This is a genomic window from Saccharothrix sp. DSM 118769, from assembly GCF_052936295.1.
Window position 1 is genome coordinate 6062450 of the sequence record NZ_CP193627.1, and the last position, 115343, is coordinate 6177792.

General features: G+C 68.1%; 101 protein-coding genes (1 of these 101 cut by a window edge). 60 read left to right on the plus strand and 41 right to left on the minus strand.

Features of this window, described 5'->3' with window-relative positions:
* Positions 1-3156, plus strand: the 3' portion of a protein-coding gene (locus tag ACRAKJ_RS25540) for a hypothetical protein (protein WP_438920790.1). The gene continues 591 nt to the left of window position 1, outside the view; 3156 of the gene's 3747 nt are visible here — the last part of the coding sequence; its start codon lies beyond the left edge, outside the window; the stop codon is at positions 3154-3156.
* Between the two features lie 421 nt (positions 3157-3577).
* Here the strand turns inward: ACRAKJ_RS25540 and ACRAKJ_RS25545 are convergent, their stop codons facing one another.
* Complete coding sequence (locus tag ACRAKJ_RS25545; protein ID WP_438920789.1) at positions 3578-3931, minus strand: DUF6283 family protein; 354 nt, start codon at positions 3929-3931, stop codon at positions 3578-3580.
* An 89-nt stretch (positions 3932-4020) separates the two neighbouring features.
* On the opposite strand from ACRAKJ_RS25545, the gene ACRAKJ_RS25550 reads away from it, so the two are divergent.
* A complete protein-coding gene (locus ACRAKJ_RS25550) occupies positions 4021-4803 on the plus strand; it encodes a hypothetical protein (protein WP_438920788.1) in 783 nt (260 codons plus the stop codon).
* Here ACRAKJ_RS25550 and ACRAKJ_RS25555 read toward each other — a convergent pair.
* The 3 genes from ACRAKJ_RS25555 to ACRAKJ_RS25565 all read right to left on the minus strand — a co-directional run bounded on the left by ACRAKJ_RS25555 (position 4792) and on the right by ACRAKJ_RS25565 (position 6460).
* Positions 4792-5160, minus strand: coding sequence for a helix-turn-helix domain-containing protein (locus tag ACRAKJ_RS25555; RefSeq protein ID WP_438920787.1), 369 nt, complete (start codon positions 5158-5160; stop codon positions 4792-4794). The two genes, ACRAKJ_RS25550 and ACRAKJ_RS25555, sit on opposite strands and share 12 nt — an antisense overlap.
* Before the next feature lie 154 nt (positions 5161-5314).
* Complete coding sequence (locus tag ACRAKJ_RS25560; RefSeq protein ID WP_438920786.1) at positions 5315-5761, minus strand: SsgA family sporulation/cell division regulator; 447 nt, start codon at positions 5759-5761, stop codon at positions 5315-5317.
* Positions 5762-5917: 156 nt separating this feature from the next.
* Complete coding sequence (locus ACRAKJ_RS25565) at positions 5918-6460, minus strand: hypothetical protein (RefSeq protein WP_438920785.1); 543 nt, start codon at positions 6458-6460, stop codon at positions 5918-5920.
* A 266-nt stretch (positions 6461-6726) separates the two neighbouring features.
* Here ACRAKJ_RS25565 and ACRAKJ_RS25570 point away from each other — a divergent pair, with 266 nt between their 5' ends.
* Positions 6727-8181, plus strand: a complete 1455-nt coding sequence (locus ACRAKJ_RS25570; protein WP_438920784.1) for a cytochrome P450 — start codon at positions 6727-6729, stop codon at positions 8179-8181.
* Positions 8182-8196: 15 nt separating this feature from the next.
* Here the strand turns inward: ACRAKJ_RS25570 and ACRAKJ_RS25575 are convergent, their stop codons facing one another.
* From ACRAKJ_RS25575 to ACRAKJ_RS25600, 6 genes are all read right to left on the minus strand, one after another.
* Entirely contained in the window at positions 8197-10662 is a 2466-nt protein-coding gene (locus ACRAKJ_RS25575) for a LuxR C-terminal-related transcriptional regulator (RefSeq protein WP_438920783.1), read from the minus strand.
* 240 nt (positions 10663-10902) lie between these two features.
* The gene (locus ACRAKJ_RS25580; RefSeq protein WP_438920782.1) at positions 10903-11124 is read right to left on the minus strand and encodes a hypothetical protein; all 222 of its coding nucleotides are present in this window, start codon (positions 11122-11124) and stop codon (positions 10903-10905) included.
* 382 nt (positions 11125-11506) lie between these two features.
* Entirely contained in the window at positions 11507-12706 is a 1200-nt protein-coding gene (locus ACRAKJ_RS25585) for a hypothetical protein (protein ID WP_438920781.1), read from the minus strand.
* Positions 12707-12787: 81 nt separating this feature from the next.
* A complete protein-coding gene (locus ACRAKJ_RS25590) occupies positions 12788-14044 on the minus strand; it encodes a hypothetical protein (protein WP_447008693.1) in 1257 nt (418 codons plus the stop codon).
* Between the two features lie 348 nt (positions 14045-14392).
* Positions 14393-14680, minus strand: coding sequence for a transcriptional regulator (locus ACRAKJ_RS25595; protein WP_447008694.1), 288 nt, complete (start codon positions 14678-14680; stop codon positions 14393-14395).
* Between the two features lie 75 nt (positions 14681-14755).
* Positions 14756-15607: a DUF5753 domain-containing protein gene (locus ACRAKJ_RS25600; RefSeq protein WP_438922009.1), complete on the minus strand. Its 852-nt coding sequence runs from the start codon at positions 15605-15607 to the stop codon at positions 14756-14758.
* A 586-nt stretch (positions 15608-16193) separates the two neighbouring features.
* On the opposite strand from ACRAKJ_RS25600, the gene ACRAKJ_RS25605 reads away from it, so the two are divergent.
* Positions 16194-17426 carry a helix-turn-helix domain-containing protein gene (locus ACRAKJ_RS25605; RefSeq protein WP_438922008.1) on the plus strand — a complete coding sequence of 411 codons (1233 nt, stop codon included), beginning with the start codon at positions 16194-16196 and terminating at the stop codon, positions 17424-17426.
* The gene (locus tag ACRAKJ_RS25610) at positions 17416-18321 is read left to right on the plus strand and encodes a phosphotransferase (RefSeq protein ID WP_438922007.1); all 906 of its coding nucleotides are present in this window, start codon (positions 17416-17418) and stop codon (positions 18319-18321) included. The genes ACRAKJ_RS25605 and ACRAKJ_RS25610 overlap by 11 nt, the downstream gene beginning before the upstream one ends.
* A 255-nt stretch (positions 18322-18576) precedes the next feature.
* On the opposite strand, the gene ACRAKJ_RS25615 is transcribed toward ACRAKJ_RS25610, so the two are convergent.
* From ACRAKJ_RS25615 to ACRAKJ_RS25635, 5 genes are all read right to left on the minus strand, one after another.
* Positions 18577-19362 carry a DinB family protein gene (locus ACRAKJ_RS25615; RefSeq protein ID WP_438922006.1) on the minus strand — a complete coding sequence of 262 codons (786 nt, stop codon included), beginning with the start codon at positions 19360-19362 and terminating at the stop codon, positions 18577-18579.
* Positions 19363-19743: 381 nt separating this feature from the next.
* Entirely contained in the window at positions 19744-22194 is a 2451-nt protein-coding gene (locus ACRAKJ_RS25620; RefSeq protein ID WP_438922005.1) for a tetratricopeptide repeat protein, read from the minus strand.
* Positions 22195-22912: 718 nt separating this feature from the next.
* Entirely contained in the window at positions 22913-24865 is a 1953-nt protein-coding gene (locus tag ACRAKJ_RS25625) for a DUF3732 domain-containing protein (RefSeq protein WP_438922004.1), read from the minus strand.
* On the minus strand, positions 24862-25347 hold the full coding sequence (locus ACRAKJ_RS25630; RefSeq protein WP_438922003.1) for a three component ABC system middle component: 486 nt from the start codon (positions 25345-25347) through the stop codon (positions 24862-24864). Before ACRAKJ_RS25630 ends, ACRAKJ_RS25625 begins: the two co-directional genes overlap by 4 nt.
* Positions 25344-26552 (minus strand): ABC-three component system protein, encoded by a 1209-nt coding sequence (locus ACRAKJ_RS25635; RefSeq protein ID WP_438922002.1) that lies wholly within the window; start codon positions 26550-26552, stop codon positions 25344-25346. The genes ACRAKJ_RS25630 and ACRAKJ_RS25635 overlap by 4 nt, the downstream gene beginning before the upstream one ends.
* 518 nt (positions 26553-27070) lie before the next feature.
* On the opposite strand from ACRAKJ_RS25635, the gene ACRAKJ_RS25640 reads away from it, so the two are divergent.
* The 7 genes from ACRAKJ_RS25640 to ACRAKJ_RS25670 all read left to right on the plus strand — a co-directional run bounded on the left by ACRAKJ_RS25640 (position 27071) and on the right by ACRAKJ_RS25670 (position 33762).
* Positions 27071-27376 carry a hypothetical protein gene (locus ACRAKJ_RS25640; protein WP_438922001.1) on the plus strand — a complete coding sequence of 102 codons (306 nt, stop codon included), beginning with the start codon at positions 27071-27073 and terminating at the stop codon, positions 27374-27376.
* A 114-nt stretch (positions 27377-27490) separates the two neighbouring features.
* Positions 27491-27895 carry a 2'-5' RNA ligase family protein gene (locus ACRAKJ_RS25645; RefSeq protein ID WP_438922000.1) on the plus strand — a complete coding sequence of 135 codons (405 nt, stop codon included), beginning with the start codon at positions 27491-27493 and terminating at the stop codon, positions 27893-27895.
* 12 nt (positions 27896-27907) lie between these two features.
* Positions 27908-28135, plus strand: coding sequence for a hypothetical protein (locus tag ACRAKJ_RS25650; protein ID WP_438921999.1), 228 nt, complete (start codon positions 27908-27910; stop codon positions 28133-28135).
* Between the two features lie 183 nt (positions 28136-28318).
* Positions 28319-29566, plus strand: a complete 1248-nt coding sequence (locus ACRAKJ_RS25655; protein WP_438921998.1) for a helix-turn-helix domain-containing protein — start codon at positions 28319-28321, stop codon at positions 29564-29566.
* Positions 29563-30540, plus strand: coding sequence for a phosphotransferase (locus ACRAKJ_RS25660; protein ID WP_438921997.1), 978 nt, complete (start codon positions 29563-29565; stop codon positions 30538-30540). Before ACRAKJ_RS25655 ends, ACRAKJ_RS25660 begins: the two co-directional genes overlap by 4 nt.
* Positions 30541-30850: 310 nt before the next feature.
* On the plus strand, positions 30851-31888 hold the full coding sequence (locus ACRAKJ_RS25665; protein WP_447009109.1) for a competence protein CoiA family protein: 1038 nt from the start codon (positions 30851-30853) through the stop codon (positions 31886-31888).
* 719 nt (positions 31889-32607) lie between these two features.
* Complete coding sequence (locus tag ACRAKJ_RS25670; protein ID WP_438921995.1) at positions 32608-33762, plus strand: hypothetical protein; 1155 nt, start codon at positions 32608-32610, stop codon at positions 33760-33762.
* Positions 33763-33994: 232 nt separating this feature from the next.
* Here ACRAKJ_RS25670 and ACRAKJ_RS25675 read toward each other — a convergent pair whose 3' ends face one another.
* Together ACRAKJ_RS25675 and ACRAKJ_RS25680 are read right to left on the minus strand one after the other, a co-directional pair.
* The gene (locus tag ACRAKJ_RS25675; RefSeq protein ID WP_447008695.1) at positions 33995-35194 is read right to left on the minus strand and encodes a Fic family protein; all 1200 of its coding nucleotides are present in this window, start codon (positions 35192-35194) and stop codon (positions 33995-33997) included.
* A gap of 1493 nt (positions 35195-36687) precedes the next feature.
* Positions 36688-37533 carry an SAM-dependent methyltransferase gene (locus ACRAKJ_RS25680; RefSeq protein ID WP_438921993.1) on the minus strand — a complete coding sequence of 282 codons (846 nt, stop codon included), beginning with the start codon at positions 37531-37533 and terminating at the stop codon, positions 36688-36690.
* A gap of 591 nt (positions 37534-38124) precedes the next feature.
* Here ACRAKJ_RS25680 and ACRAKJ_RS25685 point away from each other — a divergent pair.
* Positions 38125-39666 carry a helix-turn-helix domain-containing protein gene (locus ACRAKJ_RS25685; RefSeq protein ID WP_438921992.1) on the plus strand — a complete coding sequence of 514 codons (1542 nt, stop codon included), beginning with the start codon at positions 38125-38127 and terminating at the stop codon, positions 39664-39666.
* 64 nt (positions 39667-39730) lie between these two features.
* Here ACRAKJ_RS25685 and ACRAKJ_RS25690 read toward each other — a convergent pair whose 3' ends face one another.
* A complete protein-coding gene (locus ACRAKJ_RS25690; RefSeq protein WP_438921991.1) occupies positions 39731-41251 on the minus strand; it encodes a peptide deformylase in 1521 nt (506 codons plus the stop codon).
* 127 nt (positions 41252-41378) lie between these two features.
* Between ACRAKJ_RS25690 and ACRAKJ_RS25695 the strand changes: the two genes are divergently transcribed.
* From ACRAKJ_RS25695 to ACRAKJ_RS25750, 12 genes are all read left to right on the plus strand, one after another.
* The gene (locus tag ACRAKJ_RS25695) at positions 41379-41975 is read left to right on the plus strand and encodes a DUF4254 domain-containing protein (RefSeq protein WP_438921990.1); all 597 of its coding nucleotides are present in this window, start codon (positions 41379-41381) and stop codon (positions 41973-41975) included.
* 7 nt (positions 41976-41982) lie between these two features.
* A complete protein-coding gene (locus ACRAKJ_RS25700; protein WP_438921989.1) occupies positions 41983-42291 on the plus strand; it encodes a hypothetical protein in 309 nt (102 codons plus the stop codon).
* Positions 42284-42634, plus strand: coding sequence for a hypothetical protein (locus ACRAKJ_RS25705; protein ID WP_438921988.1), 351 nt, complete (start codon positions 42284-42286; stop codon positions 42632-42634). The genes ACRAKJ_RS25700 and ACRAKJ_RS25705 overlap by 8 nt, the downstream gene beginning before the upstream one ends.
* A 216-nt stretch (positions 42635-42850) precedes the next feature.
* The gene (fxlM, locus tag ACRAKJ_RS25710) at positions 42851-44143 is read left to right on the plus strand and encodes a methyltransferase, FxLD system (RefSeq protein ID WP_438921987.1); all 1293 of its coding nucleotides are present in this window, start codon (positions 42851-42853) and stop codon (positions 44141-44143) included.
* 309 nt (positions 44144-44452) lie between these two features.
* Positions 44453-45688 carry a methyltransferase, FxLD system gene (gene fxlM, locus ACRAKJ_RS25715; protein WP_438921986.1) on the plus strand — a complete coding sequence of 412 codons (1236 nt, stop codon included), beginning with the start codon at positions 44453-44455 and terminating at the stop codon, positions 45686-45688.
* 660 nt (positions 45689-46348) lie between these two features.
* Positions 46349-47698, plus strand: a complete 1350-nt coding sequence (locus tag ACRAKJ_RS25720) for a methyltransferase domain-containing protein (protein WP_438921985.1) — start codon at positions 46349-46351, stop codon at positions 47696-47698.
* Positions 47699-47835: 137 nt separating this feature from the next.
* Positions 47836-48552 carry a uracil-DNA glycosylase family protein gene (locus ACRAKJ_RS25725; protein ID WP_438921984.1) on the plus strand — a complete coding sequence of 239 codons (717 nt, stop codon included), beginning with the start codon at positions 47836-47838 and terminating at the stop codon, positions 48550-48552.
* A 131-nt stretch (positions 48553-48683) separates the two neighbouring features.
* On the plus strand, positions 48684-49418 hold the full coding sequence (locus ACRAKJ_RS25730) for a hypothetical protein (RefSeq protein WP_438921983.1): 735 nt from the start codon (positions 48684-48686) through the stop codon (positions 49416-49418).
* Between the two features lie 266 nt (positions 49419-49684).
* The gene (locus ACRAKJ_RS25735) at positions 49685-51220 is read left to right on the plus strand and encodes an amidase family protein (protein ID WP_438921982.1); all 1536 of its coding nucleotides are present in this window, start codon (positions 49685-49687) and stop codon (positions 51218-51220) included.
* A 9-nt stretch (positions 51221-51229) separates the two neighbouring features.
* Positions 51230-52057 carry a tryptophan 2,3-dioxygenase family protein gene (locus ACRAKJ_RS25740; protein ID WP_438921981.1) on the plus strand — a complete coding sequence of 276 codons (828 nt, stop codon included), beginning with the start codon at positions 51230-51232 and terminating at the stop codon, positions 52055-52057.
* Positions 52054-53409, plus strand: coding sequence for an aminotransferase class I/II-fold pyridoxal phosphate-dependent enzyme (locus ACRAKJ_RS25745; protein ID WP_438921980.1), 1356 nt, complete (start codon positions 52054-52056; stop codon positions 53407-53409). The genes ACRAKJ_RS25740 and ACRAKJ_RS25745 overlap by 4 nt, the downstream gene beginning before the upstream one ends.
* A gap of 343 nt (positions 53410-53752) precedes the next feature.
* Positions 53753-53860 (plus strand): winged helix-turn-helix domain-containing protein, encoded by a 108-nt coding sequence (locus ACRAKJ_RS25750; RefSeq protein ID WP_447008696.1) that lies wholly within the window; start codon positions 53753-53755, stop codon positions 53858-53860.
* A 273-nt stretch (positions 53861-54133) separates the two neighbouring features.
* On the opposite strand, the gene ACRAKJ_RS25755 is transcribed toward ACRAKJ_RS25750, so the two are convergent.
* Both ACRAKJ_RS25755 and ACRAKJ_RS25760 read right to left on the minus strand, forming a co-directional pair.
* Complete coding sequence (locus tag ACRAKJ_RS25755) at positions 54134-54433, minus strand: hypothetical protein (protein ID WP_438921978.1); 300 nt, start codon at positions 54431-54433, stop codon at positions 54134-54136.
* A 550-nt stretch (positions 54434-54983) separates the two neighbouring features.
* Positions 54984-55445: a hypothetical protein gene (locus ACRAKJ_RS25760; protein WP_438921977.1), complete on the minus strand. Its 462-nt coding sequence runs from the start codon at positions 55443-55445 to the stop codon at positions 54984-54986.
* A 226-nt stretch (positions 55446-55671) separates the two neighbouring features.
* On the opposite strand from ACRAKJ_RS25760, the gene ACRAKJ_RS25765 reads away from it, so the two are divergent.
* The 27 genes from ACRAKJ_RS25765 to ACRAKJ_RS25895 all read left to right on the plus strand — a co-directional run bounded on the left by ACRAKJ_RS25765 (position 55672) and on the right by ACRAKJ_RS25895 (position 81333).
* Complete coding sequence (locus tag ACRAKJ_RS25765) at positions 55672-56652, plus strand: MFS transporter (RefSeq protein WP_438921976.1); 981 nt, start codon at positions 55672-55674, stop codon at positions 56650-56652.
* A gap of 357 nt (positions 56653-57009) precedes the next feature.
* Entirely contained in the window at positions 57010-57519 is a 510-nt protein-coding gene (locus ACRAKJ_RS25770) for a hypothetical protein (RefSeq protein WP_438921975.1), read from the plus strand.
* A gap of 309 nt (positions 57520-57828) precedes the next feature.
* Positions 57829-58185, plus strand: a complete 357-nt coding sequence (locus tag ACRAKJ_RS25775) for a hypothetical protein (RefSeq protein WP_447008697.1) — start codon at positions 57829-57831, stop codon at positions 58183-58185.
* A gap of 183 nt (positions 58186-58368) precedes the next feature.
* Entirely contained in the window at positions 58369-60216 is a 1848-nt protein-coding gene (locus ACRAKJ_RS25780) for a ParB/RepB/Spo0J family partition protein (protein ID WP_438921973.1), read from the plus strand.
* A gap of 238 nt (positions 60217-60454) precedes the next feature.
* A complete protein-coding gene (locus ACRAKJ_RS25785) occupies positions 60455-60943 on the plus strand; it encodes a hypothetical protein (RefSeq protein ID WP_438921972.1) in 489 nt (162 codons plus the stop codon).
* Positions 60832-61455, plus strand: coding sequence for a DUF6884 domain-containing protein (locus ACRAKJ_RS25790; RefSeq protein WP_438921971.1), 624 nt, complete (start codon positions 60832-60834; stop codon positions 61453-61455). Before ACRAKJ_RS25785 ends, ACRAKJ_RS25790 begins: the two co-directional genes overlap by 112 nt.
* A gap of 118 nt (positions 61456-61573) precedes the next feature.
* Positions 61574-62065, plus strand: coding sequence for a hypothetical protein (locus ACRAKJ_RS25795; RefSeq protein WP_438921970.1), 492 nt, complete (start codon positions 61574-61576; stop codon positions 62063-62065).
* A gap of 171 nt (positions 62066-62236) precedes the next feature.
* A complete protein-coding gene (locus ACRAKJ_RS25800; protein WP_438921969.1) occupies positions 62237-63193 on the plus strand; it encodes a hypothetical protein in 957 nt (318 codons plus the stop codon).
* A 402-nt stretch (positions 63194-63595) separates the two neighbouring features.
* Positions 63596-64111 carry a hypothetical protein gene (locus tag ACRAKJ_RS25805; RefSeq protein ID WP_438921968.1) on the plus strand — a complete coding sequence of 172 codons (516 nt, stop codon included), beginning with the start codon at positions 63596-63598 and terminating at the stop codon, positions 64109-64111.
* A 3-nt stretch (positions 64112-64114) separates the two neighbouring features.
* Positions 64115-64900, plus strand: a complete 786-nt coding sequence (locus ACRAKJ_RS25810) for a hypothetical protein (RefSeq protein ID WP_438921967.1) — start codon at positions 64115-64117, stop codon at positions 64898-64900.
* 298 nt (positions 64901-65198) lie between these two features.
* Entirely contained in the window at positions 65199-66449 is a 1251-nt protein-coding gene (locus tag ACRAKJ_RS25815; RefSeq protein WP_438921966.1) for a hypothetical protein, read from the plus strand.
* A 66-nt stretch (positions 66450-66515) separates the two neighbouring features.
* Positions 66516-68258, plus strand: a complete 1743-nt coding sequence (locus tag ACRAKJ_RS25820) for an ATP-binding protein (RefSeq protein ID WP_438921965.1) — start codon at positions 66516-66518, stop codon at positions 68256-68258.
* A gap of 77 nt (positions 68259-68335) precedes the next feature.
* Complete coding sequence (locus ACRAKJ_RS25825) at positions 68336-69745, plus strand: hypothetical protein (protein WP_438921964.1); 1410 nt, start codon at positions 68336-68338, stop codon at positions 69743-69745.
* 259 nt (positions 69746-70004) lie between these two features.
* Positions 70005-70184, plus strand: a complete 180-nt coding sequence (locus tag ACRAKJ_RS25830) for a hypothetical protein (RefSeq protein ID WP_438921963.1) — start codon at positions 70005-70007, stop codon at positions 70182-70184.
* Positions 70185-70345: 161 nt separating this feature from the next.
* The gene (locus tag ACRAKJ_RS25835; protein WP_438921962.1) at positions 70346-70828 is read left to right on the plus strand and encodes a hypothetical protein; all 483 of its coding nucleotides are present in this window, start codon (positions 70346-70348) and stop codon (positions 70826-70828) included.
* On the plus strand, positions 70825-71073 hold the full coding sequence (locus ACRAKJ_RS25840; RefSeq protein WP_438921961.1) for a hypothetical protein: 249 nt from the start codon (positions 70825-70827) through the stop codon (positions 71071-71073). Before ACRAKJ_RS25835 ends, ACRAKJ_RS25840 begins: the two co-directional genes overlap by 4 nt.
* Before the next feature lie 196 nt (positions 71074-71269).
* Positions 71270-71677, plus strand: coding sequence for a hypothetical protein (locus ACRAKJ_RS25845; protein ID WP_438921960.1), 408 nt, complete (start codon positions 71270-71272; stop codon positions 71675-71677).
* 287 nt (positions 71678-71964) lie between these two features.
* On the plus strand, positions 71965-72384 hold the full coding sequence (locus ACRAKJ_RS25850) for a hypothetical protein (RefSeq protein WP_438921959.1): 420 nt from the start codon (positions 71965-71967) through the stop codon (positions 72382-72384).
* 106 nt (positions 72385-72490) lie between these two features.
* On the plus strand, positions 72491-73543 hold the full coding sequence (locus ACRAKJ_RS25855; RefSeq protein ID WP_438921958.1) for a DUF4192 domain-containing protein: 1053 nt from the start codon (positions 72491-72493) through the stop codon (positions 73541-73543).
* 336 nt (positions 73544-73879) lie between these two features.
* Positions 73880-74740 carry a bifunctional DNA primase/polymerase gene (locus ACRAKJ_RS25860; protein ID WP_438921957.1) on the plus strand — a complete coding sequence of 287 codons (861 nt, stop codon included), beginning with the start codon at positions 73880-73882 and terminating at the stop codon, positions 74738-74740.
* 334 nt (positions 74741-75074) lie between these two features.
* Positions 75075-75368 carry a transposase gene (locus tag ACRAKJ_RS25865; protein WP_438922727.1) on the plus strand — a complete coding sequence of 98 codons (294 nt, stop codon included), beginning with the start codon at positions 75075-75077 and terminating at the stop codon, positions 75366-75368.
* Entirely contained in the window at positions 75365-76249 is an 885-nt protein-coding gene (locus ACRAKJ_RS25870; RefSeq protein WP_438922728.1) for an IS3 family transposase, read from the plus strand. The genes ACRAKJ_RS25865 and ACRAKJ_RS25870 overlap by 4 nt, the downstream gene beginning before the upstream one ends.
* An 80-nt stretch (positions 76250-76329) precedes the next feature.
* Positions 76330-76734 carry a hypothetical protein gene (locus tag ACRAKJ_RS25875; protein WP_438922729.1) on the plus strand — a complete coding sequence of 135 codons (405 nt, stop codon included), beginning with the start codon at positions 76330-76332 and terminating at the stop codon, positions 76732-76734.
* Between the two features lie 329 nt (positions 76735-77063).
* Positions 77064-78116: a hypothetical protein gene (locus tag ACRAKJ_RS25880; RefSeq protein WP_438922730.1), complete on the plus strand. Its 1053-nt coding sequence runs from the start codon at positions 77064-77066 to the stop codon at positions 78114-78116.
* Between the two features lie 42 nt (positions 78117-78158).
* On the plus strand, positions 78159-78449 hold the full coding sequence (locus ACRAKJ_RS25885) for a hypothetical protein (protein WP_438922731.1): 291 nt from the start codon (positions 78159-78161) through the stop codon (positions 78447-78449).
* Between the two features lie 219 nt (positions 78450-78668).
* The gene (locus ACRAKJ_RS25890) at positions 78669-79259 is read left to right on the plus strand and encodes a hypothetical protein (RefSeq protein WP_438922732.1); all 591 of its coding nucleotides are present in this window, start codon (positions 78669-78671) and stop codon (positions 79257-79259) included.
* An 835-nt stretch (positions 79260-80094) separates the two neighbouring features.
* Positions 80095-81333, plus strand: a complete 1239-nt coding sequence (locus ACRAKJ_RS25895) for a hypothetical protein (RefSeq protein ID WP_438922733.1) — start codon at positions 80095-80097, stop codon at positions 81331-81333.
* A gap of 124 nt (positions 81334-81457) precedes the next feature.
* Here ACRAKJ_RS25895 and ACRAKJ_RS25900 read toward each other — a convergent pair whose 3' ends face one another.
* Positions 81458-82084, minus strand: a complete 627-nt coding sequence (locus ACRAKJ_RS25900; RefSeq protein ID WP_438927034.1) for a hypothetical protein — start codon at positions 82082-82084, stop codon at positions 81458-81460.
* A gap of 84 nt (positions 82085-82168) precedes the next feature.
* Between ACRAKJ_RS25900 and mobF the strand changes: the two genes are divergently transcribed.
* Together mobF and ACRAKJ_RS25910 are read left to right on the plus strand one after the other, a co-directional pair.
* On the plus strand, positions 82169-87490 hold the full coding sequence (gene mobF / locus ACRAKJ_RS25905; RefSeq protein WP_447008698.1) for a MobF family relaxase: 5322 nt from the start codon (positions 82169-82171) through the stop codon (positions 87488-87490).
* 58 nt (positions 87491-87548) lie between these two features.
* Positions 87549-89972 (plus strand): NB-ARC domain-containing protein, encoded by a 2424-nt coding sequence (locus ACRAKJ_RS25910; RefSeq protein WP_438925587.1) that lies wholly within the window; start codon positions 87549-87551, stop codon positions 89970-89972.
* A 102-nt stretch (positions 89973-90074) separates the two neighbouring features.
* Here the strand turns inward: ACRAKJ_RS25910 and ACRAKJ_RS25915 are convergent, their stop codons facing one another.
* The 14 genes from ACRAKJ_RS25915 to ACRAKJ_RS25980 form a co-directional block, all read right to left on the minus strand.
* Positions 90075-90674 carry a hypothetical protein gene (locus ACRAKJ_RS25915; protein WP_438925588.1) on the minus strand — a complete coding sequence of 200 codons (600 nt, stop codon included), beginning with the start codon at positions 90672-90674 and terminating at the stop codon, positions 90075-90077.
* Positions 90671-92689 (minus strand): TraM recognition domain-containing protein, encoded by a 2019-nt coding sequence (locus ACRAKJ_RS25920; RefSeq protein WP_438925589.1) that lies wholly within the window; start codon positions 92687-92689, stop codon positions 90671-90673. The genes ACRAKJ_RS25915 and ACRAKJ_RS25920 overlap by 4 nt, the downstream gene beginning before the upstream one ends.
* Positions 92683-93819, minus strand: a complete 1137-nt coding sequence (locus ACRAKJ_RS25925) for an NlpC/P60 family protein (protein ID WP_438925590.1) — start codon at positions 93817-93819, stop codon at positions 92683-92685. The genes ACRAKJ_RS25920 and ACRAKJ_RS25925 overlap by 7 nt, the downstream gene beginning before the upstream one ends.
* Before the next feature lie 5 nt (positions 93820-93824).
* Positions 93825-94865 carry a hypothetical protein gene (locus tag ACRAKJ_RS25930; protein WP_438925591.1) on the minus strand — a complete coding sequence of 347 codons (1041 nt, stop codon included), beginning with the start codon at positions 94863-94865 and terminating at the stop codon, positions 93825-93827.
* Between the two features lie 21 nt (positions 94866-94886).
* Positions 94887-96980, minus strand: a complete 2094-nt coding sequence (locus ACRAKJ_RS25935; RefSeq protein ID WP_438925592.1) for a hypothetical protein — start codon at positions 96978-96980, stop codon at positions 94887-94889.
* Entirely contained in the window at positions 96977-97441 is a 465-nt protein-coding gene (locus ACRAKJ_RS25940; RefSeq protein WP_438925593.1) for a hypothetical protein, read from the minus strand. Before ACRAKJ_RS25940 ends, ACRAKJ_RS25935 begins: the two co-directional genes overlap by 4 nt.
* Positions 97438-100059, minus strand: coding sequence for an ATP-binding protein (locus ACRAKJ_RS25945; protein ID WP_438925594.1), 2622 nt, complete (start codon positions 100057-100059; stop codon positions 97438-97440). The genes ACRAKJ_RS25940 and ACRAKJ_RS25945 overlap by 4 nt, the downstream gene beginning before the upstream one ends.
* The gene (locus ACRAKJ_RS25950) at positions 100056-100478 is read right to left on the minus strand and encodes a hypothetical protein (protein ID WP_438925595.1); all 423 of its coding nucleotides are present in this window, start codon (positions 100476-100478) and stop codon (positions 100056-100058) included. Before ACRAKJ_RS25950 ends, ACRAKJ_RS25945 begins: the two co-directional genes overlap by 4 nt.
* The gene (locus ACRAKJ_RS25955; protein ID WP_438925596.1) at positions 100475-100765 is read right to left on the minus strand and encodes a hypothetical protein; all 291 of its coding nucleotides are present in this window, start codon (positions 100763-100765) and stop codon (positions 100475-100477) included. Before ACRAKJ_RS25955 ends, ACRAKJ_RS25950 begins: the two co-directional genes overlap by 4 nt.
* Positions 100762-101760 (minus strand): hypothetical protein, encoded by a 999-nt coding sequence (locus ACRAKJ_RS25960; protein ID WP_438925597.1) that lies wholly within the window; start codon positions 101758-101760, stop codon positions 100762-100764. The genes ACRAKJ_RS25955 and ACRAKJ_RS25960 overlap by 4 nt, the downstream gene beginning before the upstream one ends.
* A gap of 820 nt (positions 101761-102580) precedes the next feature.
* Positions 102581-102880: a helix-turn-helix domain-containing protein gene (locus ACRAKJ_RS25965; protein ID WP_438925598.1), complete on the minus strand. Its 300-nt coding sequence runs from the start codon at positions 102878-102880 to the stop codon at positions 102581-102583.
* Positions 102870-103658 carry a GP88 family protein gene (locus ACRAKJ_RS25970; protein ID WP_438925601.1) on the minus strand — a complete coding sequence of 263 codons (789 nt, stop codon included), beginning with the start codon at positions 103656-103658 and terminating at the stop codon, positions 102870-102872. The genes ACRAKJ_RS25965 and ACRAKJ_RS25970 overlap by 11 nt, the downstream gene beginning before the upstream one ends.
* A complete protein-coding gene (locus ACRAKJ_RS25975) occupies positions 103655-104143 on the minus strand; it encodes a GNAT family N-acetyltransferase (RefSeq protein ID WP_438925599.1) in 489 nt (162 codons plus the stop codon). Before ACRAKJ_RS25975 ends, ACRAKJ_RS25970 begins: the two co-directional genes overlap by 4 nt.
* A 58-nt stretch (positions 104144-104201) precedes the next feature.
* Positions 104202-104876 (minus strand): hypothetical protein, encoded by a 675-nt coding sequence (locus ACRAKJ_RS25980; protein WP_447008699.1) that lies wholly within the window; start codon positions 104874-104876, stop codon positions 104202-104204.
* 190 nt (positions 104877-105066) lie between these two features.
* Here ACRAKJ_RS25980 and ACRAKJ_RS25985 point away from each other — a divergent pair, with 190 nt between their 5' ends.
* A complete protein-coding gene (locus tag ACRAKJ_RS25985; protein ID WP_438922256.1) occupies positions 105067-105387 on the plus strand; it encodes a hypothetical protein in 321 nt (106 codons plus the stop codon).
* Positions 105388-105419: 32 nt separating this feature from the next.
* Here ACRAKJ_RS25985 and ACRAKJ_RS25990 read toward each other — a convergent pair whose 3' ends face one another.
* The 4 genes from ACRAKJ_RS25990 to ACRAKJ_RS26005 all read right to left on the minus strand — a co-directional run bounded on the left by ACRAKJ_RS25990 (position 105420) and on the right by ACRAKJ_RS26005 (position 108497).
* Positions 105420-106370 (minus strand): L,D-transpeptidase family protein, encoded by a 951-nt coding sequence (locus ACRAKJ_RS25990; RefSeq protein ID WP_438922255.1) that lies wholly within the window; start codon positions 106368-106370, stop codon positions 105420-105422.
* 94 nt (positions 106371-106464) lie between these two features.
* Positions 106465-106956, minus strand: coding sequence for a DUF6355 family natural product biosynthesis protein (locus ACRAKJ_RS25995; RefSeq protein ID WP_438922254.1), 492 nt, complete (start codon positions 106954-106956; stop codon positions 106465-106467).
* Between the two features lie 252 nt (positions 106957-107208).
* Positions 107209-107604, minus strand: a complete 396-nt coding sequence (locus ACRAKJ_RS26000; RefSeq protein ID WP_438922253.1) for a hypothetical protein — start codon at positions 107602-107604, stop codon at positions 107209-107211.
* A 32-nt stretch (positions 107605-107636) separates the two neighbouring features.
* Positions 107637-108497 (minus strand): hypothetical protein, encoded by an 861-nt coding sequence (locus tag ACRAKJ_RS26005; RefSeq protein WP_438922252.1) that lies wholly within the window; start codon positions 108495-108497, stop codon positions 107637-107639.
* 654 nt (positions 108498-109151) lie between these two features.
* Here ACRAKJ_RS26005 and ACRAKJ_RS26010 point away from each other — a divergent pair.
* The 5 genes from ACRAKJ_RS26010 to ACRAKJ_RS26030 all read left to right on the plus strand — a co-directional run bounded on the left by ACRAKJ_RS26010 (position 109152) and on the right by ACRAKJ_RS26030 (position 113556).
* Positions 109152-109985, plus strand: coding sequence for a YczE/YyaS/YitT family protein (locus ACRAKJ_RS26010; RefSeq protein ID WP_438922251.1), 834 nt, complete (start codon positions 109152-109154; stop codon positions 109983-109985).
* A 37-nt stretch (positions 109986-110022) separates the two neighbouring features.
* Positions 110023-111099, plus strand: coding sequence for a hypothetical protein (locus ACRAKJ_RS26015; protein WP_438922250.1), 1077 nt, complete (start codon positions 110023-110025; stop codon positions 111097-111099).
* A gap of 125 nt (positions 111100-111224) precedes the next feature.
* Complete coding sequence (locus ACRAKJ_RS26020; protein ID WP_447008700.1) at positions 111225-111791, plus strand: hypothetical protein; 567 nt, start codon at positions 111225-111227, stop codon at positions 111789-111791.
* 26 nt (positions 111792-111817) lie between these two features.
* Entirely contained in the window at positions 111818-112528 is a 711-nt protein-coding gene (locus ACRAKJ_RS26025) for a hypothetical protein (protein ID WP_438922248.1), read from the plus strand.
* 152 nt (positions 112529-112680) lie between these two features.
* On the plus strand, positions 112681-113556 hold the full coding sequence (locus ACRAKJ_RS26030) for a hypothetical protein (RefSeq protein WP_438922247.1): 876 nt from the start codon (positions 112681-112683) through the stop codon (positions 113554-113556).
* 305 nt (positions 113557-113861) lie between these two features.
* Here the strand turns inward: ACRAKJ_RS26030 and ACRAKJ_RS26035 are convergent, their stop codons facing one another.
* Positions 113862-114491, minus strand: coding sequence for a hypothetical protein (locus tag ACRAKJ_RS26035; RefSeq protein ID WP_438922246.1), 630 nt, complete (start codon positions 114489-114491; stop codon positions 113862-113864).
* Positions 114476-114844, minus strand: coding sequence for a helix-turn-helix domain-containing protein (locus ACRAKJ_RS26040; RefSeq protein WP_438922245.1), 369 nt, complete (start codon positions 114842-114844; stop codon positions 114476-114478). The genes ACRAKJ_RS26035 and ACRAKJ_RS26040 overlap by 16 nt, the downstream gene beginning before the upstream one ends.
* Positions 114845-115343: the final 499 nt, after the last annotated feature.

Sequence of the window (115343 nt, forward strand, 5' to 3'; positions counted from 1 at the left end):
CTGGTGTCGGAGGTGATGGCCAGGGCGGCAAGCCCTGATGCCTCCGAGCTGACGGTTACGGAGTTGACCGACGCCTTGGGCGCGGACCCTGAAGAACTACGCGGGCTGCTGCGCGAACGGAACTGGGCGGTGCATGTGACGGCCGGGCCGCGGGCCACCGACATCGCCCGCCCTAAGCTCCTGGACCAGATGGCCCGGTACCTGTCCACGCCGGTGCGCGGTGACACCGCGCCGGTGTGCCTGCTGACCGGCCTGTCCGGCATCGGCAAAAGCAGTATGGCCGCTGCCTGGGCCGACGAGCACGCCGACGCCTACGCCGCGATTCTGTGGGTCGACGCCTCCGGTCCGGTGCAACTGGAGGCGTCCTTCGCGGTGATCGCCGCTTGGTTTCACAGCCAAGGCGTGTTAACCGACGCCGAAACCGGCCTGCCGGTGCAGCAGCGGGTCTTCGTCGCGCTGGCGCGCACTGCCAGGCCGTGGCTGATGGTGTTCGACAACTGCGCCGACCAAGCCGTCCTACGCGGCTGGATCCCCCATCGGGGACGAGGACACACGATCGTGACGAGCACCGATCAAACTGGCTTGGCCGGAGCGCATATGCACACGGTGCCGGTACCCGGCATGACCGACGCCGAGGCGACCCGGTTGCTCGCCCGCCGGATTCTCGGTCAACGGACCCCCACCGACGAAGAGTGGGGCGTGCTCGGTGGTATGGCTGCATGGCTGAACAACTGGCCCTTGGCCTTGGAACTGGCTGCGGCCTATCTGGTCGGCACGCTGCCGGAGGAGACCGGTGATCTCGCGCGGCGCGTCGCTCAGTACGAGCGGCTGCTGAAACGATCGATGAGCGACCCGCCCTCGGTCCCGGAGGGCTATCCACAGACCGTAGTCGGTGCCGTTTCCCTGACCTGGCAGCGTATCGTCGAGCGGGAAACGCCAGCCGAACGGCTCGCCTCGCTGGCGTTGCGCAGTGCGGCGTTTCTGGCCTCGCGCCAGATTCCGCTGCATCTGTTGCTGGCCTGCTGGACCACTGACTCCTGGGAGTTCAGCGGCCCTCTGGTGTATGACCGCCTGCCCACCTACCTACAGGACGATCCGCCGATCGGCGAGGTGCTGCGGGCGGTCCACCGTGACTCGCTGGTCCGTGCCGACGAGGCATTCCCGCTGCCCGGACCGACCAGAGCCGAACCGGCGGTGCGACTGGGCTACACGATCACGATGAACGACATCGTTCAGTTTACCGTCCGCGGCCTCGTCGACCGCGAAAACCTCACCCATCAAGTCCTGGTCCGTACCGCGTTCTACGTGCAGGCTTGGATGTCACACTTCGCCGAGCATGGCCGGATGCGGCTGGCGCTGGGCCTGCGCGGACACGGCATCGAGACGTCCGAGCACGCTATCGACCTGGGAGCTGCGGACAAGAATGTCGCACTGCTGTGGGGCAACACCGCTGGGCTGTTGGGCTATCTCGACGAGTGGAGCGACGCCGCTCGCTACCTCGTCGCCGAGCTGGCGTGGGTCGACTCCACCGATCAGCCCGACCTGTTGATCCGCATACAGACGGTGGTCGGTCTGGCCACCGCTCACTACAACCTCGCCGACCCGCCGCGCGACGCGGCCGAGCGGGTCGTCGCCTTGATGGAGGATCTCCTCGGCGACGTACCTGCGGCGCTGGAGCTGGACCGGGAAGTGGTCGGTCGCACCGTCGCCGCGGCCTGCTCAGTCGTGCTGAGCCTGCGCTTGAGAGGCGCCGACCATCCCAGACTGGCCGCCCTGCAGTCGGCACTGGAAGACATCCTCAAGATGGCGCCGCACGACGAGACCGTCGGACACCTCGTCGAACTGCGGCGCCTGCACAGCCTGATCGGTGAAGGCAGGAACGCCGAGGTCCGGCTCATCGCCAAAGCCCTGCTCTCCCGATGGTCGTCCGACCATCCTGACTATCTTCAGGTGCTGCGGATGCTCGCTGAAGCCTGCGTCCACCTGCGCGACTGGGCCGCCGCCCGCAGCACCCTCGCCCGCTTCACCGACGCGGCCGACGAAGGCATGCTTCGACGATTCGACCTCGCACTGCTGCTGCGCAATGTCGGCATAGACCTCGTGAGCGCCATGCTCGAACAAGAACAACCTGCCTTCGATCTGTTCCGCACCCTCGATTACATCGCCTCGTTGTGCGACCGCCACAGTGTGGCGATCCAAGCCGGCGACCGGGATGTCATCGCGGTTTTCCGGGCGCTGCGTGCCTACCTCGACCAGGACAAGTCAGCCTGCATCGAATGGCTCGACCAGGTCGACCTCACCGAGTTGACCATCGTCGAACGCGGCGGCATGACCACGATCATGTACCGGCTGCTGCGCAACTGGACTGCTCCGCCAAGCATCCTTCAGAACGAGACCCGGCCGTTCGAGACGCCACAGCAGATGATGGACAAGGTCGTCAGTGGCCCACGCTCACCGGCTCTCGACACCGTCGTCCCGTGTGACGACAGCGACATCGCCACCATCGTGCTCGGATGCAAGGCGGAGTCGGCACCGGCCCACGCGCTCAGTCTGAGCCAAGTGCGCCGCGCCGGTGGCCGCGTCCCACGTGAATCGCTGGAGATCGTCGTGGAGAGCTGCCTCGCCCTGGACCTGCTCGGTTTTCCGACCCGAATCGCCGAAACCGCGTTAGCCATCGCCGATCGTGACTCCCGCAAGCAGATAACCGATCCGTTCCTGCCCACCCTCGACAACGCCTCCCGCGCACGCGCGTCGCGAGTGCCTCACTACACGGTGCTGATGACCACTTCGCAGCATCTGGTCGATCCAGTGCTACCGCAGCTGGCTGCGATCCGGCCGCTCGCAGCGACCAGGCCACTTCATCGCTTCTCGGCAGTGCTGCCGTTCCAGGGCGAGAACAGCATCCACGTGATCGTGCGCGAGGAGGTCATGGTGGCGTACCAGCACCTAGGGACCTATAAGGCACAGCACGTCGCCACCACTCTGTTGTCCCCCGAGCAGCGCGCGGCCTGCGCAACCAACGCCTTCTTCGTCGCGCTGCACACCGTGTTCACGCTCTCGGCCACAAGCGGCGAGCGCGTCGCGGAACTAACTGCGGTTCATCGCCAACTGGACGGCCTGCTCATCTCGCCCGACAGCCTCGCCGATCGTCGCTGAGGCCCGTCGGTGCCTCGCGGTGCCCGCGCGGGGCATCGGGAGGTCCCGAACCGCACGCGAGTGAGCCTCAGCTCTTGCGCGCCTCGTGCCGAGCTTGATCGACGGGTGAGGTGATTTCGGGCAGCAACTCGGCCAGGACCGCTTCCACGATCGGCGAACCGTGCCATGCCAGGTAGGCGCGTCCGTAGGGCAGGCGGTTGAGCCCATGACGTTGGTACAGCGCCTGGGCGCGAGGAGTTGCAGCGTGCTCGTCTTCGGGGTCGATCAGTCCCAGGCGTCGCGCGGTCGCCAGGTGCTGGGCGACGCCGCCCAGGGAACTGAAGTGCCGGTAGGGATCGCCCTCTATGGTGCCTTGATCAATGCCACGGTGAAGATGTCGGCGAAGCAGTCGCGCCGGTCGTCCTCAGCCACTGTTGTCGTCCTACTCGTGGTCGAGACCGATCATCGGCCGGTCGCAGCGGCATGGGACCAATGCGGCGTCGTCCGGGTCGAGGCCGTTGGCGATGGCCATCGCGCGGTAGTTCGGGTAGAGCCCGACGAGGCTGCTGATCGAATCGGGATCGATCCGGCCGTTGATCAAAGCCAGGCGGACGGTGAGGTTGTCCGAGGCTCCGCGCAGAAGGAACCCCGCACAGGTCTGGGGACGCGTTCGGGCCGGGCCGTGGCAGCCGAAAGTGTGGGTGGCCATGTCGTAGGTGGTGCGGGCGCTGTCGCGGAACACCTGCGGCGGGAATGCCCCGGTGGGGCGTCCAGCCGCCAAGGGCAGCGCGGACATGGCTCGGTCCTGTGGTCGCTGCCTCGGCGTTCGACGGTGACGATGCCCCACTTGCCGTCCCCCGCCGGGCGGACCATGACGATCTTCGGTTGGTCTACCACCAGCGGTGGGAGCACGAATCGGCGTACTACGCCCTGTGTCACACGATCACCGGCGGACGCGTGCTGCGCTCGGGCGACCCGACCGGGCTCGATCAGGAGATGTGGTCCCTGCTCACGCTCTACCAACTCCTGCGCACCGTCATGGTCGACGCCGCGGAATCCCGGCCCGGCACCGGTCCCGACCGCTGCGGATTCACCATTGCCGTGCACGCCGCACTCGATCAGGTCGTCCAGGCGACCGGAATCATCAGCGACAGCAACGGAGAATCCGGGGTCATCGCACGTCGGGTCCTGGCCGCGCTCCTTCCGCCCCGACACCCGAGGGTGAGCACCCGCAAGGTTAGATCCCCGATCTCCCGCTACAACGAACGTCGCGACGACGGCAGACCGGGCCGAAGCCGCACCGTCACCGCCCTCGACATCGGCGTCCTGGAACCCCCGGAGCCGCAGCCCACGCTGCCCAACGCCTCTCGGGACGACCGCAATATCGCCCCAGCAGAGCGTCGCAGGCACCGGATTCTGATCCTGTTACAGGAAGATTCCACCCGTCTCTGGCGACCCCGCGACATCGCGGTCCACTTCGGTGACATCACCCTCGACACCATGTACAGACAGCTTCCCGATGGGCCGACAGCGGACTCATCCACAAGATCGCTCCTGGTCTCTACGCCGCCACGACATGGTCACCGACTTCCTTGCAGGAGCGCGGAAATCCTTAACTACCCGGCCTTGGGACAACCTCACAACGGTGTCTTCCGGTCAGTTCGGTGAGCTTTCGCTGTGCTGTCCGGCCGTCTCGCACCACTGCCACCACACAGGGCCGAGCGTGTATCGACCGGCGTCCTTCTCCAGGGCGCCGAGCCTCACCAATGCCTTCGCCAGGCGGTAGGTGGTGGGCAGTGGAAGCTTTGCGGCGCGGCTCATCTCGGTCAGGTTCAGCGGACGCTCGCCGCTGGCGACCTTGTCCAGCATCTGAAATGCCCTGTCGAGTACCGAGTTCCTGCCGGCGGCGCCGAACTCACCGCCTGCGGTGTCCTGACCGGACGGTTCCACCCCGCTTGGCCGTAGCTCGTGCTGCGCACCATCGGGTCGGGTGTCCCTGCTGTGGTTGTCGTCGGCAGTCCACACGTGATCTCCTCCTCGTCCGTGCGGGATGGCTTTCATGCCGAGCCTCGTCATCGTCGAGCGGCATCGGGGCCGTGGCGAATTGGGTGCCACGGTGTTCGACATGTGTTCGCCGTTCGAGGGCATCTGTGGATCAGTGCCCGCGTTGCCCGGAAGGTCAGGAGCCCTTCCCTGCCTGCCGTGCGGGGAAGGCGGCTTCCGGCGTAGACGGGCATCGAGTTGCCCATTCCCACTCGCCTCCAGCGGGAACGAGTTCACGGGACGCTTCGATGAACGATCGGACCCGCGCCGAGACGAGCACGAGTTCGGATCGCTCGATCCAGTCGCCATGGAGGATTCTGGTGATTTTCATGGTGTGCTCGTTGACCCTGGTGATGATCAGGTCGCCGTCGCCGTGCTCGGCGCCGTCCTCGTCGGGCGTCAAACCGGCCGCCAGCAGGTCTCGCGCGAACACCCACACGACGTCGGCCTCGATGGTCCAGTCGTGGAGATGCACGGAGACCGCGAACGGGTCGGCAGGGTCGTAGACGAGTCGCACCGCGACTCCGACTGGTCCCATCGCGCCTGTCGTCGCGAAGGTGATCGGGGTGATCGGGTCTGTCACTGAGTGTCCCTTTGTCGTTCTTTGGACGAAGATGGGGGTTCGAGCGCCGACGAGGTGCGGGCCGCGCCCCTAGGCAGGCGGTCACGACCGGTCGACACGGGTGTTGTCGTGTCGACCGGTCGACGTGGCGCGGCGACGCCGGTGGACGACGCGAGGTCAGTTCGGGGAGGAGTGGCCGTCCGCTCCCGGTCTGTTCTCCGAGTGGGCCGTCAACAGGGCCAGCCTGTGCTCGAGCGAGAAGTAGAGCCTTTCGGCCGCCTGGTGGAACTCCGTCAGCAGCGGTGCGATCGAACCGACCTTCGAACGCAGGTCGTGGTGCGATCGCACGTCACCATCGGTGAGAACGTCAGCGAGTCGATCCAACACGTCACCATGCCTTCGCAACTGTTCGTGGCGGCTGCGGAGGTGCTGCGCATCGTCGATCTGGTGACGTGATCCGTAACGGTCGGCCGCCGCGACGATGATGTCGACGGCGCCGGAGGCGGCCGTGGCGGCACGACGCAGGGCCTCCGTTCCCGTGCCGGGTGCCATGTGCCGATCGGTGTGGCTGTCGGCGCGCCCGGCTTCCTGTGAGGTGCACTGCCGGCCGAGCGGGTCGACCGCCCCCTCGATCCATGACGTCACGATCCCGACCACACGACCCAGGACGTCGACGTGCCCTTCGAGCGTCCCGATCGACTCGTCGTCGCCGACCACCACACCGCATCACCTCCAATTCTTCCGCCGTTCAAGGGCGCGGCGGACGCCGACCGGTTCGGACCGCCGCCGTCGGCCACTCGGGTCACCGCCGTCCGCATCAGCACCCGACGAACAGCTTCGCGATTCCAGACGACGCGGACATCAGGGCCGACACGGACCCCGACCCGGAACCGCATAGTTGCGGAGAAGCACCACCGTCAGATGTCACGCTTGGTACTGCACCTGTCACGTACGGCAGTGCACGTAGCCTGATCGGCCTATCAAGGGTGGCATCCCCGACGTGCGAGGGGCGTTCAACCAGCGGAATCGCATCGGCCGAGCGCGAGGCGTATTCGTGCCTGGCGGACGCGGGACACCTGGCCAATATCGCTGATCTCCGTGTCAACCCGGATGCGACCGCGCGGCGATACGGGAATCGTGTGCGGCAGCCGCACCGACGAACCATTTCGACCCCAGGAGACGACCCGGAGATGGCGACGTCCCAGATCACCGAAGCCGACCGCGGCCTGTTGCTCGGCGGCCGCCTGCGCGGGTACCGGCACCACGAGATCGAGGACGCCGCCCGCCGTGCGGGGCCGGTGCACGTGGCTGTGCAGCCCAACGGGGTCGAGGTCCACGTGCTCACCGTCGGATTGCGCCAGGCACGCGACTTGCTCAACGATCCGCGACTGTCCAAGGACGCGGCGGCGATCATCGCCGCGATGGGCCGCCACATGACCGCTGCGGGCCGCAATCCGAAGGACCTGTCGGCCATCATCGGCCGGAGCATGATCAACAGTGACGCGCCGCGCCACACCCGGCTGCGGCACCCCGTCGCGGCGGCCATGACTGCCAAGCGGCTCGCCGCGCTGCGGCCGCGCATCACCCAGGTGGTGCACGACCTGCTGGACGGTCTCGACGCGGACCGCCCGGTCGATCTGGTGGAGCAGTTCGCGCTGCCGTTGCCGCTGACCGTGATCTGCGACCTGCTCGGCGTCCCCGAGGGAGAAGACCGGTCACAGCTGGCGCAGTGGTCGTCGGCGATGATGACCGAGGTACCCGAGCTGCAGAAACCGGCGTCCGACGCGATGGCCGGCTACCTGACCGCGCTGATCGAGCAGAAGCGGACACGACCGGACGAGGCGCTGCTGTCGGCGCTGGTGCACAGTGAGGTCGACGGCGACCGCCTAGACGTCGACGAGGTGCTGACCACCGCCATCCTGTTGGTCGCGGCGGGACACGAGACCACGACCGCGGCGATCGCCAACACCGCGGTGGCACTCCTGCGCACCGGGAGCTGGTCCCGGGTCGCCGAACAGCCGGAGTCCGTGGCGGACGCCGTGCAGGAAGGGCTGCGCCACGACCCGCCCACCCGTAACATCCCGCACTACCTCGTCACCGAGGACGTCGAGCTCGACGACGTGACGGTCCCGGCGGGGGCCATCGTGATGGTCAACCTGGGTGCCGCGAACCGCGATCCGGCCGCCTTCGGCGCCGACGCCGGCACGTTCGACCCGTTCCGCGCCCGCCCGGCGGGCGCGCTCACCCACGCCACATTCGGCAACGGTCCCCACCGCTGCGTCGGCAGCCGTCTGGCGACCATGGAGATCGAGACCGCTCTGGGGGAATTGACCAGGCGTTGGCCCACCGCGCGCCTGATCGACCCGGCCGAGGATCTCGCCCGCGGCGCGGCCGTGGTAATCAACGGGTTCGCCGAAGTTCGTGTCGCGCTGCGCGGTTGACCGACCCCGCCGCTCTCATCTGCCGATCAAGTCGCGGTGATGCTCATTGAGGTAGGCGATGAGACCGATGCGGTTGGCAACATCGATCTTGCGGTACAGGATCGACAACTGGTGCTCCACGGTCCGGTGGCTCTTGAACTGGCGCTCGGCGATCTGCTTGTTCTGCAGCCCCTCGCTGACCAGAAGGGCCAGTTGCCACTCGAAGGTCGTGAAAGGCGCAGGCGGAACGACCGCGCCCGGCGTCCCCGCGTCGCCGCCCGGCCGAGGCCGGTGACCGCCGGTGTCGCGGTCGACAACGTGGGTCGCCGCCACGGGCATGGGCGCTCGGCCGCCGGACATCCGACGAAGCTCCCGCTCCGCGAGGGCTCGTAGGCCGCCGTCGAGGACCAGCGTGTAGGCGTCCTCGACGGTGCCGACCTGCGCGGTGTGGGCCGCGTTGTACTCGTCGTCGCTCAGGTGTTCACAGACGGCTGTCTCAGCGTGTTCGCGCAATGCCGCGAACACCTCGAGCCGTCGGGACAGCTGGATACCGGTTGCCTCGTGCAGCGCGTCGGCGGCCCCCAACAATCGCGCCGCGTCGCGGGCGTACTCGCGTCCGGCACGGGCCAGCGCCCACGCCAGCACCGGAAGCGTGAACAGGATCGTCCACCGGTCACCAATCTCACGCTGCCCGCGCACACTGTCCAACAGCACGTCCACGGCGGCGAGCGGGTCGTCGTCGAACCTGACCAGCGACACCGCCAGGCACCACCGGGCCCACGCCATCCCCCACTCCGCGCCCAGCCGCTCGCACTCCGCGACGAAGGCAGCAGCCGCGGCCCGCCCCTCCGCGGCTTCGCCCAGCAGCACCGAGCCCATCGTCAGCAGTATCTCCGTCAGATGGGCGTCGACCAGGGCCCCGGGTCCATACGACACCCACAGCCGGTGGGACTCGCGCAGCAGGTCCATCCCGTGGCGATCGCCGTCGATCAGCAGCACCTGCGCGCCGCGGATGAACAGCAACGCGGCCACGGGTTCGTCGTGCGGAGCCACCGCCTCCGCGTCGGCGATGCGCGCCAGTACGGCGTCGCGGCCCTCCCCCAGGCATAGCTTCATCCAGGCATCGAGCGCTATCGCGCTGGCCCGCAACCCCGACCGGTCCACCGGGGCGGCCTGCAGGGCACGCCGCAACCACAGCGACTGCTCCGGCAATTTCCCCGAGTACGTCCACCAACGACTACGCGAGAGAGCGACGGCCATCTGCAGCCCTTGGGAAGCACTGTCCGGATCCTTCAGTACCGAACTCAAAGCCGTGCGGAGGTCGGGCATGTCGAGCCCGACCTCACGCAACAGCGAGATCTCGTTGTCGCCGCGGAACCCGGCAGCATACCCTGCCGCGCGCTGCTTGTAGTGGTCACGGTGACGCGCACGCACACCGGAACCACCGTCATCCGACTCCCCCAGCAGCGTCGTCGCGAACTGCCGGATGGGCATCAGCAGCCCGTACCGCCGACGATCGTCCGAGGGCACCACCAACGACTTGTCGACCAGTTCGGCCAGAGCATCGACCACTTCGGACTCCGCCAGCGCGTCGCCGGCGCACACCCGCTCCGCGGCGTCCAGGTCGAACGAGCCGGTGAACACCGACGCCGCCGCCAACAACCGCTGCGCCGCCGGCGTGCACAACTGGAAGCTGGTACGGATCAGCTCGGCCATCCTGCGCTGATGCGGGGCCGCGTCCAACCGCTCGGCGACCACCTCCACCGACAGCGACCGCATCTGGCCGACCAACAGTTCGATACCCAACGGCAACCCGCCGGTGCTCCGCACGATCTTGCGGACCGTCGGCCAGTCGCGCTCGTCCAACCGCCAGCCCGGCGCACCGGCCGCAGCGCGCTGCACCAACAGCTGGACGGACTCCACGTCCCGGTCCAGAGGGCCGTCCTCGTCCGGCAACTCCAGGGGCGGCACCACCACCAGCGCCTCGCCGTCCAGCGCCAACAGCGTGCGACTGGTCGCCAGAACCCGCAGATGGGGACAGTCGCGCAGCAGGACGGCCACCAGGTCGCCGACCTGGTCCACGAGGTGCTCGCAATTGTCCATGATCAACAGCATGCGCCGGTCACGCAGATAGGCCACCAACGTCTGCAGCGGATCATCGGCAGCCTGACTGGGCACCCCCACCGCCCACAGCACCGCCTGCTCCAACAGCGTCCGGTCGCCCTCGGACACCTTCGCCAACTCGACCACGCACACGCCGTGCTCATACGCCGACCGCACAGCCTGAGCATGCTCCAAGGCCAACCGGGTCTTCCCCGCGCCGGGACCACCGGTCAGCGTCACCATCCGCGTGACCGTCAGTCGCTGCCTCAGATCCTTCAACAGCGCGCGCCTGCCCACGAACGCACTCAGCGTGAGCGGAAGCCCACTCCTACCGGTTTCGTCCATAACCATCCCGCGCCCCATGGCGTCATAATACGACAGCACCTGAGCGATCCTCAACTTCTGGCAATATCCTCCGAATTTCCGCAGCTTTGATAGCCAATCACGCAGCCATTGGCCTCAACCCATGCTAAGCGTCGAGGAACGAAGCAGCTTGAGCGTGAGCACACAGCGCAATCCGACGATCTGGGCAAAGATGATCGACGACGACACCATCCACCCTCCGTCGCCGCGCGAAATCCTCGACGGCCGCGCCCACCGAGACGATTCCCGTGTCCGATGGCTCATCGGGTCATCGATCTACATCCGTCGGGGCGCGGAAGCGGGTTCATCGGCAAGCCGGAGCGCGTTCAGAAACCCGACCGCGGCGCGGTGTGCTGACCCGTCCGGCGGCACGACCTCCAGCAACGCGACCAGGGCCAGCAGGCGGTCCTTGTCCACGGCCTTGAGGTACTGCATCAGGTAGGCGTTCCAGCGGCTGTCCACCCGCAGCAGCACACCACCCCCACACAGGGCGTCCACCAGCGTCGGCGTCCCGTCGTGCTCCTCGACCCGCCAACCGGCAACGGCGCCACCAACCGACGGAACCGATCGACCATCCGCTCGTACTCGCGCCGCTCCGTGCGACCAACCCCTCGATCACCGACGACCGTCCCACCCTCACAGGCGGGCTCAGGCGATCGGGGAAGAACCGCTCCACCAGATCATCGCACAAGCGTTCGATTCCACGCGAATCTTGATCAACGATGAACGACGTATAGGAGTGGTGCCCGGAGCCGTTGTGGCTGCTGGCGCGTCCATTGTTGCCCGACGCGCCGCAACGCCACCAGGGGCGGACCTGCTCGCTGGCGGCGGCGTTGTCCTGCACACGTGCTGGTTGCGGCGGGGTGGTGTGCGGGCGGGGTCAGGTGTTCTCGGGTGATGGTGGTGCGTCGACCAGGTGCACGCGGTCGGTGATGACCAGTGGTTTGTCCGCGGGGCCTTTGATGTGGCCGGGTACGACGGTTTCCTGGTGTTCGCAGTCGCCGGTGACGTGCAGGTGGGGGTTGAGGCAGGTGTTGCGTCGGTAGGCGCGTACGGGCCAGCGTCGGGTCCACTGCGGTACCCGACGGTAGTCGGATGCTTCCGCGTCTTGGGCACGGGCTTGGGAGGTGGGGCGGTGTCGGGTGTGCACGCGTACCAATTGCACGCCGCCGGGTGTGGTGATTCCGTCGCGCTGGTCGCGTTTGCCGGCGCGGCGCGTGCGGTGGAGGGTCTCGGTTTCGGTGAGTCGGGCCGCGCCGGTCTGGGCCATGATCTGCCAGGTGGTGTAGACGACGTGTGCCCATTGGTGTTCGGTGTCGGGTGCGGGGCGTGGGAGTGGTCGGTCGAAGGGGAGCAGTGTCTCGGCGAGGCTGCGCAGCGGCGGTACTCCGTCGCGTTTCTCGATGTCGGCCAGTTCTCCGACCGTGATGGACAGGCCGGGGCCGCCGGAGATGACGGCGTCGGGTGGCAGCGCGTCCCAGCCCTGGCTGCCCGGTGTCCAGAACGTCAGCCACACGCCGTCGAAGTCGTGCTGCACCGGGATGGGGCCGTCGGGGGTGGTTCTGTTCCACCGTGCGGTGGGCATGCCCTCGAGGTGGAGGTCGGCGGTGGTGATCTGCGACCAGGAGACGGCGACGATCGGGGTGGGCATCAGCAGCGTGCCCGGCTCGCACGCGTCGGGCCAGCCCAGGGCGGCCATGGACGGGGCCGGGTCGAGGTCGCGTCCGCCGATCGGGTGGGCGAAGACCATCAGGCCGGCTTCGGCGGGCATGCGGCGGGCCCGTACCGGCTCCCGGGAGGGGGTGTCGGCGGCGGCGAGCGCGAGCGAGGTCATGTCCTCGTCGACCCAGTACAGCGCCGCCTCGCTCAGGCGTCGGTGCTCCTGCCGCGCCACCAGTCGGGCACCGGCCAGGGCTGCGCGCAGGGCCGGTTCCGAGGGGCCGGTGGTGTCGGGGTACACCATGTTCCGGTTCTGCACACGGACGTAGAAGTCGAGGTTGTCGTGATGCAGGACGTGCTCGCGCAGCCACAGCCGGGCCTCGGGCAGTTCGGTGGCCTTCAGTGCCGTCCACTGCGCCACCAGCTCGGGTCGGATGGTCACCACGTGGGGCTCCGGTCTCCTCCGCCGGGGCGGATGTCGGTCATGTCGGGTCCGTCCGGGTCAGAGGCGACGTAGTGCATGCAGGACCTGGTCGAGGAAACCGAGGTGGTCACCGTTCGGTATTTCCCTTTGTCGCAGGGCTTCCAGCGCCGCGGCCCGCTCACGGTCGCGCTCGGCAGCGTCGGCTTGCGCTGTCGGGCGGGGCAGGTCTCCGAGTACAGGCAGGTACTCGGTCGGTGGGCCCGGATCGTGCAGCGACGGTGACCCGCCGCGGTGGGCGAGTCCCCACGACGGGTCCGCCGCATCGGAAGAACGACGTGGTGGTGGAAGGCTCACCATTGCGTCCCTGTGCCCGATCACTGCGTGATCGACGCCGGTGATGACCGGACCGCGTGGTGGCGACGACCGAGCCAGACCGGCGGTGGCGTCGTGCCCTCCCGTCATGCCGTTCTCCCCCACCATCGGCGCCGCCCGGTGATGAGGACCGCGACCTGTGCCCGGTCGCCGAGGACTGCCGTGGTCTTCGGCTCCGGTGGGGAGATGCCGGGAAGCCGGCGCCGGCCCGCGCGTCGCGCGATCGGCAGGGCGTCGGGCAGGGCCGGGTCCGGTGATCCGGCCGGCAGCGGCGGCTCCCGCACGGCGGCTGCGCATGGTGCCGTGCACCGTGCGCAGCCGCCGTGGATCGGGTACCAGGTCCCTGATCGTCAGGGCGCCGAGGACGACAGGGCGTCCTGGACGGGGACGACGGCCGGGACAGTGTGTGCCGAAGGTGGTCGCGGCCCGCCGCACCGTGCGCACGTCGCGGGGGTTGGGCAGCTGTGCCTCCACGCCGGGTTGGTCGCCTACCGCCGCCCGGGCCGCAGTGACCAACTGCTCGTCAATGACGATGCAGGCCACCGGGACGGGCGGGTCGTCGTGTTCGAGGGCGACGTGCGCGGAGCGCACGACACCACGGGAGGAAACCCTGTGGACAGGTCCAGGACCTGTTCCGCCCCGCCAGCCGCGGTCGGCCGGTGCGCACAGGACGTGTTCGCGATGAACCTCGATGGCGCGGGCCCGTGTCCCGATGACCGGGTCCGGCTCGCACAGCCGGATAGCCCTCTGCCGGTCGATCGGGCGGTTGAGGCCGCAGCCGAGCAGGTAGTCGCGCAGCAGGACCTGACCACACAGCATGAGAACCCTGGTGCGGCCGCTCAGGGTCCCGAGCTGCCGATCGGGACCGTTGGCCCCCGTGGGATCGCCCAGTACGTGACCCGGGTAGCCGCCGGGCGGGAACCGGTCGGCGGCTACCCGGTCGTGGACCCACGAGGTGTCCACTGGGTGTTCGTTCACCTGAGCGAGAACGTGTCTGCGATCCGCCGCAGCTCCGGGATTTTTTACCGAGCATCCAGTAGAGCTTCTCCGCCGCGTCCGGGGTGAGCGCGACCGTCGCCGCAGTGCCGAAGCTGACTTCGTAGTCACCGTCAGCGGTGATGGATTCCTTGAACTCCGCCTCCTTCGTGATCCGAAGGTAGGACGTCTGCTCGATCGCGTCTACGGGCTGTTCCATCTGCGAACAACTCTCCCTTTTTCATCATGCGACAGCGTTGCCGCGTCGCGAAGTGGCGACGACATATGCCGCCAAGTCAGATATTCAAGCGGCGACATAATGCGCGTAGACGGCGACTACGCGACAGGTCGCGCACTGTCCCCCATAAGCCTTGCATCGTGCTGCATATCCAGGTCCCGGTCGTGTCGCACAACGTCGAACAAGTCGTCGAACTGCATAGGGGCGAGCGCATGCAAGGCACCTGCGATGAAAGCCGGACCAGGATTCAGATCACCCGAGAGTACCCGTGCGACGGTCGACCGGTTGATCTCCATCTTCTTCGCCAGTGCGTAGTCTGATCGGAAACCGGCAAGTCTCGCCGCTTTGGTGAACACATCGCCTCTGAGCCGGACGGTGAAGGGCATCGCTACCTCACGCGAATAGTGGACGGCCACCCACGGTGGATCGGCGGCTTCCCGGGTCCGGGCGCGACACGGAGGTCAGGCGACGTGATGCTGATAGGAATCCGCACATCGAGCCAATATCCGGCGCGACTGCTCGACATCGAGAGCAACGGTGTCGAGATGCCGCATCTTGCGCTCGTAGGCGACCAGGATCTGAGGATCCTCGTGGAACACGGTCGCGACGTCGGTCTCGACGTAGACCAGCGGACGCAGAGGGCCCTCGAAGGTCAACAGCGTGGCGGGACTGCGCAGCGCCGGGTGAGGAGCGCAGGTCAGCGGAACGATCCGCACGCAGGTCATGGGCCAGTCGCACATCGCCGCCAGGTGCAGCAACTGATCCCGCATCACCCGCGGCGGCGCGGCAACCTGGCGCAGTGCGGCCTCGTTGACGTACAGGACCGTCTCCCGACTACCCGGCTGCCGCAACCGACGTTGCCGAACCATGCGGGTCTGGGCGGCGTTCGGCCCACCCGTCAACGCCAGGGCGTAGTCCTCCGTCTGCCCCAAGAGGGGGACGATCAGAGGTTCGTAGGCCGTGACGGTCCGGGCGACCGGTTCGTGGGCCGCCAGTGCCGCCAACGTGTCCGGTGACCCGTCGTGCACCCGCAGAAAGCTGTCGGTGTTCGACTCGTGGGCGACGGCCATGATCCGATCGCGGGTCGCCTTGTCGGTCCCGTAGCGGCCGAGCAGGGTCGCGATGTCACTGGGAAGAGTGCCGCGAGTGCCCGTCTCCAGTTTCGACAGCTTGCCCAACGACCACTCCAGGCCCTCGGCGGTCTGACCGCTGGACGCCCTCGCGCGACGGCGCGCTCGACGCAGCTCCTCTCCGAGCTCCCGGCTGCGCGCAGTGCTCAGCCGAGCAGGGTGCGGCTTCTCCTCGCTGTTCATCATCTCCTCATTCCTGGCTTGCCTTCCCGGCCCGCGCGGCGGCGAGCCGTACCGCGATGGGGCGAACATCCGCAGGCTGAATCCCGGTTACGCTGCGACTCGCTGGGCCTGATCAGGGCCAGCATCGGTAGCCACACGGGTTTGGACGGCCCGCTGGAGATCTCCGAGCCGGTTGGCCGACTCAACGTCACCGGACCTCATGCCGCGCGCCTCGGCACACGTCCGCTGTCGGAGCCGGTCGCACTCGACCGTGTTCTCGGCGGAGCAGACGACGAGACGATGGCTGTCGGGCAGGTGACGGTCGGCATATGCGAAATGCTCCAGGGACGAGTCAGCTGAAACCAGGGCATCCGCCACCGACCGGGCCGCCCTGTAGGCGACATCGCAGTGATAGCGGATGCTGGCTACAAGCCAACCGCCCGATACCCACTAGATCCAGGCAAAAAAGAGGAAATCTTGCGGCAATCTTGCGGTACCGCTTGTCCACCGAACGGGTGACACGCCATACCTCGATACTGAACGACCTGCTGTTCTCTTGCTGCCTCGACTATCGTTTCGGACCCAAGGTGCGGAGGAGACAACAGGGATGCCGAAGCGCGAGAAGCTCCAGGAGCGGCGGACGAGGCGCGGGTTCACCCAGGAGAGCCTGGCCGCGTTGTTGCACGTCAGTCCTCGGACGGTGCGCGGCTGGGAAGCAGGCACCAGCGTCCCATACCCCGAATACCGCCAGCCTCTCGCCGACGCACTTCACGTCACGCTCGACCGACTCGATCAACTGCTCGACGAACCGCAGGTTGCCGACGGACCCGACCTGTCGTTCGCACGAACGCCTGCCACGCACGCCGCCCTGGACGTCGGCACTGTCGACGCGCTCGAAGGTTTGAATCTGCGTGTACCGCCTCGACGGCGCATCGGCCGGATCGAGGTCGAACAAGTGAGGCTGATGACCGGGGCGCTGGCCGCCAGCGAGAATCTCTACGGCGGCGCCATGGCCGGCGAGGCGGGCATCGCCCACTTGCGGTGGGCATGCCGGATGCTGGAAGCGCAGATCGATCCCGCGATCAAACCGGCCTTGTTCGAAGCCGTGGGCAACTTGGCGGGCGTCGTCGCCTTCTCCGCCTTCGACGTCGACGCTCACGCGGTCGCGGCACGATGCTTCCGGATCGCCTTGACGTGTGCGGACCAGGGCGGTTCGTGGGAGCTGCGGGCGGCCACCCTCACCGACATGGCGCGCCAGGCCGTCTATCTCGGCGACCTCGACGAGGCCCTGTCGTTGATCGAGTTCGCACAAGTCCGTGCCGATCGGTTGACCGCCACGGCCAGGGCCGCGACCTCGGTCGTCCGCGCCCGAATACTGGCTCTGCTCGGTCGCCTCGAGGAGGCCATGGCGGAGGTGGATCTCGGCGACGCGCACTTCGCACGGCGTCACGCCGCCACCGATCCACCGTGGCTGGTCTACTACGACGAGGCCGAACACGCGGGCAGCAGCGCACGAGCGCTGATTCCCGTCGCCGTTGCCCAGGGACAACCCGGCGAAGCAGCTGAGCGCTTGACCATGGCGATCAGCCTGCACAGCGATGCCTACCCGCGTTCACGGGCGTTTTCGACGGCACGGCTCGCCACCTTGCACATGACTGCGGGCGACCCGCGGGAAGCCCTCGTGCTCGGACGACACGCCGCCGCGGATGCCGCGCTGTTGCACTCAAGACGGATGAACGCGGAGTTGCTCATGCTGATGCGCGCCAGCGAACAACATCTGTCGATCCCCGATGTGGCAGACCTGGCCCAGTCACTGGGATCGGCCATCGGTGACGACTGACGAGTCCAGCACGCAGACCGCCGCCCCCGCATACGACGTGCTCATTACTGCGGGTGTCCGCGCGGGCGTGCCGACCGCCGGAGCCGAACTGATCCGCGACGGAGGCAACGTCCTGTACCGCCTGCCGGGCCAGGTCGTCGCCCGCATCGGCCCGGCAGGCTCGTATAACACCGCGACCCACGCGGTCCGCGTCGCCCGTTGGCTGGCCACCACCGACGTGCCGGCGGTTCGCGTCCTGGACGACGTCGAACAGCCCACGATGGTCGGACAACGGCCCGTAACGTGGTGGGCACAGCTTCCCGAACACCGCTACGCCACCCCCACCGAACTGGGAACGACGCTGAGACGTATCCACACACTCGCCGCGCCCGATTCGCCCCGGTTGCCCCTGCTCGATCCCTTCAGCGGATTGGACGAAGTGATCGCGAACGCGACTACGGTCGCCGACCACGACCGACGCTGGCTTGTAGACCTCCTAGCCGACCTCCGCCACCGGTACGCAGGGCTGCAATCCTCACTACCCCAGTGCGTCATCCACGGCGACGCATGGCAAGGCAACCTCGCCGTTCCCGAGAACGGCCCTCCCACACTGGTGGACCTCGACCGCGTCGGGCTGGGCCCACGCGAGTGGGACCTGATTCCCCTGGCCGTCGACCACACCGACTTCGCCCGCATCACACCTGCGGACTACGACGCGTTCGTCGACGCCTACGGCGGGCACGACGTAACCACTCACCCCGGATACCGCACCTTGGCCACCACCACGGAACTCCGCTGGACCGCATTCACCCTCCGCAAAGCCGAGACTGATCACAAGGCGACGAACGAAGCCACCCATCGCCTGGCCTGCCTACGAGGTGATATCCAACAGCCCTGGAAGTGGACAGCGTTCTGACTGACCAATAAGGAACGACCGGAACTTGATCGTGAGGTTGCCGAAGCCGAAGCACAACCACCGATGGTGGCGAACAGGAGGTGCGATTCAGCAGTTCAGCAGATCATCGACCGCCTCACGCCAACGAACTGACCCGAACACGACCCACAGACCGAGCCGCCCAAAGCACACCTCGGCGACATCCGCACATGCCGATGAGCGTGCGGTCATTCGCGGCTACACCGCGTCGCCACTTGGTCGGGGTCCACGCGGGAACTACTGCCGTTCAGGCACACCTGCCTCGAGCACCGCTAGGTCGCGCACGGCGTATCGGTGGTGCTCGGCTTCTTCCTTCAGCACCACCTTGAGGCAGCGGCGCACGACGTACTCCTGGTCGGGATACATGTCAGCTGGTTTGCGACCGCATACCCGGTCGAGCTCGGCCGCGGTCAGCCCGTCGACGACACGCCGCATCGCGGCCATGCGAGCGAGCCGCGGCGCGAGCACCTCCTCGAGCGTCGGGGTGGCTTCGAGGGTGAGGCCGAGGTTCGCCGACTCGTCCGGCGGCGTCCCCCCGGCGGGGAAACCCAACGGGTGGTAAGGCGCTTTCTCCTCAAGCACCGCGTTGCCGAGCCAGGCGTCGCAGGCGAACAGCAGATGCCGTTGTGTCTCGACGAATGACCACTCGCCGTCGACCTGCTCGTGCAGTTTGGCCGCGGGCAACAGCCGCGCCCGGTCGAGTGCCGCGCCCCACAGGGTCTCGATGGCGTCCCAAGCAGCCCGGTAGTCCTCGGGAGAAGCCGCATTCCGCGCCAGCACCCGCGCGGGGTGCCGGCGGTCGAGCTCGGCCTCGACATGTGCGGTCACGTCGACGTCGTTGACGACGAGGCGCTCGAAGTAGCCACCGAGGTAGATGTCGCTGCCGTAGCAGTCGACGATCTTCAGATCGTTCACCTCGCAATCGCGGATCTCGAGGCCGGCGAGGTTGCACAGGTGGATGCGAGCACCGCGGAATTGGTCGCTCTGGGCGTATTCGGAAACCATCGAAGCAGTCTCGCTCACTCATCACGCCTGCGCCAGGGGCTTCCCGGACTTCCACATTCAGCAGTGGTCTGAAGCGGGCCCCACGGAAGGTGAAGTACGGTGTCGAGGTCGTGGCCACGGTGGCGTCGTAAGGTGCTGTGGCGCTCGCGCCCCGCACACCGGCTCGGCTTCATACGCCCGACGCCTGCAGACGCCGTCATCGTGAGCGAGCAAGCCTTCGTACAGATGACCGAAGTATCCCGGGTCGAGTTCCACCGCGCAATTAGGACCGACCGGCCCACACCTGCAACGACGTTCCTTCGTCAGCGGGAACGCACTCTTCTGCCGCGGAGCGAGCGGTCGAACCATCGGATGCTCCTGCAGTGAGCGGACATTTTGTCGTGGCCGCATGACTTCCACCTACTCGAGCCCAGCCGCGCCGCGTAGGTAGTGCTGTATTGCGGCGGCACCAGCGTTATCCCCTATCTCAAGGAACACTGTCCGGGCTTGGTGCCAGTACGCCTCCGCCTCGGCCGGTTGGCCCAGGCCCAGCGTCGCGCGGCCCAGGTTCTGCAGCACGAAAGCCAGACCGCGGCTGTCACCGCACTCCAGGAAGATCGGCCCGGCTCGGTGGAGGGCGTCCGCGGCGGCTTGGAAGCGCTCCGCTTGGAGGTGGGCGACGGCCGCGTTGTTCGACGCTGTTCCCTCGAGATAGCGCTCGCCCGTGGTGCGGAACAGGTCTTCCGCGTGTCCGTGAGCGGCGACAGCGTCGTCGTAGTTCCCGGCTTCCCGGTAAGCCGAACCCAAGTTGTTCCAGGTCAAACCCGCGACGTGCGGATCCCCCAGCTCTTCGGACAAGGCCAGGTTCCGCGTGTACGCCGTGATCGCGTCGTCTGTGCATCCCACGGAGGCCAGCGCCGCGGCCAGGTTGTCGCGTGCCGTGAGTTCGCTGTACACGTCGCCCAAGTCTTGCGCCGTGTCCAGTCCGCGCTGGAGCGCGACAACCGCCTCCTCGGATCGCCCGGCGTCGCGCAGGGCGGCGCCTGCGCCGGTGCGTGCGATCATCTCGCCGCGCCTGTCTCCGACGGCACGGTGCAGGTCTCCCGCCTGTTCGAGAACGGCGATGGCCTCGTCGAGCCGCTGGGACTCGTGCAGCGCCAGGCCCAGGTTGTTGAGCGCGATCGCCTCGCTGTGTCGGTCCCCGATCGCCAGGTAGAGCTCACGGGCGCGTGCGTGGGCGGCGACGGCTTCGCGGATGCGGCGCAGATTGAGCAGGGCGTTGCCCAGGTTGGTCCACGTCGCCGCTTCCCCGCTCCGGTCGCCCAGTGCGCGATACGACTCTGCGGCCTGCACCTGAAGTGCTATGGCTTCGTCGAACCGCCTGTTCCTGCTTAGGGCGTTGGCCAGGATCACCGTGCAGTTCGCCCAAGTGCCCCTGTCGAGATGAGTGGAGCTGGCCTGGGCGTGCGCCGCTACGGTGAGATGGTCGGAGAGGTACCAGCGCCAGGTCAGGTACACGGCCAGGGCGGTGCCCAATCGGGCGGCCCGCTGGTGTTCTCCCGTGATGGCGGCTTCGACCACTGCGGCGACCAAGCAGGCTCGTTCGGCGTCGAACCACTCAAGGGCTTCATCCAAGTCGGCGAACCGACCTGCGACGTACTCATCCGGTAGCGTGCGGAGCCGGTCGTCGGCGGCGTCGGCGGTCTGGGTGAAGTGCTCGGCCAGCCGCTCGCGGGCGGCCAGTACGCCATCGGTGTCGAGACCGGGGGCTTCCCGGCTGCTGGTGTGCGCGCGGATGAGGTCGTGCACTCCCCACCGGTCGGGACCGTTGGGGCGCAACAAGTAAGCGTGCCGCAGACCGCGGAGCGCGACCCGAACCTGGTCCACCGGATGATCGGCAAGGGCGGCGGCGGAGGCGGTGGAGATGTCCGGACCGGGTGCCGCGCACACCATTCGCAGCAGGCGTGCCCGGTCGGGGTGGCGTTCGACCAGCCGGAGCCAGGACCAGTCGAACACCGCCGCCAAGGCCTGTTCGCCCCGGGCGTAGCCCTCTACTCCGGGAGCCTGCCGCAACTGCCGGGCGAGTTCACCAGGTGTCAAACCGGATTCGTCGAGCAGCAGTGCCGCGGCGATCCGCAATGCCAGCGGGAGGCCGCCGCACGCGGACGCCAACTCCTTGGGATCGCTTCCCACGCCCAAGACCTCATCCAGCAGGGCACACGCCTGCTCCGACCCGAGGACGTCGAGATCCACCCGCGTGGCACCGGGCAAGTCCAAGGTGTCACGCGTGGTCACCAGCCAGCCGTGCGGGACTCGGCGGGGCAGCAGGTCCCGAACCTGTTCACCGGTCGCCACGTTGTCGAAGACCAGCAGCACACCGGAGTCCTGGTCGGCGAACTGGTCGAGGACCTGTCCGTATACCGCCGCCTGTTCACCCAGGTCGGCCGGGATCTGCTCGCCGGGCAGACCGAACACGCGCAGGAAGGGAGCGAACCCCGCCGAAGCTGGCACCTGCCACTCAGCACTGTAGCCATGCATGTCGACCCGGAAGACCCCGCCCGGGAACCGATCCCGCCGCACCACATCTACAGCAACGTGCTCGGCAACAGCGGTCTTACCGACACCACCCATACCCGCCAGGACAACGCCCACCCCGCGCTCAAAAGCTGCCACGACCTGCTTGACGACCCGCGTGCGACCGATGAACACCTCCCCCTGGGTGTCCGAATCACGTACCCGGTGCACCACCGCCACACCGGCCCGCTCGGGCTGTGGGAGGACAACCTGATCGATATGACCCGCTTGCACCAGGTTGCCGATCTGCCCGGAGGCGCGATTCGTCACTCGGGACTCAGGCTCTCGCTCACGCATCCACCAACTGTGGACCACCCCGCGTGGTGCCGCGCCCCGGGGGATCTCACCAGCCCGCAGATACACCTACTTGGCACGCCAAGAAAGCCCTGGGCGATGTAGCCCAGGAAGGCCAGCCGATGCAGGCCCGCTTGGGCATCGAGGTAGACAACCTGCCCGCCGCCTGGGCACAGGGCACGGGCGCGGTCCTGGCGGAGCAACCTCCGCAAGACGACGTCCGGGTAATGCTCGATCCGGTGGGCCACCCGTTCCGGCCTACCGGCCAGGCGTCGGCTGGTGGTTCTGGACGTCATGGCCTCATACAACTAGCCCGCAGTACGTCAGCTGGCGTCGAGGAGCAACTTGCCCGCGTTCTCGCCGCAGAAGAGCGTGTCCAGGGTCGCAGGGAATCGTCGATGGCGCTCGTAACCACGTGTCCCTTCAAACGGTGTGGCCCTCGGAGATCCACTGCGCCATCTCGGCGGTCGCCTCCGGTAGCGCTTGACCATGCGGCCTCCGGCCCCGATGACCGCATCGGCCGGCTGACCACGCGCAACTCCTTCATCGAACTGACCGGGAGGAGCGCGGCGGCGGCAGCCGAGACACACAGCGACCTGCGGTTCGGTCCTGTGTTCGTCGAGCTGGCGGCACCGGTGCGCCCGTCAACCCCTGGTGATCCGCCGAGTCTCTACCGGCAGGACGTCGACCGGTGATCTCATCGCGACCGGCTGGCCTGGCGTCAGCCTGCGGTGATCCACTCTGCCGGGACCAGGGCGCCTTGGCCGTCACGCCACCGCCGGATCACCGCAGATACGAAGACCGGTTGCTCCAGGTCTGCGTGTTCCATGGCGATGACCTGGAGCTTGCCGTCCGCTGAGGTGATGGTGTTGGCGATGGCCTGGTACGCGCGCAGGAGAGCGGCCCGGTCGGACTCCTCGGCTGGCTGTAGGTCTGTTTCTTTGTAGTCGGCGGGGAAGTAGACCTGGGAAGGCTGGTCGAGAACGAGCAGCTGCGGCACTGGCCGATTATGGTCGATGAACCACTCGTGCAGGCTCAGGAACGCGGCCAGGTGGTAGCCCAGCCAGTTCTGCCCGCCGCCGATCTCCTTGAGGGGGACTGGTCCTTCGTTGGTGTCGGCCACGACGGTGAGGCGGCGCAGGTCAAACCGGATCGGGGCGTCGGAGTGCTCGAGGACGAGTGCGCGGGCCTTGGCGGTGATCTTTTGGTTGATCAGTGACAGGCTGCTGTTGACCCGGTCGGCCTGCACGTCGTGGCCGAGGGCGTCTTCCAGTTCCTCGATGGCCGCGCGCATCTCTTCGCGCTGGTCGCGGATGCGGGGGGCGACTGTGTAACGTGCGGCGTTCTCCAGGAACAGGCTGATGCGCCCGCGGACGGCGGCGGCGCGTAGCGTGGTGTCGCGGTACCGTGCGGCCTCGCGCATGCCGGCCTCGAGTGCGTCCCGTTCGTCGTGGTTGGTGCCGAGTGCGCGGCGGTGCTCGCGGAGCAATTCTTCTTGCTCGTCGATGAGGGCCTGGATCTGCGGGGTGTCGTCGCTGACGTGGACGACGTTGGCGTTGAGCTCCTCCAGGTCTGTCCGCAGTGCGGTCGCGACGGCGCTCGGGGCGGTCACTTCGCTGTTGCAGACCGGGCATGCTTCCAGAGAGGTGTCAGGGCTGACTTTGAGCAGTGACAAAGAAGTCAAGCGTTCGCGGTGGTCGAGTGCTTGCGTCAGGAACTCGCTGCGGTCGCGGAGTGCGCTTCTGAGTTCAGCGAGCCGGGCGCGCGTCTGCTGGAAGGCGATGCGCAGTCGATCCCGCTCCTGCGAGAGGGTGGCCAGGGGATCGTCTTCGTCCTCGGGGATCTCGGGCAGACCGGGCAGGGGTGCCGAGGCGGCGGTGCCGAGCAGCGCGAGCGCGTCGTCCAGCGTGAGCTCGTCGGTGTTCAGAGGGTCGAGCAGCGAGGTCTCGACAGCTTCCCTTACCAGGGCACGGGCCTGTCCGGACGCGGGCGCTGCGGATTCCTGCTGGTTGAGATCTCGCTCATGGTTCCGCAGTTCGGACTTCATCCGCTGCAGCTGTGCACGTTGCACGGCCTGTTCGGGGTCCACAGCCCCGATGAAGTAGGGGAAGATGTCGCGGATCGTCCTGGGGCCGTGATCCTCCCCCTGCGAGTGGAACAGGTGGTCGGGATTCGCCACCACGTTTTGGGCTTGAATGCAGAAGTACAGGGCATGGCGGATGGACGGGGCCATGGTGTTGCCCCGGGTGGTTGGCAGGCGGATTGAGAGGTCGATGCCCGTGAACTCGGCGAGCAGGCCGCGCGCGGCCTCGATGGTGAAAGTGAACTGCATCTGCTCTGCAGCCAGCGGGAGATCCCCTGGCTGCTGGAAGACCAGGCAGAGCCGGGGGGATGGGGTGGTTCCGCGCGCTGCCGGGCGGGCCACGAACAGCTGGCGGTCGCCGCGGACGATCTGCACCGCGAAAACGTCGACGTACTCGCGCAGCTTGCCCGCGCTGATGGGGTAGTTGTCGCCGCTGCTGGCCATGCAGTAGTTGGTGACATCCCAGATGGAGGTCTTGCCCGTGAGGGAGTCGCCGGTGACGATGTTGAGTTCGCCGAGGTTGAACTCCAGGCTGCGCACCTGACCGGGCTGCTTGCCGTACAGGGTCAGGGACTTGAGCTGCCAGGTCACGGTCGTACTCCAAGCAGGGTGAGGACGGTGGCGGTGGGTCCGCCGGTGGGCAGCCACCGGCCGAGCATGTGGGCGGCCTTCTGGACCGCGGCGGCTTCGGCTGACCGGTTCCGGATCCCCTTCGGGATGGCCTTGTCGCGCAGGGTGAGTGCGGCCCCATGCAGAACGAGGACCCGGGTCTGCAGTGCGAACAGCAGTCCGGGTCGCACCACGGTGAGAAGTCCGGGGGCGTTGGCGGACATGTGAACTTTGATGGTCCCGTTGTTTTCCGCCCACTGGGCCATGTTGGCGTTGGCGTTCGGCAGCAGGTCCCGGACCGCAGGTTGCAACGCCATGACAGCGGAGGCGACCACGAGGGGCAGCGGACCGGGGCGTTCGTGCGCGTCCAGGTGGCCTTGGACGACGCGGGCGCAGACCAGGGCGGTGAAGGCCGGGTTGTACAGCGCCCGCTCTTCCCTGCTCCACTCGACAGGGCTGCTCATTTGCTCGACACCGACCCGAGCAGCGCCATGAGGCGCTCCTGGAACTCGGGGTGCCAGCCGACCCGCCGCTCGTCAGCGAGGATCTGGTACGAGCCCTTGGTGACGAACGGCTCGTCGCATCCCGGCCGGATGGGGAACCGGGCATGGTGATCGACCCACCGGTAGATGGCGCGGGCCTCGCGGACCTTGGCCTCCTCCGCGGCCTCTTGCCCCAACTCCTCGTGCATCTCCTCGAAGCGGCTTGACCACTCCTCGACGAGGCGCTTCTCGTACTTGCCCAGCTCACCCGGCCGGAGCAGGTTGTCGTTGACCCACCTCGACCGCTGGGTGAACGCCCGCAGGTAGTCGCTGACCGCCTGCTGGATCCTGCTGTCGCCGACATTCACGAGGCGCAGTTGCCGGACGTAGACCTGTTCTCCGCCGTCGGGGTCCGCGCCGCCTGTCTCAGGCAGGTCGTCGTCGATGGGCAGGCTGTCAGGGCCGAAGCCTTTGCGGCGGTCGCTGAACACCACGTCGAACTCCAAGCCGGTCACCGGCCCCGACGCAGGGTCGCGCAACTGGGCGACGACCCTGCGGAAGAACCACCCGTCCAGGCGCTCCAGAAAGACCTTCGCGTGTTCGTGGCCCACGGCGAGGCCCAGCAGGCGCTGGAGGCGCTGGGTCGTCTCGTCGATGTCAGGCGCCGCGTCGAGCACGCGAATCCGCTCGAGCAGGGATCGACGCTGGTCTGCCGTCAGCCTGTCCCACGCCTCGTACGCGGACTTGTTGGTCTCGTTCCTGGAGGTGCGACGGGCTTCATCTAGCAGCCCGAGCGCCTTCGCTTCGTCCCGGGGGCTGCCAGGGCCCGGAGGCCGGAGGTGGTAAGCGGCGCCCTCCGCGGCGGCCTCGGCGGTCGTGAGCAGGAAAAAGGTGGGGCGATCCAGGCTGGCTGCAGACTCGACCCAACCGGTGGCCCAGATCCGCAGGCTCTTCCACAGGTCAGTGGCCTTGTCAGTCATCTTGGTCCCCGGGGCGCGGTGCTTGAGCTGGTAGAGGCCCGGTCCCGCGTCCTCGTGGACCTCGATGTCGTCGCCCGCTTCGATGGCCACGGACCAGTCGGGACCGGCTCCTGTCTGTTCGACGCAGAAGTAGAGCGCCTTGCGGAGCTGATAGAGGTAGCCGACCGCCGAAGCCGACGCCTCGAACAAGTCGATCTGCTCACCCATCCCGAACCTCCCCGCCGCGTCGCCCGCCGATCACATGATCCGGCCGTCCCGCCGTTAACCGTGGCGAGGCACTCGCGTGTTACACGGCGTTATAGCAGCGATGCACGTGAGGATGGTGCGGACAGGCGTCCAGGACGTCCCCGCCCAGGTTCGTGGCCTGCAGGCTCGCGGTTGACGAGGCAATCGGAGATCGTTGCCGCTGGCTGCTTGATCGCCGCGACGGCGCGTTCGGCGTCGACGTCGCGGCGCTGGTTCTCGGCCCTGACGCCTGGCCACCACCTATCCCGCAGGGGCCGCGCCTGACGACCCCGGCGACCAAGCCGCCTGCCCCCGCCCCCGCGCCCGCGCCCACCAGCACGCCCGTCACCACAGCCCTGGCGACCACGCCCCACATTGCCCTTCAGCACATGAACATCGTGTGCCACCCCGAGCACACATCGATCAACCACCGAACAAGCGAACATCCGCTTCTGCCGCAGAGGGCGCACTGCACCGGGCCTGACACCGCGGAGACCGTCATGAACGCAGACGGTGAATTGTCCGGGCCGCTGACCTGCTCGCTGGAGCGCGCCGGGTCGCTGTGGTCGGACACCGACCTGATGCTGGGCCGCGCCGACGGTGCTCTGGCCTACGCCGACCGGGCCGTGGCGGAGTTCGAAGCCGCCCCGGACGAACGCCGCAACCGGGGCTCGGAGCGCATGACCCGCATTCAGCAGGCCAAGGCGCACCTCGTGCTGCACGACCTGGCCGGCGCCGAGGACGCCCTGCGCCCGGTGCTCGACACGCCCCCGCCAACCGCGTCCGCCCCCTGGTCCATCGCTTGACCGAGGTCGGCACACTGGCAAAACGGATCGGCGGTACGACCGATGCCACAGCGAGGCGGATCCAAGGGGCCGTCACCGACTTCCGCAGGGATACCGTGGCGAAGGAGTGACCGCGTGAGCACGGCCGAGCCGATGCGCGAGCACTGGTGGTGGCGACCGGGCTGGAAGACCGGCCGATCCTTCTACACCTGGCACGTCACCTTCGCCGACCAGCCCGGCGCGCAACGCCTCGTCGCCGATTACGCCCCCGTCCTGGCGACGCTGCCTCAACTCGACCCGGTCCCGGCGCGGTGGTTGCACCTGACGCTCCAGGGCATCGGCTTCACCGACGAGGTGGCCTACGACGACGTGGACCGCATCGTGCAGGCCGCCCGCCGCCGCTGCTCCGAACTGGAGCCGTTCACCGTCACCATCGGTCCCGCCCACGTCGACCCCGAGACCATCCAGATGCCCGCCCGACCGCTGGAGCCGCTGGCGCAACTACGGCTGGCCATCCGCGCCGCCATCGGCGACATCTGAGGGCCCGACAACGTGCCGGAGCCCGAGGCCGGATTCCGGGCGCACGTGAGCCTCGGCTACTCCAACGCATCGGGCCCGGCTGAACCCGTCGCGCAAGCCCTGAACTCCCACGGCGGGCACACCGGCGAGGTCACCGTGTCCTCGGTGTCGCTGATCAACCTCAACCGGGACCGCAAGGCATACGAGTGGACCGACGTCGCCTCGGTATGCCTCGGCGAGGGCGCACCGTCCCGGACATGATCCGGTTCTTCCGGATGCTGGCGGCGTGCCTCGGAGGCGGAAATCCGGCGGCAGAGTTGCGGCAATCTTGCGGCAACGCTCATCCGTCAAACGGGTGATACACCATGCGGCGGTCCAATTGACCTGCTGTTTCCTTGCCGTCTCGACTACCGTTCCGGACCCGGGCACGAAGGGACGGCGGGGATGGCGAAACGCGAGAAGCTCCAGGAGCGACGCACCACGCGCAGTTTCACCCAGGAGAGCCTGGCCACGCTGCTGCACGTCAGCCCGCGGACCGTGCGCGGCTGGGAAGCAGGCACCAGCGCTCCCTACCCCGAACACCGCCAGCCTCTCGCCGATGCCCTTCACATCGGCCTTGACGATCTTGATCGACTGCTTGCGGGGCTGCCGATCATGGACGCGAACAGCACCATCTTCGACGCGACGCTTCCGACGGATTCCACAGAGTTGTCCCGCTGGCTGGCGGATCGCACCATTTCTGCCACTGAGATGGATTTCTGTCGCCTGCAACTGGTCAATATTGCGTCAGACTTCGTCTGCCATCCGCCTTCGTTGTGGTTCACGTCTCTTCAGACGTTGTGGAGGCGTCTTCACCATCGCTTGACAACAGGAGTGCGCCCTCGGCAGGTTCACGACGTCTATCTCTTGGCGGGCATGACTGCGACGGTTCTCGCACATGCCCATCATCTTCTGGGGAAGTCACGGGAAGCACTGGAGCACGCCGATATCGCGCTGCTCCTCGCGGACGAGATCGATCACGCTGATCTGTCGTCGTGGGTATTGGGTACCCGGGCTTTGATCTTCGATTCGAAGGGCCGTCCGATCGAGGCACTGGCCTCGCTGGATCAGGCTCGGGCCCTGTCGAGCCGTTCGGTCACATCGGGCACCGGGACGGTTCGCTTGTGGACCTACTACGCGCGCGTGCACACTGGGCGAGGCGATGCTTCAGCGGCCCTGCGAGCAGCGGAATCCGCAGCGGCAGCCGACGAGCACATCAACTCCGGGTCTCTTTCCGGTGATCTGGACGGGATAGGCGGGATCCTGACCTTCGGTACAGCCAAGCGACTGGCGTTGACCGCCGGAGCGCATCTGGCCAGTGGTCGTGCCGACGTCGCCGTCGCCCACACTCGCGCCGCCATCACCGCCTATGAGCAGGGGCCGGGTCAACAGCGTTCCTACGGTGACGAGGCGCTGGCCTATCTCGACCTGGCTCGCGGCCAACTGGTGTTGGGAGACCTCGACGGCGCCACCTCGTCAACCCGCGTGGTGCTGACGCTTCCACCTGACCGGCGCATCTCACCGCTGCATCCGTCGTTGCAGGATCTGGCCAGATCGCTCACGGCAGTGCCGCGGCGTGAGCCTGCGGCACTGGCACTGCGGCATGAGCTGGACGATTTCCGCCTGGGGAACTCGGGCACCATCGTGGTGTGACACACGACGGCACACAGACGCCCCCGAACCTGACCGGTACCTTCCGTGCGCCGCCCCCTCACGTCGAGACTGCGGTGCGGGCGGCGTGTGCGACGACAGGGCTCGACCCGTCAGGTGCCTCCGTACTGCACGATCACGCCAACACCGTGCTGCTTCTGCCCGCCGAGAACCTCGTGGCGCGCTTGAGCGCAGGCGACCACCGCGAGGACGCCTCTCATGTGTTGGCCGTTGTCCGATGGCTTCTGGATCAGAATTTTCCAGCATCGATCCCGCTTAACGAATCCCACCCTGTGCTGATCGAGTCACAGGCGAGCGTTTTCACAGTCACTTTCTGGGTCTACCACCCTCAGCCCGTGGAGTGGCCACGTCCTGATTCCGCGCACCTTGGCGAGATCGTACGCTCGCTGCACGGGGCTTCGGATCCGCCGATGCGTCTCCGTCGCTGGCTCCCACTGGATACCCTGGAAAAAATCGTGTCTGATCCGGCCATGTCACCCGCGCTGCCGAGCACAGACAGGGACTGGCTCCTGCATAGGATTGATACACTGCGAACTGAAATCGACAGTCTGGACTGGCCATTGGGACATGGATTGATACACGCCGATGCATGGGCGGGAAACCTGCTATGGGACACCAGCACCACAATGACTGGAGGTAGTTCGCCAGTGACCGACGTACGCCTGGGCGACTGGGATTCGGTCTGCCATGGCCCACGAGAAGTCGATCTGATCCCTTCCTGGCACGCCGCTTATCGCTACGGCCGAGGCGCCGAATGGCCACAAAATTTCGCACTGAAATACGGATACAACTTGTCCGAGTGGTCCGGATTCTCCACACTTCTTGAGATGCGCGACCTGGCACAGCTTGGCGGCCCGCTGCGTCATGCCCACTACGACAAACGCTACGCCAGAGCCCTCAGACAGCGACTGGACGGCTCACGAAGTCGCAAACCCGGCTCCTGGCTGGAGTTCTGACCGACGTCATACAACCTCAACTCGGCTATCGTCTCGACCACAGGCGCGAAGAGAACCACAGAGATACCGAAGCGCGAGAAGGTCCAGGAACGCATGACGAAAGGTGAGCAAGGGACTGACCCCCAGCAAAAACAGCCAATTGGAGGTACGGCAGTCTACAGGTTTGCGACACACTTCAGAAAGCGCAGTGCAGCTTGTGTAGCCATAACCACTTAACTCTCGGCTTTCACTGCCGTGACGAGGGGACGAGGAGGACCGGATGCTTGTTGCACGCGATTCCAGCGGAGCGCGCATCGAAGCTGCTCGACAAATGACCCCTGACACCTACTCCTGCCCTGTGTGCAGTTCACCGGTGATCGCGAAGCCAGGACGAGTCAAGGTCCCCCACTTCGCACATGCAACGAAGTCCCACTGTCCTTCCGTAGGCGAAAGTTCCGACCACCTTTACGCCAAATGGGTTTTGGGCGAGCAGTTCCGGGCAGTGGGCTACAAGGTGACCTTGGAGGAGCCACACTCGGAAGGACGGCGAGTTGACGTCGCCGTCACTATCGAACACCCGATTACTCCCTTGCGATACGCAGTAGAAGTTCAAAACTCTTCAATCGATCCCCGCGAGATGTCCAGGCGCTTTTTGGCTGATCTAAAAGCTGGTTTTTGGTGGACCGCCTGGATCTTCACCGGCTCTCGCGCAAAACGTCTACTAGATGCCGAACCCGGAACCGAGGTGCGTTTACCCGAAGACATTCTTGCAGGAAGCGGACCTTTGATCCTGAACGAACATAAGGCTGAGATCTACGAGCAGTTGTCCATGCGGACCGACGGGCTAGACGTGCAAACGTGGATGGGTTCCGCACTGGCTGTGTCATACGGCAGCATCGGCCGCTTAAGAGGCATAAAGTTCCTAGATGCGAACGGGTCGCTGTGGCACACAGAACTCAGCACAACACGGCGCGGCCGGGCAGCGAAACGTGGGTCACAGCTGCAAAATACGAGACAAATTGACCGAAAAGAGCGAATTTCATTCAAACTTTTCGGAGATCCCTGGGGCCTCGGTGACACGCAACGCCTCACACTTGCCTCTGAGCTTGCAGAATTTTTACCGGATGACAACGACACCACGGTCGCCTCCACGGAACTTTTACACTTTGCATCACAGAAATTACTCGTCACACCTTCTCAAGAATTCGACGATTGGGTGCGGAAGACTATTGGAAACATCAAAGGCTGGACGTACCGAGGGGACGAGACAGCGAGAAGCCTCAAGCGCTCCATTCAAATCTTCCTGTACGACATTAGGAATCCGCTAGGCGCTCGCCCTAATGGCTGGCCAGCAGCTCCGGCAGCATAGTCGGCATGCTTTCCGAGGAGTGGCACCAAGGCGTGCTGGATCGCCAGCTCGGACGACCGCGACGCGCAGGTACTGTGCCACCACAGCAACCCCGTCTACCTGGCCGGTCCACCGACTCACGAGGCCGTGATCAGCTTGGTCACCCAGGCCGCGACTCCACCAGGACCTGACAGCACGAGGACCATGAGGGCTCCCGCGCCTGGCAGCACAGACGGTCGACCCAGGCGCGGGCGGGCGATACACATCCAGTGGAGGAGCCCGAGTTGGAGGATTCGGTCGGCACGGCCGGTGGCGGCGCAGTGCGCGCCGTGGTGCGAGACCGCCGAAACTCTCTCGATCTCGATCAGTTCCGGTGCGCTAAGACGGCCTTTCGACGCCGTATCGGGGACTCCTGCGTGAAGCCGTCGATCCCGCTGGCGCAGCCACTGATTGACACACCGACAGCAGACGGTGAGTGATGGGCGTCACCCGATTGGTTGACAAATGTTGGTCATGTGTGCAACAACAGGGCCGCTCATCAGCGATGAGAGGTGCACTGTCAACTTTGACAGGTGTCCATGGCGATGCGGCAGCGTTAGGGCCGAACGGGGGAACCGGGGTTCGCGTGAGGCCGTGACATTGCATGATCCGAGTTGGCGCAGTCGAGTGTTCGGACGTGATGCGGCACCGGCGGAGGACGCCGTGACCCGCAGATCGGGACGACCGGGGAGTTGTTGCTGGTGAGCCAGGCGTGGGACAGACTTTCAGCCCGAACCGACCTGCTCCGTACGACATTCCGGGTTCTCGACAGCATCCAGGACTTGCCCACCCGGATGCTCGCCGTCGGCGCCGACCTGCCGTTCGAGGCGTTCGCCGACATACCCTCCGCTTCTGTTGAGCATCATTCGGTTCTGGTCCGTACCGGTCCGGACTCCTTCCGTTCGGCAGTCCCCCTCGATCCGCTTCCGCAACCGTGGGGCGAGGTTGCCCGCAACGTGGCGGACCGGATCGGCCATGACGTTCTCGCCACCCTGACCATTGCCTGCGAAGTCCTCGGCCGACCGGTGAGCGGGTTCGACCACCGATCGACCACGACGAGGCCTCTGCCGCCTATCGGCTTGTCCGACGTCCAGGACGTCGGAGACTGGATCGACTCCCACTTTGCGCTGTTGCCGGCCGTGGTCCGGGCCTGTGCCGTGGCACGATTCCGGCCCTTGGCGTTGGCCATCGCCGCCCGCAGTTGGGTCTGTGCACCCGACCACGCTTCTCCGGCCTGGGCGCACGAGCTGTCCGAGGCCGGAGCGCAGGCCGCCATCGACGACCGCTCGGTGCCCGCGTTTGCCGGTGTAATGAGGTTCAGTGCGCAGTGGTTCGCCGACCACGGCGACATGGCCACCGCCGAACGCCACGGCGTGCGGGAATGGACCGCGTGGGAGCGACTCGGCGACACCGACGGCATGATCGACGTGCTGTGGCATCGCGCCGGTCTCTACCACGCGGCAGGGCGGCAGGATCGCGAACTTGACTGCCACGAGCGGTTGCAGTCGCTCTACGAGGCCCGTGACGACGAGCTGGGCATCGCCCGAACTATCGCCGCCACCGGCATCACCTTCGCCGGTCTGGGCAGCGACCAGGCCGCGGTCGAGCACCTGTACCGAGCCGCGCGCCAACTGTCATCATTACCTGCGGCGACACCGGGTGAACAAGCCGTCGTGGTCGAAACCCTGGGCCGGGTGTACTGGCGACTCGGTGATCACTACGCCGCGCGGCGGCGTTTCCACGCCGCTCTGCGCTTGCACGAGTTATCCGAGGAGAAGGAGCCTGTCGAGCAGGCCGTGCAACGGGTTCGTGGCCTGCTCGACACCCCCGACGGGCGGCCACTACCGGACTTCTAGAAAAACTCCCAAATGCGCAGCAGCACTGCCACGACGGGAGCCAGCGCGATCAGCAGCTTCACAGCCGCGGACAGGCGCCTGCGCCAGGGCTTGTCCGAGCGTTGGACAGCGCGTCCGGCGACACGTCGTGGACGACCGGGCGGCGGCCACGGCCGGCGCGAGGGTAAGCGACGTCGTCGGGGTGGGGACAGGGACATGATCGGTTCGATTCGCCTTTCGTCGTAGGCCGGGACTACCGGTCTGGGGACGGGTGGAACAGGGCGGAGTCGGACGCCGGCCCGAGAGGGGTGCGGATGGTGTAGAGGTCCAGCACGGGGTCGCAGACGAAGATCCGCTTGTTGGCCTTCTTGCCGCGGACGTGCACGATGCCGGCGTCGACGAGCTGACCGGTGATCTCGCTGGCGGTGCGACTGGAGAAGCCGTAGCGCACCTGCAACGCCTGGTTGGTCGCCACCGGCGCCGTGATCAACCCCGACACCACCTCCCGCCCTCGTGGCGAGAACTGCGCCCGTCCCAGCATCTGCACCTGGAGCGTTTCCAGTTCCTCGATCAGACGCAGCTGCTCCTCGGCCTGCTCGCGCACGCACCGGGCGAAGAACCTGATCCACTCCTCGACCGAACCGCCCTCGGTGATCGACTCGATCCGACGGTGGTACTCCTCGGCGTGGGTCGCCAGCCAGGGCGACAACAGCAGGACCTGGTCGCGCAGCAGCTTCCACTTCACCATCGCCAGCGAGTCGAACAGCCTGGCCAGGTGACCGTTGCTCTCGGGAAAGGGCTGCAACAGCTCCAGATGGAGGTGTCCGAGCGCCACCCGACCCACTCGCGAGAGCGGATGCGGGCTGTTCAACCACTCCGACAGCTGCCGCAGCGCGGTGAGCAGGCCCTCGCCGGGCGGCATGGTCAAGGCGTAGATCCGTTCCGGCTGCGGGCCCGCAAGCCAACCCTGGTGTGTTCGGACGCCCCGCATGCCCGAACGCGGTCCGCTGCCGGTCAACAGAGCGCTGCCTCGGCCCAACAGGTCCATGTCCAGCCGCGCGTCGGGCTCGCGCAGCAGGGTCATGCAGTGCTCCGAAGCCAGCAGGAACCGGCCGGTGGGGTACTGGGCCAGGATGTCGCGCGCCGATTCGCCGATGCCCTCCGCACGCTGCAACAGCAGCTCGACCAGGAATGTCTCCAGCAGCGACCGGCTCACGCCGGACATGTGCGCCGAGTTCTGCACCTCCCGCAGTCGGGTGCACAGCGCGAACATCCTCCGGTCGGGAAGTCGTTGCGCGGCCTCGTCCACCCTCGCTGCCGCCTGTTCGGCCCAGTTCAGGTCGCCGTGCGCTTGCGTCGACAGGTGTACGTCCACGCCCAGCGAGTACGGCGCGTAAGCGGACATCCTGCGTAGGTGTTCGGGTAACTCGTCGATGCCGGCGGGCTCGACCATCTCGCCATAGGGCGACGATCTCGGGGACACCCACGAACTGTGCGGCATCCGAAGCTATCGGCGCAAGTCTTCGAATAAGGCACAAGACGTGGGACACGTGGGGCGAGTCGCGTCTCGACTCCACTCCGGGACCGGAAGCCGCACCGCCCCCAGGAGGAGTGTTCGCGCTGGTCAACCGGGGTCACATACAGCCACGCGGTCGCGTGATCACGGAATCCGGGGACCCGCTCTTCCCATCAGCCTTCCCGTACGACCTCCCTGTCACCACGCAGATTTCCATATGAACACGAATATAAATCACTCTTTAGGGTGGTCTATCCGCGCTATCCGCCGCCCCGCACGGTTTCCCATCGAACCCAAGCCTTGCTGTCTCCCGTCTAATCCTTGCTCCTCGACGAAAGCCCTCGTCCGCAAAATTGCCGCTTCATTGCCGCTGGATCGCCTGGTCCGTATACCTCTGCCGGCACTTGACTGTGAAGCCACGGCATCCGACTCCGAGCCGCCACGCCGACCGTTCCCGCCTCCAACGCTCTACGGGACGCGGCGGCAATGACCTCGAAGTCGGATGCCTCACCAGCTCCGATCGGGTCCGCCGGGCCCGGCTCGGCCAGCCGTGGAGGTGTCCGTCATGCCCGTCGTGTGCCCCACTGCGCCGGCATCCTCCGCAGCTGTCATCTCGAACACGAAGGCGATCCCCCGCCCTCGCATCCTGCGGCGAACACCGTGGCCGTACGCACCGGTCTGCTGTTGCGGGTGTTGTCGGTGCCGAATCCTGTCGTGGACGTGCTGCCGGTGGAGTCGGCCGCCCACATCCTGGGGCTTGGCGCGTCGTTCACCGACGCCCACGACGTGCTGGAGCACCTGGCCGTCCCCGGCCGCGCCACGCGCATCGAGCGCGAGTCCGCCTACCGGATGCCTCACCGGCACCTCGACCGCGAAGCCACACCGTCGCCGTCCGTTCGCGGCCACAGACTTCCCCTCGGCGATAGGGCGTCCGCGGGGAAGACGGCACCACCGCATCCGTACCAGACGACCGTGACGGTCTCGGCGGATATCACGGGCAACCCCCACCGGTCGCCAGGGATGCGGAGTGGTTCCGGGCACAACGACGGGCCCTGCAGCGCGACTTCGGCTGCCGGGCCCGTTCATCCGCACTTCTGCGCTCACCACGCATCCTGCGCCGTCAACAGTGCCGGGAGCGGATGCAGCTCGGCGTCGTACACCTCCATGATGGGCACGATGACCGTGGCCGATTCGATCGCTGATGGACCGTCACGAACGCTGGCAACTCGTGCGCGAGCTGTCCCATGTCGACCAAATCACAGGGTTCGCCAGCACGCAAAGCAACCGGCGACACCAGGCGGGTGAAGCAGTCGGAATCGAACCGGCCGGTGAGGCTGGGGCAGGTTTACAGAACACATCGCCTTGGTGATCGTCACAGGCGGCAATACGGAGAGAAGATCCCGGTTCGCGCCCCCGGTCCTGTTGTCGAGCTACCCGGAGGTTGCCGCGCACACCGGCACGGCGGGCGGGACCGCATCGAGGTCAAGCAGCCAGGTCGGGTGCCAGTAGGGCGCACGCACCACCGGTTCGCTCAGCGTCCACCCGGCTTCCACCACCAAGGCCGCCAGTTTCTCCTCCGGTTCGACGCCGCGCACCACGGCGGTGTCGAACCGTTGGGACAGCACCAACCACGACCCCGGCGGCACCGCAGCGCGCCACCCGGACAACACCGCGAACAGCTCCTCCGCCGAGCCGACAAGATCCGCCAACCCGACGGCCAACAACCCGACCGGCTCTCCCGCAACAAACCGGCCGGCGGTCACTGCGGCCGTCCACGCTTCCTCTGGCGCGTGCATCGAACCTTCGACCACTGCGTGCGGCGTGGGTACGAGCATCCTGGCCAGGTGCAGCAGCATCGGCTCGGAGTGGAGGTAGATCGTGCGGGCCCGCAACCGGTTGTCGTCGACGACCTGGTGCGGGGCGCCCAGCGCCGCGACGCCTGTCGACAGGTCCACCAGCTGGTCGACCCCGGCCACGACGACACGGCGCACGGCGCGCACCAGGAACGCGCGAGCAGCCTGCGCCGAACGGGCGGCAGCCGGGTTGACCGCAATCCAGTCCTGCGCGAGCGCGCGGTCCGCCGGCAGGTTGTACCCGCCGCCCAACAGATAGTCCACGGCGCGCGCCGCATGCCCCGCCGGAAGAAGCTCCCCGTCGACGAAACCGCCGCGGGGAGTGGGGATCGGCCAAGTCGACGGCACCGGCACCGCACGCAGCGGCGCGCGCTTTCCAGGCGGAACGTTCTCCTCGGGACGCGAAAGCAAGGGCGCGGACATGTCGATCCCCTCGGCACGGCTGATCTGGTTCGTGGACAGCTCGCCGGTCGCAGCATGACGGCGCGCTCGTGTTGCCCCTACGGCGTTTGCGATGGCAGGTGTGACCACGGACGCGTCACCGAACGAGCGGATTCGTCAGTAGGGACGGGCCCGGATGTCCTGGCGTATCAGGACGTGCCCGTGCAGGCATTCCCACCCGGCTTTGCCGTGGTAGCGCCAGGTGTTGCACCGGTGTCCCCGCCTGGTCTGGCGGAACATGCCAGGTCCCACACGAAGTGGTATCGAGGCGGCGAGGACCGATGTCATGAGTCATCCCCTTCGAGCCGGCAGCACAGGTCGATGTGGATCCGTCACGGCCGTCGAAGTGCAGATGATCAGCCGCATCGGGCTCAGGAGCGCCGGCACCGGACCTATGCATCAGCCAACCTCCGGCATGATCGACAAACCAGGCGACGAAGCGGCAATTTTGCGGAAATCTCGCGACACGCCCGTTAGTTCGAATGGGTGAAAGACACCGGACGTACCACAGTTGACCTGCGGGTTCTCCGACCCTGCCAGCTATCGTGTCGGGTCGGACACGGGGAGCGGACGATGGCACGGCGCGAAGCGCTTCAGCAACAGCGAGTCAAGGCCGGCTACAGCCAGGAGAGCCTCGCCGAGAAGCTGACCGTCAGTGCCAGAGCGGTCCGCACCTGGGAAGCAGGCACCAGCACCCCGGTCGCCGACCAGCGTCGACCTCTGGCCGACGCGCTGCACGTCACCATCGATCAACTCGACCGTCTGCTCGCGGGCCTGCCGATCACGGACGAACTACAAAGCAGTCAATCCGTGAACGAGACACCAGCGACCGATTCACGGTCTTCTTGGATCAACGATGCCCGGCCTTCGCAACATGGCCATCTGGACCGACCTCGAATCGCAGGCCAGTCGCCTATCGACACGGATGGCGCCTCGCCGGATAGCGTACGCAATCGTATCAACCGGGGATCCGCCGCCGACGTCGCTGAACATGTGCGGCTCAGCCAAGAGCAGTGGCTCAAGGTACGGCAAGCCGCTGGTGCCCGAGGTCGCGAACTGGCCGAACTGGCCGCATGGCTGTATCCACCGGAGATACGCGCTCCAGGCGGCCACGTCCTGGCCGGTCCCGGCTGGCTGCTGGAGCACCCCGTGGAACTCGACTCGGTTCGGGTCGAGTTCTCCGACGCCCCGAGCCCCACGCCCAGGTTCGGACCAATCGACCATGTTGTTCCACTCACCGGCCGCGGGGAGCGCTACGCCGGCTACAGTCGCGCGGTACGGGACCTCGTCCGGCCCCGCCTGCTGGAAAACCGTCTCAGCTACCGCCTGGTGGGCATCTCCCGGCACGACGCGCTCACGCTGACCTTCGGCACCACGACCTACTTCGAGGTGTTCGACGTCAGGGAGGCGTTGGCCCACGAGTTCAAGGCCGCCTGGGTGGCCTCGGGAGGCGCGCTGCCCGAGTGGTCCGCGCTGCCCCTGCGCAGCGCGATCGGCGACCCGTTCGACCCGGGCAGACTGCTCATGTCCCCCGGGATCAACACCCTGACCATTCGCCGCGGAGCCCGCAGTGACCACCGGTTCGTGCTCCACGAGCGGGACGGTAGAGCCGTGGCCGACGGCCGGAACATCGCCAGCCTGATGCCCGCAGGCGAATTCCAACCCTCGTCGGTGGCGGCGGTGGACATCCGTAACGACTTCTCCCTGTGGCGCAACATCATGCGCGAATTCTCCGAAGAGTTCCTCGGCAACCCCGAACACGACGGCAACGGGCCCCGCTCGATCGCCTACGCCATGGAAGAGCCCTTCGTCTCGCTCGAAGCGGCACGAGCGGCCGGCCGACTCAGGCTGTGGCATTACGGCCTGATCATGGACCCGCTCCGCTTGGGGACAAACCAACGCACCGTCGCGGTTATTGACGACAACACCTTCGACGAACTGTTCGGCGACATGGTGATGACCAATGACGAGGGGCGCGTAGTCGCGATGGACGGTCGAGTCGGCGTGCCGTTCACCGCAGACGCTATCGATCGACTGGAGCCACGGCTGACCTCCGGCGCGCTGACGCTACTGCGACTGGCCTGGAAGGACCGCGACTTGCTGCTCTCCGCCTGAGCCGGCCGACGTGTTGAAGTGGCAGGTTCGGCTCGCCCGCCGATCGGGGGACCGTCTAGGAGCGTCAGTAGGCGTTGTAGGCCCATGTGTGGCCGGTGCCCCGGTACTGCTCGATGGGTGTGGGCTGTCGTCCGTCGGGCAGGTGGTCGTGGCAGAGGATGCCGTGGAGGTGGTCGACTTCGTGGGCGACCAGTCGGGCCATACCCCGCTCGAAGACTGTGATCTTCGGTTCGCCGGTGATGTCGGTGTGTTCGACGTGGATGTGCAGCGGGCGTGGGATGAGGCAGCGGACGTCGAAGAAGCTCAGGCACCCTTCGTACTGCTCGTCGGTCTCGGCGCTGGTCTCGATGATCCGGGGGTTGAGCAGGGTGATGACCTGGTCGGTGCCCGGTGGTCGCACCAGGGCGGCGGCGCGGTCGATGCCGATCTGGGGTGCGGCCACGCCCATGCCCTTGCCGAAGTTGTGGGCGCCGGCGATGCGTTGGGCGGCGGAGTGCAGTTCGGTGATGACCCGGCGGACGTCCTCGGCCTCGGCAGGCAGGTCGAAGGAACGGGCGGTGCGGCGCAGCAGCGGATCGCCCTCCTGGACCACGCCGAGCGCGGCCATGGTCTGACTCGGCCGTACGGGCTGGTCGATGTCGGTGGTGGTGCGGCCTCGGAAGTCCCATTCGAGGCGGTAGCGGCCGTGCAGGGGCGGGTCTTCGCACGACCAGGCGAATCGGACGCGGTCGTCTGTGGTGGTGCGGGTGATGGCGGTGCGGAAGGGCATGGCCTCCGCGGTCATCGAGGTGTGCAGCCCCCACACCACCGGGGCGAGTTCGGCGGGGAAGTCCAGGGTCACCGACAGGGTGGTGGTCGGCAGGCGCACGGCGCGTTGGAACCAGTTGCCCCAGTGGTCCTCGCGGACGGTGTACTCGTATTCGATCCAGGTCGACTCTCCCGGGTAGAGCGGGAAGTGCCCGGTCTCGCCGGAGAAGTGCAGCCAGACTTCCTTGAACGCGTCGCGGTCGTGGTGGGCGCTCCAGGTCATCGGCTCGGCGCGGTCGGGGCCGTGCCAGGCGTGCAGGTCGATCTCGTCCCAGGTGAGCGGGTCGGCGCTGTAGAGCTTGTTGGAGCGTTCGGGGTCGCCGGGGTGGCGGTCGACGGAGATGCGGATCAGGTAGCGGCTGATCGGCTCGGTCCCGTCGTTGACCAGGCGACGTCGCTGGGTCAGCCGGTAGACGCCTGCGTCGTAGCGCAGGGTGGCGTCGTCGTGGTCCACCACCAGACCACCGGTGCCCGCCGGCTCCTTCGACTCGGCCGCGGCGTTGGGGCGCACGCGGGGTTCACGGCCGGTCTCGAAGGCGCGAAACGCCTCACGCAACGCTCCACCGGCGGCCAGCACGGTCTCGGCCTGCAGCGCGAACTCCCGCGACGGCCGCTCCGCGCCGGATTCGACCTTGGAGACGTAGGAACGGTCGTAGTCCATCTTGCGGGCCAGTGCCGCGCGGGACAGGCCACGCACGTCCCGCCAGCGGGCGAATTCCGCCGCGAAGGCGTTGCCCTTGTCGCCGCCCGCGTCGGTGACCTGCGTGTCGTCGACCATGACCGCCCTGTTCCCCTGTTGGCCGTGAGTGGGCGTGAACCCACCGTGAGTCACGGTTCAGCCTAGAGGCACACCCCTGCGCCGGAGTGTTGTGGACGGTGTCCGGCTCGGCCCAGGGAGGACCTCCATGACACGCAGCCTCACGACCACGGCAGGACGATCCGCCACCGCGACCATCGGTGTCGACGCGACGTCGACACCGGAGACCGACACCTACCTGTTGCCCGGCGGTGCCGAGGTGATCCGGGCATGCGGCGCCGAACCGCCCACAGGCTCCGACCCGATCCTGGTCGCGGTCTCGGTCCTGGCCCGCAAACACCTCGAACGCGTCCAGGCCGTACCCGCGCAGCGCGACCTGTACGACAACGACCACGTGCTCGCCGCCGCCGCACGGGTCCTGCTGAGTTGCGCGAGCGCCCGCGAAGCCCTCGTCGAGCAGATCGACCGGTGGGTGCACGACAGGCTGCCCGCCGGCCCGCCCGCGGCGCTGCTGCACACCGAGACCCTGGGCCGGCTCGTGGACCGCATGGCGATGACCTGGGCGTACTGGCGGCAACTGACGCACCGCGTGCCGCCCTCACGCGGGGCGTCGGCCGGGCGCGAGACGCAGGCGACGATGGACGAAGTCGTCGCCCTCGTCAACGCCTACGACGACCTGCTGGCCGAGCTGCGCACCGGCCGGCGTCGACTGCCCACCACGGCCTCCGCCGTACTCGGGCTGTAGGCCACCCGTGGCCGAGCAGTGGCGCGGAATCGTGGCGCTGGCCGTGGCCGCGGACAGCCCGCTGGGCCGAGCCGCCGATGCCGTCGGCGTCGCCACCACACACCTGCCGCCGCCCGGTGAGCACGGGAAGTGCACCGTCTGCCGAGACGTGTCGTGGCCGTGCGGCCCGTTCGACACCGCAGCCCGCGAACTGGCGGCACTCGGCATCCCCGTCGGGTACCTCATCCCACTGGACCTGCATCCAGTCCTCTGGCCACCCGCCGCAGCGACCTCCGACCAGCCGACCCTGGACCTGCCGGGAGCCCTCGATGGATGAAGTCCTGGCCGCCGGCCTGCACGGCGGCATCACCGACTATCTGGATTACCTCGAACGCATGGTCGTGCTCGGCGACGACGCCACCCGGGTGTCGCTCCTGGACGGCGAGCTGCCGAAGCTGACGGCGACCGTGCGTGACCTGATCGAGCAGCACCGGCCCGACTCGAAGGGCCGCTGCCCATGCCGTCCCCGGTGGCGACGCGGTCGCACCCCGAGCTGCCGGGTCTGGGCCACAGCCCACCGGCACCTGATCGCCGTCGAGCCGGCCGCGCCCCCGACCAGCGCGGCTCGACACGTCACCCCCGCCGACCACACCACGCGCGCACCGTCGGCGGGCTGCTAGAGGTGGGGGAACGCCCCGCAGCGTTCCCCCACCTCCCGGACCACAGCCCACTCCGATTGCGAAAGACGCAAGTGCCACCGGCGACGAACCCTGTAAGACAGCACAGGAGGCGCCACCGCACGATTGCGGTCAGTGATCGCCGCGATACGGTTCGTCAGAATCTGACGCCAGTAATAAGCAATGCTCATCTTTCTGTGAGCAAGCGAGGAACCCTTCGTGATCGACAAGACGTCATCCGCAGCTCCGGCTAGCGAGGTCGCGGCTCGCGATCGAGCTGAGCAACTCCGCAATAAGGTGGTCGACGATCTCATCGCCGAAGGGACGATCACCTCGGCGACGGTCGAGGCGGCGATGCGCAAGGTCCGCCGTGAGTTGTTCGCTCCCGACGCGAAATTGGACGAGGTCTACCGCCTCTACAACGGCTTCGTCACCAAGCGCGACGAGGACGGTAGCCCTCTCAGCTCGATCTCCGCTCCGCAGGTCCAGGCGTACATGCTGGAGCAGGCAGACCTCGCACCCGGCATGAGCGTGTTGGAGATCGGCTCGGGCGGCTACAACGCCGCGCTTCTGGCCGAACTCGTCGGCCCGTCCGGTCGAGTCATCACGGTCGACATCGATCCCGACGTAACCGACCGAGCAAGCCGCTTCCTCGATGAGGCCGGGTACTCGCGGGTCAGCGTGGTGCTCGCCGACGCCGACGGCGGGGTGCCCGAGTACGCACCCTATGACCGGATCGTGGTCACGGTGGGCTCGTGGGACATCCCGCCGGCCTGGATCTCGCAGCTCGCCCAGGACAGCCTTCTGCTGGTACCGATGGTGATCAAAGACCTGCCGCGCGTGATCGTGTTCGAACGCGATGGACACGGGCTGATCAGCCGGTGGTCACAGATGTTCGGCTTCGTGCCAATGCGGGGCGCCGGAGCACATCAGGCACGGCAGGTGCCGCTGCGCGAGGGCGAGGTCGTCCTGAGCCTGGACACCGACATCCCCGTCGACCCGGCCACGCTGGAGACAGCGCTGAGCACACCGCGAGTGGAGGTCTGGACCGGAGCGACCCTCAGGAGGTTCGAGCCCTGGGCCGACGCGCACCTGTGGCTGGCCTCGACCCTGCCTGGCTTCTGCCGCCTGCTGCTCAACCCGGAGAAGGACACCGGTTTGATCACCCTACCGGGGCGGATGACTGCCACCTCGGCGGCGCTCTACGGCACCAGTCTCGCTTACGTCACTACCCGCAAGGCCGACGAGGGCAACGTCGAGTGGGGCGTGCACGCCTACGGCGCCGACGCCGCCGAACTCGTGGAGAAACTTGCCGAGCTGCTTCGAGTCTGGAGCCGTGACCATCGTGGCGGACCCGGTCCGCGATTCCATGTTGCTCCGGCAAGCACACCGAGTGGTCAGCGATTCGAGGAGCATGTCGTCGACAAGAAGCACAACCGGTGGACCATCTCCTGGCCGCAGCCGGCGAGCACTCCGGCCAGGAGCACTCATCTACGACACCCCACCGGCTGAGGTGGAGACGCTGGCAGTTCCGCCGACGACGCCGCTCCCGACCCATACCGCTCCCCCGTCCACAGGACGGTCAGGACCACCACCTTCGTGGTCTCCCCGGCAAACGCGTCCTACCTCGACGCGTGGTCCGGAGCCACCAGGCCCCTGAGGCAGCTGGGTCGGCGGATGGCCCTCCCGGACCCATAGTGCCGACAGTCGTTGCGGGAAGCGGCTGCGAACACAGCCGGACGACGTGATCTGCGAAGTGTGATGACAGGCCGGCACCCGTGCGATCTACACGGGTGGCGGCGAATGTGTGAAAGGTGACCGGTGAACACTGCAAGTGACATTGATGCTGGTGCGGAAGCTGCGGCTTCCAACCCCGAGGCGTTCCGGCAGGCGATGGTCGACCAACTGCGCGACATGGGTGCCGCGCGCAGCGACGCCGTGATCGCCGCCCTGTCAACAGTGCCGAGGCACCTGTTCGGTCCCGGTGAGCCGCTGGACAAGACGTATGCGGCCAAGGGCACGCTGCTGACCAAGTGGAACGATGAGGGCGAAGCCGTGAGCACGGTGTCGGCCCCGCACATCCAGGCGATGATGCTGGAGCAGGCCGACATCCAGCCGGGCATGCGGGTGCTGGAGATCGGCTCCGGCGGCTACAACGCGGCGCTGATCGCCGAGTTGGTCGGTCCGACCGGCGAGGTCACCACGGTCGACATCGACCCCGAGGTGGTGACCCGGGCACGCGAATGCCTGGCCGCGGCCGGATATCACGCGGTGAACGTAGTGGAGGCGGACGCCGAGCACGGGGTGCCCCGGCACGCGCCGTTCGACCGGATCATCGTCACGGTCGCCGCGTGGGATCTGCCGCGGGCGTGGTGGGAGCAGCTGGTGAAAGACGGCAGGACCGTCGTTCCGCTACTCCTGCGCAGCCTGACGCGGTCGGTGGTGTTCCAACGGGTTGGTGAGCACCTGGTCAGCCAGGGCTACGAGTTGTGCGCCTTCGTGCCGATGCGGGGGCTGGGCGCCCACACGGAGCTGAACATCCCGTTGCACGGTGACGACGTGGTGCTGCGGCTGGACGACGATCCCGGTGTGGATGTCGAGGGCTTGGGCGAGGTGCTCAGGCAGCCGCGTACCGAAGTGTGGTCGGGCGTCACGATGGGCGGCGAAGGCCGATTCGACGGTCTGCACCTGTGGATGGCGCTGGGCCTGCTGGGCTTCGGTCTGCTCATGGCGACCAGGCAGGCGCAGTCGCAGGATGTCGTGGCGCACGCCTGGCCGCTCGGTGTGCCCGCCGTCGCCGCAGGCGGCAGCCTGGCCTACCTCGGTCTGCGCCCAGTCGACGGTGACCCGTCGGCGCGCGAGTTCGGAGTGTACGGGTATGGCTCCGACGCCGGGCAGCTGATCGAGCAGATGCTGGAGCGCATCCGGTCCTGGGACGGCCAGAGCCTGTCCGCCCGGATCGGGGCCTACCCGTCTGCGACGCCGGACGAGCAGCTTCCCCAAGGCGGGCTCCTGTTGGACAAGACGCACACGCGAGTCGCCGTGACCTGGTCCTGACGAACCTTCTGAGGAAGAAACGTCATGACAAGGAGGAGATGTCCATGACCGTTAAGGTCGATCTCGGGGTGGCTGCATCGCCGAGGGTGAAACCGGATCTGTTCGACCTCGATGTCCGCTTTGCGGAATCGGGTCCGGCGCTCGATGTGCTGGTGCAGCTCACCGGGATAACTGCGGCGCCACGTGCGCAAGCGCGTGCATCAGCTGCCCGTAACCGCCTGCCCGGTCCCGGTGACGAGCCTTCCGTCACCGGGACCGGGCGCCCGCGAGGTGAAGGGACCACGCGCGCACACCGACCGGCCACCGAGGACGGCCACGCATGGACCGCGACACCCCCCGTGCCAGCACAGTCGCCGCACTCATCGTCTGAAGGTGTACCCGGTGCGCGCCGACCGTCCCGCGCGGGAACCGAGCGCAGCGACTCACGCTCGTCGCCGCCACGTAAGCAGGATCGGTCGCGCACTGCCGCCGTCCCCTGGCATCTACTCCGTTCGGGCGGAGTAACAAGACAGGGGGGCCCGGACGACGATCAACGTGTGGTACCCCACATCAACACCGGAGGAACACTCACATTTAGGTACACCACGCCACGCACGCTTCTGAATTGACGTCAAGACCACACACTTTGACGTTCCCGTCCGCCCGCTACACAGTCGAGCCGTGCAAGTCCCTGTCATTACACCGCACTGCCAGGGTTCTCAGCTATTCATTGTGCTGCGCAATACCTGCACACCACCGACGCGGGAGGTCGAGACCCAGATGAACCCAAACAGCGCTTACTGGATGAATTACGCCATTGGCCTAGCGGAGAGAGCTCCACAACCAGGCCGGAAGGTCGGCGTTGCTCTGGTGTCTGAAGACGACCGGTTGATCTGCTCTGCATTCGAAGGCGAAGAACGCGGCGCATCCTGGTACCACATCTTGCGGCGCAAGCTACAAGAACTCGGCGAATCCAACGCGGACAGCTTATACCTGACAATCAACACGCTTTCAGGAGACCACTCCTTTGACCTCGCAGAACTATTGAAGGAGGTAGGCAACGACAAGATCTATATCGGCCTACCGGATCCAGCGCTGACCAGTTACCTCGATAACGACCCCGTCACTACCTCACGTGAAGCATACCGTTTCCCTGACGATTTACAGCGTGAAATCCTCAAACAGAACCGCCAATTCTATACAGTGAGCGAGCAAAGTATCGAGTGCAACCCCTACTACTTCAAGAAACGCATTGGTGAGGCAGTGCACTCTAGCCTGGACTCCAAAGGGTTTACCCTGACCAGGAGCGAAGTCAATGCGCACAGGCAGAGGTTTGCACTGGCTTCGCTTATCTGCAAGAGGTATGGGATCGAGCACGAGGTGGCCGATCAGGCCGTATACGATGCGCTGTCTGAAGCATTTGACGCGAAGTACGGCTCTTATGACTATACAAACGACGCCCGGTCTGTCAACCCGAATTGGGCCGAGGAGTTTAAATCGGTCTATAAGAGTTCAGTCACAATGCCTCTCGCCACGGCCAATATCCTCAACGTCGGCGTCGGAGGAGGGCAGGAAGCAGAAACATTGTTCTTGGATTGCCCACAAATCACTTTCGTCGATATTGCGCAAAGCGGCCTGCAAAGTGCCAGACAGCGAGTTCCGTCGTCAAAAGTAATCATCTCCAGTGCCGACGACCTGTCTGCCCTCCCGGAAAACAACTACGACCTGTATGTCTCCTTGAGAACCTACAACTCGTCGTTCTTCGACCCGGCTAGAGCGGCATCGGAGGCACACAGGGTCCTCAAACCTGGCGCGGCAATAATCGTCTCCGTGGCCAACGGTTTCCTGTGCGCCGAACGGGAGAACAGCGTCGTTCCGGGCCTGATCATCCCGGACACCGATTTCGTGGACCTATATCGCGGGCTGAATTCTGCGCGGTCGATTCGCACGGAGTTCGGCAATGTTGGGTTCGAAGACATCCGAATGACCGCGACAGGAACCGAGATCTACCTGTCGGGGGTCGCCACGTGACGGCGACTGCGCTCCGTCAGGCGGCCACGTGAAGGACGTCCAGTACTTCTGCGGGAAGGCCGAGTCGCATCACAGCCGGGTGCGATCGGACTAGTTTGAGGGCAATTTCACCCAGCATCAACGGAAGGATCCATGCGATGAGCGGTCGGGCGACTGTTGCCGATCGGGTACTACAGTTCAACGAGGAGCTCGCCACGACAGCTGTCGAGGTCCCCGTTGGGTTCAACGTGATCAATCCGTTCAGCGGATCGCTGAAGGAGCATGTTCGAAAGGTGACAACTGCCTTCTACCGGAAGTTCTACGACGACCATCAGCCGCGCCGTCTAGTTCTGGGCAGTTCACCCGCTCGACGTGGTACGGCCGTGACGGGCGTTCCTTTTGCGGATGCCGAGCTTCTCAAGAGTCAAAGCGGTATCGAAATCGAGGGCTACGCGATAAGCAGAGTCTCGACCGGGTTCATAGACGACGTCATCAGTCGCTACGGTGGACGCGACAGGTTCTATACCGACTTCGTCATGAGTTTCGTGTGCCCCCTCGGCGTGTCGAGGACGAACACCAAGGGACGCGAGGTCAACGCCAACTACTACGAAACAAAAAAGTTGATGGAGAGCCTCCGCCCCTTCATCGTAGGAACCTTGAAACGTCAACTGGAATTTGGAGCCGACACATCGGTGTGCTATTGCATCGGGAGCGGTGAAAACTTCAAGTTTCTGTCACAAGTCAACACGGAGGAACACTTCTTCGAAAAGATCGTCCCCTTGGAGCATCCGCGCTTTATTACCCAGTACAATTCCGGAAGAAAAGATGAGTTCATCGAGAAGTACGTCGGCGCCCTACGCGACGGAAGATACTAACTGCGGCGTGGACCACCTCCATGGTGCGCAGGGCGGTTGACGGTCGCTCGAGGCAAAGCGTTTCGAAAATGCAAGGGGACGGCACATTGACGACAGACAGCAGAGCTCTGGTCCACTTCGAATCAGATTGTGTGAGCCTCTACTACTCCCGGAGCGGCGTGTTGACATTGTTCGAAAGACAGCCGCAGGCATTTGAGGGTAGTCTCGCACCCGGAGCGTTGGCAGACTTAATTTGCGAATCCTTCGACAGGGTCAGCAGTTTCGTAGAACTTGCTGACCACAAGAGCATCCGGGTATACGCGACCGGGGTCTTTCAACGACTCTCACAAGCGGACGCGGCCAGTTTGGTCAACAGTTTCTATGTCGACACCGGCTTGTACTTCAACATCGTAGGACCCGAACTGGAGCAATTCTACTCTGAAGCCGGACGGTCTCCAGGAGGTTCTACCAGCATACTTGAGGGCGTCATTCGTCGGGAGTTCCGGAATGTTGCCGTCTGTGGCAGCTTCCAAAACTCCCTCTGGTACATCGAGGACGTCATCACGCGACTACGCGAAAGCGGTGCCGTCGTACTGAGCCCTTTGACCACGAGGATCAAGCCGGAGACCGAAGGCACCAATTTTATCCTTTTCGACTACCAGGATTTCCTCAAGAACGAACGCGACACATGGCGGCACAAGTACCATCATATGGCACAGTTCGGCCAATCCGATGCAATTATCGTGTGCAACCCTGACGGCATTGTCGGAAAGGGCACAATGTTTGAGCTCGGGTTTGTCTCCGCGCTCTCCAAAAGGGTTATTTTCACAGAGGAGCCCGTTGGCGTATCAGTCTTGTTTCCCTGCGAGGTCGGCCTGGAAATCTGAGCGGCACTGCTTTCGGCTGCAGCCCAGGATCGAACAGACGCGCATCGGTCAGAGCTACTCGCCGCCGGAGCCGCTGGCCGAATCGCTGGTTCGGTCCAAGGTCAGTTCACCCCAGGAGCGTCTCACCATAGGTGGTCAGGGTTTAGCTGGGCTGCTAATTCCAACGATGGGCTGCCCGGCCTGGATCATGCCGCAACTGGTTGCGACCCGCGCGGGCCTGCAGTCGGTCACAGGTTGGCGACGTCATCATAAAACTAGGAGCTTATGTGTCGTGGACTCCGCCTACCCCGGCTGACGTAATTGCGCATGGTAAACGGAACGGCTTACCGCTGCCAGCTAGCGAGGCGGCATTATATGCCGAGCTCGCGGGGACGTTTGCCGCTGCACATGACGCCGTCGAACTCTGGCACCAAGAGACCAAACGGAACCGGCCGGACCGGGCATGGCAGCGGCCGTCCGCCAATCGCAACCCGTTCAACGCCTGGTACGTAACCGGTTCAGTGATTGGAACCCCCGACGGCTGCCTGGCCGACCTCACCTGGGTGGTGAAGTCCAATATCGCCGTGGCCGGTTGGCCGATGTGCGCGGGATCCCGGCTGATCGAGGGCTACCAGCCCACCGAGGACGCCACCGCAGTGCGACTGCTGCTGGAGGCCGGAGCGCAGCTACGGGGAAGCGCAAATGCCGAAGACCTAGGCCTGTCGGCCTCGAGCCATACCAGCGCGCTTGGCCCTGTTCGAAATCCCTGGCGGAATACGCATGCCACCTTCGGTTCGTCGTCGGGATGCGCTGCACTGGTCTCCGCCGGCCTCGTCGACTTCGCGCTTGGTGCCGACCAGGCGGGCAGCGTACGCCTTCCCGGCTCCGGAACCGGTTTGGTAGCACACAAACCAACCAGAGGCGTGGTTCCCTACACCGGAGCGATGCCCTTCACCGTCGCCCAAGACACCCTCGGCGTACTCGCCCGCGACGTCTACACCGTGACCAGAGCGATGGCGGTACTGGCCGAACGCGACGGACGTGACCTGCGGCAAGGCTTCACTGACTCCCCTGTGGACTGGACTGGCTCGCTAGAGGGTGGCATCCGTGGCCTGCGGATCGGAATGCTTCGCGAGGCGTTCTCGATCCCCGGTCTTTCTGAGCCAGCCGTCGACGAGACCGTCCGAGCCACCATAGCCCGGCTGACTGAAGCGGGCGCAACGGTGACCGAGGTCAGCGTCCCGGAACATACCCGCGGCTCGGATTTGGCCATGATGCTCACGCTGAAGGCAGGCGCGCCCGACTTGCTGGCCGGCAACGGAGGATCAGTCCAGACCGCGTTGCACGCCGACCCTGAACTCGTCGAGCATTTCGCCGCCGCACGGCTCGCGAACCCACAGAACCTCGCCGCCACCGTCGCGTTGTCGGCCACGGCCGGCGCCCACGCCGGACACCGGCCCGCCGGGTGGTACCTCGCCGCCGCGATGCGCCTGACAGGACTGCTTGCCGACGCCTACGACAAGGCCCTGGGCGAGGTCGACGTACTGGTCACCCCGACCGCGCCGTACCTGCCGAAATCGTTGCCCGGCCCGGACATCTCCCGCGCCGACTGGATCGGCTCTGCGCTGGACATGATCGTGAATACCTGCTCGGCCAACCTGACTGGCCATCCGGCAACCCAGGTGCCCGCCGGCATCGTCGACGGGTTGCCCGTCGGACTCCAGATCATCGGCCCGATCGGCGCGGACACCCTCTGTCTCCGCGTGGCCAAGTCGATCGAAGACGTCGAAGGTGGTTTTCCCGCCCCACCACTCCAATCCTAAGGACAGCTCATGCATGCGCCGGACGCTTACGCCTGCTCGCATCAGTTTTCCGGTCGCGCACCGCGCGGTGCCGGTTCAGATCAGGGCACTTATAGCGACTACCTGCACCTCGCCGAGCTCAAAGCATTGCACCACCCCCGCACGCAGGAGCGTGCGGAGAGTCGCTTCATCGGGCTACACCACATGGCCGAGCTGCTGCTCAGTCAGCAGATCGAGGAACTCGAACTCGCGATCACGAGCCTGTGTGAGCGGGAGCCGGATGTGGCGGCCGCGCTGACCTGCCTGCGTCGTTCCCGTGCCCTAACCGAGCAGCTCACCAACCTATTGACAGTGCTGCCTGGTATGATCAGCCCGGCAGAGTTCGCAACGTTCCGGGATGCGCTCGGCAATGCCAGTGGAATGCAATCGGCGCAGTTCTGGGTAATCGAGATCCTGTCCGGCCACCGGAAGACGGCCTGCCAGCGCCTGCGAGCGCTCGATGCCAGCGGTGAGGAGCTCCGCACGCTGAAGAGGCGGCTCACATCACCCAACCTATGGGGCGCCTTTCTCAACGTCGTCGGCAGCCGCGCCAACGATGCAGAAGGCCTGCTCGACGCGCTCACCAGCGGCGGTCCGGCGGCCGAACTCGCCAACGCGCTGCGCATGCACGACTTGGACTGGGTGCGGTGGAGAGCACAACACGCGATTATGGTCGAGGCCATGATCGGAGCCGTCGCATCCGGAACCGGCGGCACAAACGGATCTCGCTATCTATGGTCCAGGGTGCAGACCCGATTCTATCCGATCCTGCACGAAGCGACCAGCCTGGTTCATCAGCACCGGGCCGCTTCCTCATGAACATCTCGGAATTCGTCCACGACCCCGGCTTTCCGGTCTACCGGGATGCGCGCCTCATCGACGAATATCTTAACTCCGGTCGCGCGATGCCGCCGTTGATGACATCCATCGGAGACCCGTCGTTCACCTCAGCCCAGGTCCCCCAACGGTTGCTGGACTACGCACGAGAGGTACCGCGTGAGCTGCACGGGTATCAAGCGTCGATGGGCGGCCTGCCCGCCGCCCGGCAGGCCATCGCCGACTACTTGATACGCACCACCGGCCTTGATCACGTCGGTCAGTACGGTGACGACTTCCAGATCGCGTTGACCGCAGGAGGGACCCGTGGAGTCATCGGTGACTTCGGGAGGCTGCTGCGCGCACGTGCGGCCACTAGCGGCGGCGATCGGGCGGTTCCTGTCGCCTTGTGCGCGAACCCGTGCTGGGATTACGCTGGCCCCCTTGCTGAGGCCGGTTTCGAGATGGTTTACTGGCCGTTGCGCGCCGACAACAACTGGCTGCCCGATATAGCCGACGCGCAGAACGTGGCGGGAAAGGTGGCAGCGCAGAGCAGTAGAAGGCTTGCAATGGTGATCGTGAACGCCCAGCACAATCCCACTGGGCGCGGCTGGTCACTGGAAACCCTGATTGGCCTCTTCGAGCTCGCCGCCGCTCACAACGCCGCTGTTCTCCTCGACGACCCGTACTTCGAGGTGCGCACGCCCAACGCCGTGCCGGTCTCCGCGCCCGCTGCGTTACTCGAGTTCCTCGCTGATTCCCGCAACAGCAAACGCAAACTCGACTGGTGTGCCGTGCGGTCGCTCGGCAAGCAGGTCGGCGTCAACGGTTGGGGAGTCGGCACGCTCATTGCCAACCCCGACACGCTGAAAGTCCTGCTGGATTTTGCGTTCCGCCGACGATTCCCCGGCAACGCACACCACGAATGGGCCGTCGCGCAGTACCTTGCAGATCCGATCAGCGAACAGGATGCCATCGCGCAACGCGAGGCGTTGGCCGACAAGCGCAGCAGGTTTGCCTGCACGCTACAAGAACTCGGCTGGCCGAAGGAGATGATCAGCCCTGGGGAGTTCACGCCCTATGTCTTGGTGGCTATACCGACAGCGTGGGCCCGCTTGCCCGATGGGGCCGAGCAGTACCGGCGGTACCTACTGGATCGCACTGGGATCCTGATCGCCCACGCCAGCATCGAGGACTCCTCCCTCGGAGGAGTAGACAGCGAGACGCGATGGGTGCGGTTCTACCTCGGCGTTGCCGACGAGGTGTTCGCCACGATCCTCGACCGACTCGCAACTGCCGCAATTACCTACCACTCGATGCCGTCCGGCCAGCCCGGCAGCATTGATGTCCCCTAGTACTCCAGCCGGAGTCCATTATCAACCCTCGCAGAGCGTGAGGTGCTGTAGTTGCCGGTGGTGGCGCGTTGGAGGCCGGTCAGGTGGAGGGACATATCGGTAGACGGCGGCAGAGGTGTTCGGAGTGCCCGAACGCTCGGTGGGCACCTGGTGGCGGGCTTACCGGTGGAACCGTCGCGACAGTCTGGCGACCCACGCGGGACGCCCCGACCCTGCTGAACTGGTCAGTGGAGAGGATCGGGCCACGTCGTCTGCGTGGCGATGGCTGACTACCGACTGGCCACCGGCGTGGACATGACCTATTAATAGCAGAGCATGGGGGTTGCGGCCGCGCCGCCACGGCTTGACCCCGCAGCGCCCGGCCCGGCGAGCCTATGAGCAGCGGCCCGATGCGGTGCGCGCGTGGCTGGACGAGGACGAACCGGCGATCGGGGACACACGCGAGGGCTAGGAGTGCAGCCATCGCCTGGTCATGGGCCAATCAGTACGGACCGCGCTCGGATGCCGCGCCGCCTGGCCGGGCCTGGGCACCGGGATCGAACAGAAGCCAGTGCTACTCACGAACGTTCTGCGGGCGAACGCGGAGGACAGGGAACGGTGCTCGATCCACCCGACGACCATCGGATCAGCCACCTGAGCACTTCACGACAAGTTAACGTAGAACTACGTGTGAAGGCCGTCAGATGACAGATTGTCGCCGCGCGCCACCAAGCGTTCACTGCGGTCAGACGGGGTCGGTGAACGAGATCGGTTTGCCGGTGGCGTGAGCATATGCGATCTCCCTGCTCGCAGACTCGCCGATATACCCGCCGGGGTTGACGACCAGAACCCAGTCAGCCAGGTCAATCTTGCGCAGGTGGAGGGCATCCAGCACGGACTTCTGCTCGTTGGTGACCAGCTCGTCTGCTTCACCTGGCGCGACGACGATGACACCGGCGAACGTCAAATCGCGGTTCGCCGCACGCATCTCGTTCATGAACCGGGTGGAACCGCAGATGCAGACAATTTCAGGTCGGTCGGGCACAGCTCAGTCCTTCGTTCGAACGGTGGAGCGTCGATGTGCACGTCGACATCACGGACAGGCACACAAGCCAACAGCTTACGCAGCGAGATGAACGGACTTCACGTCGGATGTTGGACACGGGGTTGGGCAGGTCAGCCCAGGGGTCCAGGAGTGGAGGCTGTTACCGTAGTCGATCGCGATGTCGCCTCTCGTTGAACGTGCCGGGGCTGGTGCGGGTTGTCCTGCGGTACACCAGTTGGGGGTGGTGTCGTCTTCGCTCATCGTCCCTCACTTGAAGCGGCGACTATTCGGGAAGCTGGTCGTACGCGCAGTGCTGCCTCGGAGCCGTTGTCCAGAAGTCGTTGCGGACTAGTTCGAGGTGTTTTCGCATGTTGTGAACCATTCGGCGAGCGCCGGAGGGCGCAGGAAGCGCCGGTCGCGGGTCGTCCGGGGCGTTCGCCGAGTTACAGGCTGCCGCGCGGGCGAACAGGCGCATGGGTGCGGGCCACCAGCCCAGCACGTGTGCGCCCGCGACCTGACGTTCGCGCCGCCACGTCCGCTGTTCCGCCCGCTATGCAGTCGAGTCGGCCGCCCGTCCGCGCGCCGCAGGCTTCCGGGCCAGCAGCAGAAGCAGCACTATCGCTCCGGCCGCCGAGACGACGTCGAGGATCACGGCGCCAACTCCCGCCTGCGGCACACGGAGGTAGCCGCCGAGCGTATTTGCGACCACAAGCCAGGCCGTGGCCCAATGCAACGCGCGCTTGACGTTGTCGAGCCGGTCCGAGTCGCCGGTCCGGGTCGCCGGTCCGGGTCGTCGGTCCGCCATCCGTCCAACGCAGTAACTGGTGATTCCGAGGTAGGAGAACAGCGGCAAGGCGTAGAGCGCCCAGCGGGCGATCGTGGGCACGCCGAGCGCGGTGTGTGCCCCGCCGATGGTTCTGCTGGCTGAGACCGGCGAGAGAGCCACCACCACTGCCACCACCAACAGCAGCGTCCTCGACGGAGCGGCCTCACGTGCATAGACGTCGTGCATGCGTTGCATGGTGCCGGCACGCGCCCGACACCATCGGGCGATCCCTCCTGCGCCGTGACGCTGCGGCGCCGCCGCCGACTACACGGACCGGCGTACTGAGCAGCGCGTGCGATCGGCGCGACGGTCAAGACGGATGGTGTCGAGACGCGGAGTGTCGCCGCTCGGTGTTCAACAGGTGGCGACAGCGAAGCGGCCCGGGTCCGGATGGGCGCCGCCGACCAGGTGAATGGCCGCCGCCTGGTCCGCCTTGGCCTATGCGCTCACCTTCCTGCCCGCGCTGTTCGGCGGTCTGCTGCTCGCGGGGCTGGCCGATCGGTACCCGCGGCGCACCGTCATGATCGTCGCCGACCTCGTTCGGGCGGCCGTGGTCGTGTTCATGGCCTGCCCTGGTAGGTGGTGTGCTTACGTCCAGTTGGCGGGTGCACCGGCCGTGATGCGCACCGGGGTCGCCGCCCTGTCCACCGTCACGCAACTGGGGCAGATCCTGGGGTTCGCCGCCGGCGGCATCCTGGTCGCCGCCATTGGCCCCGGCGGGGCGCTCCTGGCCGACGCCGCCACCTTCGTCGCCTCCGCGCTGCTGGTCACACTGTTCGTGCCATTGATCGCCACGGGGGGTTCCCAGCCGCTCGGGTGGTGGGAGCGGATTCGTGCCGGCGCGGACGTGGTGTGGCGCGACCGGCGTCTGCTGGTTCTCGTCGGCTACGCAACTCTGTCCGGGACCTACATCCTCGGCGAAGCCTTGGCCGCCCCCTACTCCGCGCGTCTCGGTGGCGGGCCGGCGACCATGGGCATGCTGTTCGCTGGCTGCGCCGCGGCGTCCCTCGCCATCGCCGTCCTGGCCGAGCCGGTCCAACTCCGGTTGATGCCGCTGCTGGCCATCGGAACCGGCGTACCGCTGCCGGGCTGCCTGTTCGACCCGCCACTACCCGTGGTCGTAGGGCTGTTCGTGCTGTCCGGCGCCGCGTCCAGCTACCACGTCGTCGCACAGCCGACCTTCGTGCTACGCGCACCCGACGCCCACCCCGGCCAGGCCATCGGCTTCGCCGTCGCCACGATGCAGGCCGCCCAAGGCACCGGTGTCACCCTCGGCGGCCTTGCCGCCGAACTTGTCGACCCGCACGTCGTCACCGGCGCAGCGGGTGCTGTCGGTGTCGTGGCCGCAACGCTCCTGGCAGGGCGGTGGCGAACCCTTCAGCCCCGAACCTGACCCCGCGGTCGGAGGCCGCGTCACTTCTGGAGCGTTGCCGAGCCGTATTTCGTAATCGGATTCATACAATACTTCGCCAGCCAAACCGGCCGTCCGCCGCCTTGTCGATGGGTGCGACGCACTCTGCGGCACCGCAGCACGCAGAGGCAAGCCGCAAAAGATGGCTTGCCGCTGCGTGCCGACGGCGCCGCCTTCCGAGTGCGCCCCACCGACAAGGCGGCTTCGCCAGCCGATTCGACCACCTTGGCAGGCCACTTCCGATCGAGAAGCGAGTCGGTTGCACGACCGGATGGATCAGCGGTTGCAAGCCACCGAGTCGACGGGGCACCCATCGTCACGTCGATACGGAGAAAGCCCATGTCGTTTGACCAGCAATCCGCCAGGATCGCCCCGCCTGAGATCGTCGCGTTCATCGAAGCCGTCGTCGGATACAACTGGGACACCGAGCAGGCCGACTACCGGCAGCAGGACCCGGAACGCCGTTCAGGTCACGTCTTCGACGCACTGAGCGCCCTCCTCGGCTGGCTCGAAGCGCCCGGTGAACTCGTCCAATTCCACGAGACCCTGGGAAGCGACCCGGGTCGCCATCGCTACACCGTGGTCCGCTTCTATCGCCGCGGCGAGCACACCTTCCGCGTGCGTGCTCAGCGCGACAGCTACGAGCGGCAGTCGTTCGCCATCGCCGAGGTGCTCACGGCCACTCGTGAATGGTCCACGGTCGTGGACAACGATCCGTCGAACTGGCACAGCGGCACCTCACTGTGGGGTGACAGGGGTACCGGTGTCCACCCCGAGCCCGGCTTCGACACACTGCGGCGCCTCGCCGACACACTGGCCAGTGAGGCGACGCTGATCGTGCCCACCTGACCAGGTCAGCCAGTCGACGCCGAGGCCCAAGCGTCACTCATCTCCGCAGAGGCAGAAGTCCTGATCGGCAGGGAAGTCTGCCGCAGTGGGCCGGTGGTTCTTCCCTGTCCGGTGGGGCGTGCGCACTCTGCGGCACCGCCGGGCCGGGGCAAGCCGCGAACTACACGCGGCTTGCCCCCTTCCCCCGTCGGCACCGCCTTGTCGAGTGCGCCCCACCGAACAGGGGCGACACCACCGGCCCGACCCGGTCACCGGGTCGGGTCGGTCTCACCAGGAGGGACATCCGCTATGACTGATGGCGCCGCAACGATGGCCGAGGTCATCGGCTTCGTGCTGGAGCGGGCCGACGAGAGCGATCTCGATCGGATCATCGACGCCGTGAAGAAGCGTCGCGGACTCTTGCGGGACAAGGCCGCGGCCGACGTGAAGGAAGGCAAGCCGGTCACCCTGTACGGCTTGAAGCCCGCCTACCTCAACGGCCTCACCGGCATCGTCAAGTCGATCGAACCCGGCCGCACCACCAGGGCCGTGGTGAGGTTGGACCGCCAGTCCACCATGGCCCTGGCGTACTCCTCCGACAAGTACGCCTCACTCAGCGGCCGGGACAGCTACGACCTGAAGGGCATCCCGGTCACCTGCTGCCGAGTCGATCCCTCGATCGACTGACCGTTACGGAGGCCCGGTTCGCCCTTCCACATGATGGGAGAACCGGGCCTTTTCGTCCGCACCGGACCGCGCTAACCGCCACAGCACCAGAAGAAGAGTGCCTTCTCCTGCCACACCAGCACATTCCGTAACTCGATCACGGCACCGCCATGTCCACGACACACTGAAATGAGAGCTATCACGATGAGCACGAACGCTGTCGCCGAGCGCGGCACCACCACCGCCGACACCATCGCTGTCGACGACGTCACGGATGTCGTCGAGCCGGTGGACACCACGACCGAGCAGACCTACCCGTACCTCCAGCACCGGGTCGACCCGCGTGAACTGCGTACGGAGGGCAACACCCGCGAGGTCGGCGACATCCGCCTGAAGCGGCCCGAGCTCGTGGCATCCGTCGCCGAGCACGGCCTGAACCCGATGGTCTCGATCGTCAACGTCGCACCCGACCCGGTGGACGGAGTGTTGCGTGTGCTGGTGGGTTTCCACCGCACCGCCGCCGCGGTCGCGGTCAAGGAACTGGAGAACCCCGACCTGCTCATCGACGTCCTGGTCCACGCGCCCGGCACTACCCGGCAGGACGTGCTGGTGGCCCAGGGCATCGAGAACATCCACCGCGAGGGCTACACCCCCGCCGAGGAAGCCGGTCTCTACGAGCAATTGTCCCTGACCGGCCTGGACACCGACGCGATCGCGCAGACCCTGTCCCGCAAGACCGAGCGCGTGCGGGCCGGGCTCGCGGTCGCGACCAACCCGCGCACGCGCGCCGCCAGCGAGGCCCTGCCCGACACCGACCTGCTGGCCATGGCGCAGCTGGCGGAGTTCGACGGCGACGAGCAGGCCCACCAGAAGCTGTTGGAGGTCCTCACCCGCGATCCACGCAACTTCGAGTGGACTCGCGGACAGCTGCGGCGTGAGCGCGAGCAGCGCGCCAAGCTGGTCGAGGAGAGGGCACGGTTCACCGAGCTGGGCTACGCGATCATCGAGACCGGACACGACCTGCCCGAGGACAGCGCGTCCTTGGACGAGCTGTGCGACGGCGAGGACACCACCGCGCTCGACCCGGCCGGGCACGCCGCCTGCCCAGGGCGCGCGGTCGCCATCTGGGTCGACCGCGACCTGAAGGCGGAGGTCACCCACTTCTGCGTGCAGTTCACGGAGCACGGTCACCACACGATCGCCTCGGTGAAGATCGCCGAGACCGAGGCGCGCCTGCGCGCCGGCGGGGTGCCGATCATCGACCCCGAGGCCGACGACGTGGCCGAACTCGACGGCCTGCTCCCCGACGAGCAGGCCGAGCACACGCTCACCGCCGAGGCGCACGCTGGCTGCCCCGGCCACGCCGCCTACATCGACTACGACCACGACCGGCCGGAGCCGGACGTCCACTACGTCTGCACCGACCACACCGCCCACGGACACGTGCTGCGCTTCGCGCGGGCGGCGCGGCCGGAGCCCGACAGCGCCTTCGAGGCCGGCGAGCGCAAGCGCACGAAGGAGAACAACCAGAGTTGGCGTGACGCCAAAGCCGGCCGCCGGGAGTGGCTGACCGGGCACTTCGCCCAGTGGCGCAAGACCAAGGCCAAGGACATCGTGTTGCCGCCGCGGGTGCACCACTGGCTCGGGCTGGCCGAGGTGCTGGCGGGCGACTACCTCAGCGACGCCGCACCCCTGCACCGCTACGCCTGCACCCTGCTCAAGCTGGACGAACCGAAGGACCACCGGCGCGAGCTGCACCCGATCACGGTGCAGCTGCGCAGGAAGTCCACCACCGAGTCCCAGGCCGTGCTGATCCGCCTCGCCCAGGTCGTCGGCGCCTGCGAGCAGCACTGGGACCTCGCCTACACCGACAAGAACGCCGACTCCAGCTGGCGACGCCCCAGCGAGGACACCCGCTTCTACTTCGAGCTGCTCGCCGCACTGGGCTACCCGCTCTCCCACGTCGAGCGGCTGGTCAACAACCCCGAGTTGGACCACGAGAAGTGGCCCCATCTCGCCCCCGCCGACAGCCAGGACGCCCAGGCGGCGTAACCGCTCGTCGCTTCCGCCCGTCAGGCCCGCACCGATCGTCCGGTGCGGGCCTGACGGCGTCCGTAGCACCTCCCGACCGGCCCGAACGGGGGACCCCACCGTGACCAACCTGTCCAACTACGGCCGACGCCACGCCGTACGGCCTGATCGCGCGGAATGGCACCACTCGCGCCCACGGCCGTGAACAGCCGAAACCTCGCGCCACCTACCTGTACATCGATCAGTCAGGAGCACCGTGATGACCATCGAGCACTCTGAACTCCCGCCCGAACTGCGGGCGACAACCGAATCGCTGGCCGCCGTCGTCCACCAGGCGGCGTTGGCTCACGCGCAGTTGCGGCACATCAATGCGGCCCACCTGGTCCGCCGTGTGCTGCCCGACGCCGGCCTCGTGGTGGTGGACGCACACGATTGGCACGTCGACACCGGTGGCGTGGCGCTGCGCGAGGTGCACGACGCCGCCGGTCGCACCCTGTGGCGCGAAGGCCAGGCAGCGCCCACGCCCGCAGCACATCACAGCCGTGCACGCGACACCGTCGGCATGCGTTGGCAGAACTTGGTGACCGAGATCCAACGTGAGCTGACCGCGGCCGTGGACTACCTCGCTCCGTCGGAATGCGGCTGGGAGCAGCACGAGCCGTGGAGCCGCGTCGAGCGTCTCTACGCCGTCCCGCTCCGCACCCCGCTGAACACCACCGGGCAGGGTGGTCGGGCACAGGTCCAGTGAGGCCGTCGGCTGGCGCCGCGCGGAAGCAGCTGTTCGTCGTGCCGTGCAGTAGCACCAAACTCGACATCCCGGCACCGGCGCGATCGCTCTACACCGGGTCGATGTTCCGGTACTGCTTCGCCATCGTCGAAAGGGAAGCAGCCCTTACCACGGCAGCGGGCATTCCCACGAGAGTGGTCATCCTGTCCGCCCGGCACGGGCTTGTCGATCCCGACACCGAGATCGCGCCCTACGAGCAGTCGATGACCACGCCGGGGGCGGTGGCCGCCTGGCGGCTGGCAGACCAGCTCGCGGCCATCACCGACGACCACCACACCGAGATCGTCGCCTTCCTCCCCAAGGCATACGTGGCCCGGCTACGTGAAGCCCTCGACCTGATCCGGCGACACCACACGCACACGCTGCACCTGCGCGACGCCTACCAGGCTGCGCCGGGCATCGGCCATCAGCGCCGGGTTCTCGCCGATCTACGTCGATCGCAGGAAGTCCGTCACCACATCCGGCCGCAGTAGCCGGGCCCTTCACCGCAGCGCCGGAGCATCGCCGCGCACCGGACATCACAATCCCGGGCGCGATCGAAGCAACCGTATTGCCCGCACCGCAACCAACATCGAGTGGAAGAAGCAATCCATGTCGCCTCGATCACTGATCGGTCAACTGGCCTCCGACGGCGTCACCTACACAGCTCGCCCGTGTGCACGAGCGGGCTTTCCCGCGGTCCAGGTGGCCGAGCTGAGCAAGGCCCTGCACCGTCACCACGACGGCGACGTCGACCGCCTCGTTCGGGCACTCCTGCGCCATGACTGGGAGTCGATCAACCCCTGGGCGGCCGGCTACGAACTCGACACCGGCCAACGCGCACCCTTCACGCCCCAGCACATCACGCCCTACCGCGGCATCGGCTACGTCCTCGCCGAGTCGGCGTCGCACCCGATCACCGGCCGCCTGACCGAGCAGCCCGATCCCGCCTACCGATGGCTCTACCTGTTCGACACCGCCGGGTTGCGCGTGCTCTGCAACCGGCACGACCACGAGTGGGAACGGCTGTACCACTTCACCACAGCCGACCTGGCGGACCTCGACCCGGTGCAGCTCACGGCCTTGGAAGCGAGCCTCGAGTGAGCGCTTCGCAGCGTCCGCCCCGGCCCACAGGGAAGACCACCAGGCATCTGTCCTCAAAGGAGGTACGAACCGGCGCCGTGCACGCCGTGCTGATCGGCAATCGGAGCACAGCAGACCGATGGCTACGTTCAACGGTCGCGCCCGTGACCGTCACCTACCAGGAGCGGCATCGTGGTCTACCTGCACGCCACGGTTCCGGACGGGACCGAAAGCAACCTGTCCGCAGTGCACCTGCCCGGCGAGGTGCCCGCCACGACCTTCGCCCGCGCGGTCGCCGAGCATATCTCGGCGACTCTGCGGGTGGAGACACTGCACGTGGACACCGGCTCGGGGATGGAGCTCAGGCTCACCCTGCGCATCGCCGGGCAGTCGGTCGACGCGCTGTTGGCGTGGCGTGCGGGCCGGTTCGAGCTGTTCCTCGCCGGGCGTCGAGACCCACTGCGCCGCTCCGGCCTGGCCCGGCATGCCAACGGCCTGCTCGCAGCGCTAATCGACCGCGGTAGCGCCTCGGAGTTGGCCACACTCGCCGAGCACCAGGCCGCAGAACGCCTCGCCGAGACCATCGTGTTCGGCGGCACGCACGCCGCCTGCGACCGTGCCGGAGTCAACGTCGACGACGTCGGGTACCGGTGCGCCCAGTGCGGCGGCCTCGATGTCGACGCCGCCGTGGGCACCGTGCCGGCGTCGCCGCGCAACCGCTGCGCCCCCTGTCGGGGCGTCCTCGCCGATGCACCGACGCCACCGATCCGCAAGACCCTGCGGCGGCGTACACGACCCGCAGGCGTTCAGGCCGAGCTGCTTCCCCGTCCCGAGTCGCTCACCCGTGTTTCCGGTGGGTTCGATGCCCCGGCGCGGTGGATCGTGCACCGGGCACTGCAACTGGTCGCCAGCGGCCGGTATGTGCGCCGCTGGGGTGAGCAGACCGTCTACATCCACGATCCCGATGAGCCCTGGCGCCCGATCGACGGAGAAGAGGCTCGTGGCTACGCGCTGCTCGCGGCAGCGCATCTGCTCTCCAGCGAAATTGCCTTCCGTGTGCAGACCGACGACGGTCCGCGTGAGGTCTTCCGCATCACGCTCAACCAGGACGGACGGCAGTTGCACCGCCGCTGGTCGGGCTTGCGCTGATCCGACCACTCGCACACCTCAGGGCTGCGCGACATCGGGCTGCTCGCTGATCGAGGTCGGCAGCAGCTCTCGTGACCCGGCCCTGACCAGGAGGTGGGCACGGAGCTGGGCGCGGATCCCGTCCGGTGGGGCGTGCGCACTCTGCGTCCGCGTCGGGCCGGGGGCAAGCCGCGGAAAAGCTGCGGCTTGCCCCCTTTACCCGCCACGAACGCCATTCGAGTGCGCCCCACCGGACGGGGCCCGACGCCTTATACGACAGCGTCGGTTTCGACCGAATAGGAACGAAAGATCCGCCACTGAAGAAGTGGACTCATCGGTCATTCGCACCCGGTCGACCGCTAAGCCACGCTCCGATAATCGCGCAACTATCGAGGATCGGACAATGCCAATAGGAAGATTGTCATGCGCTTGGAGAACTCCAACGGTCTTTTCGTCGACACCAACCGCTGCGCCGGCCGTCGTCGGTCTGCGTCGGAAGGCAGCATCGGACCGCGATCGGACCGTCACCCCACCTCGATCTACGGCCAGTGCCCGCAGTGCCGGCAGGTCCGTCCGGTCGATCCCAAGGGCAGGCTGGTCGGCCACGATGAGCCGTTGCGGCTGGTCGTGCAGCCGCTCGTGGTCGGCGGGGACGCCTGGACCGCCTACGGCGCCCGGTGGCACGCCGCCGAGCTGGCCTGCATCCCGGCCCGGATCGCCGCCGAGTTCGCGTGGCAGCACGAGGACGGCATCTTCATGACGTTCTACGGCGGCAACAGTCACCGGCCGGTCACCGACGCCATGCCAGGCTGGGCCCGCCAATGGTTGTCGGTCCATCTGCGGTTCGTTGAACAGTGGACGCGCGAGCGCGACGTCATCGACCTGATTCCGGCATCAGAGGCATACCGGCTGCCGATGTTCTCCTCGCTGGCGGTGTAGCGCATGTCCACATCACATACGCCCGCCGACCGCAACCCGGTGGCCGACGCCCCCTCCCGCTCCCTCCGGCCGTTCGAACACGGAGATACCGGTGAAGTGGACCCTGGGCAGGGCGACCGGTGCGAGGCCGGCGACGTCACCGCTGATGCTGTTGGTTTTGATCCCGACACTGTCGAGGGCGCGGCGGTCATGCGCCTGCTGCGCCGGTACAAGGACCTCGAGCACGACGACCCGGAACGCAGCGTGTCCGGAGGCGATGCCGTCGAGCTGCTGGACGAGTGGTTCCACTCGCTGGGCGTCGACCTCGACAACGATCCGCTGACCACCGCGCAGAAGCTGCGGCTGGCCGTGCGCCGCCGTCCCGGCGGCTCCCTGACCGCCCGCGGCGCCTACAGCGTCCGGATCGGCACCGAGCACCCCGAACCCGACCACCTGGTTCACGCGGCCCTGCACGCTCTGGCCGAGCGGTTGGGACCGGACACCGGGATAGACCTGTCGAACTGCGACGGCGGCCTGCTCGCCCGGTACGAGCACGCCGCAGCACCGCAAGCACCTGCTACGCCGGGACCGGACCTGCTGGAGATCCTCCAGACGTTGGTGGCCACCACCCACGGCTACGACGCCGATCGGGTGCGCCTGGACCCGGACGACTTTGAGTGGGCTGAACTCAACGGCTATCCGTTGATCATCATCCGTCGTGCCGACGGCGGCGTCATCCTGACCAAGTTCCACACCCCGCAGTGCGCTTTCGTCACCAGCGCCGGCGTCGCCGAGTGCGACTGCGACTGACCCGCCGCACCAGGCCGGTCGCCTCCCGCTGAGGCAACACCCGTCAGCGCCGCTGTCCGCCCCGTGTCGGTGGGCCCGCGCAGCCTGCCGCAGCGGCGGCAAGGGGGCAAGCCGCAAACAGCACGGCTTGCCCCCTTCTGCCGCCGCCACGGCCAACCGGCCGCGCCCCACCGACACCAGGGGCGGACATCACCGCCATCACACCAGGCGACGGCGACCGACCACGCCACCGCCGCCGATCAACCGAGTGCAAGGGCCACACCGCCGTGCGCGCGTGGCCCTTCGGAATGGAGTTCCCGTGTCCCTGACCACCACCGTGCGCAACGCCACCTTCGAGCACATGCTGGACATGCTGCGCACGCAGAACGCCGCCAAGGTCGATGTGGTGGCACCGGCCACCGCGTTGCGGGCACGCAACGGTGCGATCCAGTTGTCCGGGGTCGAGCCGGTCGTCGACGACCACGGCGTCACCCTGGTCGACGGCCTGTACGTGCCCACCGCCGCCGCGGACACCACGATCGCGGCGAAGCTGGGCATCAACCAGAAGTACCTGCGCTTCATGCGCACCGAGCGGCCCGACCTGTTCGACGCCAACGTCAACGGGCTGCTGCACGGCAAGTCCAAGCGCACCGCCGAAGGCAAGACGAGCGTGATCTACCCGGCCGACTCCCGGTCGTTTCTGTTGCGGCTGTTCCGCGGGCAGGACGGCGAGCCGGGAGTGCTGCGGGCGATGCTGTCGGACCGGTTCGGCATGGTCGACAACCTCGACCTGCTCACCGCGGTGCTCGACGGCATCCGCCAGGCCGACGTGCAGGTCGAGATCCGCTCCTGCGACCTGACCGACTCCTCCATGCACTGCAAGGTCTACTCGCCCGCCGTCGAGCGGTTGGCGCCGACCCTGCTGGCCGGCTACCGCAACCCGTTCGCCGACCCGACCCTGGAAGCCGACCGGCAGCGCGTCACCACCGACCTCGACACCGGCCGCCGCCTCGCCGCCGCCGAGGGCCTGGGCTACGAGCCGGGCTCGGAGCCGGTGGTCTTCGCCGGGTTCCGCTTCTCCAACTCCGAGATCGGTTCCGGCTCGGTGACCCTCAAGCCGGAGCTGTTCGTGCGGATCTGCCGCAACGGCCTGACGCTGCCGGCCTTGGCGTTCCGCAAGGTCCACCTCGGGCAGAAGATGGAGGGCGGCACGATCAGTTGGTCGCAGGACACCGTCAAGAAGCAGCTCGACGTCATCTCCGCGCAGGCCCGTGACCACGTCCGTGAGTGGCTCTCGCCGCGGTTCCTGGCCGAGCAGGTCGCGAAGCTGGAGGAGCAGGCCGGGGCGCCGGTCACCGAGCCGCACACCACCGTGCAGGTGCTCAAGCGCGAACTCGGGTTCACCGAGACCGAACGCGAGGGCGTGCTGCGCCACTTCATCGCCGGGGGCCAGACCACCGCGGCGGGCCTGGCCAACGCCATCACCAGCTACAGCCAGACCGTGGCCGACCCCAGCCGCGCCGACGCGCTGGACGACCTCGCCCTGCGCGCGATGGCCCTGGCCAGGTAGGAGGCAACAAGCCCTCGACGTCTACGCGCACGGCACGGGCCCACCCGGTAGCGACGGGGTGGGCCCGTGGTGTCGGTGAAAAGAGCCCGTCACCCAGGCCCGCACCCACAGGTGCGGCCGACCGCAGCGACCAGCAGTCGGTATGCCGCTCAGGGAACCGAGCGAGGACACCCGGGCGGCCACCGTCACCGAACAGCGTGCGCCCTGCCACAAGGCGACCCGGGGCCGGTATCGCCCGCTCACCGGGTCGGCGGCGCAGCAGACCTCGATTCGGCCACGCCACGGCCAGCCGCGCACCCACCTCTCGGACAACCCGTGAAGTTCTCCACAGCAGGGAAGACCATGCAGACCGCTCACATCCGCTCTCTCATGCCGATCGCCGGCGGCTCCCACGACGTGGTGATCACCGCCGCCCTCGGAGCCGACCGCCACCTCCGCCCTGCACTGTCGGGTCGTCGCCGGGTCACACCGGAGCGGCGGGACCGGGTCAAGGCGGCCATCCGCAACTCCGACCTCCCCTACCCGGTCACGCCGGTGAGCATCGACAGTGATCGGTTCGTCGGGAGCGAGCACCCGATGCACGATCTCGCCGTCGCCGTCGCGGTGCTGACCGCGGCCGGTGACATGCCGCCGCTCCAGGACACGATCGTGCTGGGCGGCGTGACCCTGGACGGCAGCGTGCGTTCGACACCCGACCTCTGGGAGTGCCTGCGCTCGCTTCGGGGACGCACCGACGTCCACCGGGTGATCGTGCCCGACACGGACCCGCTGCCCGCGCTCGACGGTGTCCAAGTGCTCGGCGCGGCCACACTGTCCGACGTGGTGGCCTACGCCCACGGCCGCCGCGACGCGCTCACCCCGGCTCCCACCGCCCACTCGTCGCCCGAACGCACGATCCCAACCATCCTCGACGACGTGGTGCTCTCGCCCTGGGTGGCGCGCGGGCTGGCAACGGCAGTCGCAGGCGGACACCACGTCCTGCTCACCGGACCCGACGACGCCGACCGGACCCTGTTCGCACGCATGCTCGCCGCCCTGCTGCCCGCACTGACCGACGAACAGGCACGCACCCTGGCCGAGAACCGACGCCACGACGCCCACGCAGACGGCGTGCCGATCGATCACAACCCGCCCTACCAGGCGCCTGGCCGCGTCGCGTCGTGGTCGGCATTGGCGGGCACCTCCCGTCGGCCCGGAGCGGCACTGCTGGCCACCCACGGCGTGCTGCACCTGACCGACGCCGCACGACGCTCACCCACCCAGTGGGCGGTGATCCGACAGATCATCGACAAACGCGCGGTGTTCCTGGACGTCGACGGCACGCCCACCCGCTTCACCGCCGACCCGCTGCTCGTCCTGTCCTGTGTGGACCTGGCCTCGGAGATGCGGCAGGTGCCGCCGTTCATCTACGACCGAGTCTCCGTCCGGCTGCACGTCACCCACGCCGACCATGAACACCGGCCCGATCCCGACCGGCCCGAGCAGGCCGCGGCGACGCTGCCGGCGCTGGCCAACAGCGTCGCCGCCGCGCGGCTGCGCGCCGCCCGCCGGTGGTCGGCCGCCGGCGTGTCCACCAACTCCGAAATTCCCGAGGACGCCCTGGCCATGAGCAGCGTCTTCCCCCGCGCGTCGTGGGAGCTGCTCGACCGCCACCACAGGGCCGGGCTGCTCAGCCGACGCGGCGTCGCCGAGGTCCGGCGCGTCGCCTGGTCGCTGGCCGACCTCGACGCCTGCGATCACCCCGAAAGCCGGCACGTCGAGCAGGCCATCGCACTACGCCTGCAAAGCCTTTCCCTCACCACCACGTGAACGGGCCCGCGGACCGCCACAACGCACGGCGCACGCCCGCTCATCCGGACACCACCCACTCACAGAGGAACACCGCCATGACCACCGAACCCGACATCGAACCCGTCGCCGACGCCCCGCTGCCGCTACTGCACCGCCGCACCCTGGTCCAGGACACCTCCCAGCAAGCGCCGTGGACGAGCATCGACGAGGTGCTGCGTGTCCTGCGCGACGCCACCCCTCCCACCACCAAGCGCAACACCGACTCCTGGGAGGCCGGTCGGGCACGCACCATCGGCATGATCGGCTCGGCCACCGACCTGCGCCTGTCACCGTCACGACAGCTGCTGTCGTTCACCGCGCGCTCCACCCCCGCCACCCGCCACGGCCGCCGCCACGTCGTCCACGTCGCCACCGCCACCCACGTGCCCACGCTCGCCGACCTCGCCTACGGCCAGGCCGACGCCACCCACGCCGGCCTGGACCTGTCCGCCGAGGCGTTCGCCGACTACGTCGAAACCCTGGAGCATCTGCCCAACACCACCGGCGCCCCGATCAACTGGGGGCGCCCGCCGAAGGAGGTCCTGGAGCAGGTCGCCTCCTGGCGTGACCCGCTGCGTGTCGGGTACGACCCCGCCGAACCGGATCTGGCCGCCGGAGCGCGGGCGCTGCACACCGCGGCGATGCTGCACGCGCTGGCCGCCGCACCGGCCCGCGACGCCGCCTGCCACAGCGTCGTCACCCTCCTGCGCGGCGTCCTGGACGGACCGCTGCCCTGGGTACACGGCCGCAAGCCCGAACCGTTCCTGCACCCGATCAGCGCAGCGCTCGACGAACTCAACGGCGGTCGCAAGACCGGCCGCGCCGATCAGCGCCCCACCGAAACCCGCGTCGAGGACGGCCTCACCACGGCGGTCATCGTCGAAGCGACGCTGACCGCCCTGGGCGGACGGCCCCGCCAAGCCGTCGACGCCCTGCGCCACCGCGCCGAGCAGCTCGACGCCCTCGACGACTGGTACATCCCCGCCGACCGCGCCCGGACGCTGCGTGACTTGGCGTTGCTGCTGGCCGAGCTGTTCTCCCCCGCTCCGACAGAACTGCAACTACTGCGCCGAGTCCGACCTGGCGACGTCATCGCCTTCCTGGCGCAGCCCGCCTGGGGGCGGGAGCTGCGGGTCGTGCAGGTGACCGGCCCGGTGCAGTACCTGGCGCTGGGCACCGTCGGCGGCACCGAACACATCGCCCTCCCCGTCAACGACGTCACCACCCCGCCCGCACGCGGCAGCGGACTGCTCGTCATCGACCCAGCCGACCGCACCTCGCCGATCGAACTGAAGATCATCGACGGTCCGCACTACCCGTTCCTGAAGGCAGGACACGTCGCCACCGACCACTGGGCGATCCTGCCCTCCAGCTTCGCCGGTGCCGACCACGAGGTCATCACCACCGCAATGCTGGCCTCGTCGCACCGCGCCGTGCACGCATTCGACGAGGCCGTTCGTCCCTGACCGCCACAGCCACGATTCGAGGCCGTAGGCACTCCCCTCCATTCGCGACGTCGATGAATCGCGCTGATGGCAGCACAGCGGGCGAGGGCTTCACGTCAAGCGCTCCATGCCCGTTCATCCGGGCGAGACCGGCCTCGCTGCGCTCGGTCGCTACGCGATCCCGCCCGGATGAACGAGCACTGCGCGCATGACGTCCTTCGGACCCTCACCCGCTGTGCCCGCCCGGCCGCGATCCACCGACGTCCCACCGGAGGCACAGATGAGCCAGATCCGCGTTTTCCTGGACTACCCCGGCGTCACCGCCGAACTGCTCAACGACAACGGCGACGGCACTGCCCTGGTGCGCCTCATCGACGTCGGGGACTGGCACTGGGAAGGACCGAGTTCCGGTGACGAGCACATCGTCGAGCTCTCCCGGTGGCCCGAGCAGAAGTCCTGACCACCCCAGCGTGCCAAAGACGGCGACGGCGAGCCGAGCCATGGCCGGGTGACTCGGCCCGCCAAGCCGATCGCAATCCCAACCAGCAAAAGGAAGAGCCGATGCAGCCACCACGCACCTCATCCGCAATCGCGCCACCTCAAACCGAAGTAGGTCGATGGGTGAACTACCACGGATCACTCGACGACCACTGGGGGCGCTACCGAATCGCCTCCGCCGACGACACCCCCGACGGTCTCCGCTACGAGCTCGTCGACGAGCACGACTACATCGCCCTCAACCACGTACGCCGCGAGTCCTTCACCCTCGTCCCAGACGACCCGCCACACCACGTGCACAACCTGCACGACCGCCTCGCGGCCGTCCGGCGCGCGGCCCACCTCAAATACGGCGACGTACTACCCGATCTGTTGGTCAGCTCTCTGCGCAGGCTGCCCGACGTGGTCGCGGCGAACCGGCACGCCGAGGCCGAGCACTACCTGCTGTCGTTGGAAGCCACCGTCGGCTGCATCACCTCCGAGCAGTTCCAGCAGCGCGCCCAGGCGGTCGTCGTCACGGTCGGCGACGACTCGTGGACGCCGTGGCCGCCAGTGCAGACGGCAATTCCCTCCTCTGTCGACGAGGTCCCGGTCGGTGCCGGATGACCACGTCCGATCGCCGCAGCGGAAATCCGTCTCCGAGCGTCGACGCCGTGGTCTACGACCCGGTGGGCACGTTCGGTCAGGTGTTCGCCGGCCCGATGCTCGCCGAGCACCTGGGCGCGCAACTGACCTGCATCGAAGTCAACGTGCTCGCCGGAGTGCTGGAGTTCTCACTGCACGACCGCGCTGCGGCCACGCGCTGGCTCACCGCGCACGGCGAACACTGCGCTGAACCCGCGCTCCACTGACCGCCAGGGCTTCCGACTCCAGCCACGGCTCGCTCCATCTCGATAATTTCCTGAGGTAACCGCCTTGAGCTCCCATGATTCCGAAGCCGACGTTCGCGATACCGAGCCGTTCCGACCCGACGGGGACGGCGGACACGTCACCGACTCGGCGGACTCCGAGACCAGCCTCGCAGATCTTGTCGCCCTCATCAGGCGCTTGGCCGACGCCCGCGACACGTGGGAGACCGCCCGCTACAGCGGCAGGCACGTCGCAGGGGCCGCCGCTTCCCGGGAGATGGCCTCAGCCATCGACGAGGCCCTCGCCGCGTTGACCGCGCGACTGGTCGACGGCGCGGCCGTGCGGCTCACCGTTCCGGAGGTGGAGGCCGACACGTTGCTCACCCACGCGGTGCCGTCACTGGCCGCCCTGTGCCGGGTGCACAACGAGCAGGACTGGTTCACCCCGCACCAGACGATCCTGTCCATCCTTGGCGGCATCGACTTCGCGGTCGAACTCGTGCAGCGCACACGGACGCGTGCAACGAACCCCGCCAGCTCCCGCACCTTTCGCTCGTTGGAGCTGAGGATCGTCGCGCTCCACACGAACCGCCCACCCACGCAGTAAGGCAACAGGCGTGAACAGCCGGTGCGGCAAGCCCGGCACCTGACGCACGCCCCGCGGCAGCGAAGCCACCGGCGACCGTCGCGGTGGCGGGGCACGCCCACGCTGCGTCGGCACCGGACCGGGGGCAAGCCCACGGGACAGGACACCCGCAGGCTTGCCCCCGCATGTCCGGCGCCGACGCCTACGCGAGTGCGCCCCGCCACCACGCGACAGACACCAGCGGCTCACCGAAGCCAATCACCAGCCGGGCAGTCACAGCCATCAACCGTGAAAGACAACCACAACCCATGCGATCGCACCGCTACCAGGTCGGCCTAATCGTGGTCGCCGCCACCAGAGACCAGGTCACCAGCACCATCCACGACACCAAGGCCGCAGACCACCACAGCCGCATCAGCAGTATGCGGTCGAACAACACGCTGCCGGAGTTCCTGCGACGCCGCGCCGAGTTCGCCATCCCCGCCGGGGTTCCCGTCGTCCGCTTCGACACCACCGATGAGGCGGTGTCCTTCGCGTTCCGCACCCAGGGCCCGTCACACCTGGAGTACCTCCCCGCAGGCGTCATACAGGGACCCGACGGCACCCAGGTGCTCTACGACGGCAGGGCGTGGCACGAGCTGGCTGGCTTCCACGTCGGCGACGACGTCTATGCCCTGCTCACCGAACAGGCCGGTATGCGCGTCGAGCGCATAGCCCAGCACGACTGACCACCGGCCCGGACCTGCCGCCGTCCGGTTCCGCTCACGGCCACCCGATCGCGGACGTCCCTCGACGCCCGCACCCCTCCGATCACATCCACCAGGGAGCACGATCATGACGTCCGACTCGACGCCCGACCCGACCACGTCCGCCTACGCACTGGACCTGAGCACCCCGGCCAAGCTGAGCGAGCCCGGCGAGCTGATCGCCGCCTCGCCGCACTTGATCGGCTACTACCCGAGTGACGCACTGCTGATCAACATCATCGTCGACGACCTGATCGAGCTGACGATGTGTGCCGAGCTGCCCGACGACAGCCTCTCCGACAGCCTGGTCGACCAGATCGCCACAGTCGTGGCGCGCCACCCCGGTGCCGCGGTCATCGGTGTGGTCGTCGGCGGCGGCGAACCCGAAGGTCTCTTGCTGCCGCGCACCGCTCTGGTCACCCGGCTGCGACGCACGATCACCGAGTACGACACGTCACTGCACATGTTCTGGACCACAGCGGTCACCGCCGGAGCCCAGTGGCGCGACTACGACAACCCGTTCCACACCGGCGCCCTCCCGGACCCGAAGACCTCCCTGCTCGCGGTGAAGGCCGCGGCGCAGGGCCTGCACGTGTTCGACAGCCGAGACGACCGCCTCGCCGTGGTGCGGCCCGACCCCCAGAACGCTCTGGCCCGTCGGGCGAACATGATCGACCTGCTGCCGGATCAGGACCGTTGGCGATCGGCGCGCGACTCCTACCGTCTGGTGATGCACCAGGTGAGGCGGACCGGCGAACGGTCGGAGGCCCTCTCCGACCAGGACGTCGCCGTCCTGGCGGTGGCCTTGTCCGACCCCATGGTGCGCGACGCGTGCATCGCCACCGCGGCGGGAGAACACGCCCACGCCGCCGAACAGCTGTGGACCGAACTCACCCGAGCGTGCCCGACCCCGGAGTGCGCGGAGCCGGCCGTGTTGCTGGCCCTGTCCGCCTACCTGCGCGGCGACGGCGGGCTCGCCGCCTTGGCGCTCGACCGTGCCGAGACCGCCGTCCCCGGCCACCGACTCGCCGCGCTGCTGGGCACCGCCCTGGACAACCAGATCCCCCCGGACAGCCTGCGCCCCATCGTGGACCACGCGGCCGAGACCGCCGAGCAGCTGGTCATGGCCAACTTCGTCTAACCCGACCGGCCGCGTTCCCCGCATCCGCGACAGCGCACCACCGGACCCATCCTCGCCTCGCACCCGGCTGCCTCGCCCAGGGGTACACCACCGTTGCCACGGAACAGCTCAGGAACGAGACCGCGCTCCAGCCAGTCGAGCAGCCATGAACCACTCAGCCGAGATCCTCGGGGACGGCACAGCCGGCTGACCGCTGCTGCCGGTCACGCAGTTCATCCGCGGCGAGGCCCGCGACATCACCGGCACCCGACATCCAACAGGAAGGGCAGGACTGCCTTGAGCATCGTGAGCACAGCACGATCTCCGGGAACTCATACGAGCGTCTCACCGCGACTGATGCGCGTCGCGCTCGACGCCGCTCGCGACGGTCACCACGTGATCCCGCTGTGGCCGCGCAGCAAAATCCCCAAGGACAAGAGGTGGGAGTCCGCCGCCACCCGCGACCCCGAGCGGATACGCGACATCTGGAGATCGCTGCCCTACAACGTGGGCATCGCCTGTCGCCCCAGCGGCCTGTACGTGCTCGACCTGGACGACGCCCACGGACACGAACCACCACCCGAGTGGGCAGGAGCCAAGCACGGTCGCGACGTCCTGGCGCGCGTGGCCGACGCCGCAGGCCAGCCCTACCCGGCTCACACCTTTACCGTCCGGACCCCGTCCGGCGGGCTGCACCTGTACTTCCGGGCACCCGCCGAACCGGAGCTGCGTAACACGATCGGACGTCTCGGCTGGCGAGTCGACACCCGCGGTGCGGGCGGCTACATCGTGGCCGCCGGATCCGTCAGCACCACCGGCATCTACAAGCCGATGAACCGCGCACCGATCGCGGCACTGCCACCGTGGCTGATTCCCCTGCTGTTGCCGCCCGAGCCACCGAAGCCGCTGCGCTCGACGAGCAGGAGACCACGCCACCCCGACGCCTACCTCGACGCCGTCGTCAACGGTGAAGCCGACAAGGTACGCACAGCACCTCCCGGGCAGCGACACCACACCCTGCTGCGCGCGGCCGGCCGACTCGGTCGGTGGGTGGGCGGTGGCGAGCTCGATGAGCACGAAGCCCGCGCCGTGCTGCACGCCGCCGCCGCCGAGCACGACGGAGTCGAAGGCTGGAGCGTTCGGGAGGCCGAGACGACCATCAGCGACGGGCTCGCCTGGGGCAGAGCCCGACCACGCAGCTTGGCCGATCTCCGCTGACCTGCCGACCATCTCTTGGCAGGTAAAGGGCTTCTCTATGGTCTGCAACCCGACTTCGCGTCCGAGGAGTCGCACACGCGCGTCGGGGGTGCCCCGCGGTTGCGGTGCGCCGCACCGTACAGGGGCAGTGGGTGGGCCGGCACACAACGCCGCCCCACCCACTGCCCCTGTTCCGGCGGACGCACCCCGTAACCGCGGGGCACCCCCGACCCGCAAGAGGGTGCGACACGATGACAATCCGACCGTTCCGACACGACATCACCGCAACGTGAGGTTGTCCCCTTGAACCGGACGCCTTGATCCCAGACAGCGTTCTGGGGGAAGGATGTCCTCCGTGTCAGGTAAGTCGAAGTACCCCGAGCAGTTCCGCAGGGACGCCGTCGAGCTGGCCCGTTCGTCGGACCGGCCGTTGCGGCAGGTCGCCCGTGAGCTGGGCGTGAACCACGAGACGCTGCGCAACTGGGTCCGCACCGCCGAACAGGCCCAGGTCGCTGCGCCGGTGGGCGGTGTGTCGGCCGATGAGCGCCAGGAGCTGCGGGAACTGCGCAAGCGGGTGGCCGAGTTGGAGTTGGAGAAGGACATCCTGCGTAAGGCGGCCGCGTATTTTGCACGGGAGATGGGTCGTTGACCCGCAGCTACCGGTTCATCTCCGAACATCGCGCCGTCTTCGGCGTCACCCGGCTGTGCAGGGTCCTGGGCGTGCGACGCCCCGGGTTCTACGAGTGGCTCGCCGCCGCCCCGACCAGGGCGGAGCGGGCGAAGGCGGACGAGGAGTTGGCCGCCGAGATCGCCGAGGTGCACGCGGGTCACCGGGGCGCCTACGGGCGTCCGCGGATCGTCGTCGCGCTGCGCCGCCGAGGCCGTCGGGTGAACCACAAGCGGGTCGGGCGGGTCATGCGCGAGCGCGGGGTCGTCGGTCTCACCCGCCGACGCCGCAGGTCGCTGACCAGGCCTGATGCAGTCGCGGCGCCGGTACCGGACCTGATCGGCCGCGACTTCACCGCCCCGGCCCCGGGCAGGCGGCTGGTCGGGGACATAACCTACCTGCCCACGCGGGAGGGGTGGCTCTACCTGGCCACGGTGATAGACCTGCACAACCGCGAGGTCGTCGGGCACGCGATGGCCGACCACATGCGCGCCGAGCTGGTCCGCGACGCCCTCGACCTCGCCGTCCGACGCGGCCTGACCGGCGACGGCGCGGCCTTTCACGCCGACCGCGGCTCGCAATACACCTCCGGACTGTTCCGCTCCGCCCTCGCCGGTCACGGCATCCGGCCATCGGTGGGGCGGACCGGGTCGTGCTTCGACAACGCGGTCGCGGAATCGTTCTTCGCCACCCTCAAGACCGAGATCGGCACAACGGTGTGGGACACCCGCGACGACGCCCGCAGGGACGTGTTCGCCTACCTGGGCTACTACAACCACGACCGTCTACATTCGACACTCGGCTACCGCACCCCGCACGAAGCCCGCATCGGCTATCGTCAAGGTCTCACTCTCGTGGCATGAAATCCGGTGTCCGGTCATCGGGGACAACCTCAACGTTCGACCGGTGCAGGCACACGCTACTGCGCTGGGCACGCCGACCAGTGGGCATCAGGGTCTTCCACAACCTCAGCGACCGCGCGATGCTGTCCGGCTACCTGGGGCAGCCGGTCGTCGAGGTCCTCGTCTACCACGAGCCGCCGGCATCGCGCACTCGTGACGTGGACCTGGTCGAGTCGGCTTTCCAGCTGTGCAACGTCGGGGACGACCCCCAGTTCGGCGAGCCCGACCAGCGCGCCATCCGCTACCGCAACCGGGGAAACCGGTCGCTGTCCATCGGCGACATCGTCGCGGTCGACGGACGCTTCTACGCCTGCCAGCGCATCGGGTGGCGCCGCATCACGGCACCGACGCAGGTGCACGAACGCCGTCATGGCACCACGCCACTGCACCACGACCAGCGTCCCGTGCCGGGAACCGATCCGCGGTCACCCGAAGCTCAACACTGACTCCGCCGCTGCACCACTCCGTCTCGGCTGCCGAGCACGCTTGCACGGTCGGACGTGCCGACGCCGCACGCCGGGACACAGTGCGTCCTGACGGCATCCTGCACCACAGTCGCTTCGCCGCGGCATGCCCACCGGACGCCGACGAAAGCAGTCGCCGATCCCGAACACGGCGGCAGCAGCGGCGGTCCACCTACTTCGCGTACCGCTTCCGGAACAGCACCTCCACCTCACGGGCCCCGGCTTCGGCCGGGGCCCGTGGTGCTTGCACGCCGCGTGCAGCCCCGCGCCTCCTCAGCCACTCCTTCGCCTTTCGGGAGTCACACACCGTCATGCCTTTCAACCCCGACACCGGTATCTGGGATAGCACCTACACCGCACCCGCGCCCCACGACCTGCCCGCTGTGCGTCTCTACCTGCGCGAGTTCTTCGCCCAGCCGGAAGCGTTGGCCTTCCACACCCAGATGGTCAAGGAAGGTCGCTTCTCACTCGACCTGATCCGCTCACCCCGTCCGGAGCGGGCGGCGCGGCTCATCCTCGACGGTGAACGCGAACGGCTGGCCGAGGCCGCCCTGTACTGGGTTTCCCCGGAGATGACCCAGGTCGCCACAGCGGCGGCCAGCACGCTGCCTGAAGACCTGCGTATCGACGAGACCCACCAGCCGGCCGAGCAGGGGTTCATCGTCTTCGCGGAACCCATCGGTTCCTACCTCGGGGACGTGCTGGGTGACCGGCGCGTCGACATCGCCGCCGCCTCGTGGGGGCCACTGGTGGGCAAGCCCGATGCCACCGGGGTGACCTTCTACAGCGTCCGCGACCTGGACTACGTCCGCTACTCCCTGACCCGGATCTTCGGCCAGCCACCCAAGCGCGCCGAACTCGACGCCGCGATCAGGACCACCCCTGAGTGGCTGTGGGACAACGAGATCACCCTGCACCACGGCAGCACCATCGCCGACCTTCACCTCATCCAGGAGTTGAGCACGCTCCTGATCGGTCAGGCCGTCGTGCCGTGGCTGAAGGTGCTCTACGCCGCCTGGCTGCTGATGACCCAGCCGGGCATCAGCCAGACCGAGCACGTCACGCCCAACCGCCGCCTCCAGCGCCGCAGTACCCGTGAAGGCATGCGCACCTCCGAGGTCCGCATCGTGCACGTACACCGCCGCCACCGGGACAAGCCCACCGACGACCAGTCGTCCGGCACCGATGAGCGCCGGTACACGGTGCGCTGGCTGGTTCGCGGCCACTGGCGCAACCAACCCCACGGCCCTGGCCGGTCTCTGCGCCGCCTCGTCTGGATCAACCCACAGATCAGAGGCCCCCAGGACAAGCCGCTCAAGACCGGACAGACCGTGAACGTGTGGGACCGACCCACGAACCGGTGAGACATCCCAAGCTCCACGACACCCTCCAGGAGGCACAGCGGTATGCCCCGTTCCCACGTTCCGGCCACGACAGCCTGCGGTGACGAAGTCGTCGTACTGCACGACCGGCCGGTCGACTTCCACGGCCTCGCCCGCGAGTACGTCCATCCGGACCGGCGGGTGGTACAGGTGCCCGACCGCATCTGGCCCGCCGAACGTCCCGAAGTCTGCACCGATGACTCACCGACCGGCGTGTGGTTCGACCGCCACGGCCGCCCAGTCGACTCCGACGCATCGGATCTCGCCGCAGGAGTCTTCCTGCTGTGTCCCGGCTGCGGCCTGGACAACACGTAGGCGCCGCCCGCCGACACCGAATGCAACTGCCGCTCACACCCGACGTCGAAAGCGGCCCGGCTCAACACGTCCGTCCGAGCTGGAGAACCACCTCACACGACAGCGCCTCGGCTCCTGCAACAGCACGGGGCCAGTACCCGCCGGCCGCACCCAGCTTCCACCGGTGTGGCTGCCCCAGCGGACAGCCACACGGATCATTCACCGAAGGGACCTCACGCCATGGACAACTCGGTCACGGAGTTGACAGCCAGGATCCAGCAGCTGCTCGCCACCGCCTCTGGCCACGATTCAGCCGTCGAGCCGCCCAGCCCGAACGCGGCTACCGTCACCTCAGAGCCACGGCCGCGCTCCCGGCTCGGCATGTTCTGCCACGCCGACCAGCTGCACTTCCTCACCCTGCCCGGTAGTCGAGACGAACTCGCCCAGCTGCCGATCGGGCTGGTCGGCGATCCCCACGCCGACCGCATCCACGTCGTCCGCGGCATCGACTTCTGGATCGGCGACCGCAGCCTGCGCAATCACCTACCCAACCCTGCCGCCACCATTGTGCTCAACGACCTGCTCGACGACATCATCATCGGCGCCTACGCCGCCGGAGACGACGACCGCGCCTTCGTCCGCCGACTGCTTGCCGCGGACAGGCCGCGAATCTCCGGACCGTGCCTGCTCCTGGGACGGGACGAGACGACGGACACCACCACGGGACTACCAGAGGAATTCCTCGACTGGTTGCAGCGCAAGGCAACCCAGGCCGTGGTCGGCCTGGTCGAGACGTTGGCTGCGGACGATGGAACACATGCCAGCGAGTAGCCCGCGGTGTTCCGCCCACCGCACCGGGGAACGGGCGGACGATCTTAAGGGCTTGCCGCTGTGGTGACTGTGACCGGCAGGAACATCCGCCACTCGGACGCCCCGGCGGAAGAGGTGGCCGATCCGGAGAACCTCGGGACAGATGTCGAGGGCGTGCCTGGCCGAAGCCAGGCACGCCCCGTGTCACCCGCGGAAGCCCGAAGGCTTACCACCGCCAGGCAGTGGCTCGACCAAGACCACGGGGACAACGCATCAGGACGACACAGGCTCCTAAGGGCCTATCCCGATGCGCTACGCGGTTCAGTGTAGCGACCCAATGGATCGTCACCACAGCCCTGGTGCCTCAAGGCACCATCACGCTCTCAAGAGGCTCTGAACTGGCGTTTTGCCATATCCCCAGTTGCATACGCGACCAAGTGAAAGCCGTCTCGGAACCGCGCGTCGCCATCGCCCCCCTCGTGCCTTGAGGCTGCCATGTCGCTCCGACCGCATCAAGGCACCCAAAAATAATTCTTCTCCGCAAGCTCCGAACAATTATTTTTGGGGCCCACCTTGACCCGGTCTACGCGACACGAAACCGGCACTACGCGAGGGGGGCGGGAGAAAAAGGGTTAGCCACCATTCCCACCGGTCTCCTCAATGCGTGCGGCTCACGTTTGTTGAAGCAAAAGCGCAGGTCAGAGCACCCACCTGACACGGTAACGTTTCAACAACGAGAATGGTCTGCGCATTTCTTTGTCTTGCGAACCGCAACCATGACGGATAGGATTAAAACCGTAAGAAATACCGGGAAGACCAAGCCCGGTGGACACAAATTCCTAACCCGAGGTTATTCATGTCGCAGCTCGGTTCCGTCCCCGCAGCGCTCGCCGATGTCGCTTCCCTGGTCAGGGCCGGTGATCTGGCCGCCGCCAAGCGTCGTGTTCGCACCGTGGTCAACAACACCGACCCCGAGACGCTGGCCTTGATGGGCAAGTGCGCCGCCACGCTGAGCAGCTACCCCTACGGCATCGCGATTGCGAAGCTGCGCAACGCGTGGCAGCGCACCACCAGCCCTGAACACCGCGCCGTCATCGCCGCCTGTGTCCCCGACCAGGACCCCGGCCTCTACCGCCCGCACACCGACACCGCCGACGCGCCCCGCTACGGTCACGGCAACTACCAGGCCCCCCGCAACAGCAGCACCCGCAACGACCGCAGCGCCCGCCGCACCGTGCCCCAGCAGCGCCAGCACGCCCGCGCACAGGAAGACTCGCCCGTCGTCACCCAGTACATGACCACACGCGCCGGAGTGGACGACGCCCCCTCGCCCGCAGCACGCCCCATCGCGTACGAACTGGACTATGACAAGGCCGCTGTTGCCGACCTACGCACCCGCCCGTGCGTGTGGTGCGCAGGGGAACGCGCGGTTGCCGACATTCGTACCGAACGCGTCGAAGCCGGACACGGTGACGACGGGCTGTGCACCGAGTGCCGTTCGCTCGACCGCCCCGGCATCCCCGAGCTGTCCACCGGCCACACCTACGCCGACGCCATCCGCGCCCGATGCGCCTACCACGTCACGCACAACGGCATGCCCACCGTGCGCGCCGAGTGGCGACGCGCCATGCGGAACCACCGCCGCCTTACGGCCATCACGATTGAAGAGTGGGTGAAGGGCTACCAGGATCGGCAGGGCACCGTCACCGTTGCCGAGGGCGTGCCCTGCTGCGCTCACTGTGACGCGAACCTGAACAACACCCCCAACCCCCTCGACGTACCGAACCAGCACGACGAGCGCAACGCGCCGCATGACCCGCGCTACTGCTCCCGAGCGTGCGCCGACGCCGCCACCGCCCCCGAGGACACTCCCGAACTCCAGCCGCAGCGCGAGCAGGAACAGGAGTCCGAGCCGCAGCCCGACGCGGAACCGGACTCGAATCCCGAGCCGCAGCCGGAGCGCGTCCCCACGGTGGACGGTGGTCCGTGTGGGACGTGCGGAGAGGTGAAGCAGGTCCGGCAGGGTTTGTGCCTCGACTGCCGGCGGTTGGAGCAGGAGACCGCCCAGCAGCAGGCCGAACCGGTGGCCGCGTGAGCCAGTGAGCCGCCGGCGGACGGGGGCGACCCGTCCGCCGGCCCCGGCGGTGACGGGGTGGCCGGCATCGAGCCGCCCACCCCGTCAACAACTGGCCCCACCCACCCACCCACCCCCGACCGCCTCACGGCGACATCGAACCCGCCTGCGGCGGGTACTCACCCCCGCCTACCTCCACGCCTCCCGCACCAATGCGGTGCCCCCCGCCGACCGCACGAGCACTCCCGAGACCGTCATCGCCCGACGGCTCCACGTCGGTCGACACGAGTCGGCCGGAATCGCCCACCACGTCCGGCTCACTATCGACACCCACCTCGGTGACATCCTCACCGTCGCCGCCCGCACCATCGGTTTCCTCGTCCGACTCGTCCGACCCACCACCAGACGAGGCCGACCGCGCCAAACGCACCAGCGAAGCGACCATCTGATCGGACATCCCGGTGTAGCGCGCCAACTCCACCTCGTCGAACACCTCCAGCGCCGCCGTCACCGTCTCCGCCAGACCCACCCGAGCCATCTGCTTCTTCGCCCGCTCAGCCTCGATGTCCTCCCCGAGCTGCTCGCGCAACGCAGCAACCCGCTCACGGTGCCGCTTCCGCAGTCCCGTGATCCGCTCGTCGCTGCCGCGCTCCACATCCTCGGCCGCCTCAGCGGCCCGCACGACATCCCGGATCGCCGTCGTCCGCAGTCGCGCCCGCCGCCTGTCCTCCTCCGCCACCTGCCGAGCGATGTCCTTCGCCGACACAGCCATGCCCCCGACCTCCAGTCACAAAGTCCCCCTGGGAGCACCACCACCGTAAACGCCGATTCCCCACAATTCCAGAAGAAAGCGCGCTTGCCACAGCAGCACAGACACGGCCACGGCACCCCCGACCGCGTCTGTCCTTTGAGTACTTTTCGCTCAACGAAAAGTCGGCACCGACCCACCAACTACCGACAAGCCATTACAAGATCAACAAATTTGCACTATGGTATCCACGAGGTTTCCGCATCGGGCAACGCCCCGGGTGTAGTCATCTCGGCCCCCACGCAAGAGCCGAAGAGGCGACAGGTCGCGCAGCGACGTCGCCGAAGCACCGCGTGGGGAGGTAGTCGCTTGGCCTACGTCAAGCCCATCGGCTTCAACCCTGTGGAGATCGACTACCGCCTCGGCGAACTCGACTCGTGCAGCGGCGCCGACCGCGAACGACCACTCTCGACACACCCGCAAGGCAGTCCTTCGGCGCTGCTGTGGATCGGCCAAGGGCTGCGCGAAGTCGGCATCACGCCACTGAGCCCGTTGACCCGCGACCAGTTCCCCCGGGCACGGGCCCTCGCCTCGGGACGCCACCCGCACACCGGCGAAGTGCTGGTGGAACCCAAGAAGGCCGTCCCCGAGGACGCCAAGCTGCCGATCTCGCCACTGGTCCGCGCCGTGCACGGCATAGCCACCCAAGTCGGGGTGCCGGTGTCGGAGGTGCTCGCGGAGCGCAAGCTGCGCGACATGTTCGCCACCGTAGAACGAGTGTGGCGTGCCGACGGCGAGACCGCGCGCCTGCGCGCCGACCACGCCGGTCTCCTCCTCGACGCGGTCGGACTGGCACCGGACGAGGTGTGGCAGCCCGGAGCCTTCGCACGAGCGACGGCGAACCTGTTCACCGTCGTCCAGACCACCGGCCGCAACGGCAAGCCGCGCAACAAGCGCGTCCCGCGGCGGGTCGTCACCGGCAACGCCGCCTACGACCTCACCGTGGACATCCCCAAGGGCGACTCGGTGTTCCTGGCCATCGCCACCCCGGAGCTTGCCGCGCAGGCGGAGCCGATGTACCTCCAGCAGGTGCTGCGCACCTTCGACTGGCTCGAAACCCGCACCGCCTACGGCATGCGCGGCAAACACGGCCAAGGCAAGACCGCCGCCACCGTCCCGGGAACGGGTTTCCTGGGCTGGGCGATGGTCGAACGCACCGCCCGGCCCGTCGAGGGCATGCCCATCGGTGATCCGCACTGGCACGTCCACCTCACGCTGGCCAACATGACCCGCGGTATCGAGGACGGCAAGTGGAGCACCATCGCCGCCGGCGGCCGCGACCTCATCCGCCACGCCCCGGTGGTGCAGCACATGGTGCACGCGCTGATCCGCTACCAGATGACCACCCGGTTCGGCGTGCGCTACCGCCGCAGCGAACGCACCGGACGCTGGGAGATCGCAGGCATCCCCGATGCCACACTGCGGCAGTTCAGCAAGCGCAACACCGACATCCGCGCCCTGCTCACCCATCTGGGACACGACCCGCAGACCGCGACCCGGGTCCAGCAGGACCTCGCCGCCCGCCTGACCCGCCGCCCCAAGCACACACCGGGACGGGCACGAGGGGACTACATCGACGCTCTGGACGCCACTCTCCAGGACATCTGGCAAGGGCAGGAACTGGCCGCCGGACGCGACCCCGCCGAGCAACTGCGGCGTGTCCTCGCGGGCGGTTACCTACCCGAAGACGGCGGGCAGCCCGAACCCGAGCCGGTCGTCACCGCCGAGACCATCGCGCGCCAACTGCTCGACCCGGCTGTCGGGCTGACTTCCCACAGCCGACGCTTCACCCGCGCCGACGCCCTGCGCCACGTCGCCGACGCGATGCCCGGCGGCTACGAATCTTCCGAGGAGATCGAGGCCATGACCGACCGGGTCCTGGCGCACCTGGACTTCGTCCGGCTGCCCCAAGGCGCGGAGCTGGTGCACGGGGTGGGCGCGAAGCGGTCCCTGGCCGCGCAGCACATGGCCAACGCCGAGCAGTTCACCACCACCGACGTCGTCGACGCCGAGAAGATCATCCTGCGCGCCGCGAAGGCCAGCCACCCCGACCAGTCGCCGGTCCGCGTCACCGACCCGGACCTGGTGCAGATGGCCCTGGACACCGTCGAGGCAGGCCAGGGCTACCCGCTCTCCGACGAGCAGCGCACCGCCGTGACCCGCCTGGCCACCGACGGCCGCCTGATCGACACCGTCAACGGCGCCCCCGGCACCGGCAAGACCACCCTGCTGCGCGCCCTGCGCACGGTCCTGGAGGCAGCCGGGTACGTGATTCAGGGGGCGGCCAGCGCCGCCGTCGCCGCCCGCAACCTCCAAGCTGAATCCGGCATCCCCTCCAAGACGCTGACCTCGCTGCTGAGCACCGTCAAGGACCCGGACAGCACGGTGCTCCTCGGCGTCGACGTGCTCGTGGTCGACGAAGCCAACCTCACCGACGACCGCGACCGGGCCCGGCTCTATCAGCGAGCAGCCCAGACCGGCACCCGTGTCATCGAGATCGGCGACAAGCTCCAGCTGCGCGGCGTCGGCGCGGGCTCGTTGTTCGGGCACGTCCACCGCCTGGTCGACGGCCCGGAACTGGTCGACAACCGGCGGCAGCGCGACGAGGACGAACGCGAGGCCATCGCGCTGTGGCGCGAGGGCCGCTACAGCGAGGCCCTCGCGATCTGGATGCTCAACAACCGGCTGGTGGCCACCGACACCACCTCCGAAGCGACCGCCGCCATGCTCGCCGGCTGGGCGCGGATGCGCGTCGGAGCACCCGATCCGCACACCGAGATCCGCGGTCTGGTCATGCTCAGCGCCACCCGCGACATGGTCGACCGGCTCAACCACGGCGCTCAGGCCCTGCGCCTGGCCGACGGCGAACTCGGCCCCGGCCGCACCTACGCCTCGCGCAGGGGTGGCGAGATCCGCTTCCACGTCGGCGATCACGTGCTGATGCGCATCAACGCCGTACAGCGGCGGACGCTGGCCGACACCGATGTCCTCAACGGCTACCGTGCCGTCGTCACCGCCATCGCCGACGACGGCACCCTCACCGTCGAATGGCAGGAGGACGCCGCCGACGGCCGCACCACCCGCCTGGGCAGACTCACCCCGGAGTACATCGCCCGCGGCGGGGTCTCCCTCGGCTACGCCATGACCGTGCACAAGTCCGAAGGGCTGACCGTCGGAGATCAGTGGCGCGGACCCGACGGCGAGTGGTCCGGCGGCACGGTGCTGTTCCACGCCGCCGGAGCAGACAACCCCGCCGCCCACGTCGCCACCAGCCGCCACCGCAGCGCGGTCCACCTCTTCGCCCCACTCGACGCCCTCGACACCGAACGCGAAGCCACCGATCGGCCCGAACCGCGCACCCGCGCGGAGCGAATGGAACGCGCCGTCGAGAAGCTCGCCCGACGCGCCCGCGCCACCGAAACCTCACCCGACGACGTCCCCGTCGTCGTCCAACTCGGGCTTGCCGAGTTCCGCGACCTCACCGACGCCCAGACCCGCGAGCAGCACGCCCGCGACGCCGAAGCAGCCGAACGCGAAGCCGTCCGCCGCCGTGAGGAGCGCGCCGAGCACAGCGCCGAAGCCAAGCAGGCACGCGCCGAACGCGCACAGCGGGACCAGCGATCGCGTGACCGTGCGGCGACGCTGCTACGCGAGGTGTGGCGCCACGAGCCCGACCTGGTGGAGCGCCTTATCTCCGCCGCCGCGTTCACCACCGTGGTCCGAAGCCTGGCCGAGGTCGAGAACTCGGCACTCGACGTGCGCGAGGTGCTGGCCCGGGTACCGCTGCGCACCGTCGCCTCCGACGCGGTTACCGACCCCGCGGCGTTCACCGCGTGGGCCGTGCGCGACGCCGCCGAACGCCTCGCCGACGGCCGCGTCGACGCCGCACACGAGCAGGCCGAACGCCGACACCAGTGGCAACTCATGCGCGACCAGGTCGCCGACCTGGTGCGCGAGACCTGGACCGCACGCCCCGAACTGGCCGAAGCGGTCATCACCAGCTCCACGTTCGACGCCGTCGTCCGCCAACTCGACCGGCAAGCCGTCGGCGGACTGGACGCCCGCACCCTGCTGGCACGCGTCCCGCTGGCCAAGGTCGGCCACGACAACGTCGAGGACCCGGCCCGCCTCACCGCCTACTTCATCAAGCGCACCGCCGGCGCCCACCAGTGGGAGGCCGACAAGGCGCAGCGGGGCAGCGACCGGGCAGCTGCGGAGCGCCACCGCCGACGCATCGCCCTCGAACACCTGCGTCAGGCGTGGCCCGACCATCCCGAGGTCGTCGACCTCGTCGCCGGTGGGCACGCGTTCGGCGCACTGGCGCAGCGGATCGAGCAAGCCATCGAAGCCGGTGTCGACGTGCACGCCGCGCTGCGTCAGATCTCGCCCACCGAGGTCAGCGGCAGGAGGGTTAAGAACCCCTCGGCGTTGGCCACCGCCGCCTTCCAGCGCGCTGCACAGCAGCAGACCGAACCTGCCGAGACCACTGCGGGTGCTTCCGCCCGCCAGCCGGAAACTCGACAGCCCGAAGCGCGGAGGGCACGGCACTGGGCGCAGCGCGAACACGGCCGTCACGACGACGAGCACCTCCGTCGCCTGCTCGCGGACGGGCAACAGCGCCTCGCCACCCTCGACCGCGCTCTCAACGAAGCGCGCCGGCAGGCCGACGAACTGCGGATCGAGGTCGACGCCCAGGCCGGTCCGGCCGTGCGGGCGCTCGACGAGCACCTACACCGGCTCCGCGAGCAGGCCGAGCTGGTGCGTCAAGCCGACGACCTCGAAACACGCTGGCGCGCGGCCTTGGATCGCGCGGAGAACGCAGCGGCCGACCGCGCCCACGCGCAACACACCCTCGACACCCTCGGCCCGCTGGCCCGCACACGCCGCGCCGAGCTATCCAAGCAGGTCGAACGCCACATCGAGATGGAGGAACAGGCACAGGGGCACGCCCGTGACCTGGCTGCTCAAGCGGCCCGACTGCACGAGCGCACCGGGCCACCCGAGCAACGCCACCACACCCTCGTTCGTGCCAACGCTGCCGAGAAAGACCACGAACACGCACGTCCCAGAGCCCACCAGCGCGACCTCGACGCCCTCACCATCGCGCAGGACCGCGCCGAACGCCTCGCCGCCGAACACCACCACCTCACCAGGCGCATCGACGGCCTGCGCAACGAAGTCGAGCTGCGCGCGAATCAGCCCAAGGACGTCCGCGATCGGGAACGACAGGAACGTCACACGGAACTGGTCCCCGCGCACGATCGAGCCAGCCGCGCACTGGAGCCGGCCGCCGATCACCAACCTCACCTCGACGACCCCGAACCGCCACAACCAGGCCGTGAGATCGAACCCCATCCCGGTGACCAGTAACAGGCAAACAGACAGCGCACTCCGCTCACGACGAGCGGGTCGCGGTGAGGTGTCGCCGATGATGCCCGTCTCTCTGTGGAGCGGGTTCGAGCGGTCGGGTGAACTTCGCCAGCGCTGGCCGGTATCAGGTGACCGCGGTGCGACGCTGCGACTTGCCGACCAGGCCGAGGAGGTGTTCGAGGTGGTGGCACCCGAGCCGCAGCAGTCCCAAGAGCCTGATGCGTCCCGCGCACGACACGGACTTGAGGTGCATAACACGGCATCAGGTCATGCGGGCGGCGTAGTGCAAGCCGGCGCAATTCACGGCGATGTGCACCTGCACGCGGCACCTTCTCCACCGGCGCGGGTGATACCGCGGCAGCTGCCCGCCGCGCCCGGGCTGTTCGCTGGGCGGGCAGCAGACCTGATCGAGCTGGACCATGCTTTGACCACCGCCGCACCGATTAGCGCGGGCACCGCCCTGCCGGGACCGACCTGCACCGAACTACCCGTCGTAGGTGCGACGGTGATGGTCTCGGCGATCGGCGGAGCGGGAGGAATCGGCAAGACCTGGTTGGCGTTGGCCTGGGCGCACCGCAACCTGCACCGCTTTCCCGACGGTCAGTTATTCGTGGATCTGCGGGGGTTCAGTCCTGCGAGCGACCCGGTAGCCCCGGCGGCGGCGGTGCGCGGGTTCCTTGACGCCCTCGGCGTCGATCCCAGACGCATCCCACCGGACCTGGACGCGCAGGCTGCGTTGTACCGGAGCCTGGTCGCGGGCAGGCGGATGCTGGTCGTGCTGGACAACGCGGCAACCGCCGATCAGGTCGTTCCGCTGCTGCCTGGCAGCCCGACCTGCACCGTGCTGGTCACCGGCCGCCACCGGCTCGCCTCCCTGATCGACCGGCACGGCGTCCGTCACCTCACCCTGGGTGTCCTCACCAAGGACGAGGCACACGCCCTGCTGGCCACGCGCGTCGGCAGCGACCGCGTTGCCGCCGAACCCGACGCCGTCGAGGATCTGATCGAGTTGTGCGGAGGCTACCCGCTGGCCCTGTCGATCACCGCCCGCATCGCCGCCACCCGCCCCGCCATTCCCCTTGCCGAGACCGCCGCGGAACTGCGCGAACTGGGACTTGAGACACTCGACCACGACACCGACCCCGCAGCGAGCCTGCCCAAGGTGCTGTCCTGGTCCCTACGCCAACTCACCGACACGCAGCGCGCCGTGTTCGGGCTGTTGGGCATCGCTCCCGGAACCGACACCACCCTGCCGGCCGTGGTCTCCCTCACCGGCTTGTCCCCGGCCCGCGCGCGAAAGGCCCTCTCTGCTCTGGAGGAGGCGTCTCTGATTGAACGACGGCCGCGTGGCCGGTACGCGATGCACGACCTGGTCCGCGACTACGCGGCCACCACTGCCCACGGCCTGCCCGACAACGTACGAGAGACAGCCCTGGTACGGGTGGTGGACTTCCACCTGCACACTGCCCGCACCGCCGACCGCCTCCTCGCTCCCCACCGCCAGCCCGTACGGCCCGACCCACCCACGCCCGGCGTCCGCCCGCACCCGCTGCCCGACGCCGCAGCCGCGACGGCCTGGCTGGAGGCCGAACACGCCACCCTCCTCGCCGCCCAAAGCACCGCAGTCGCCCTTGGTCACCACCACATCGTCTGGCACTTCGCCTGGACGCTGGAGACTTTCTTCCGCCGGCGGGGGCATCTGCGCGATGCGCTCGCCTCGTGGCGGATGGCGCTGGACGCCGCCGAACACCTGTCCGAGCCCACCACCCGCAGTCGCACTCACCGACTCCTCGGCAATGTCTGCTCGCTGTTGGGCCTGCACGAGGAGGCCGCCGGACACCTCAACCGCGCCCTCGACCAAGCCGTGCGCCACCGCGATCCCACCGAACAGGCACACACCCACCAGATGCTCGCACTCGCCTGGGAACGGCGAGGGGACGACCGGCAGGCTCTCAACCACGCCCGACACGCCCTCGCTCTCCATCGCACCCTCGGCCATCCGGTGCGGGAAGCCATCGCGCTCAATGCGGTGGGCTGGTACGCCGCGCGCCTGGGCGACTTCGACACCGCCCGCGACCACTGCGGCGCCGCCCTTACGCTGCTGCGACACCAACATGACCTCGAAGTCGAGGCGTCCGTCCTGGACAGCCTGGGGTTCATCGCCCACCGCACCGGAGACCACCAACAGGCCCTCGATCATTACCGAGAGGCCCTCACCCTGTTCCGCACTCTCGACAACACCTACCTGATCGCAGACACCCTTGACAACCTCGGTCATCCCCACGCCGCTCTCGGACACGATCAGGTCCGCGTGGTCTGGCGGGAGGCACTGGAGCTGTACCGGAAACAAAGCCGAGACACCGACGCCCAACGCGTCCAACGGCAACTCGACGAACTGAACGAGACCAATCGAGACGGTCCAGATTATCCGCTCGCCGATGTTCTTGGCAGAAATGACCATCGCGGAGGCAGGTTCCGATGATGCTGCTGTGGCTCAGTGGTCCGTGGTCAACCTCGCTGACACCTGCGGAAGTGCCTGCCACCCTCGGGCCTGTTGAGTGATGCCCTCTGCTCGACGATGCGGTCAGCGGTAGCCGGCTGACTGGATGCCTGATGCAGGTGACGACGCATTCATCGATCCGTTGTCGGCGGTGAAACCGAACGAGAAGTGCAACGCGGTGTTTCCCCCGCCGACATCCACAAGCTGACGATCGACTGGACGAAAGGTCTCGCCAGGGCTGGTGCGCCAGGAGGCGGGATGCTCGCCCGCCCGGCAGCTGGCAGGGTCGCTGCCCAGCAGGTGATCGAGTCGCGACCGGAAGCCGGGCAGGTAGCGCAGGTGATAGTCGCCTGCCATCAGAGGTGTGGTTCGGCGGTCGTGGTGGCTGTCGTAGTAGACCCAGACCATGACGGCGAGGTCGTGGGCGAGGCCGGGGTGCTGGGGCCAGCAGTCGGGGATGAGTTCGCGACTGGACACCGCGTGCACCAGGTTGTAGTCGGCCACCCACCGCCGCACGGTCCGTCGCAGCGCCGCGGCCTCCTCGTGCGACAGGGCCGCCCACGTCCACGGCGTGCGTCGCACCGCAGCGGGTTCGTCGTCCAGCAGGGCCAGCAACACCGCCACGTCCTGCTCGGCAGACGGTTCGAGGGTTGTCGAGGCGGGATCCGTCGGGTAGCCGGTCACGGCTGGGTGCCTCCGGGTTGGTTGAAGGTGGCTCGTGCGTCGGCTGCGTCCTTGGCTGCTCGGGCGCGGCTGTGTTCACGGCTGCGTGCTTCGCGCACGATCGCGTCGACGGCGTCGACCTCGCGGTGGATGCGGCGGTGCAGCCGGCGGCGTTGGTGGATCGTGGGTGCGGAGGCGATGAACAGGCCACTGCCGCGTGGGGCGACGACGGCGTGGCCGTCGGCCAGGCGCTGCTGCTCGGAGACCGGGAGGCTGTCCACGCGGGTGACCTGGTCGCCGCCCCGTTCACGGGCCCGCTCGACGAGGGCTGCGTTGCCGGCTCTGGTGGTCAGTTCGGGGGCGACGGTCATGTCCAGTCCGCCGACGATGGTGACGCTGGCCGAGGCGCGCAGGCCGTCGGCTTGGGCGCCGTAGAGTTCGTCTTCCTGGCTGCTGCTCTGCACCGAGTAGAGGTAGTGGATGCCGTGTTTGCGCATGGTGTTGCCGACGTAGGGCAGGTTGGGCACCACGACGCTGTGCCGCAACTCGTCGAGGACCGCGACGAACGGCACGGGCATCCTGCCCCCAGGATGGCTGAGTGCCGCTGTGCGGGCGGCGATGAACATCTCTGCGGTGAACAACGACAGCAGCGGGCGTACCCGGTGGACGCGGTCGGGGTCGGCCAGTACGTAGACGGTGCCGCCCTTGCGGACGAACCCGGCCATGTCGAATGACTGGCCTGAATCGACGTCGCAGAACGCGCGGCCTTCGCTGCTGATCAACGCGTTGATGGTGAGCGCGAGGTAGCGCTCGACACCGGAGGTGGTGCGGTCGGATCGGGTGCTCAGGTGGGTGGTCAGCGCGAGCAGGGCGGTGCGGTCGGCGTGCGGGTGCTCGGCCAGTACCCGGCGTGGGGTGGTGTGCTGGGTGTCGGACAGCCACTGGATGATCTCGTCGAGGCCGTAGCCGCCCAGCGCCGCCGCATAGAGCCAGGCGGCCAGGACCTCGCTGGCGGAGTTGCGGAAGAACACGTCGTCCTCGCTGCCGCGTCGTTGGGTGCCCGCGGTGTCGGAGCCGGCGACCAGGGCGTGGGCGCGTCGGGTGGCCACGGCGAAGTCCGCACAACCGTCGATCGGGTTCCACCGCACCTGCGGAAATCCGGCGGTGAACCGGTGGGCCGGGTCGGAGAAGTCCGCTGCTGCGACCGGGTACTCGCGCATCCGCCGGTGGCGCGGCAGCCATCGCAGCGGTGCCCGCATCGGGCGTGCGGGGCGGTGGCGGCGGGCCAGCACGGTGTGGGTGAACACCGCGGGTTCGATGCTGAGCACCAGTGCCGCGCCGGGCAGGTCGCGGATGATCGGGATCAGCACGCGCAGGGTTTTGCCCCAGCCGGTGCGGCCGAGGATGCGGATGTTGTGCTCGAAGTGCGCCCACAGCGGCACCCACGGTGCCCATGGGCGCAGTGGTCGGCCCAGTCGGTAGCCGAACGCGGTGGTGGGCATGGTCAGGCGGGTCCACCATCGGCTTCGTGGCCAGGTCACAGAGCCTTTGCGGCGGGCCTGTCGGCGGCCGAGCGTGCGCCGCACCTCGCGGGTGCTGGCCAGTCCTTCGCGGCGGTATCCGGCCACGGGTGCGACCACGAACGCGAGCCACGCGGCCCATAGCGGCAGGGCGACGGTGAACGCCCACAGCGGGCGCACCGGCCACCGGATGGTGACCGGCCACCGCGATCCGTTCTCGTCCGGCGTCGTGGTCGGGTCCGTAGCCGGGATGCCCGTTGTCGACGTCGCGGTCGGGTCGGGGCTGGCGTTTGAGGACTGGGGCAGGTAGGTCGGCAGGCCCAGAAGTCCGCCGTCACCGCCCGTCGGCGAGTGCAGTTGGAGCCGGGGTGGGCGCCATCCCTGCCCGTCGACCACGGAGAGCAGCCCTGCGGCCAACCACACGGCCGCGATCGCACCGGTCAGGGCGAGCAGCAGACCTGCCGCACGGCGCCGGCGTTGTTCCAGCGTGGTGCGGTGCCTTCCGGGGATCACCATGCGCGCACCGCGGACGAGTCGAATCCCGTGACGCGGGTGCGCACGAGGCTGACTTTGACGACGTCGCCGCTCTGGGGTGCCTCGACCATGTAGTGGACGCCGTTGAGCGTGCCCAGGTAGAGCGCCACGTGGGTGGCCGGGCGTCCCCAGAACAGCATGTCTCCGGGTTGAGCTTGCTCCCAGGGCAGGGAGCGGCCGAACTGCTGCTGATGCTGGGAGACCCGTGGCAGGGTGACGCCGATCTGGGCGAAGGCGTAGACCATCAGGCCGGAGCAGTCGAAGCCGACGTTCTCGAAGTCGCCGTGGGCGTCGGCGACGCCGCCGTCGCGGATGCCGACGGTGGGGCCGCCTGCGTTGCCGCCGCCCCAGGAGTAGCGGGTGCCCAGGTAGCTCAGCGCCGAGGCCACGACCGTGGTGACTCGTTCGTTGGGCATGGTGAGGGTGCCGAGGATCCCGGCTTCGGCGGGCAAAGTGATGGTGGTGCCACTGACCATGACGCGGATCGGTCCCGAGCCGCCGCCCGGCGCGCAGACGATGCCGCCACCGGTGCCGCCTTGCGCGGGGGTGCCGTCGTAGAGCTGGGCGGCCAGCGCGGTGGCCCACCCGTCCCACCGGGCATACCAGGAGCCTCCGGCACCGGATGCCTGCACTGTCTGCGCCGCGTCGGCCAGCGCGACGGTCGGGTCGTTGTAATTCGGAACGCGGGCCAACAGCTGCTCGTAGAACGCGCGAGAGGTGTCAGCCGGGTCGGCCCGGTTGACGTTCGCGTACAGCTCGCCCTGCTGCTGGAACAACCCGAGGCTGCGTCCGGAGACCGCGTCGGGGTTCAGGGTGGATTCCTGCATGGCCGTGGCCAGGGCGATCGCGGTGCCGCGCCGGGTGATGCCGAGTCCCTTGCCGACGGCGACGATGGTGCGGGCGACCGCCATCTGGTCGGCGCTCAGGGTGGCCTGCTGCTGCCCACCGGGAGCGGTTGCCTGCCCGGTTGGTTGGTCGGCCGGCGGGGCGGTGACCGTGCAGCCGCCACGTGGTGGGGCCGCTGTCGCCTCTTGGGCGCCGGTGCTGAGCAGCGCGACCAGCAGCAGCACGCTGAACAGGGCGGCTGCGCCGCCGAGGATGCCTTTGACCATCGCCCTCAGCCGCCCACGGCGGCCAAGTCGACCCGCCAGGTGCCGTCGCCCTGCCGCAACATGACCCGGGTGGAGGAGACCGACTCCACGTACCGAGTGCCCCCAGCGGTGGTGACAACCCGGTCGGCGGTCACCCGCACCACGACCCGCTCCGAGGTTCGGGGCGCGCTGGGCACGATCTGAGCGACCGGCGCGGAGCAGGTCCCGGACTCCCCGGCGGCGGTGGCCTGTTGCCAACTGTGCGCGGCGCGGTCATCGCCCGCGGGGTCGAACAGCGACCACGCGTCAGCGGTCATTATCGTTCGGGCTCGCTTTTCGGCGTCACCGAACTGGTCGTGGGTGGTGGTGAAGGGGCACCAGCGGGCCAGCCACGCACGTGCTGCGCTCTCCGGACCGGCCAGTTCCTGACGTGCCGGTGGTCCTTCGGGAGCGGCGGCGGCGACGATCGTCGCCGGATCCGTCCCGGTCCGGGGTTGGACCACTGTCGGTGCGACCCCCGATGCCGGGATTGGCGGTTGTTCTGGCAACGACGATGCAGCCGACGCGGCACCCGAGGGCTGAACCACCGGCATCGAAGTGGCGGACGCGGCCCCGGTGGGTGTCGACGCCGGTTCACTGGGCTGCCTCGGTGCGCTGCCCGCAGTGCCCGGCCCGTCCGCCGACCACGCAAGACCCACCACCGCGGCGATCACGGTGATCACGCCGGTGATGGCGGCGATGTTGCGGCGGATCGGCACGGGCCGCCACGGCATGCGAACGTCGCCCACGCCCCGGGCGTGTCCTCGGGTGAACTGGTGGTGCAGCTCGGCGCGGCGCTGCGCACCAGCCTCGCGCAGCTCGCGACGTCGGTGCGCGCGGGCTCGGGCCTTCGCGCCCCACAGCCACCATCCCGGTCGGGGACCGAGCAGGTCACGTCCCCAGAGCGCGCGGCTCACCTCGCGGGCGACTCGTGATGGACGATCGGCATCGCCCTCGGGCTGTTCGGCCGCGGGGATCGCGGCCTCATGGGGCTCGGAGTCGTCATGGTGCGCGTCGAAGCGTGTCACCTGTGCTCCTCCCTTCGTTGATCAGCCGGACTCGGTGTCGCTACGTCGCTGTCCGGGTGTGTGGCGCGGCGGTGTCGGCGGTGCCGGATCCGAGCCGCCCTGCTCTGGGGAGCGCGTCAGGCGTCGCGCGGGTCGTGGTCGTGCCGTGGTGATCCGGTGGACGCCCCGGCGGTTGCGGGCGGGGGGCGGCGGGGTCTTGTCGGGCGGTGCGAGTCCCCGCCCGCCGGGCGGAACGACCCACACCCGACGCGTGTCACCGACCGCTTGCGTGGTGCCGGTTCCGCCGGGTGGTGCAATCCAACGGCGTGGGCCGACCGCGGTGGCCTGTTCGGCGTCGAATGTCGCACCCCTGCGTGCCTCGGGATCGGGACGCGGGACAGGCTTCTCCCTTACTGCCAGGGCAGGTCCGGCAGTAATCGAGGTGGTCGCACCGGTCCCGTGCGGGCGTGCCCGCCGTCCATCTCGCCCCGGCCCGTAGGGCTGCACGTCGGTGGACGGGGTGATGCGGGTGGCGGTGGCCTGCACCGGTCCGCGGTCGATGTCCGCTGCCTTGGTCGCCGTCGATCTGAGCTGGTTGCCCGCGGTGCGGGTCGCGGCGACGGCCAGGCCGACTCCGCCGACCGCTGCTCCACCGGCCACTCGCGCTGCTCCGGCGGCGACGCGGGCGATACCGCCGACGGCCTTGAACGCTGTCCGCGCCACCGACCGCGCGATCAACGCCGAGCCGACGCCCATCGTGCGGGCTCCTTCGCCGCCGGTCAGCGAGTCCACCCAGGACTGCATCTGCACCGCCGAGGTCAGCAGGGCGATGTTGAGCACCGTGACGATGAAGAAGCCGTGCTGACCGGCGAGGGTGACGATGACGGTGGAGGTGACGGTCACGCCGGACACCGTCGTGGTGATGGTCAGCGCTTGCAGGCTTCGGCCGAAGGTGTAAATCACGTAGCGGGTACCGGCCGCGCGAGGCCAGCCGGGTATGGGCCACAACGTCAGGAATACCAGTCCCGCCACCAAGGCGAGCAGCAGTCCAACCGACGCGTTGAGTCCGGCCACGATTAAGCGCACCAACAGCAACGCCAGGGGCATCACCAATAGCGCGAGCAGCAGCACGATGCCCAGCCGTGCCGGGTCCTGGCCGCGGATGTAGTCGCCGTAGGCGCCGAACTCCTCGACCGAGCCCTGGTCGTCGAGGATCTCCATCCATCGCTTCCACGTGTCGTCATTAGCCAGCGCGTGGTGACCGGCCTTGCCGCACACGTCAAGGGAACCGAAGTGCGCCAGGCACCATGGTGTGGCACCGAAGTTGGACCACATGCTGTCGACCAGTCGGCGGGTACCCGCGTGCGGACTTGCGTCGGCGATCGCCGGGGCGGGAAATCCGGTCGGGTTGTTCGTGGTGGTCACGAACTGGGTCGATCCGGCGATGACCCCGTCGGCGATCTGCTGCCGGGCCCCGTCCACGGTGGTCATCACGGTGGAGGGGCCTGAGGCGAACAGCATGGCGGTCGCGGCGGTGGCGATGACCCAGCCCAGGTCGGTGGCGAAGCCTCGGCCCTCGCCGCGCCATCGGGCGTAGGTCATGACCGCGCCGATCGCCACGGTGGCCATGATCAACGGCCAGAACACGTGGTAGGCGACCATATTCACTGCTTGGTCGATCTTATTGCTGGACTCGGCGTAGAGGGTGAGGTTGAGCAGCCACTCCAGCAGCGTCAGCGCGCCTTCCAGCACGCCGAGCACGAGCCACATCAGCAGCAGCGTGATCACGCCGATGATCTGGTACACGGGCAATGCCAGATCCAGCCAGCCCGATGCCGAGTCATCCGGTTTGACCGTGATGGCGTAGTCGTAGAACGAGTACGTCTCGAACAGCGTCTTCGGGCCGCCACCGGCCAGGTCCGGGCCGGTGATCACATCGTCGGCCACCGCGCTGCGCGCGTGGCCGGCGACGAGCAGCCCGACCAGCCAGGCCAGGGTCATCATCCGCTCGGGTCGGTTCCACAGCCACCGCAGCGGGCGCGGGGCGCGTTCGCGCACCAGGCTTACCACCAGCAGCGCCTGCGAGCCCCTGTCGCGCCCGAAGCCGGCCAGTCGAGCGAGAACATGTCCCTTCATGGCTCCTCCACGGGCTCAGGTGCCATCGAGTCGACCAACCACCCGTCGTCAACCAGGGCCAAGCCGACCGTGACCTGCCGGGGTGCGTCGCCTTGCGCACGGACTTCGACCACCGCGGCAACGGACCCGGCGGACCTGCTCTCCCCGAGCAGCCGGACCTCCGGTCGTGGCCGGTGACCGGCGGGCAGGCAGCGCGCTGCGCGGCCGAGCTGAGCACGCCACCGTGGTGTTGCGAGCCAGCAGGCGTCCGGGTCCAGTGCCTGGTGGCGCTGCGCGAAGGCCAGCGCGACCGAGACCGGATCACCGAGATCCAGTGGCACCGCGTCTGCCGAGGACATCGACTCGGGCCACGACACGGCGATGGTCGTCAGGCCCGCCAGTGCCGCTGCGGACACCACCGACGCGATCAGGCCAGCGCGGCGCTGGGCAGCTGACGGCCCCAACGGCGAGGTGGCGATCACCGGGCACGCTCCTGGTAATCGGCTTGCTGCTGTTCACCGACCGCGTCCTCCGCCGCCGCGTTGTCGGACTTCGCGGCGTCAGCCGACGCCGCGACCAGGCGGGCATCCGGGGACTCGCTTCCGCTCTGTTCGCCGTCGGTGTCGTAGGCGTAGAGGTCGGCGGAATCCTCGGCCGCGTCGGTGGACAGGGTGTCGGCGATCCACTCCGTCAGCCGGTCGAAGGCCACCAGCCCGAGCCGGTTGTGCCGATCGCGCATCACGCACTCGCCCGGCCCCAACATGCCCTGCGCCTGACGCAACCGCGGACCGGCGTCGGGCCGGTGCAGCAGCACGGCCTGGGCGCGCTGTTCCTCCTGGCCCAACGCCTCGAACGCCGCGCTCATGACCAACTGCTCGACCAGGCCCTCGATGGCGGCCATCTCGACCGCTGATTGGGAGTCCAGCAGCAGGTAGGTCTTGAGCGCGCGCCCGGTGCGGGCCAGCCACTGCACCAGCGACCGACCTTCCGGGTAGGCGGTGATGCGGTGCAGCTCGGTCAACGCGACCAACTTGATCAGCTCCCGTACGTGGCGCGATTGCATCAGCGCGTAGGCCGTGGAGGTCCGGAAGGTGGTCATGGCGCAGCGCTGCGACACCGTCCACTGCTCCGCCACGCTGCCGGGCTGCGGCAAGCCCAGGCCGTCCAGACGTAGGTAGACCAGACCGCGGCCGGACAGCATCGGCGCGGCACCGGACGCCGGGGTGCCCAGCACGGCGCGCACGTCGGACTGACGGGAGCGCACCGACAGCGTCTCGCCCAGCGTCCGCGCCGCCTGCGCGGCCTGCGTGTCGCCGGGGGTGGCGACGAGTTCGCCGATCACCGCGGTGGCCGACCACAGCTCCCGGGGGCGGGCCAAGACCCGGTCGATCGCGGACTCCAGCACCGCCTCGGTGCCTCGCCGGTCCTCGCCGCTGAGCACGCCCAGCAGGGCATCGAGAGTCAGGGCGCGGGCCTCGTCGGCGGTGGGCGCCCACCGCATCGGGTCCATCGACCCGGCCGCGTCCGCCGCGGTGACGTCGACGACCTGCACCGGGACACCCAGGACGCGGTCGGCGACCTCCACGATGCCGGCCAGGTCGCCCTTGGGGTCGGCCAGCAGGCACCAGGCGCCCTCGGCCAACGCGGCGAGCACCGTCAGCATCACCGCTGTCGACTTGCCGGAGCCCGAGCGGCCGGTGAACGACATCGTCGTGGGCATCCGCCGGTCGTCGGCGGTGCGCGAGACCAGGTGCAGCCGCACCGGTCCGGGCGTCGCGCCGAGGTTGCCGCCGATGTAGGGACCGCTGGCGTCGCCGACCGCCGAGCCGCCGTGAAACCACGAGCCGGCCAGCGTGCGCATCGGCTGGACCTGCCCGAACTCCGGCACCCGCACCCGGTCGCCCGGCAGCAGCTCCTTCCACAACAGGTCCTGGATGCTGGGCGCCAACTCCAAGGCGACGATGCCGGTGTAGCGGCGGCGCAGCGCCTCGATGCGGTCGGTCAGCTCCTCGACGGTCTCGGCGTGCACCACCCACCGCGGGTGCGAGGTCGCCAGCACGTCGACGCGCCGCCGCACCTCCCGGTCGCGTTCGGCGAGGGCGAGTTCGGCCTCGTCGATCTCCTCCGGCGGGACGGTGCCCGCCTCACCGGCCTCCAGCGACTGCGACCGGGTCCACTTGCGGCCGGTGCGCAGCAGCGCCAGCGACCCGGTGCGGCCGTGGTTGACCCCGCGCACCGACGCCTCCACGTCGGTCAGCTCGGTCAACAAGGCCAGCCACTCCCCGCCGGGGATCTCCAGCTCGTCGGCCGGGAAGCCGTTGACCGCGGGCACCAGCACCGCCACCTGCCGGGTGGCGCCGGTGGCGGCGTCCCTGGTGGTCACGTGGCCGCCGTCGGGGCTGGGGACGACCGCGCCGTGCATCAGCGACACCAGCCGCGCGCCGGACAGCTCGCCGTCGTCGACCGGGGCGAGGTCGGCGGTGCGGCGCAGCTCACGGGCGTAGGCCCAGGCGATCGTCGCAGCTGGCGCCGGGGCACCGCGAAGAGGGCTGTCGCGCACCTGGCCGAACCACCGCTTCACGGTGGGCCGCAGTTCCTCGACGCGGTCGTGGGCGTCGCGCAGCATCCCGGCCCGGGAGCGGAGCTGGGCGGCGACCGTCTGTCGGCGGCGTTCCCAGGGCGAGGTGGTGTTGCGGGTGGGCCAGCGGACGCCGAGCAGCACGATTCGGCGGCGGAAGTGCCCCACGTCGCTGTTGCGGGCGATGCGGTGTGCGCCCAGCTCGATGTAGTAGTCCGCACCCGGCGCGCGGACCCCGGACGTGGACTTCCAGCTTTCGCGGTAGTCCTCGTCGGAGTACCGCGTCCACATGATCTTGAGGTGGTACTCGGCGTCGACCGGCAGCAGTGTGTGCATCGCGGCGGCCGTGGCCCAGGTCGCGGACTCCAACTCGCCGTCCTCCATCAGTTCGGTGGAGCCGTCAGGGACCTGCGCCCACGTCCACACCGCGTCGTCGGTGACCTCGATGCCGTCCAGGATCAGCAGTGGCGCGACGGGCGGGCCGGTGATCCGGCGTGCCGCATGTCGTGTCCTGCGCGTCATGCTGCGCCACCTTTCTTTCCGGCGTCGGGTGTCGAGGTGACGAGGCGGGTGGTGACCAGCAGTCGAATCGCATGGGGCCGGTGGCCGGTGATGTCCAGCAGCGGGTTGCCGATCGCCGCCCTGCGGGGCGGCATCCGGAACTGCGCCCAGTCGCGCCAGGCGGCGAGCATCATCCGGCCGGTGTCGTCGCGCCGTGTGCCGTAGAGCACGAACACCACCGGCGGCACGAGGAACACCAGTGGCGAGAGGCGGTGCAGGATCGGCATGCCCAGCAGGAGCAACACCGCCCACCACAGGGCGACGCTGACCGCCCCGATCAACAGGATTCGCCGTTCCACACCACGGCCCAGGGACCGGCCGAACAGCTCGTATTGGCGGGTCTGGAGTTTCAAGTGGACGGTGTCGGTGGGCAGCCTCATGTCGTGCCCCCGAACACCGACTGGATGACGCCCTTGAGGATGTTCTCGGCGGTGTCCGGGAAGAAGATGAACACCCCGCACGCCATGGCACCCAGGATCTGCGCCATCATCCTGCCCGGCTTGTCCTCCATGTACGACCAGAAGGCCCGCACGCCCAGCACGATCATCAGCAGCACGCCCAGCAACGTGAAGATCGCCTGCTTGATGCCGTCCAGGTTCACCTGTTGCAACGGTTGGGTCTGCGCCAGTTCCAGCGCGCTCACGATGGTCGTCGCGGTGTTCATCACGGTGCTTTCCCGGTGTCGATGTCGATGCCCGCCAACAGCCAGCGGTCGTCCTGGCGGTGCAGGCTCAAGCGGTAGGTACAGGTCAACTGCCCGGCGTTCTCCGCCACGCGCCACACCGCCGTCGCCACACCCACGCGCTGGTCGGGCGGCGCACCCGGCGGTGCCTGCATGCCCCGCCACTGCCGCAACTCCACGAGCGTCGCCGCGCGCTGGAGGGAGGCGATCCGTGCGCGCGGGGCCCGGACGAAGTCGAGGTCGCCGGTGGCGAAGGCGTCCATGAAGCTCTGCACGGCCGCGCGGGTGTCGCGGGTGAACCGGTCGTCGGACACCGTCTGATCTGGGGGCACGGATTCGGGGGCCGCGGTGCCGGGCTCGCCGATCAGGGCCGGAGGCGCGGTCAAGAGCAGGTGGCCGTCGTGCTCTGCGAGGGGTATCGCGACGACCAGCCAACGCGCCGGGTAGGCCCGCCAACCCGGAAGGTCCGTCGGTGCGGGCTCCGCAGCCGGGATACCGGAGCCGGCGGTGGGCGATGAAGAACCGGACTGCTCGGGGGGCGGTGGCGTCGGTGTCTGTTCCGACGACTCCGGGTCCTCGTCCGGAGCGTAGGGCACGACCCGTGCCCGCACGGTCACCACGGCCTGCTCGTCGCCTTGTCTGACACGGCCGAGCACGGTGGCGCTGTCGGCGGACTGACGCCCGTGCCCGTCCCAACCGTCGACCTCGCGCCCCGGCAACGCCCACCGCCGCAGCACCTGCTCGCGACGCTCCCGTTCCCGGGCATCCCACGACAGATAGTCCACCGCCACACCCTCGGCGACCCCATCAATCACCTCATCGGCAACACCGGAGGTCGAGGTCGACGTCGACGGGCGCAGCCACCCCGCCACGGTGACGGTCACATCGACCGCACCCAGGACCGTGAGCACCGTGATCGCGGTCAGCGCCACCAGTCGCCGCGCCCGCGTCCACCACGGTTCGCGGACACCGTCGACCACGTCGAAGGCGGTCCGGCGCGGCGAGGGTGAGCGTCGTGCCAGCGTGGTATCGGCCTGCGGCGTCGGGGACGGCCCTGACGACTGTGGGGACGGTGGCCCCCACTGTGGAGCGACACCGGGCACCGGCACTGGCCAGGTTGGTGCGGGACTGCCGGGTGTCGTGGCCGTCCATGGGGGCGGCCGGTGTCGAGCATCCACCGGCGGTGCCATTGGTCCGGTGGCCGCATGTCCTGGCCTGTCGCCAGCGGCGACCGCCGCGTCGTCCGCCCGAGTGGTCTTCCCGGTGCGTTTCGCGTTCCAGCGGGCGCGGGCAGCGCGGTGATTCTTTCCTGCCATCAACTGCCACAGCAGATCACCGGCCATGATCCGCCCTCCGGACGGCCGACAGCCTCGTGATGAAAGCGCACATGAAACCCCCTGTGAACATCGCGGCGCTACTTCGCCACAATCCCGGATGCGCGGCGCGATACAGGCACCATAACCCCCCACCCGCTCGCGAGAAGCGTTTTTCCCGTAGATCGGGAAAAGGGTTGTCGCTGAATGAAAACCTCCTGACTCGACTCTTATGCGATGCGGACAAGCTCTTGACGTGCCATGATGTGGTCGGTGCGCAGTCGGGGATGCGCACCGTCAGGGATGCGGGCGGTTGATTGTTCGTCGAGCCGTGGGGGCGTAGACGGACAATCGACCGCTCGCACTGGCGACATATTTCATGTGTCGAAAAGACGGGGTGTGCGGGAACTCAAGGCCGGTTCCCGCACACCCCGTCCACCATGAGCGCGTCAAGGCGAAGTCGTCGAAGCAATCGCGCGACAGCCGGTCAGCTCCTTCGGCCGAGCCGCTCGGATGTGACGTGAGCGGTGATCGCCACCAGTCGCCCGCCGATCCGGTATCGGCGGCCCACCCGTTCCACGGCACCGCAGTCCTCCAAGGTGCGGACGAGACGGTGGACCGTGCTCAGCGGAAGGCCGCCGAGTTCGCTGATCCGGGCCAAGGTCAACGGTGCAGGTTGGGGAGCGATGGCCTCCAGCACCCGCAGGCAGCGCTCCAGGTAGGAGTCGCGACCACCAGTCGCGGGCGCGGAGGCGGGTCGGGCCGTCCCGGACGGGTCACCGGTCATCGCTGCGCTCCGCGGTCGGATCGAGTTCCGGATGTGCCGGTAGCCCAGGCTGCGCGACGTGTAGCCAGTGAGGTCGCGCCCCCAGTCGGCCAGGGCCCAGTCGGTGTGCCGACTTCTGCGCCTGCCACTCCCGGAAGGTCCTGTCGCCGATGCGGCGACGCAGGTGCGGGTGGTTGTTCTGGGTCATGCCGACCGGTGAGGGTCCGAGCACCGCCAACAGGTCCGATGCGGCATTGGAGTGGAAGCCCGCGGCGGTGATCGCTTCCTCGCTGGGGAACACGTCCGCGACCCGGTCGCCCGATTCGATGAGGTGGTCTTCCTTCCCTCCATAGGAGTAGACCCACAGCCAGTTCGCAGGTGGGTCCGGCTCCACCAACCTCTTGAACCGTGCTACTTCCTTGGTATACGAGTAGAACGTCACATCCGGCGTGGCGCGGGCGATGTCCAGCCAGGCCGCCAGGTAGAGGTCGCTGAAGAAGTCGCCGGCATCGTGAACTCTGAGGTACTTGCCTCCGCGCAGACGCGGCGCGGCGAGTTCCGCGAGCATGTCATCCTTCCACTGTGGAAGGTCGTTCTTGATCCGCAGAAGGTTGCGTTGGTGTTTGGCCAGCACCTTCGGGAAGCGGAACGTGCCCGTGCGGGCGTAGCACACGGCCGCACAGACACCGGCTGCCGGGCACGTGACGTAAGGGGTTCCGTCGTCGAACCTGCCCACCAGTGCCGGGATGGAGAAGGTGAAGATCCCGTGCGGGCGGAGATAGGCGTTCTGTGTGATCATGCGTTCGGGCGTGCGCCTGGACCGGTCGGCTGCCACGACGTGCTCCTCATGCGGTCATGGGGGGCGTGGGTGAACTCGACCTCGATCACGCCCGCGTCGGGCGCGCCGAGACGCGCCGTCGGGGCGACGCGACGCAGCAGGGCAAGAGCAGCGGTGTTGGTGACGGCTACCTGCGCACGCACGGCCAATCGCCCTGCGGTGTCGGCCAGCAACCGGCTCATCAGCGCCGTGCCGACCCCTCGGCGCTGCCAGGCATCCTCGACCAGGATCGCCAGCTCACTGCCGTCGTCGTCGTGCACTGCGGTGGCCATCCCGACGAGCAGATGACCATGCCAACCGGCCACGGTGGTCTGCCGGGACCGGTCGGGCAGCGACCGCAGGTAGAGGCGGGCGGTGTCCGGGGAACCTCCGCCGCACCGGTCCAGCACGGTGCAGTCGGAGCACCGGTCCAGCATCGCCTCGACGCTGCGCCGATCAGCAGCCACCAACGGCGCTGTCACTAGGTGTGCGGCGCACATCATGCTCAGCTCCAGAGCAGCGTGGTCACGACCGCGCCGTCCACGGGGAAGCCTGGGTGTACTGCGGCACGGTGGCGGGTGCCCGCCGCAGCAGTGGCCACCAGTAGGTCGTCTCGGTCACCACCGCGACCGGACGTCCCGCCACGAGCAGACGTGCCTGCGAGTACAACGCCGGGGCATCAGCGTGCGGCGGTCCATCGACACGGACGGTGAATTGGGTGGCACGCTGCACCGCCGCACCGAGCAACTCACCCAACGCGACGCCGCCCTGCCGCAGCACGGCTTGCCCGTCGATGCCCAGGCCCAACGCCGGCTCGTACACCAGTGCCGTCACCGCGGCCAGGCGAACGGCTGGATCACCCGTGGCGGGCACCAGAAAGCCGTCGCGCACGGTGACGCGAGTACCGCGCGGGACATCGAGCAGCTTGGCCTCCAACGGGTTCACCTCACGACGCGTGTCGGGCACGCGCGCTGTCCTGCGCACGGCAAAGCCGGTCCACCAGGACAAGGCCGCGGTGTAGGTGGGCGCTGTGTTGATCAGGCGCTTGAGCCGCACTGCCCGGTCTTCCAGTTCCTGACCTGGGTTTCCGCCGTCGGTGTCGGGAACGTCAGCGGCCGATCTCTCGATGCCGACCGTGGCGGTGAACGTGGTGGCGTCGTGGCCGGTGCTGACGCGCGTGTCGATGTCGACGAGGGACACGGTGTTCCTCCTGCCTGAAGATCGGCGGGGGTGGGAACGCGGCCCGCCCTCCTGGGAAGAGAGGGCGGGCCGCGCGCTGAGGGCCGGTCACTGGGTTCACCCAGTGACCGGGTGCCGGGCGACGACGACCGATGGTGCGGGTGCCGGGACGACGACCACGCTGGTCGTCGTCGATCCGGCCTGAGGGCTGGTGGGATTCGGCGCCGACGACGACGGGGTTTCCGTCGAGCGGGAGGTCGTCGTGGTCGGCGTCGGCTTGGACGTTGTGGGCTTGGGCGTTGTGGTCGTGGGCTTCGGCGACGTGGTCGTCGTCGGATTGACGGTCGTCGTGGGGCTGGTCGTAGTGGGCTTGGTCGTCGTCGTGGATGGCGGGACGCTGATCCCTGCCGCCTGGGCCGATGCGCCGGTCGTGGCCAGCAGGGTGGCGGTACCTGCGATGAGCGCACCGGCGGCCATCCCGGCCAACGTGATGCGGGCAGACCTCGTGGTCACTGGATCTCCTTATGACTGAACGGTTTGAGGCCGGCGTCGGCGTCTTGCCGACTACTTGATCAGCACGGTGGTGCCCGCAGGAATGGGGCTTCCGCCGTGGGATGTGGTCAGGGTGTGCAGTGCGTCGGCGGGAACCCGGATGCAGCCGTCGGAGCCGGCGACGCCGAAGACGGCCGGATCCGGCCAGCCGTGCACGCCGATGGTTCCGGGCCCTCCGCCATAGGTGGTGTAGGTGTCGGAGTGCGCACCCAGCGCCAGAAGCACCGGGGTGTATGTCGCGGCGGGATCGCGGATCGCGGCGATCACGAACGTGCGCCCGTGGGGCGTGACCGAGTTCGCGGCGCCGATGCCCACCGTCCACCGGCCGATCTCGCGACCGTGCTGGTGCAACGTCAGCGAGTAGTCCGCCCGGTCGACCGTGACCAGGTACGGCGTCGCGGCGAGCGTGATGTCAGACCCCAGGTGCAGCCAGGCCACGCTGTTGTTGGGCCTCGACGGCAGAGCGACCATGGCCCAGTCCGTTCGTCGCTCCAGGACCGGCAACCAGGTATCGACCTGGGCACGCGTCGGTTCGATGCCGATGGGCTGGGTGCTGGACACCGCGGCGACGGGGTCGCCACCCGGTGTTGCGTACGCCGCCACGATGCGCGTGGGATGCGCGACCGTGCCGTCGGGTATCTGCTCTGGTGCCGGGTCGCGCGGCGCATCGGGCACCTCGGTGAACACGTCCGCCGGCGGCAGCACAGCCAACTGTGCCTCGGATACCGGCCGAGGCTGCGGTGATGCATCGTGACCGGCCGCTGCGTCGGCGGCCGGTTCCGGTTCTCGACCGGCCGAGTGACCGGGGATAGTCTGACCGTGCCCCCGGTCCTCGGTGGCCGTGAGAACGAGTGCGGCCACGGTCAGGACGGCCAGCGCGAACCCGCCGAGGAAGACTCCTCGGGCTCGTCGTGGGACCACGTTTCCGGGGTCGTTCGTCCTGCCGTGGCGCACGATGGTCACCTCCTCTGTCATGGTTGGACTAAGTGGACAGTTGGGATGGAGCGGAGTTGGTGCGCCGGACGCCCCCGACAGCGGCGGTGCACAGGTGGACTTGTCAGCAACCGCGGCCGTTGTAGTAGGCGTAGGTGATCAGTCCGCCCTGGAGTGACGGGTGGGTGGACAGGTTGGTCGTGCCGGGCCAGACGCAGATCGAGCGGGTCGCGCCCGCGCCCCACCAGAACTCCACGTTGATCGAGATCCGTCCGGAGCCGCAGTGGACGTAGTAGGCGTTGCGGTTGGGCGCGTACCAACCGCATGCCTGGGCCGTCACGCCTTCGGTACCCGCCTGGGCACGGGCCGGAGCCGCGAGCTTGCCCTCGTCCTGGATCTGCGATCCGGGCAGGGTCACACCAGCCTCCGTCTGGATCTGCGAACCGGGGGCGCCTGGGTGCGCCTGGATCTGGGACGCCGAACTGCCGGCCGAGGTGGGCCCGTACGGGCCGCCCATGGCGATCTGTGCCGAGGCGCTTCCCGCGGTGACGGCCAGCGACAGCCCGAGTGCGATGCCGAACACGCCGAGCAGGCGCAGGATGAACGTGCGTGTCATCGGTTTCCTTTGCTTCCGGTGGGGAAGGTGTGCCGCGCCGCTCGCCGCGCCCCCAGGGGGATTTGGGCCTGAGCGGCGGCGCGGCACACCCCGCCGGTCGGAAGTGACCGGCAGTCTGGTGCCCACCCGCCATCCGGCGGTGAGGCTCCGGCCCTCAGTCGGGGCCGGTGGTCTGTGGTTGTCACGGAGCGGGGCGCTTGGTGAGCGCGAGCCGGCACTCCGCGGCCTACGCAGTTGTTGCCGCCGAGTGGGTCAGCGTGCGGTCGGAACCAGGCGCTCTGCCCAGAACGCCCGCACCGGGCCGCAGGACGTCGCGCCCACGGGCGGGATGTGCCCGGTGACCTCGATCTCCTGCCGTGGCGGGCGTTGACCCGCTCGGGCCTGCCGCTCGCCGTCGTCTGCGGCCGTGCCCGTGAGCTGGAAGCGTTGCCCGCTGGGCAACTCCAACACGACGCAGCCGGGTTGACGGCCGGTCCACTCGACACTGCCGACGACGCTGACCATCGATCCGCGCGCCTGCGGCGGCGGGATCACCACCGCGGTCCTCACCTGCGGATCGGGACGCTCCGGATCCGCTGACTTCGAGTCGACGACGTCTCCCGGTTGCGTGGCCGCGCAGGCCACCGTCGCAACGAGGACGCTCGACATTCCCAGCGCGGCGGACCTCCGTCGGTGGCGCTTCATCGCAGGTCGCCTTCGTCGGTCGGGACTCCGACGTCCCAGAACATCGAGTCCGTCAGCGGCACCGTCGGCTCCCGCGTCCGCCACAGCGACGCTGCGTGGACCGTCCCGGCAGCCGCGATCAACGAGTTCGGCTGCGCCATCCGCGGTGCCAACTCGTCGAGGACGGCGTGGGCGGTGTCGCGGGCGAAGTCCCGTCCCAGCAGCCAGATCCGCGTCGGCACCCCCGCACCGCGCAGGACGGCGTAGATCTCCTGGGTGGCCGGCAGGTAGCCCAGCACCCACTGACCGCAGCGATCCGGTTGCAGGGCAGAGGACAGGTCGTCGTCATCACCGTCGCGGCGCCAGGCCCAGCCCCACTCCTCGACACCATCCAACGCGAAGACGCCAAGGCCAGTGACGGTCGCCCTGCGGGGGTCGAGGGTGAGGAAGGTGGTCTCGTCGTCGAAGACCATCACCTGGGCCGGCAGGTCCGGTGACAGGCGCCAGCCGTCGGCGGCCGACCGCAGCGGACCCGACGGCGGGTCCAGCCCGATCACGAAGTCGCGGAGATCCTCGGCCAGGGCACGTGCGTTCTCCAGCTCCCGCACGGCCTCGGTGTGCTCGTCCACCGCCCGCTTCAGCGCGCCGACGTCGGGCTTGATCGCGGATCGGATCGTCGTGATGCGCCGCTCCGCGTCGTCGGTCCGTTCCAGCGCCTCGGCCGACTCACGCCGCAGCGTTGCTTCCAGCAGCAGCAGATCGTTGGCGGCATCGGTGGTCAGAACTTGGAGCGTCCCGTCCCTGATCAGGCGGTCGCTGATCGTCTGCGGCACCGGATCCGCCCGGTGTCCCAGCAGCACCAGCAGCTGCCCTTCCACGGTGTGCCGCCATCGTGCACGACGTGTCTCCACCTTGTTCCCCCTGTTATCCACCCGTCAGCAGGGCGCGTACAACCGCTTGACCCGACTTCGTTCGACGGCCGTCCCCCTGGCAGTCCACGAGCGATTAATCCTTCGAGCGCGAACAAGCCGACACATGCAGACGAGTTCCGCGTCATCGCGACAGGCCATTGACCATGTCCACATCCGTCAGGTTCGCCGCAACAGGTGACCCCGTTGCCGGTAGAACAATGACACAAACCCCCTCATCACGTCACGAGAAAAGTTGAAACAAGGCAGAAATAGCCTTCTGACCTGCGCCAACGCCCACACCTGGACGCGGTCTGATATTTCTTCGAGTGAAATCCTTTCAATGTACGAAAAGGACGGGTTCCGCTAGATTGAATCTTTCGCCACGCGCGCCGCAAGGACGTTTTCGACTGATGAAAACATTCCCCGTAGCACGTGGAGTCCGCTATGGTGCTCAGCGCGCGGCCGGCGTCCCCCTTGCTAGTCGATGTTTTCGCACAACGAAATCCGAAAGGGGACAGCCATGCGTGATGCGATGTCGACTTCCGTCGGCCCGCCCGTCCGATGCGAGGTCACGTCACCAACCACGATTGCGCGGCGAAGCAGGGCCGGACAGGTGCGGGCATGACCAGCGCCGACCGTCGGATCACGGCGCAGAGAGCGAGATTCATCCGCTTGGTAGCCGGAACGGTCGCGATGGGGTTGGGCATCGCGCTGCTGGTGCGTGCCCGGCTCGGCCTGCTGCCGCTGGACGTCCTGCACGCGGCGATCAGCAGGCACACCGGGTGGACGATGGGCGGCGCTTTCCTGGCAGTCCAGGCGGTTCTGCTGCTGGCCTACCTGCCGCTGCGGGTGCGGCCGGGCGTGGGGACGGTCGTCGCCGCGACGGTTCCGGCGGTCGTGTGCGACGTGGCCTTGGCGCTGCTGCCGGATTTCGCCTTGGTGTGGCGCCTGGCGTTGTTCCCGCTCGGCGGCGTGCTGTTCGCACTGGGGATCGCCCTGTACCTGGGTGCCGGGATCGGCGCACTTCCTCGTGACGGCCTGATGCTGGAGCTGCACCGCCGACGGCCGTGGCTGCGTCCGGCGGCGATCCGGGTCGTCGCGGACGTCGCCTGCCTGCTGGTGGGCTGGCTTGCCCTGGGACCAGTGGCCGCGGTGACCGACGGAACCGTGGGTCTGGGCTCTGTGCTGTTGGCGGGTCTGCTCGGACCGGTCATCGCGATCCTGCTGCACCGGACCGGGCGCTTCGCCGCGCCCGGGGAGTCCTCACAGGACGGACAGGCATCCCGGGCCGGCAGCCAAACATGTTCCTCACGCGATTGCCAGCGCGAGTTGGTCACGCAGCCCTTTCGGCCGGCAGCGAGCAACGACGTCATGCGGGACGACTCGCGAACACCCGCGACCCAAACCCTCGACGGCGTATCGGTCGTCGACCTCGCCCACCACCTCAAGCGCTGACCTCTCGGCGCGCCTTCACTCACCTGTAGGGAGATCCATGTTGCGCGGCCCTGTTCGGGCCGTCCTGCTGCTGTGCGCTGTGGCGCTCGCGGCAGTGGCGTGCACCGGTTCACCATCCGACCAGTCGACGTCCACCTCGACGCACGACCCGAACCCCTCCGCGCAGGCGGAGGTCCACCCGGCCATCCCAGAGGACCTGCGCCCGGCGGCAGAGGCCTACTCCCGCTACCGGGAGATCGACGCCTGCGCACTGCACGACCCGGCGGCGGCCGAGAAGGCGTCCGGGGAAGGCAGCACCGGCGACGAGCTGATGCCCAGCGACGACGGCTTCAACACCTGCACCCTGCGGCTGCACAAGTCGGAGTTCGACTCCACGTGGACGATGTACCTGCACGTGGCGCAGGAGTACGACGCCGCGCTGCGGCGCGAGGCCGCGCCCGAGCAGATCGGCGGCGTCGAGTTCTACGTCAAGGAGGAGGGCGCACCTCAACCCTCCTGCGAACTGGCCCGCCCCCTGGACGACACCTACGCGGTCGTGCTCGATGTCCACCCCGACAACCGCGACAACGTCGTGCGACCGGTGTGCGACTTCGCCCGCGACTACGTCGGGCAGCTCGCGGACCGGTGGCGCGACCTGCCACGCCACGGTTCGGACCGCACCCAGCCCGCCCTGCCGCTGGCGCTGCGCGACCCCTGCCAGGCGCTCACCGCCGTGGTCGACGACCTGGGCGCGGACGCGGAGATCCAGCCGCACGAGGTCTACGAGTGCAGCATCATCCCCGGCGCCGGCGGCACGGTGAACCCCAAGAGCAAAGCCGGGGTCGGTGAGATCACCGTCGTGTTCGGCGTCGACGAGGACCCCGCACGCAACCTGACGATCTCGCCCGACGAGTACCGGGCCGTGGACATCGCCGGGTACAAGGCGGTGACGGGTACCCGCGCCGGGCAGTGCCGCACAGTGGCGGTCTGGGATTCGGACACCACGATCGTCGAGAATCACCAGGACGACGACGCGCTACCTGCGGTCCAGGTTATCCAGGTCGACACCCCTGACTGCGAACAGCAGTCCCAGGCACTGGTCGAGAAGATCCTCAACGCGGTGGGCAAGCCGTGACCCGCCCCCGCCCGCTCGGCACCATGCTTCTGGCGGCGGTCATGGCACTATCGGCCTGCACCACCACCATCGGCGGCACCGCGCGCCCCCACACACAACCCACCCCGGACAACCCTCAACAGGCCGTGTGCAGTCGTGCGCCCGACCCGGACAGCTGCGCCGAGTTCCAGCGCACCGAACCGGCCAAGGGCCAGCAACTGTTCCAAGCGTGGGCCGAGGACGAGGCCGCCAGCACGCAGATGCTGTGCAGCGCGCTGCCCGACCAAACCTGGCAACAGTGGCTGGGCGAGGGCTTCTACCGCTACGTCAACGACTCCTCCTGGTGCGAACTGTGGTCCGACGACAACCAGGTCGCGATCAAACTCGGCCTGTTCGGAGCCGCGCCCCTGCGCGAGTACCTGACCCGGTTCCAGTCCGACCCGGGCATCGCCGCGCTCACCCACCAGGTGCAGATCGCCGGAGTACCGGCCATGACCACCGGCCTGGCCACCGACTCCGACGGCATCGGACGCGACGGCGAGCAGATCACCCTGGCCCCACACGGCGACGCAGGCAAGCCCGGCGTGCTGCTGATCCACCTGGAGCTGCACCCGCCACGCGGCAAACCGTCCAACACCCCGGTCGACCGCAACCGCATCGGGTTCCGCGACCACCTCGCCGGCGCGCTGCTCGGCGCGCTCTACCCGCGATGACCCTTCCACCGACACGGAGACCAGCCATGCGCACCACCATCGCGGCACTGGCCCTGGCCACCGCCGCATCAGCAGCGATGACGTTGACCTCCTGCACCACCACCGTCCCCGGCACCGCCACCCCGGCCGGTGCCACATCAGAAACCGCAGGATCGTCGACCGCGGTCACGACTCCCACCCCAGGCTCGGCGACACCGCCGGGGTCGGACCGGCCCGACGCGCCCATCACCCTCGGCGACCTCGATCAGCGCGTCGACGCCGCGAGCGTCGGCGCCCCCTACGACCCCTGCTCCATCGGCTGGGCAGCCTTCCCCGCCGAGGTACGCCCGACCAAAACCGACGCCAAGCCATCGCTGCGCCCACCGCGCGACAACGACGCCTTCGCGATCGCCTGCCGTTACGACAACGGCGACACCGTCGAAGCCACCGTCGACGAACAGGGCAACGCCAGCAGCAACACCGGCCGGGACTTCCTCGCACTCATCGTCTGGGCACGCCCCGACAAGATCTCGACCAACCCCGCCGACCACCCAGGCTCCTCGGCCACCACCTACGGCGGCAAACAGGGCGTGCTCAAGCCCGGCAAGGACCGCAAGGGCAATGCCATGTGCACCGCGATCATCCAACTCGCCAACGGCGTGGGCGGCGTCAGTCTGACCAACGGGCGGTTCCCGGACATCGACACCTGCTCCATCGCCCGCACCGTCGCCGACAAGATCGCGGCGACCGCACCGTGACCCGACCGCAGGTCCGTGTCCACGCCCTGTCCGGGGACGTCACCGTCGACGTCCCCGGACAGGAGCCGGACACGGCGACCGAGACCACCCAGCCCATGCGCCCCCTGACACCGGCACGTTCGCGGATGCTCACCGCGCTACGCAGTCCGTCAATGCTGCTCGCCGCCGGCCTCGTCGTGCTGGTCGCCCTGGTGCTGCTGCTACGCGGCCATGACGACAACACGGCCACGACGCGCCCAGTAGTCACCGCCACCACGACGGTCATGGTCGACACCACGTCGACCGAGGCGGCCACACCCAGCACAACCACGCCCACTCCGGACCCCGCGGCGATCGCTCCACGCCCCCTCGCCGAGGACCAGCTGGACCAACTTCCACTCGCCGTGGTCGGACAGTCCCTACCGCACGCGCCCGAAGACCCGGACCCCGCCTCCGACCCAGGCCCCGAGGTGTTGCACCCGACCGCAACGACGGCCGTCTACGACGCTCCCGGTGGGCAACCCTTCGCACGCCTGCCGGTCAGACAGGTCTTCACCCCGACCTGGGTGCCGGTCGTGCAGCATCAGCCGGGCTGGGCCCGGGTCCTGCTGCCCACTCGCCCTCTCGACGGCGGCATCGCACCGACCGGTTGGCTGTACCTGGACCAGACCGTGGTCCTGTCGCAGTCGGCGCACCGCGTCGACATCGACCACACCACCGGCAGCGCGACCGTGCTGGCCCGATTGAGCCGCGTCACCACCGACAGCGGTCCACCGGATCCGACACCGGTCCCGGCCACCCGGCCGCGCACGTTCATGGCCATCACTCCCGCAACCATCGACGGCGGCTGGCTGGCCAGGATCTGGCAGCCACTGCTGATCAACAGCGACCGGATCTGCACCGGCATGCTCGGCACCCTCGTGATGCCCGCCCTGTCCCAGGTCTCCCCGCTCGGGCAGTCGGACGGTCAAGGGTGCGTGCCGACACCCGACGGCCTACGCGGACCGCTGTCGTCGGTCACCGCCGGAACGGTCGTGCTGCAACGCTGAACGGCACCCGTCGACCCGACGTGATCGATCACGGTTCCCGGCCTGCGGCTTAGCCGGTCCACGGCGACGAACACCACCCGAGACGGACGCAGACCCGGCACGGTGCCACAGCAACCCTGCGAACAGTCCGGCCGCGACCGCCAGCGCGACCGGCCACAGCTCCATCGCGAACAACGCCAGCAGCACGTCCGTCGCGCCGATCACAGCGAAGACCCCGGCCAGCGCCCGCACTTGCATCGCGGTCGCCGTGCCGGGGTCGTCGTCCTGTCTCACACGAACGCTATCGGACCACCCCGCGTGGTTCGTTACCACACGTCACCATGCTGTGGGCCGGTCGAGACGTTGTCCATCGTGTGCAGCACCTCGCCGAAGCACCACACGACGACGCGCAGCAGCCACACCAACCCCTCGTTGCGGCTGTCGGTATCGGTCACGTCCAACAGCCCCCCGGCCGACCCGCGCACCAGCGCGTGATCGTCGGCGAGTGCCGCTTCGACCGCCTGCCCCGCCAAGCCCAAGCCCGAGTCGCTCCGGTCGAAGCCCTCCAGCACACCACCACAGTGCCCGCAGCGTGTGAACAGCGCCGAAGTCAACGGCTCACCCGAGTCGGGCAGGCACGCGACCGCCGCCTCGATCATCCACACCAGAACATCGTCCAACTCCCCGGCGTCCACGTTGGTCCGAAGCGCCCTGACCGCTCCAGTGTCGCCCCCGACCAGCCCGGCGCGCACCACCGCCTCCGTGATGCGCCGGAAGCGTTCCTTCGCCGACCGGCCCGCAAACTCGCCACCAGCGCTCCCCGCACGCCCCCACAACCCGGCTCGGGGTACCACCGCGGCCCTGCCGGCAAAGTGGGCGGACGGCTGAACAGTCGCGAAACGGCTCCGATGCTCGGTGTGCGGGTAGGAAGCGCCGTCCGTCAGTTCGAGGTGCATGCGTGTTCCGGCCCTGTCGTCTCCGACCACTCTGACCACACGGGGCCGAGGGTGTACCGACCGGACTCCTTCTCCAGAGCCCCCAGCTGCACCAGGGTCTTCGCCAGTCGATAGGTGGTGGGCAACGGCAGCCGCGCGGCGCGGCTCATCTCGGTCAGGTTCAACGGCCGCGCGCCGCTGGCGACCTGCTCCAACACCTGGAACGCCCGCTCCAGCACCGACCCTCGGCCGCCGTCACCGACCGCGTCGTCCGCTCCATCGCTCTCCGACACCACTTCCTCGTCCGCTTGCGGTTCCCGTTGTGCACGGTCAGACCGCCAGTCCCTGCTGCGCCCCTCACTGGTGAACGACACGTGTTCCCTCCCTCGTCCTGCACGCGACCAACCCTTCGGTGATCGCCGCCCGTTACGGTCTGGATAGGCATGACGCGCCGTTCGCGGCGCGCCGGACCTCACCTCGGGACACCCCCGGCGTCCCGGCCTGCCGGATGACGGGGCACGAGATGGTGACGACGGCTTCCGCATCGCCGTCAGCGCCCGCACCACGCGTGCCGGGTATCCAGCACGCACCCGCGGATTCATGACCACACGGCATTGTCGGAGCACGATCACCGGCGCACACCCGCGCCCTTCGAACAGACATGTGTGGCACCGCGGCCCGGATGGTCAATGCAACCTCTCGACTGCCGGACCTGTGCGGTGTCACCCACGTCACTCCTTGCATCGCCACGTCGTCACGATCCCGCCGGCATCCATCCGATGCCACAGTTCAGACGCAACGCCCGGAGGCATCACCCCTGCCTGTCAACAGGCGAAAGCATATGTCATCAATATTCCATGTCAACGTGAACGG

Coding starts and splice junctions, on each gene's coding strand:
- ACRAKJ_RS25745 (WP_438921980.1), top strand. CDS start 52,054: ATGAACATCTCGGAATTCGTCCACGACCCCGGCTTTCCGGTCTACCGG.
- ACRAKJ_RS25740 (WP_438921981.1), top strand. CDS start 51,230: ATGCATGCGCCGGACGCTTACGCCTGCTCGCATCAGTTTTCCGGTCGC.
- ACRAKJ_RS25595 (WP_447008694.1), bottom strand. CDS start 14,680: ATGCCCTTCACCGTCCGGCTCAGAGGCGATGTGTTCACCAAAGCGGCG.
- ACRAKJ_RS25725 (WP_438921984.1), top strand. CDS start 47,836: ATGAGCGGTCGGGCGACTGTTGCCGATCGGGTACTACAGTTCAACGAG.
- ACRAKJ_RS25705 (WP_438921988.1), top strand. CDS start 42,284: ATGGATGAAGTCCTGGCCGCCGGCCTGCACGGCGGCATCACCGACTAT.
- ACRAKJ_RS26030 (WP_438922247.1), top strand. CDS start 112,681: ATGCTGCTCGCCGCCGGCCTCGTCGTGCTGGTCGCCCTGGTGCTGCTG.
- ACRAKJ_RS25920 (WP_438925589.1), bottom strand. CDS start 92,689: ATGGTGATCCCCGGAAGGCACCGCACCACGCTGGAACAACGCCGGCGC.
- ACRAKJ_RS25810 (WP_438921967.1), top strand. CDS start 64,115: ATGTCCACATCACATACGCCCGCCGACCGCAACCCGGTGGCCGACGCC.
- ACRAKJ_RS26000 (WP_438922253.1), bottom strand. CDS start 107,604: ATGTCGAGCGTCCTCGTTGCGACGGTGGCCTGCGCGGCCACGCAACCG.
- ACRAKJ_RS25935 (WP_438925592.1), bottom strand. CDS start 96,980: ATGAAGGGACATGTTCTCGCTCGACTGGCCGGCTTCGGGCGCGACAGG.
- ACRAKJ_RS25775 (WP_447008697.1), top strand. CDS start 57,829: ATGGCCGAGGTCATCGGCTTCGTGCTGGAGCGGGCCGACGAGAGCGAT.
- ACRAKJ_RS25685 (WP_438921992.1), top strand. CDS start 38,125: ATGGCACGGCGCGAAGCGCTTCAGCAACAGCGAGTCAAGGCCGGCTAC.
- ACRAKJ_RS25605 (WP_438922008.1), top strand. CDS start 16,194: ATGCCGAAGCGCGAGAAGCTCCAGGAGCGGCGGACGAGGCGCGGGTTC.
- ACRAKJ_RS25680 (WP_438921993.1), bottom strand. CDS start 37,533: ATGTCCGCGCCCTTGCTTTCGCGTCCCGAGGAGAACGTTCCGCCTGGA.
- ACRAKJ_RS25760 (WP_438921977.1), bottom strand. CDS start 55,445: ATGCACGACGTCTATGCACGTGAGGCCGCTCCGTCGAGGACGCTGCTG.
- ACRAKJ_RS25665 (WP_447009109.1), top strand. CDS start 30,851: ATGACCCCTGACACCTACTCCTGCCCTGTGTGCAGTTCACCGGTGATC.
- ACRAKJ_RS26015 (WP_438922250.1), top strand. CDS start 110,023: ATGTTGCGCGGCCCTGTTCGGGCCGTCCTGCTGCTGTGCGCTGTGGCG.
- ACRAKJ_RS25630 (WP_438922003.1), bottom strand. CDS start 25,347: ATGAGCAGCCCTGTCGAGTGGAGCAGGGAAGAGCGGGCGCTGTACAAC.
- ACRAKJ_RS25790 (WP_438921971.1), top strand. CDS start 60,832: ATGCGGCTGGGAGCAGCACGAGCCGTGGAGCCGCGTCGAGCGTCTCTA.
- ACRAKJ_RS25880 (WP_438922730.1), top strand. CDS start 77,064: ATGCCTTTCAACCCCGACACCGGTATCTGGGATAGCACCTACACCGCA.
- ACRAKJ_RS25675 (WP_447008695.1), bottom strand. CDS start 35,194: ATGGTCGAGCCCGCCGGCATCGACGAGTTACCCGAACACCTACGCAGG.
- ACRAKJ_RS25620 (WP_438922005.1), bottom strand. CDS start 22,194: ATGCGTGAGCGAGAGCCTGAGTCCCGAGTGACGAATCGCGCCTCCGGG.
- ACRAKJ_RS26025 (WP_438922248.1), top strand. CDS start 111,818: ATGCGCACCACCATCGCGGCACTGGCCCTGGCCACCGCCGCATCAGCA.
- ACRAKJ_RS25780 (WP_438921973.1), top strand. CDS start 58,369: ATGAGCACGAACGCTGTCGCCGAGCGCGGCACCACCACCGCCGACACC.
- ACRAKJ_RS25785 (WP_438921972.1), top strand. CDS start 60,455: ATGACCATCGAGCACTCTGAACTCCCGCCCGAACTGCGGGCGACAACC.
- ACRAKJ_RS25850 (WP_438921959.1), top strand. CDS start 71,965: ATGCGATCGCACCGCTACCAGGTCGGCCTAATCGTGGTCGCCGCCACC.
- ACRAKJ_RS25950 (WP_438925595.1), bottom strand. CDS start 100,478: ATGAGGCTGCCCACCGACACCGTCCACTTGAAACTCCAGACCCGCCAA.
- ACRAKJ_RS25695 (WP_438921990.1), top strand. CDS start 41,379: ATGACACGCAGCCTCACGACCACGGCAGGACGATCCGCCACCGCGACC.
- ACRAKJ_RS25600 (WP_438922009.1), bottom strand. CDS start 15,607: ATGAACAGCGAGGAGAAGCCGCACCCTGCTCGGCTGAGCACTGCGCGC.
- ACRAKJ_RS25895 (WP_438922733.1), top strand. CDS start 80,095: ATGTCGCAGCTCGGTTCCGTCCCCGCAGCGCTCGCCGATGTCGCTTCC.
- ACRAKJ_RS25830 (WP_438921963.1), top strand. CDS start 70,005: ATGAGCCAGATCCGCGTTTTCCTGGACTACCCCGGCGTCACCGCCGAA.
- ACRAKJ_RS25795 (WP_438921970.1), top strand. CDS start 61,574: ATGTCGCCTCGATCACTGATCGGTCAACTGGCCTCCGACGGCGTCACC.
- ACRAKJ_RS26035 (WP_438922246.1), bottom strand. CDS start 114,491: ATGCACCTCGAACTGACGGACGGCGCTTCCTACCCGCACACCGAGCAT.
- ACRAKJ_RS25635 (WP_438922002.1), bottom strand. CDS start 26,552: ATGGGTGAGCAGATCGACTTGTTCGAGGCGTCGGCTTCGGCGGTCGGC.
- ACRAKJ_RS26010 (WP_438922251.1), top strand. CDS start 109,152: ATGACCAGCGCCGACCGTCGGATCACGGCGCAGAGAGCGAGATTCATC.
- ACRAKJ_RS25860 (WP_438921957.1), top strand. CDS start 73,880: ATGCGCGTCGCGCTCGACGCCGCTCGCGACGGTCACCACGTGATCCCG.
- ACRAKJ_RS25640 (WP_438922001.1), top strand. CDS start 27,071: ATGAACGCAGACGGTGAATTGTCCGGGCCGCTGACCTGCTCGCTGGAG.
- ACRAKJ_RS25910 (WP_438925587.1), top strand. CDS start 87,549: ATGATGCCCGTCTCTCTGTGGAGCGGGTTCGAGCGGTCGGGTGAACTT.
- ACRAKJ_RS25765 (WP_438921976.1), top strand. CDS start 55,672: ATGGCCGCCGCCTGGTCCGCCTTGGCCTATGCGCTCACCTTCCTGCCC.
- ACRAKJ_RS25945 (WP_438925594.1), bottom strand. CDS start 100,059: ATGACGCGCAGGACACGACATGCGGCACGCCGGATCACCGGCCCGCCC.
- ACRAKJ_RS25690 (WP_438921991.1), bottom strand. CDS start 41,251: ATGGTCGACGACACGCAGGTCACCGACGCGGGCGGCGACAAGGGCAAC.
- ACRAKJ_RS25840 (WP_438921961.1), top strand. CDS start 70,825: ATGACCACGTCCGATCGCCGCAGCGGAAATCCGTCTCCGAGCGTCGAC.
- ACRAKJ_RS25805 (WP_438921968.1), top strand. CDS start 63,596: ATGCGCTTGGAGAACTCCAACGGTCTTTTCGTCGACACCAACCGCTGC.
- ACRAKJ_RS25825 (WP_438921964.1), top strand. CDS start 68,336: ATGACCACCGAACCCGACATCGAACCCGTCGCCGACGCCCCGCTGCCG.
- ACRAKJ_RS25770 (WP_438921975.1), top strand. CDS start 57,010: ATGTCGTTTGACCAGCAATCCGCCAGGATCGCCCCGCCTGAGATCGTC.
- ACRAKJ_RS25995 (WP_438922254.1), bottom strand. CDS start 106,956: ATGACACGCACGTTCATCCTGCGCCTGCTCGGCGTGTTCGGCATCGCA.
- ACRAKJ_RS25900 (WP_438927034.1), bottom strand. CDS start 82,084: ATGGCTGTGTCGGCGAAGGACATCGCTCGGCAGGTGGCGGAGGAGGAC.
- ACRAKJ_RS25970 (WP_438925601.1), bottom strand. CDS start 103,658: ATGATCACACAGAACGCCTATCTCCGCCCGCACGGGATCTTCACCTTC.
- ACRAKJ_RS25925 (WP_438925590.1), bottom strand. CDS start 93,819: ATGGTCAAAGGCATCCTCGGCGGCGCAGCCGCCCTGTTCAGCGTGCTG.
- ACRAKJ_RS25855 (WP_438921958.1), top strand. CDS start 72,491: ATGACGTCCGACTCGACGCCCGACCCGACCACGTCCGCCTACGCACTG.
- ACRAKJ_RS25890 (WP_438922732.1), top strand. CDS start 78,669: ATGGACAACTCGGTCACGGAGTTGACAGCCAGGATCCAGCAGCTGCTC.
- ACRAKJ_RS25545 (WP_438920789.1), bottom strand. CDS start 3,931: ATGTCCGCGCTGCCCTTGGCGGCTGGACGCCCCACCGGGGCATTCCCG.
- ACRAKJ_RS25885 (WP_438922731.1), top strand. CDS start 78,159: ATGCCCCGTTCCCACGTTCCGGCCACGACAGCCTGCGGTGACGAAGTC.
- ACRAKJ_RS25655 (WP_438921998.1), top strand. CDS start 28,319: ATGGCGAAACGCGAGAAGCTCCAGGAGCGACGCACCACGCGCAGTTTC.
- ACRAKJ_RS25965 (WP_438925598.1), bottom strand. CDS start 102,880: ATGACCGGTGACCCGTCCGGGACGGCCCGACCCGCCTCCGCGCCCGCG.